110 protein-coding genes and 4 tRNA genes (1 of these 114 cut by a window edge) are annotated in these 111733 nt (G+C 72.2%); 56 read left to right on the top strand and 58 right to left on the bottom strand.

Translation table 11 applies throughout. The features are described 5' to 3' along the window. Positions 1-723, bottom strand: partial view of a LacI family DNA-binding transcriptional regulator gene (locus ACFY0O_RS04000; RefSeq protein ID WP_388942515.1) — the 5' portion only. The gene continues 393 nt to the left of window position 1, outside the view; 723 of the gene's 1116 nt are visible here — the first part of the coding sequence; its start codon is at positions 721-723; the stop codon falls past the left edge of the window. A gap of 362 nt (positions 724-1085) precedes the next feature. Between ACFY0O_RS04000 and hisC the strand changes: the two genes are divergently transcribed. Next, positions 1086-2165, top strand: a complete 1080-nt coding sequence (hisC, locus tag ACFY0O_RS03995) for a histidinol-phosphate transaminase (protein ID WP_388942512.1) — start codon at positions 1086-1088, stop codon at positions 2163-2165. Positions 2166-2187: 22 nt separating this feature from the next. On the opposite strand, the gene ACFY0O_RS03990 is transcribed toward hisC, so the two are convergent. After that, positions 2188-2556: a cyclophilin-like fold protein gene (locus tag ACFY0O_RS03990; protein WP_045945424.1), complete on the bottom strand. Its 369-nt coding sequence runs from the start codon at positions 2554-2556 to the stop codon at positions 2188-2190. A 216-nt stretch (positions 2557-2772) separates the two neighbouring features. Between ACFY0O_RS03990 and ACFY0O_RS03985 the strand changes: the two genes are divergently transcribed. Genes ACFY0O_RS03985 through ACFY0O_RS03970 form a run of 4 tightly spaced genes read left to right on the top strand, consistent with a single transcriptional unit; the run spans position 2773 to position 10657 of the window. Then, entirely contained in the window at positions 2773-4278 is a 1506-nt protein-coding gene (locus ACFY0O_RS03985; RefSeq protein WP_388942509.1) for a cytochrome ubiquinol oxidase subunit I, read from the top strand. Between the two features lie 18 nt (positions 4279-4296). Further along, complete coding sequence (gene cydB / locus ACFY0O_RS03980) at positions 4297-5298, top strand: cytochrome d ubiquinol oxidase subunit II (protein ID WP_388942506.1); 1002 nt, start codon at positions 4297-4299, stop codon at positions 5296-5298. Positions 5299-5343: 45 nt separating this feature from the next. Beyond that, positions 5344-8883, top strand: coding sequence for a thiol reductant ABC exporter subunit CydD (gene cydD, locus ACFY0O_RS03975; protein ID WP_388942503.1), 3540 nt, complete (start codon positions 5344-5346; stop codon positions 8881-8883). Positions 8884-8920: 37 nt separating this feature from the next. Then, a complete protein-coding gene (locus ACFY0O_RS03970) occupies positions 8921-10657 on the top strand; it encodes a GAF domain-containing sensor histidine kinase (protein WP_388942500.1) in 1737 nt (578 codons plus the stop codon). A gap of 62 nt (positions 10658-10719) precedes the next feature. On the opposite strand, the gene ACFY0O_RS03965 is transcribed toward ACFY0O_RS03970, so the two are convergent. Further along, positions 10720-11601 carry a Cof-type HAD-IIB family hydrolase gene (locus ACFY0O_RS03965; RefSeq protein WP_388942498.1) on the bottom strand — a complete coding sequence of 294 codons (882 nt, stop codon included), beginning with the start codon at positions 11599-11601 and terminating at the stop codon, positions 10720-10722. A 93-nt stretch (positions 11602-11694) separates the two neighbouring features. Here ACFY0O_RS03965 and ACFY0O_RS03960 point away from each other — a divergent pair, with 93 nt between their 5' ends. Then, the gene (locus ACFY0O_RS03960) at positions 11695-12597 is read left to right on the top strand and encodes an LLM class flavin-dependent oxidoreductase (RefSeq protein ID WP_388942495.1); all 903 of its coding nucleotides are present in this window, start codon (positions 11695-11697) and stop codon (positions 12595-12597) included. Between the two features lie 36 nt (positions 12598-12633). On the opposite strand, the gene ACFY0O_RS03955 is transcribed toward ACFY0O_RS03960, so the two are convergent. Then, positions 12634-13173: an RNA 2'-phosphotransferase gene (locus ACFY0O_RS03955; RefSeq protein WP_358891521.1), complete on the bottom strand. Its 540-nt coding sequence runs from the start codon at positions 13171-13173 to the stop codon at positions 12634-12636. A gap of 141 nt (positions 13174-13314) precedes the next feature. On the opposite strand from ACFY0O_RS03955, the gene ACFY0O_RS03950 reads away from it, so the two are divergent. After that, positions 13315-14085 (top strand): aquaporin, encoded by a 771-nt coding sequence (locus ACFY0O_RS03950; RefSeq protein ID WP_388942492.1) that lies wholly within the window; start codon positions 13315-13317, stop codon positions 14083-14085. Between the two features lie 115 nt (positions 14086-14200). Here the strand turns inward: ACFY0O_RS03950 and ACFY0O_RS03945 are convergent, their stop codons facing one another. The 3 genes from ACFY0O_RS03945 to ACFY0O_RS03935 form a co-directional block, all read right to left on the bottom strand. After that, entirely contained in the window at positions 14201-15115 is a 915-nt protein-coding gene (locus ACFY0O_RS03945) for a MerR family transcriptional regulator (RefSeq protein WP_388942490.1), read from the bottom strand. Positions 15116-15274: 159 nt separating this feature from the next. Further along, positions 15275-17050: an SDR family oxidoreductase gene (locus ACFY0O_RS03940; protein ID WP_388943426.1), complete on the bottom strand. Its 1776-nt coding sequence runs from the start codon at positions 17048-17050 to the stop codon at positions 15275-15277. A gap of 5 nt (positions 17051-17055) precedes the next feature. Next, positions 17056-17931: a M24 family metallopeptidase gene (locus ACFY0O_RS03935; RefSeq protein ID WP_358891524.1), complete on the bottom strand. Its 876-nt coding sequence runs from the start codon at positions 17929-17931 to the stop codon at positions 17056-17058. 222 nt (positions 17932-18153) lie between these two features. Here ACFY0O_RS03935 and ACFY0O_RS03930 point away from each other — a divergent pair, with 222 nt between their 5' ends. The 5 genes from ACFY0O_RS03930 (at position 18154) to ACFY0O_RS03910 (ending at position 22403) form a co-directional block, all read left to right on the top strand. Then, positions 18154-19149: an ABC transporter ATP-binding protein gene (locus ACFY0O_RS03930; protein ID WP_388942487.1), complete on the top strand. Its 996-nt coding sequence runs from the start codon at positions 18154-18156 to the stop codon at positions 19147-19149. Then, a complete protein-coding gene (locus tag ACFY0O_RS03925; RefSeq protein WP_388942484.1) occupies positions 19139-20026 on the top strand; it encodes an ABC transporter permease subunit in 888 nt (295 codons plus the stop codon). Before ACFY0O_RS03930 ends, ACFY0O_RS03925 begins: the two co-directional genes overlap by 11 nt. After that, positions 20023-20934 carry an ABC transporter ATP-binding protein gene (locus ACFY0O_RS03920; RefSeq protein WP_388942482.1) on the top strand — a complete coding sequence of 304 codons (912 nt, stop codon included), beginning with the start codon at positions 20023-20025 and terminating at the stop codon, positions 20932-20934. Before ACFY0O_RS03925 ends, ACFY0O_RS03920 begins: the two co-directional genes overlap by 4 nt. A gap of 15 nt (positions 20935-20949) precedes the next feature. Further along, a complete protein-coding gene (locus tag ACFY0O_RS03915) occupies positions 20950-21669 on the top strand; it encodes an ABC transporter permease subunit (protein ID WP_388942479.1) in 720 nt (239 codons plus the stop codon). An 80-nt stretch (positions 21670-21749) separates the two neighbouring features. After that, positions 21750-22403 (top strand): rhomboid-like protein, encoded by a 654-nt coding sequence (locus tag ACFY0O_RS03910; protein ID WP_388942476.1) that lies wholly within the window; start codon positions 21750-21752, stop codon positions 22401-22403. A 174-nt stretch (positions 22404-22577) separates the two neighbouring features. Here the strand turns inward: ACFY0O_RS03910 and ACFY0O_RS03905 are convergent, their stop codons facing one another. The 9 genes from ACFY0O_RS03905 to ACFY0O_RS03865 form a co-directional block, all read right to left on the bottom strand. Further along, entirely contained in the window at positions 22578-23390 is an 813-nt protein-coding gene (locus ACFY0O_RS03905; RefSeq protein ID WP_358891530.1) for an HAD family hydrolase, read from the bottom strand. Beyond that, positions 23387-24664, bottom strand: a complete 1278-nt coding sequence (serS, locus tag ACFY0O_RS03900; RefSeq protein WP_358891531.1) for a serine--tRNA ligase — start codon at positions 24662-24664, stop codon at positions 23387-23389. Before serS ends, ACFY0O_RS03905 begins: the two co-directional genes overlap by 4 nt. Positions 24665-25201: 537 nt before the next feature. Next, positions 25202-26137 (bottom strand): prephenate dehydratase, encoded by a 936-nt coding sequence (gene pheA, locus ACFY0O_RS03895; protein WP_388942472.1) that lies wholly within the window; start codon positions 26135-26137, stop codon positions 25202-25204. 42 nt (positions 26138-26179) lie between these two features. Then, complete coding sequence (efeB, locus tag ACFY0O_RS03890) at positions 26180-27547, bottom strand: iron uptake transporter deferrochelatase/peroxidase subunit (RefSeq protein WP_388942470.1); 1368 nt, start codon at positions 27545-27547, stop codon at positions 26180-26182. Next, positions 27472-29463 (bottom strand): copper resistance protein CopC, encoded by a 1992-nt coding sequence (locus ACFY0O_RS03885; RefSeq protein WP_388942468.1) that lies wholly within the window; start codon positions 29461-29463, stop codon positions 27472-27474. The genes efeB and ACFY0O_RS03885 overlap by 76 nt, the downstream gene beginning before the upstream one ends. Before the next feature lie 22 nt (positions 29464-29485). Further along, positions 29486-30010 (bottom strand): copper chaperone PCu(A)C, encoded by a 525-nt coding sequence (locus tag ACFY0O_RS03880; protein ID WP_388942465.1) that lies wholly within the window; start codon positions 30008-30010, stop codon positions 29486-29488. Further along, positions 30007-30660 (bottom strand): SCO family protein, encoded by a 654-nt coding sequence (locus ACFY0O_RS03875; protein WP_358891536.1) that lies wholly within the window; start codon positions 30658-30660, stop codon positions 30007-30009. Before ACFY0O_RS03875 ends, ACFY0O_RS03880 begins: the two co-directional genes overlap by 4 nt. 115 nt (positions 30661-30775) lie before the next feature. Further along, positions 30776-31501: a YcnI family protein gene (locus tag ACFY0O_RS03870; RefSeq protein WP_388942463.1), complete on the bottom strand. Its 726-nt coding sequence runs from the start codon at positions 31499-31501 to the stop codon at positions 30776-30778. A 114-nt stretch (positions 31502-31615) separates the two neighbouring features. Next, the gene (locus ACFY0O_RS03865; protein ID WP_388942460.1) at positions 31616-32431 is read right to left on the bottom strand and encodes a hypothetical protein; all 816 of its coding nucleotides are present in this window, start codon (positions 32429-32431) and stop codon (positions 31616-31618) included. A gap of 245 nt (positions 32432-32676) precedes the next feature. Between ACFY0O_RS03865 and ACFY0O_RS03860 the strand changes: the two genes are divergently transcribed. After that, entirely contained in the window at positions 32677-33156 is a 480-nt protein-coding gene (locus ACFY0O_RS03860) for an ATP-binding protein (RefSeq protein WP_388942458.1), read from the top strand. Between the two features lie 57 nt (positions 33157-33213). Here the strand turns inward: ACFY0O_RS03860 and ACFY0O_RS03855 are convergent, their stop codons facing one another. Together ACFY0O_RS03855 and ACFY0O_RS03850 are read right to left on the bottom strand one after the other, a co-directional pair. Beyond that, positions 33214-34677: an aminopeptidase P family protein gene (locus ACFY0O_RS03855; protein WP_388942455.1), complete on the bottom strand. Its 1464-nt coding sequence runs from the start codon at positions 34675-34677 to the stop codon at positions 33214-33216. 133 nt (positions 34678-34810) lie between these two features. Further along, entirely contained in the window at positions 34811-36403 is a 1593-nt protein-coding gene (locus tag ACFY0O_RS03850; RefSeq protein WP_388942453.1) for a PP2C family protein-serine/threonine phosphatase, read from the bottom strand. A 420-nt stretch (positions 36404-36823) separates the two neighbouring features. Here ACFY0O_RS03850 and ACFY0O_RS03845 point away from each other — a divergent pair, with 420 nt between their 5' ends. Next, positions 36824-37552 (top strand): bifunctional DNA primase/polymerase, encoded by a 729-nt coding sequence (locus tag ACFY0O_RS03845; protein WP_388942450.1) that lies wholly within the window; start codon positions 36824-36826, stop codon positions 37550-37552. Positions 37553-37650: 98 nt separating this feature from the next. Beyond that, the gene (locus ACFY0O_RS03840; RefSeq protein ID WP_388942447.1) at positions 37651-38211 is read left to right on the top strand and encodes a hypothetical protein; all 561 of its coding nucleotides are present in this window, start codon (positions 37651-37653) and stop codon (positions 38209-38211) included. Between the two features lie 213 nt (positions 38212-38424). Here the strand turns inward: ACFY0O_RS03840 and ACFY0O_RS03835 are convergent, their stop codons facing one another. The 3 genes from ACFY0O_RS03835 to ACFY0O_RS03825 all read right to left on the bottom strand — a co-directional run bounded on the left by ACFY0O_RS03835 (position 38425) and on the right by ACFY0O_RS03825 (position 41088). Further along, on the bottom strand, positions 38425-39399 hold the full coding sequence (locus tag ACFY0O_RS03835) for a DUF5926 family protein (protein ID WP_388942444.1): 975 nt from the start codon (positions 39397-39399) through the stop codon (positions 38425-38427). A 203-nt stretch (positions 39400-39602) separates the two neighbouring features. Then, positions 39603-40205: an ATP-binding protein gene (locus ACFY0O_RS03830; protein ID WP_388942443.1), complete on the bottom strand. Its 603-nt coding sequence runs from the start codon at positions 40203-40205 to the stop codon at positions 39603-39605. A gap of 85 nt (positions 40206-40290) precedes the next feature. Beyond that, positions 40291-41088: a glycerophosphodiester phosphodiesterase gene (locus ACFY0O_RS03825; protein ID WP_358891546.1), complete on the bottom strand. Its 798-nt coding sequence runs from the start codon at positions 41086-41088 to the stop codon at positions 40291-40293. Between the two features lie 267 nt (positions 41089-41355). Here ACFY0O_RS03825 and ACFY0O_RS03820 point away from each other — a divergent pair, with 267 nt between their 5' ends. The 15 genes from ACFY0O_RS03820 (at position 41356) to ACFY0O_RS03750 (ending at position 55464) form a co-directional block, all read left to right on the top strand. Continuing rightward, entirely contained in the window at positions 41356-42852 is a 1497-nt protein-coding gene (locus tag ACFY0O_RS03820) for a S1C family serine protease (protein WP_388942440.1), read from the top strand. 109 nt (positions 42853-42961) lie between these two features. Next, a complete protein-coding gene (locus tag ACFY0O_RS03815; protein ID WP_358891548.1) occupies positions 42962-43867 on the top strand; it encodes a LysR substrate-binding domain-containing protein in 906 nt (301 codons plus the stop codon). 101 nt (positions 43868-43968) lie between these two features. Then, complete coding sequence (locus tag ACFY0O_RS03810) at positions 43969-44517, top strand: cysteine dioxygenase (protein ID WP_388942437.1); 549 nt, start codon at positions 43969-43971, stop codon at positions 44515-44517. Continuing rightward, positions 44517-45563: a YeiH family protein gene (locus ACFY0O_RS03805; protein WP_388942436.1), complete on the top strand. Its 1047-nt coding sequence runs from the start codon at positions 44517-44519 to the stop codon at positions 45561-45563. The genes ACFY0O_RS03810 and ACFY0O_RS03805 overlap by 1 nt, the downstream gene beginning before the upstream one ends. A 211-nt stretch (positions 45564-45774) precedes the next feature. Then, a complete protein-coding gene (locus tag ACFY0O_RS03800) occupies positions 45775-46713 on the top strand; it encodes a trypsin-like serine peptidase (protein ID WP_388942433.1) in 939 nt (312 codons plus the stop codon). A gap of 76 nt (positions 46714-46789) precedes the next feature. After that, positions 46790-46874: transfer RNA gene (locus ACFY0O_RS03795), tRNA-Ser, on the top strand. Positions 46875-47072: 198 nt separating this feature from the next. Continuing rightward, positions 47073-47402 (top strand): DUF6344 domain-containing protein, encoded by a 330-nt coding sequence (locus tag ACFY0O_RS03790; protein ID WP_388942431.1) that lies wholly within the window; start codon positions 47073-47075, stop codon positions 47400-47402. A 385-nt stretch (positions 47403-47787) separates the two neighbouring features. Next, positions 47788-48099: a hypothetical protein gene (locus tag ACFY0O_RS03785; RefSeq protein ID WP_358891572.1), complete on the top strand. Its 312-nt coding sequence runs from the start codon at positions 47788-47790 to the stop codon at positions 48097-48099. 191 nt (positions 48100-48290) lie between these two features. Next, entirely contained in the window at positions 48291-49445 is a 1155-nt protein-coding gene (locus ACFY0O_RS03780) for an acyl-CoA dehydrogenase family protein (RefSeq protein WP_388943423.1), read from the top strand. Beyond that, entirely contained in the window at positions 49442-50404 is a 963-nt protein-coding gene (locus ACFY0O_RS03775; protein WP_388942428.1) for a bifunctional MaoC family dehydratase N-terminal/OB-fold nucleic acid binding domain-containing protein, read from the top strand. The genes ACFY0O_RS03780 and ACFY0O_RS03775 overlap by 4 nt, the downstream gene beginning before the upstream one ends. 1 nt (position 50405) lies before the next feature. Beyond that, on the top strand, positions 50406-51440 hold the full coding sequence (locus ACFY0O_RS03770) for an acyl-CoA dehydrogenase family protein (protein ID WP_388942426.1): 1035 nt from the start codon (positions 50406-50408) through the stop codon (positions 51438-51440). After that, positions 51437-51826, top strand: coding sequence for a MaoC family dehydratase (locus ACFY0O_RS03765; RefSeq protein ID WP_358891575.1), 390 nt, complete (start codon positions 51437-51439; stop codon positions 51824-51826). Before ACFY0O_RS03770 ends, ACFY0O_RS03765 begins: the two co-directional genes overlap by 4 nt. Continuing rightward, complete coding sequence (locus ACFY0O_RS03760) at positions 51823-52989, top strand: lipid-transfer protein (protein WP_388942423.1); 1167 nt, start codon at positions 51823-51825, stop codon at positions 52987-52989. The genes ACFY0O_RS03765 and ACFY0O_RS03760 overlap by 4 nt, the downstream gene beginning before the upstream one ends. 133 nt (positions 52990-53122) lie before the next feature. Next, positions 53123-53656: a SigE family RNA polymerase sigma factor gene (locus ACFY0O_RS03755; protein ID WP_388942422.1), complete on the top strand. Its 534-nt coding sequence runs from the start codon at positions 53123-53125 to the stop codon at positions 53654-53656. Positions 53657-53814: 158 nt separating this feature from the next. Continuing rightward, positions 53815-55464 (top strand): long-chain fatty acid--CoA ligase, encoded by a 1650-nt coding sequence (locus tag ACFY0O_RS03750; protein WP_388942420.1) that lies wholly within the window; start codon positions 53815-53817, stop codon positions 55462-55464. Between the two features lie 28 nt (positions 55465-55492). Here ACFY0O_RS03750 and ACFY0O_RS03745 read toward each other — a convergent pair whose 3' ends face one another. The 3 genes from ACFY0O_RS03745 to ACFY0O_RS03735 form a co-directional block, all read right to left on the bottom strand. Then, positions 55493-56068, bottom strand: coding sequence for an antibiotic biosynthesis monooxygenase (locus tag ACFY0O_RS03745; RefSeq protein WP_388942417.1), 576 nt, complete (start codon positions 56066-56068; stop codon positions 55493-55495). A gap of 13 nt (positions 56069-56081) precedes the next feature. Next, on the bottom strand, positions 56082-59312 hold the full coding sequence (locus ACFY0O_RS03740) for a PAS domain-containing protein (protein ID WP_388942414.1): 3231 nt from the start codon (positions 59310-59312) through the stop codon (positions 56082-56084). A 119-nt stretch (positions 59313-59431) separates the two neighbouring features. After that, entirely contained in the window at positions 59432-59851 is a 420-nt protein-coding gene (locus ACFY0O_RS03735) for an SSI family serine proteinase inhibitor (protein ID WP_388942411.1), read from the bottom strand. Between the two features lie 183 nt (positions 59852-60034). Here ACFY0O_RS03735 and ACFY0O_RS03730 point away from each other — a divergent pair. The 11 genes from ACFY0O_RS03730 to ACFY0O_RS03680 all read left to right on the top strand — a co-directional run bounded on the left by ACFY0O_RS03730 (position 60035) and on the right by ACFY0O_RS03680 (position 69846). Next, a tRNA-Ser gene (locus tag ACFY0O_RS03730) sits at positions 60035-60125 on the top strand. 259 nt (positions 60126-60384) lie between these two features. Further along, positions 60385-60457 (top strand) — tRNA-Arg (locus ACFY0O_RS03725). 192 nt (positions 60458-60649) lie between these two features. Beyond that, the gene (locus tag ACFY0O_RS03720; protein WP_045949802.1) at positions 60650-61015 is read left to right on the top strand and encodes a PH domain-containing protein; all 366 of its coding nucleotides are present in this window, start codon (positions 60650-60652) and stop codon (positions 61013-61015) included. A 14-nt stretch (positions 61016-61029) separates the two neighbouring features. Continuing rightward, complete coding sequence (locus ACFY0O_RS03715; protein WP_388943420.1) at positions 61030-61956, top strand: DUF2797 domain-containing protein; 927 nt, start codon at positions 61030-61032, stop codon at positions 61954-61956. A 95-nt stretch (positions 61957-62051) separates the two neighbouring features. Beyond that, positions 62052-62390, top strand: a complete 339-nt coding sequence (locus tag ACFY0O_RS03710; protein WP_358891582.1) for an antibiotic biosynthesis monooxygenase — start codon at positions 62052-62054, stop codon at positions 62388-62390. Then, complete coding sequence (locus ACFY0O_RS03705; RefSeq protein ID WP_388942409.1) at positions 62374-63264, top strand: amidohydrolase family protein; 891 nt, start codon at positions 62374-62376, stop codon at positions 63262-63264. Before ACFY0O_RS03710 ends, ACFY0O_RS03705 begins: the two co-directional genes overlap by 17 nt. 85 nt (positions 63265-63349) lie before the next feature. Further along, positions 63350-64117, top strand: coding sequence for a response regulator transcription factor (locus ACFY0O_RS03700; protein WP_358891584.1), 768 nt, complete (start codon positions 63350-63352; stop codon positions 64115-64117). Beyond that, positions 64117-65688 (top strand): sensor histidine kinase, encoded by a 1572-nt coding sequence (locus tag ACFY0O_RS03695; protein ID WP_388942407.1) that lies wholly within the window; start codon positions 64117-64119, stop codon positions 65686-65688. Before ACFY0O_RS03700 ends, ACFY0O_RS03695 begins: the two co-directional genes overlap by 1 nt. Before the next feature lie 25 nt (positions 65689-65713). Next, the gene (locus ACFY0O_RS03690) at positions 65714-66988 is read left to right on the top strand and encodes a glycosyltransferase (protein WP_388942405.1); all 1275 of its coding nucleotides are present in this window, start codon (positions 65714-65716) and stop codon (positions 66986-66988) included. Continuing rightward, positions 66985-69111: an ArnT family glycosyltransferase gene (locus ACFY0O_RS03685; RefSeq protein WP_388942402.1), complete on the top strand. Its 2127-nt coding sequence runs from the start codon at positions 66985-66987 to the stop codon at positions 69109-69111. The genes ACFY0O_RS03690 and ACFY0O_RS03685 overlap by 4 nt, the downstream gene beginning before the upstream one ends. A gap of 90 nt (positions 69112-69201) precedes the next feature. Further along, positions 69202-69846 carry a TetR/AcrR family transcriptional regulator gene (locus ACFY0O_RS03680; RefSeq protein WP_388942399.1) on the top strand — a complete coding sequence of 215 codons (645 nt, stop codon included), beginning with the start codon at positions 69202-69204 and terminating at the stop codon, positions 69844-69846. 37 nt (positions 69847-69883) lie between these two features. Here the strand turns inward: ACFY0O_RS03680 and ACFY0O_RS03675 are convergent, their stop codons facing one another. Both ACFY0O_RS03675 and ACFY0O_RS03670 read right to left on the bottom strand, forming a co-directional pair. After that, positions 69884-71545: an MDR family MFS transporter gene (locus ACFY0O_RS03675; protein ID WP_388942397.1), complete on the bottom strand. Its 1662-nt coding sequence runs from the start codon at positions 71543-71545 to the stop codon at positions 69884-69886. Positions 71546-71558: 13 nt separating this feature from the next. Beyond that, entirely contained in the window at positions 71559-71990 is a 432-nt protein-coding gene (locus ACFY0O_RS03670) for a MarR family winged helix-turn-helix transcriptional regulator (protein ID WP_388942394.1), read from the bottom strand. Between the two features lie 117 nt (positions 71991-72107). Between ACFY0O_RS03670 and ACFY0O_RS03665 the strand changes: the two genes are divergently transcribed. Next, complete coding sequence (locus ACFY0O_RS03665; protein ID WP_388942391.1) at positions 72108-72341, top strand: hypothetical protein; 234 nt, start codon at positions 72108-72110, stop codon at positions 72339-72341. 27 nt (positions 72342-72368) lie between these two features. Here the strand turns inward: ACFY0O_RS03665 and ACFY0O_RS03660 are convergent, their stop codons facing one another. The 10 genes from ACFY0O_RS03660 to ACFY0O_RS03615 all read right to left on the bottom strand — a co-directional run bounded on the left by ACFY0O_RS03660 (position 72369) and on the right by ACFY0O_RS03615 (position 79243). Continuing rightward, entirely contained in the window at positions 72369-72692 is a 324-nt protein-coding gene (locus ACFY0O_RS03660) for a hypothetical protein (RefSeq protein WP_388942388.1), read from the bottom strand. 644 nt (positions 72693-73336) lie between these two features. Next, on the bottom strand, positions 73337-74176 hold the full coding sequence (locus tag ACFY0O_RS03655) for an RNA polymerase sigma factor SigF (protein ID WP_344160631.1): 840 nt from the start codon (positions 74174-74176) through the stop codon (positions 73337-73339). A 232-nt stretch (positions 74177-74408) separates the two neighbouring features. Beyond that, positions 74409-75311, bottom strand: coding sequence for a SigB/SigF/SigG family RNA polymerase sigma factor (locus tag ACFY0O_RS03650; RefSeq protein WP_388942385.1), 903 nt, complete (start codon positions 75309-75311; stop codon positions 74409-74411). A gap of 228 nt (positions 75312-75539) precedes the next feature. Continuing rightward, a complete protein-coding gene (locus tag ACFY0O_RS03645; protein ID WP_167747595.1) occupies positions 75540-75701 on the bottom strand; it encodes a hypothetical protein in 162 nt (53 codons plus the stop codon). Positions 75702-76088: 387 nt separating this feature from the next. Further along, positions 76089-76379, bottom strand: a complete 291-nt coding sequence (locus ACFY0O_RS03640; protein ID WP_388942382.1) for a hypothetical protein — start codon at positions 76377-76379, stop codon at positions 76089-76091. A gap of 89 nt (positions 76380-76468) precedes the next feature. Continuing rightward, positions 76469-76553, bottom strand: a tRNA-Ser gene (locus tag ACFY0O_RS03635). An 81-nt stretch (positions 76554-76634) separates the two neighbouring features. Then, positions 76635-77063 carry a tRNA adenosine(34) deaminase TadA gene (gene tadA, locus ACFY0O_RS03630; RefSeq protein ID WP_388943417.1) on the bottom strand — a complete coding sequence of 143 codons (429 nt, stop codon included), beginning with the start codon at positions 77061-77063 and terminating at the stop codon, positions 76635-76637. A 62-nt stretch (positions 77064-77125) separates the two neighbouring features. Next, the gene (locus tag ACFY0O_RS03625; RefSeq protein WP_388942379.1) at positions 77126-77677 is read right to left on the bottom strand and encodes a hypothetical protein; all 552 of its coding nucleotides are present in this window, start codon (positions 77675-77677) and stop codon (positions 77126-77128) included. 216 nt (positions 77678-77893) lie between these two features. Continuing rightward, a complete protein-coding gene (locus ACFY0O_RS03620) occupies positions 77894-78097 on the bottom strand; it encodes a hypothetical protein (RefSeq protein WP_045949278.1) in 204 nt (67 codons plus the stop codon). 177 nt (positions 78098-78274) lie between these two features. Next, positions 78275-79243 (bottom strand): universal stress protein, encoded by a 969-nt coding sequence (locus ACFY0O_RS03615; protein ID WP_358891596.1) that lies wholly within the window; start codon positions 79241-79243, stop codon positions 78275-78277. Positions 79244-79434: 191 nt separating this feature from the next. Between ACFY0O_RS03615 and upp the strand changes: the two genes are divergently transcribed. Then, positions 79435-80070 carry a uracil phosphoribosyltransferase gene (upp, locus tag ACFY0O_RS03610; protein WP_079428820.1) on the top strand — a complete coding sequence of 212 codons (636 nt, stop codon included), beginning with the start codon at positions 79435-79437 and terminating at the stop codon, positions 80068-80070. Between the two features lie 33 nt (positions 80071-80103). Here upp and ACFY0O_RS03605 read toward each other — a convergent pair whose 3' ends face one another. Both ACFY0O_RS03605 and ACFY0O_RS03600 read right to left on the bottom strand, forming a co-directional pair. Then, positions 80104-80769 carry a LytR C-terminal domain-containing protein gene (locus ACFY0O_RS03605; protein ID WP_388942376.1) on the bottom strand — a complete coding sequence of 222 codons (666 nt, stop codon included), beginning with the start codon at positions 80767-80769 and terminating at the stop codon, positions 80104-80106. Positions 80770-80894: 125 nt separating this feature from the next. Continuing rightward, on the bottom strand, positions 80895-81191 hold the full coding sequence (locus ACFY0O_RS03600; RefSeq protein WP_008740979.1) for a type II toxin-antitoxin system VapB family antitoxin: 297 nt from the start codon (positions 81189-81191) through the stop codon (positions 80895-80897). Positions 81192-81279: 88 nt separating this feature from the next. Between ACFY0O_RS03600 and ACFY0O_RS03595 the strand changes: the two genes are divergently transcribed. Continuing rightward, a complete protein-coding gene (locus ACFY0O_RS03595; protein ID WP_388942373.1) occupies positions 81280-82899 on the top strand; it encodes a helicase HerA-like domain-containing protein in 1620 nt (539 codons plus the stop codon). A gap of 64 nt (positions 82900-82963) precedes the next feature. Further along, on the top strand, positions 82964-83899 hold the full coding sequence (gene opcA, locus ACFY0O_RS03590) for a glucose-6-phosphate dehydrogenase assembly protein OpcA (RefSeq protein WP_388942371.1): 936 nt from the start codon (positions 82964-82966) through the stop codon (positions 83897-83899). Here opcA and ACFY0O_RS03585 read toward each other — a convergent pair. After that, positions 83845-84321 (bottom strand): cupin domain-containing protein, encoded by a 477-nt coding sequence (locus ACFY0O_RS03585; protein WP_358891600.1) that lies wholly within the window; start codon positions 84319-84321, stop codon positions 83845-83847. The two genes, opcA and ACFY0O_RS03585, sit on opposite strands and share 55 nt — an antisense overlap. Positions 84322-84405: 84 nt before the next feature. After that, positions 84406-84999, bottom strand: coding sequence for an HhH-GPD-type base excision DNA repair protein (locus ACFY0O_RS03580; RefSeq protein WP_388942368.1), 594 nt, complete (start codon positions 84997-84999; stop codon positions 84406-84408). A gap of 141 nt (positions 85000-85140) precedes the next feature. On the opposite strand from ACFY0O_RS03580, the gene ACFY0O_RS03575 reads away from it, so the two are divergent. Then, positions 85141-85965: a VOC family protein gene (locus ACFY0O_RS03575; protein ID WP_388942365.1), complete on the top strand. Its 825-nt coding sequence runs from the start codon at positions 85141-85143 to the stop codon at positions 85963-85965. 68 nt (positions 85966-86033) lie between these two features. On the opposite strand, the gene ACFY0O_RS03570 is transcribed toward ACFY0O_RS03575, so the two are convergent. Then, the gene (locus ACFY0O_RS03570; RefSeq protein WP_388942362.1) at positions 86034-86237 is read right to left on the bottom strand and encodes a hypothetical protein; all 204 of its coding nucleotides are present in this window, start codon (positions 86235-86237) and stop codon (positions 86034-86036) included. A 183-nt stretch (positions 86238-86420) separates the two neighbouring features. Between ACFY0O_RS03570 and ACFY0O_RS03565 the strand changes: the two genes are divergently transcribed. Continuing rightward, entirely contained in the window at positions 86421-87113 is a 693-nt protein-coding gene (locus tag ACFY0O_RS03565; RefSeq protein ID WP_388942360.1) for a DUF6882 domain-containing protein, read from the top strand. Between the two features lie 25 nt (positions 87114-87138). On the opposite strand, the gene ACFY0O_RS03560 is transcribed toward ACFY0O_RS03565, so the two are convergent. Further along, positions 87139-87810: a DUF4097 family beta strand repeat-containing protein gene (locus ACFY0O_RS03560; RefSeq protein ID WP_388942357.1), complete on the bottom strand. Its 672-nt coding sequence runs from the start codon at positions 87808-87810 to the stop codon at positions 87139-87141. Between the two features lie 209 nt (positions 87811-88019). Continuing rightward, positions 88020-88496 (bottom strand): MarR family winged helix-turn-helix transcriptional regulator, encoded by a 477-nt coding sequence (locus ACFY0O_RS03555; protein ID WP_388942355.1) that lies wholly within the window; start codon positions 88494-88496, stop codon positions 88020-88022. A 71-nt stretch (positions 88497-88567) separates the two neighbouring features. Here ACFY0O_RS03555 and ACFY0O_RS03550 point away from each other — a divergent pair, with 71 nt between their 5' ends. Then, positions 88568-88894: an HGxxPAAW family protein gene (locus ACFY0O_RS03550; protein ID WP_388942352.1), complete on the top strand. Its 327-nt coding sequence runs from the start codon at positions 88568-88570 to the stop codon at positions 88892-88894. Here the strand turns inward: ACFY0O_RS03550 and ACFY0O_RS03545 are convergent. The 4 genes from ACFY0O_RS03545 to ACFY0O_RS03530 all read right to left on the bottom strand — a co-directional run bounded on the left by ACFY0O_RS03545 (position 88884) and on the right by ACFY0O_RS03530 (position 93430). Further along, positions 88884-89189 carry a hypothetical protein gene (locus tag ACFY0O_RS03545; RefSeq protein ID WP_388942349.1) on the bottom strand — a complete coding sequence of 102 codons (306 nt, stop codon included), beginning with the start codon at positions 89187-89189 and terminating at the stop codon, positions 88884-88886. The two genes, ACFY0O_RS03550 and ACFY0O_RS03545, sit on opposite strands and share 11 nt — an antisense overlap. A 103-nt stretch (positions 89190-89292) precedes the next feature. Beyond that, positions 89293-89742 (bottom strand): molybdopterin-dependent oxidoreductase, encoded by a 450-nt coding sequence (locus ACFY0O_RS03540; protein ID WP_388942346.1) that lies wholly within the window; start codon positions 89740-89742, stop codon positions 89293-89295. 80 nt (positions 89743-89822) lie between these two features. Further along, positions 89823-92606, bottom strand: a complete 2784-nt coding sequence (locus ACFY0O_RS03535; RefSeq protein WP_388942343.1) for a molybdopterin-dependent oxidoreductase — start codon at positions 92604-92606, stop codon at positions 89823-89825. Further along, positions 92603-93430, bottom strand: coding sequence for an FAD binding domain-containing protein (locus ACFY0O_RS03530; protein WP_388942340.1), 828 nt, complete (start codon positions 93428-93430; stop codon positions 92603-92605). Before ACFY0O_RS03530 ends, ACFY0O_RS03535 begins: the two co-directional genes overlap by 4 nt. Before the next feature lie 234 nt (positions 93431-93664). Between ACFY0O_RS03530 and ACFY0O_RS03525 the strand changes: the two genes are divergently transcribed. Continuing rightward, entirely contained in the window at positions 93665-95131 is a 1467-nt protein-coding gene (locus ACFY0O_RS03525) for a PucR family transcriptional regulator (protein ID WP_388942337.1), read from the top strand. Positions 95132-95141: 10 nt separating this feature from the next. Here ACFY0O_RS03525 and ACFY0O_RS03520 read toward each other — a convergent pair whose 3' ends face one another. Both ACFY0O_RS03520 and ACFY0O_RS03515 read right to left on the bottom strand, forming a co-directional pair. Beyond that, positions 95142-95567, bottom strand: coding sequence for a molybdopterin-binding protein (locus ACFY0O_RS03520; protein ID WP_388942335.1), 426 nt, complete (start codon positions 95565-95567; stop codon positions 95142-95144). Between the two features lie 74 nt (positions 95568-95641). Beyond that, positions 95642-96199 carry a hypothetical protein gene (locus tag ACFY0O_RS03515; protein ID WP_388942333.1) on the bottom strand — a complete coding sequence of 186 codons (558 nt, stop codon included), beginning with the start codon at positions 96197-96199 and terminating at the stop codon, positions 95642-95644. A gap of 92 nt (positions 96200-96291) precedes the next feature. Between ACFY0O_RS03515 and ACFY0O_RS03510 the strand changes: the two genes are divergently transcribed. Further along, a complete protein-coding gene (locus ACFY0O_RS03510) occupies positions 96292-96804 on the top strand; it encodes a PadR family transcriptional regulator (protein WP_388942330.1) in 513 nt (170 codons plus the stop codon). 7 nt (positions 96805-96811) lie between these two features. Here the strand turns inward: ACFY0O_RS03510 and ACFY0O_RS03505 are convergent, their stop codons facing one another. From ACFY0O_RS03505 to ACFY0O_RS03495, 3 genes are all read right to left on the bottom strand, one after another. Beyond that, positions 96812-97387, bottom strand: coding sequence for a hypothetical protein (locus ACFY0O_RS03505; RefSeq protein WP_388942328.1), 576 nt, complete (start codon positions 97385-97387; stop codon positions 96812-96814). 97 nt (positions 97388-97484) lie between these two features. Continuing rightward, positions 97485-97928, bottom strand: a complete 444-nt coding sequence (locus tag ACFY0O_RS03500; protein WP_388942325.1) for a luciferase family protein — start codon at positions 97926-97928, stop codon at positions 97485-97487. 70 nt (positions 97929-97998) lie between these two features. Then, positions 97999-98550, bottom strand: coding sequence for an NAD(P)H-dependent oxidoreductase (locus ACFY0O_RS03495; protein WP_388942322.1), 552 nt, complete (start codon positions 98548-98550; stop codon positions 97999-98001). A gap of 298 nt (positions 98551-98848) precedes the next feature. Between ACFY0O_RS03495 and ACFY0O_RS03490 the strand changes: the two genes are divergently transcribed. Further along, positions 98849-101437, top strand: a complete 2589-nt coding sequence (locus ACFY0O_RS03490) for an AAA family ATPase (protein WP_388942319.1) — start codon at positions 98849-98851, stop codon at positions 101435-101437. Here the strand turns inward: ACFY0O_RS03490 and ACFY0O_RS03485 are convergent. Beyond that, a complete protein-coding gene (locus ACFY0O_RS03485) occupies positions 101424-102092 on the bottom strand; it encodes a TetR/AcrR family transcriptional regulator (RefSeq protein WP_388942317.1) in 669 nt (222 codons plus the stop codon). The genes ACFY0O_RS03490 and ACFY0O_RS03485 overlap by 14 nt on opposite strands. Before the next feature lie 110 nt (positions 102093-102202). On the opposite strand from ACFY0O_RS03485, the gene ACFY0O_RS03480 reads away from it, so the two are divergent. Then, entirely contained in the window at positions 102203-102874 is a 672-nt protein-coding gene (locus ACFY0O_RS03480; protein WP_388942314.1) for a hypothetical protein, read from the top strand. A gap of 181 nt (positions 102875-103055) precedes the next feature. On the opposite strand, the gene ACFY0O_RS03475 is transcribed toward ACFY0O_RS03480, so the two are convergent. Continuing rightward, positions 103056-103478 (bottom strand): PIN domain nuclease, encoded by a 423-nt coding sequence (locus ACFY0O_RS03475; RefSeq protein ID WP_388942312.1) that lies wholly within the window; start codon positions 103476-103478, stop codon positions 103056-103058. Continuing rightward, positions 103475-103690 (bottom strand): type II toxin-antitoxin system VapB family antitoxin, encoded by a 216-nt coding sequence (locus tag ACFY0O_RS03470; protein WP_388942309.1) that lies wholly within the window; start codon positions 103688-103690, stop codon positions 103475-103477. The genes ACFY0O_RS03475 and ACFY0O_RS03470 overlap by 4 nt, the downstream gene beginning before the upstream one ends. Positions 103691-105443: 1753 nt before the next feature. On the opposite strand from ACFY0O_RS03470, the gene ACFY0O_RS03465 reads away from it, so the two are divergent. Together ACFY0O_RS03465 and ACFY0O_RS03460 are read left to right on the top strand one after the other, a co-directional pair. After that, positions 105444-105719 (top strand): hypothetical protein, encoded by a 276-nt coding sequence (locus ACFY0O_RS03465; RefSeq protein ID WP_388942306.1) that lies wholly within the window; start codon positions 105444-105446, stop codon positions 105717-105719. Then, the gene (locus tag ACFY0O_RS03460; RefSeq protein ID WP_388942303.1) at positions 105716-106144 is read left to right on the top strand and encodes a type II toxin-antitoxin system VapC family toxin; all 429 of its coding nucleotides are present in this window, start codon (positions 105716-105718) and stop codon (positions 106142-106144) included. Before ACFY0O_RS03465 ends, ACFY0O_RS03460 begins: the two co-directional genes overlap by 4 nt. On the opposite strand, the gene ACFY0O_RS03455 is transcribed toward ACFY0O_RS03460, so the two are convergent. Beyond that, complete coding sequence (locus ACFY0O_RS03455; RefSeq protein WP_388943414.1) at positions 106119-107060, bottom strand: phosphorothioated DNA-binding restriction endonuclease; 942 nt, start codon at positions 107058-107060, stop codon at positions 106119-106121. The genes ACFY0O_RS03460 and ACFY0O_RS03455 overlap by 26 nt on opposite strands. A gap of 328 nt (positions 107061-107388) precedes the next feature. Here ACFY0O_RS03455 and ACFY0O_RS03450 point away from each other — a divergent pair, with 328 nt between their 5' ends. Then, positions 107389-107733 carry a hypothetical protein gene (locus ACFY0O_RS03450; RefSeq protein WP_388942300.1) on the top strand — a complete coding sequence of 115 codons (345 nt, stop codon included), beginning with the start codon at positions 107389-107391 and terminating at the stop codon, positions 107731-107733. Beyond that, positions 107730-108068 (top strand): type II toxin-antitoxin system PemK/MazF family toxin, encoded by a 339-nt coding sequence (locus tag ACFY0O_RS03445; RefSeq protein ID WP_267032369.1) that lies wholly within the window; start codon positions 107730-107732, stop codon positions 108066-108068. Before ACFY0O_RS03450 ends, ACFY0O_RS03445 begins: the two co-directional genes overlap by 4 nt. 18 nt (positions 108069-108086) lie before the next feature. On the opposite strand, the gene ACFY0O_RS03440 is transcribed toward ACFY0O_RS03445, so the two are convergent. Together ACFY0O_RS03440 and ACFY0O_RS03435 are read right to left on the bottom strand one after the other, a co-directional pair. Continuing rightward, positions 108087-110516, bottom strand: coding sequence for a helicase-associated domain-containing protein (locus ACFY0O_RS03440; protein ID WP_388942297.1), 2430 nt, complete (start codon positions 110514-110516; stop codon positions 108087-108089). 577 nt (positions 110517-111093) lie between these two features. Continuing rightward, positions 111094-111294 carry a hypothetical protein gene (locus tag ACFY0O_RS03435; RefSeq protein ID WP_388942294.1) on the bottom strand — a complete coding sequence of 67 codons (201 nt, stop codon included), beginning with the start codon at positions 111292-111294 and terminating at the stop codon, positions 111094-111096. Positions 111295-111733: the final 439 nt, after the last annotated feature.

The following is a 111733-nucleotide window of genomic DNA, read 5'->3' as shown; positions in this document are numbered from 1 at the left end:
GGCGGGGTAGGACTCGTACACCGGGTCCTGGCCGACGCGTTCGCACCAGCTCAGGTAGGCGGTCGTGGAGAGCCGGGTGTAGGTGTCCGTGGTGGTGCCGGTCAGCAGCCCGATACGGCGGGCCCCGGCGGCGGCGAGGTGGTCGAGCAGGCCCAGCACGGCGGCCTCGTGGTCGTTGTCGACCCAGGCGGTGACGGGGAGGGTCCCGGCGGGCCGGCCGTCGGAGACCACGGGCAGGCCCTGGCGGACGAGCTCGCTGACCACCGGATCGTGGTCCGAGGGGTCGATGACGACGGTTCCGTCGAGGGCCACGTTGGACCAGACGTCGTGCCGGGAGGTGGCCGGGAGGATGACGAGGGCGTAGCCGCGGGCGAGGGCGGCGGAGGTCGCGGCCCGGGCCATCTCTGCGAAGTAGGCGAATTCGGTGAAGGTGAAAGGTTCATCCCCGTACGTCGTGACGGTCAGGCCGATGAGGCCCGACTTTCCGGTACGGAGGGTGCGGGCGGCGGCGGAGGGCCGGTAGCCCAGCCGGTCGGCCACCTCGCGGACGTGGCGGCGGGTGGCGTCGGGCAGCCGCCCCTTGCCATTGAGCGCGTCGGAGACGGTTGTGATGGACACGCCCGCCGCGGCGGCCACGTCCCTGATGCCGGCGCGGCCCTGTCGCCCGCCGACCCGCCGGGTGGTCTCGGCCCGGTTCACGTGATGCTTCCCTGCTGCTGTCATGGCGAGCCGATAGTAGGGCTCGGAGGGGTGGGCGGTTCAGGTGCATATGCACGAGTTGACAGGCACGATTCTGCTTGGTTCGCCACCCCCAATGACCTTGGAATTGAAGGTATTTGGCGATGTGGGCCAAGGGTGAGGCTTGTCGGCGGGTACGGGCATGCCAAAACGCGGCGGCCCCGGACCGGTCGCAACTCACCTGCACGAGGGACGCGCGCCACGGCGCGGGCCACCGGCGCGCGCATATATGCGCGCGCTCCCCCTGTGTTCCTGGCGCCCGCCATTCTCGGATCGGCGGAATCCTCATAAGGTGAGCAGTATTGGGTCGACGGAGACGTCGACGGGACGGTCGAGGAGGACCTGCGGTGAGCGAGAAGAGCCCGAAGCTGCGCCCCGAGCTGGACGGCATCCCCACCTACAAGCCCGGCAAGCCCGCCGCCGAGGGCGGGGCGGTCGCCTTCAAGCTGTCCTCGAACGAGAACCCCTACCCGCCGCTTCCGGGAGTCCTGGAGACCGCGGTGGCGGCCGCCGGCCGTTTCAACCGCTACCCGGACATGGCCTGCACCGGTCTGGTGAACGAGCTGGCGGAACGGTTCGGCGTGCCGGCCGAGCACATCGCCACGGGTACCGGTTCGGTGGGCGTGGCCCAGTCGCTGATCCAGTCGACCGCCGGCCCGGGCGACGAGGTCATGTACGCCTGGAGGTCGTTCGAGGCCTACCCGATCATCACGCAGATCTCCGGCGCCACCTCGGTGCGGGTCCCGCTGACCGACGGCGACGTCCACGACCTGGACGCGATGGCCGCGGCGATCACCGAGCGGACGCGGCTGATCTTCGTTTGCAATCCCAACAACCCGACCGGCACCGCGGTGCGCCGGGCCGAGCTGGAGCGGTTCCTCGACCGCGTGCCCTCCGACGTCCTGGTGGTGCTGGACGAGGCCTACCGGGAGTTCGTCCGGGACACCGACGTGCCGGACGGCATCGAGCTCTACCGTGACCGCCCCAACGTCGCCGTGCTGCGAACGTTCTCCAAGGCCTATGGCCTGGCCGGGCTGCGCGTGGGCTTCGCGGTGGCGCACGAGCCGGTCGCGGCGGCGCTGCGCAAGACGGCCGTGCCCTTCGGCGTCAGCCAGCTGGCACAGGACGCGGCGGTCGCCTCGCTGCGCGCCGAGGACGAGCTGATGGGGCGCGTCGGGGCGCTCGTGTGCGAGCGCAACCGGGTGCACGAGACGCTGCTGGCCCAGGGCTGGACGGTGCCGGACACGCAGGCCAACTTCGTGTGGATGCGGCTGGGGGAGCGGACGGCCGAGTTCGCGGCGGCCTGCGAGAAGGCCGGTGTGGTGGTCCGGCCCTTCGCGGGCGAGGGCCTTCGGGTCACGATCGGTGAGACCGAGGCGAACGACCTCTTCCTGCACACGGCGGAGGCCTTCTTCAAGGAGCTGTGAGCCCGTAACGGAGCCGTGGTCGTCAGACCAGCTCCACGCGGATGGGGTCGCCGTCGCGGACGGTGGCCAGGAGGCGGGGGTCGCCGTCGAACGAGCCGAGCACGTTGCAGGGGCTCGCCAGGCGGCTCTCGCCTCCGCGGGAGATGGGCGTGGGGCCGTAGGGCAGTGCGAGGGCGTCGCCCTCGGTCCAGAAGGCGACGGTGCCGGGCTCCACGACCTGCCGGGCGTCGTGCTCCAGATCGACGGAGACGCCCGTGTCGAAGTAGACCTCCTCGCCCCAGGTGTTCGCCGAGGCGGAGATCGGGAGGGCCGCGGCCAGCGCCTTGCTGGTCGGGGTCTCGTCAAGGGTCGCGGTGAGCAGGCCCGCAGGCCATGAGATTCGAATCTGCATGGCCACATTCAACAATCTGTTGAATTTCTTGGCTAGGGGTCCGGTGTGACGTACCCCCCCGAAGGGGACCCCGCCCGTTTCCGGCCACCGGCGGTAGGACATAATGCTTGTGAATGTGAACGCGTTCACAAGCGTGTCCTGCTTCCTCCCGTTATGGGGGGAACCCGCCAGGCAGACTGCCCGCTGTGACCACGGCGACGACAAGGAGAAGACGACGTGGACCTAGCTTTGGCGCCTGAGACATTGGCGCGCTGGCAGTTCGGCATCACCACCGTCTACCACTTCCTCTTCGTTCCGCTCACGATCTCGCTCGCCGCGCTGACCGCCGGCCTGCAGACCGCCTGGGTGCGGACCGAGAAGGAGAAATACCTCAGAGCCACGAAGTTCTGGGGCAAGCTTTTCTTGATCAATATCGCGATGGGCGTCGTCACCGGCATCGTCCAGGAGTTCCAGTTCGGCATGAACTGGTCGGACTACTCGCGGTTCGTGGGTGACATCTTCGGGGCGCCGCTGGCCTTCGAAGCGCTGATCGCCTTCTTCTTCGAGTCGACCTTCATCGGCCTGTGGATCTTCGGCTGGGACAAGCTGCCCAAGAAGATCCACCTGGCCTGCATCTGGATGGTCTCCCTCGGCACCGTCCTGTCCGCCTACTTCATCCTCGCCGCGAACTCGTGGATGCAGCACCCGGTGGGCTACCGGATGAACGAGGAGCGGGGCAGGGCCGAGCTCACCGACTTCTGGCGCGTTCTCACCCAGGACACCGCGCTCACCCAGTTCTTCCACACCATCACGGCCGCCTTCCTGGTCGGCGGCGCCTTCATGGTCGGCATCTCCGCCTTCCACCTCGCGCGCAAGAAGCACATCCCCGTGATGCGCAGCTCGCTGCGGGTCGGCCTGGTCGTCATGATCATCGCCGGTATGGGCACCGCCATCAGCGGCGACATGCTCGGCAAGGTGATGTTCAAGCAGCAGCCCATGAAGATGGCCGCCGCCGAGGCCCTCTGGGACGGCGAGGCCCCCGCGCCCTTCTCCGTGTTCGCCTACGGCGACGTCGACAAGGGCCACAACAAGGTGGCCATAGAGATCCCGGGCGTGCTCTCTTTCCTCGCGAACAGCGACTTCGACTCCTTCGTCCCGGGCATCAACGACGTCAACAAGGCCGAACAGGAAAAGTTCGGCCCCGGTGACTACCGGCCCAACATCCCGGTCGCCTACTGGGGCTTCCGCTGGATGATCGGCTTCGGCATGGCCTCCCTCGGCATCGGCGTGCTGGGGCTGTGGCTGACCCGCAAGCGCTTCCTGCTGCCGCCCGGGCTGCGCACCGCAGAGGACGAGGTCCCCCATCTCGTCCTCTTCAAGAAGGCGCTCAGCCCGCGCTTCGGCCGGCTGTACTGGCTCGTCGCGCTCTGGACCATGTGCTTCCCGCTGCTCGCCAACTCCTGGGGCTGGATCTTCACCGAGATGGGCCGCCAGCCGTGGGTGGTCTACGGGGTGCTGCGCACCCGGGACGCGGTCTCGCCCAACGTCTCGCAGGGTGAGGTGCTCACCTCGATGATCGGCTTCACGCTGCTCTACGCGGTGCTCGCCGTGATCGAGGTCAGGCTGATGGTGAAGTACGTCAAGGCCGGCCCGCCCGAGCTGACGGAGGCCGACCTCAACCCGCCCACCAAGGTCGGCGGGGACGACAAGAACGCCGACCGGCCGATGGCCTTCTCGTACTGAGGCAGGAAGGAGCACACCATGCAGCTTCACGACGTCTGGTTCGTACTCATCGCCGTCCTGTGGACCGGCTACTTCTTCCTGGAGGGCTTCGACTTCGGTATCGGCGTACTCACCAAGCTCCTCGCCCGCGACCGCACCGAGAAGCGGGTCCTGATCAACACGATCGGCCCCGTGTGGGACGGCAACGAGGTCTGGCTGCTCACCGCGGGCGGTGCCACCTTCGCCGCCTTCCCCGAGTGGTACGCCACGCTCTTCTCCGGCTTCTACCTGCCGCTGCTGCTCATCCTGGTCTGCCTGATCATCCGCGGCGTCGCCTTCGAGTACCGGCACAAGCGGTCCGAGGACAGGTGGCAGACCAACTGGGAACACGCCATCTTCTGGACCTCGCTGATCCCCGCCTTCCTGTGGGGGGTGGCCTTCGCCAACATGGTGCGCGGAGTGAAGATCGACCAGCACATGGAGTACGTCGGAAGCCTCTTCGACCTGCTCAACGTGTACTCGCTGCTCGGCGGGCTGGTCACCCTCACGCTGTTCACCTTCCACGGCGCGGTGTTCGCCTCGCTCAAGACCGTCGGTGACATCCGGGACCGCTCGCGCGCACTGGCCACCCGGCTCGGTGTGGTGACGGCCGTGCTGGCCCTGGCCTTCCTGATCTGGACCCAGGTCTCGCGCGGTGACGGATTCAGCCTGATCGCCATGGCCGTCGCGGTGATCGCGCTGGCCGCGGCGATCGGCTGCAACCTGGCCAGACGTGAGGGCTGGTCGTTCGCCCTGTCCGGGATCACCATCGCGGCGGCCGTCGCGATGCTCTTCCTGACGCTGTTCCCGAACGTCATGCCGTCCTCGCTGGACGAGGCATGGAACCTCACGGTCACCAACGCCTCGTCCACCCCGTACACCCTGAAGATCATGACCTGGTGCGCCGGTGTGGCGGCCCCGCTGGTGATGCTCTACCAGGGCTGGACGTACTGGGTGTTCCGCAAGCGGATCGGTACGCAGCACATCGCCGACGCGCACTGATCCGCGCGCGTCACCCCGCCCGACCCTGCCGAGGGGATGTTTCACGTGAAACCGATCGACCCGCGCCTGCTCCGGTACGCCCGTTCCACCCGCCTCTTCCTGGGGGCGGTGGTGGCCCTCGGGCTCGCCGGGGCGGGACTGGTCGTCGGCCAGGCGATGCTGATCGCCGAGATCGTGGTCGGCGCCTTCGAGCGGGGACTCGACGCGGGGGCGCTCCGGACGCCACTGCTGCTGCTCGCGGCGGCGGCGTTCGGGCGCGCCCTGGTCGCCTGGCTCACCGAACTGGCCGCGCACCGGGCCGGCGCGGCGGTCAAGTCGGAGCTGCGGGGCCGGCTGTTGGGGCGGACCGCGGACCTCGGGCCCGGCTGGCTCGACGGGCAGCGCACCGGTTCGCTGGTCTCCCTGGCCACCCGGGGAGTGGACGCGCTCGACGACTACTTCTCCCGCTACCTTCCCCAACTGGGGCTCGCGGTGGTGGTGCCGGCGGCGGTCCTCGCACGGATCGTCACCGAGGACTGGGTGTCGGCGGCCATCATCGTCGTCACCCTGCCGCTGATCCCGCTGTTCATGATCCTCATCGGAATGGCCACGCAGAACCGGATGGACCGCCAGTGGCGGCTGCTGTCCCGGCTGGCGGGGCACTTCCTCGACGTGGTGGCGGGGCTGCCGACGCTGAAGGTCTTCGGCCGGGCCAAGGCGCAGGCCGAGTCGATCCGCAGGATCACCGACGACTACCGCCAGGCCACGATGCGCACGCTGCGCATCGCCTTCCTTTCCTCCTTCGCCCTCGAACTGCTCGCCACCCTGTCCGTGGCCCTCGTCGCGGTGACCATCGGCATGCGGCTCGTCCACGGCGAACTCGACCTGTACACGGGCCTCGTGATCCTGATCCTCGCGCCGGAGGCCTATCTGCCCCTGCGCCAGGTCGGCGCCCAGTACCACGCGGCCGCCGAAGGACTGGCCGCGGCCGAGGAGATCTTCACCGTCCTCGAGACCCCGGCCCCCGCGGCGGGCACCGGGGCCCCCGTTCCGGCCGGCGGACCGGTCATCGAGCTCGACGCGGTCGAGGTCCGCCACGAGGGGCGCGCGGCCTCCTCCCCCGGACCCGTGTCCCTCGCCGTCGGGCCTGGCGAGTGCGTGGCCCTCACCGGCCCGAGCGGGGCGGGCAAGTCGACCCTTCTGAACGTGCTGCTCGGCTTCCTCACGCCGACGTCCGGGCGCGTGCGCGTCGGCGGCATCGACCTGGCCGACCTCTCCCTGGAGCAGTGGAGGGAGCAGATCGCCTGGGTGCCGCAGCGGCCGCACCTGTTCGCCGGGACCATCGCCGAGAACGTCCGCCTCGCCCGGCCCGGGGCCGACGACGAGGCGGTGGAGGCGGCCCTGGGCGACGCCGGGGCCTGGGAGTTCGTCTCGGCCCTGCCGCGCGGGACGCAGACCCCGCTCGGCGAGGGCGGCGCCGGCCTGTCCGCCGGGCAGCGCCAGCGGCTGGCCCTGGCCCGGGCCTTCCTCGCGGACCGGCCGGTGCTGCTGCTGGACGAGCCGACGGCGGCACTGGACGGGGAGACCGAGGCCGCCGTAGTGGAGGCCGTACGGCGTCTCGCGGCCGGGCGTACCGTCCTCCTCGTGGTGCACCGACCGGCCCTGCTGGCCCTCGCCGACCGGGTGGTGGCGGTCGGCGAGGGCGCGATGGACGCTTCCGGAGAGGGCGCGACCGCGGTCCCGGTCCCCGGAGCCGCCCCGCGCACCGCGGCGGGGATGTCCGACCCCGGGGAGTGGATCCTCGGGGCCGCCCGGGAGCGGACCGGCGGCAGCAGCGCGGACTCGGGCGGCGGTGACCCGCTGCGCCGGGTGCGGGCCGTGGCCGCGGCCTGGCAGGGCCGGTTCCGGCTGGGCCTGCTGCTCGGAGCGCTGGCCGTCGGATGCAGCGTCGGCCTGATGGCCGTGTCCGGGTGGCTGATCTCCCGGGCGTCCGAGCAGCCGCCCGTGCTGTACCTGATGGTGGCCGTCACGGCGACCCGCGCGTTCGGGCTCGGGCGGGCCGTCTTCCGCTATGCCGAACGCCTGGTGTCGCACGACGCCGTACTGCGGATGCTCTCCGACCTCAGGGTCGCGGTGTACCGCCGGCTGGAGCGGATCGCGCCCGCCGGGCTGCGCGAGCAGCGGCGCGGCGACCTGCTCTCCCGGCTGGTGGCGGACGCCGACGCCCTCCAGGACTACTGGCTGCGCTGGCTGCTGCCGGTCGGCACCGCGCTCCTCGTCGGTACCGGATCGGTGGTCTTCACGGCCTGGCTGCTGCCCGAGGCGGGCGTGGTGCTCGCGGCGGGGCTGCTCGTGGCCGGTGTCGGGGTCCCGCTGGTCAGCGGGGCCTGCGCGCGCGGTGCGGAGCGGCGGCTCGCACCCGCCCGGGGTGAGCTCGCCACCCGGGTGGCCGACCTGCTGACGGGTACCGCGGAACTCACCGTCGCCGGAGCCCTCGCCGGCCGCAAGGACCGGGCGCGGGAGGCCGACGGGGTGCTCACCCGGATCGCCTCGCGCGGGGCCGCGGCCGCCGGACTGGGCGGCGGCCTGTCCGCCCTGGTGTGCGGGCTCACCGTGGTGGGCGCCGCGTTCGCCGGTGCGGGGGCCGTGGCGGACGGACGGCTGTCCGGCGTGGCCATGGCGGTCGTGGTACTGACCCCGCTCGCCGCGTTCGAGGCGGTGTCCGGGCTGCCGCTGGCGGTCCAGTACCGGCAGCGGGTGCGGCGCAGCGCCGAGCGGGTGTACGAGGTCATCGACGCGCCCGAACCCGTCGTCGAACCGGCCGAGCCGCAGGATCCGCCCTCCTCGCCGTTCCCGCTGCGACTGACGGGACTCGCCGCCCGCCACGGCGGCCAGGAGCGGGACGCCCTGCACGGCCTGGACCTGACCCTGGAGGCCGGCCGCCGCATCGCCGTCGTCGGGCCCTCGGGTTCGGGCAAGACCACGCTGGCGCAGGTCCTGCTGCGGTTCCTGGACCCGCGCGACGGCGGCTACACCCTGGGCGGGAGGGACGCACGCACCCTCGACGGCGACGGCGTACGCCGCTTGGTGGGCCTGTGCGCCCAGGACGCCCACCTCTTCGACAGTTCGGTACGCGAGAACCTCCGCCTCGCCCGCACCGGCGCGAGCGAGGCACAGCTACGGGAGGCGCTCGCCGCGGCCCGGCTGCTGGAGTGGGCCGACGGGCTCCCCGACGGGATCGACACCCTGGTCGGCGAGCACGGGCAGCGGCTCTCGGGCGGCCAGCGCCAGCGCCTCGCCCTGGCCCGGGCCCTGCTCGCGGACTTCCCCGTCCTCGTCCTGGACGAGCCGGCCGAGCACCTCGACCTGGCGACCGCGGACGCCCTGACGGCGGACCTGCTGGCGGCGACCGAGGGCCGGGCCACCGTACTGATCACCCACCGGCTCGCCGGACTGGAAGCGGTCGACGAGGTCCTCGTGCTGGACCGGGGAGCGGTCGTGCAGCGGGGACCGTACGCGGAGCTGGCGGCAGTCGAGGGCCCGCTGCGCGACCTGCTGGATCGTGAGCGGCGGGCAGGTGCGATTCCGGCCGACTGTACGAGCTGACTTTCCCTCCTAAACGGGACTAACTAGGCTCAAGACCATGTCAGTGGAGGAGTCCCAGGAATCGCCGGAGCCCGCCCGGGAAGCGCAGGACCCGATGGAGGCCGCCACCCGGGCGACCCGCAGCCTGCACGGGCTGTCCACCGAGCTGACCGCCCGGGTGCCGCAACTGCTGGAGGCCATGCGCTCCGTCGGGACCGGGCTCGAACTGCACTCCACGCTCGACCGCATCTGCGAGACGGCCGCCGAGCTCGCCGACGCCCGCTACGCGGCGATCGGGGTGGTCGACACGGACGGCCCCGGCCTCTCGGACTTCGTGACCTTCGGGCTCGGCCCCGAACAGGCGAGGCGGATCGGCCACCGGCCCGACGGCAAGAGGGGCCTGCTGGGTGCCCTGATCTCCCACCCCGACACCGTGCGGCTCGCCGACCTGACGAAGGATCCCCGCTCGGCGGGGTTCCCCGCGCACCATCCGCCCATGAAGACCTTCCTCGGCGTGCCCATCAGGGTGCAGGGCGAGATCTTCGGCAACCTCTACCTCGCCGAGAAGAACGGCGGCGGCGAGTTCAACGACTACGACGTCCACATGGTCCGGGTGCTGGCCACGGAGGCGGGCATCGCCATCGGCAACGCCCGGCTGTACGAGGCCGCCACCCAGCGGGAGCGCTGGATCGACGGCTCGGTGGCCGTCACCACCGCCCTGCTGTCGGGCGGGGACGCGGACGACGCCCTCGCGGTGGTCGCCGAACAGGCCCGCCACCTCGCCGACTCGGCGGCCGGGATCGTGATGCTGCCGGCCGAGGAGGGCGGGATGGAGATCGTCGCCGTCTCCGCCGACAACCCGGCCACCTCCCTCGGTGTGGTGATCCCCGCCGAGAGCCCCGTGGTCGTCAAACTCTTCCAGGGCGAACCGGTCTTCGTGGAGGACGCTTCCGCGGATCCCCGGATGATCAGTCGGCTCACGAGCCAGTACGGGCCGTGCATGATGCTGCCGCTGCACAGCGGCGGACGGGTGCTGGGGGCGCTCGTCACCCCGCGGGCCCGGGGCAAGAGGCCCTTCACCGAGGCGGAGCGGACCCTGGCCACGCAGTTCGCCTCGCAGGCCGCCCTCGCGCTGATGATGGCCGAGGCTCAGCGCGACCGGGAGCGGCTCGCGGTGTTCGAGGACCGCGACAGGATCGCCCGCGACCTGCACGACCTGGTCATCCAGCGGCTGTTCGCCACGGGGATGATGCTGGAGGGTGCCCAGCGCCGTTCGATCGTTCCGGAGGTCCGCGACGGTGTGGGCAAGGCCGTGGACGAGCTCGACGTGACGATCCAGGAGATCCGAACCGCGATCTTCGCGCTCCAGCAGGGCCCGGCGGAAGCCCCGTCGGGGCTGCGCACCCGGGTCCTGCGGGAGATCAACATGGCCGCCGTCCCGCTCGGCTTCAAACCGGCGCACCGGTTCATCGGCCCGATCGACGCGGCCGTGGGCGAGCTGGTCGGCAAGAACCTGATCGCCGCCCTGCGCGAGGCCCTGTCGAACGCCTTCCGGCATGCGGACGCGTCCCGGATCGAGGTGGTGGTCGACGCCACCATCAGCCTGGCCGACGGCCGGCCCGGGGTGCGGCTGGAGGTCGCCGACGACGGGGTGGGGATTCCGGAGGGCGGGCGGCGCAGCGGTCTGCGCAACCTGCGCCGCAGGGCGGAGTCCCTGGGCGGCTCCAGCTGGTACGGCCCCGGTATCGGAGAGGACGCCGGCGGGACCGCCCTGGTGTGGGAAGCCCCGCTCTGAGCCGTCTCCGTCTCCAGGAGGCCAGGAGGACAGGAGGACAGGGGACAGGAGGATCCGGGCGGTCAGGCGTGCGCGGTGCGTTCCGCGAGGATGCGCTCGATCACGACGGCCACCCCGTCCTCGTTGTTGGCCACGGTGCGGCCGGAGGCGGCCGCGATCACGTCCGGGTGGGCATTGCCCATCGCGTAGGAGGTTCCTGCCCAGCGCAGCATCTCGACGTCGTTGGGCATGTCGCCGAAGGCGACGACCTCGGCCGGGGAGATGCCGCGCTCGGCGCAGCACAGCTCCAAGGTGCTGGCCTTGGACACGCCGAGCTCGCTGATCTCGAGCAGGGCGGTCGGGCTGGAGCGGGTGACCGTGGCGTAGGCTCCGGCGGCCGACCGGGCCAGGGCGAGGAACTCGTCCGGGGCCAGTTCGGCGTGGTGGGCGAGCAGCTTCAGCACCGGAGCGGCGCTGTGGTCCGTCTCCTCGCGCAGCAGCTTCTCGGCGGTGGCGACCGTGGCTCCCGGGTCCTGGAAGAAGGGCGGGTAGGCCGGCTCGTAGTTGATGCCGGTGGTCGTCTCGACCGCGAAGGAGGTACCGGGGACGGCCGCGCGCAGGGTCTCGACCACCGTGAGCGCGGTGGTCCGGGGAAGGGCCCGCACCTGGACGAATTCCCGTCCGGCGTGCAGGTCGACCACGGCGGCGCCGTTCGCGCAGATCGCCAGGCCGTGCCCGTGCACGTGATCGCTGACCACGTCCATCCAGCGGGCCGGGCGTCCGGTGACGAAGAAGACCTCGATCCCGGCCTCCTCGGCGGCGGCGAGTGCGGCCACCGTGCGCAGCGAGACGGATTTGTCGTCGCGCAGCAGGGTGCCGTCGAGGTCGGTGGCGATGAGCCGGGGTGCGGGGAAGGGCCCGTCCGGGCGCTGGGGAGCCGAGGTCACGGCTCCATCTTCGCCCATGGGTTCCCCCTCGTTCACCATGATCGACCAGAGATGTTTCACGTGAAACGTTGCTCACAGCGTGGGGACGGCTCGCACCGTAGGCTCAGTGACATGAGTCTTCGCTTGAGCACCGTGATCCTGCCGGTCCGTCCGTGGCACGACGGCGGCCGCGACCAGTGGGAGCGGGCCGAGCGGCTCGGGTTCCACACGGCCTACACCTATGACCACCTGACCTGGCGGACCTTCCGCGACGGTCCCTGGTTCGGTGCCGTTCCCACTCTGACCGCGGCGGCGGCCGTGACGACCCGGCTCCGCCTGGGCACGCTGGTCACCTCGCCGAACTTCCGGCACCCGGTGACCCTGGCCAAGGACCTGATGTCCCTCGACGACATCTCCGGTGGGCGGATCACACTCGGTATCGGTGCGGGCGGCAACGGCTTCGACGCGACCGCGCTGGGACAGGAGGAGTGGAGCCCCCGCGAGCGCGCGGACCGCTTCGCCGAGTTCGTTCCGCTGCTCGACCGGCTGCTGACCGAGAGCGCGGTGACCCACCACGGCACCTTCTACTCCGCCGAGGAAGCCCGCAACATCCCCGGGTGCCTTCAGCGGCCGCGCCTGCCGTTCGCCGTCGCCGCGACCGGCCCGCGAGGTGTGAAGCTCGCCGCGAAGCACGGCCAGGGCTGGGTGACCGCGGGTGACCCCAAGGTCTTCGAGGGCACGCCGGAGCAGTCCTTGGAGGCCCTGCGCGGACAGGTCGGCAAGCTGGAGAAGGCCCTGGCCGAGGCCGGGCGGGCGCCCGAGTCCATCGAGCGGGTCCTGCTGACCGGGTTCACCCCGGAGCGCGGCAGCATGCTGGAGTCCGTGGACGCGTTCGTCGACTTCGCCGGCCGGCACCGCGAGCTGGGCTTCACGGAGCTGGTCATCCACGCCCCGATCCCGGACTCCGACTTCGCGGCCGACGAGGCCGTCTTCGAGCGGATCGCCACCGAGGCGCTCGCGCAGCTGGGCGCCTGACGGCCGGCTGCTCACCCCCGCCGGAGTTTCTCGCCGCTACTGGAAGCGCAGGAACTCCGGCGGTACGGCGTCGGCCAGCCACACCCCGTTGGCGCTGACCCGGAAGACGTGCCCGGCGGCACGCATCGCACCGGCGTCCACCGGGAGCACGACGGGCCGCCCCCTGCGCGCGCCCACGCGGGTGGCCGTCTCGCGGTCGGGCGAGAGGTGCACGTGGTGGCGTCCCATCGGGCGCAGGCCTTCGGCGCGGATCGAGTCCAGGGCCGCGGCCACGGTGCCGTGATAGAGGTACGCGGGCGGTTCAGCCTCCGGCAGGTCGAGGTCCACCTCCACGGTGTGGCCCTGGTTGGCCCTGATGCGGCTGCCGTCGACGGTGAACCGCTGTTTGTCGTTCGTGGCGACGACGTGATCCAGCTCGGCCCGGCTGAACGGGAAGCGGTGCGCCGCCGCCGCGCGCAGGAGGTCGTCGATCTCCACCCAGCCCTGCGGGTCGAGCGTCAGTCCGATGCGTTCCGGCTGGTGCCGCAGGTGTTTCGAGACGTATTTGGACACCTTCACGGTGCGTCGGTCATCCATGTCCCCAGCTTGATGGCTCGGGCGGGTCCCCGGCAGTGATTTTCCGCCCCCGCAGGGCCGCTGTACACCGCCGCCCCCTCTATTAAGTTTCCAATATACGGAATATATTTTCCGCTAGAAGCTCATTCGGAGGGAGAAACTATGACCAATAAGGCTTCACTGCTGCGGCGCGCGGCTGCCGAGCTCATCGGCACCGCGGGCCTGCTCGTGGTCGTGATCGGGTCGGGTATCCAGGCCGCGTCCCTCAGTCGCGACACCGGTGTCGCCCTCGTCGCCAACTCGCTGGCCACGGCCATCGGCCTCGGTCTGCTCATCACCCTCTTCGGGCCCCTGTCCGGCGCCCACCTCAACCCCGTCGTCACCCTCACCGCCTGGTGGGCCCGTCGCGCCGGAGGCGAGGGGCTCGCGGCCCGGGAGGCCTTCGCCTACGCGGGCGCGCAGACCGCCGGGGCGGTCGTCGGCGCCGTCGTGGCCGAGATGATGTTCGGTCGCACCCCGGGGACCTTCTCCACCCAGGTGCGCGGCGGCGGTCACCTGCTGATCGGCGAGATCGTCGCGACCGCGGGACTGGTCCTGGTCATCCAGGGGCTCGGCCGGATCGGCCGTCCGAGGCTCATCCCGGCCGCGGTCGCCTCGTACATCGCCGCCGCCATCTGGTTCACCTCGTCGAGTTCCTTCGCCAACCCGGCCGGCACGGTCGGCCGCGCTTTCAGCGACTCGTTCACCGGCATCGCCCCCCAGTCGCTGCCCGGGTTCGTCGCCGCGCAGCTGGCCGGAGGTGTCCTCGGGCTCGCCCTGGCCACGTTCCTCTACGGACGTGATCGCGACCGTACGGCGCCCGGGCAGACGGACGCCCCCACCCCCATGGCCGATATGCCCCGCCCCGGGTCGGGGTTCGAGGCGACCGTCTGACGCGGCACGCCTGTTGCCCACAGGAAAACGCCAGTTGTCCACAGCCGTTTCGGCGGGTTTCGGAGCCATCTGAGCGATTCGCCCAGGGGATCGCCTGTGGACTACCGATCGAGCATTACCGGCCGCCGCGGCTGGCCAGATCGTTCATCGTCCGGGCCTGGAGCTCCCGTTCCGTCGCGGCCCGGACGAATTCCGCCACGTGCTCCGGACCCACCAGCTCCTGCACCGCCCGTACCGTCCCGGCGGGGAGGGCCACCGGAGCCGGCCCCGTCGGCTGGACCGCGCCCGGCGCGCCGAGATGGCGCTGGAGGTGCCGGGTCGCGAACAGCCGCATGGCACGTGCCAGTTCGGCGTCGACCGTCTGCTGGGCCAGGGGCCGCAGCCGACGCACCATCGTCGCCGCCTCCGCCGCGTCCGAATCCGTCGGCGGCACCTGGCCGAGGTAGCGGGCGAAGACGTGCTCCGTGGTGAACTCCAGGAAGCGTGAGGCGATGTGCTCGACCTGTCCGCGCAGCTCCCGCAGATGGCCGGTGATCGCCGCGAGGGGCACCCCGGCCGCGTGCAGCTCGGCCGCGACCGCCAGCTCCTGCGGTGAGGGCACGAGGAACTCGTCCGGACGGCCCGGGATGCGCTCCAGCACCCCCAGCTCGCACGCCTCGTCCACCGCCCCCTCGTCAGGCAGGCCGCCGAACCGGGCGTCCAGGTCCTCCCGACTGATCCGGTCGGCCTCCTCGTCCGTCCACGGCCCCTGCACCTCCGCGACCAGGCCGAGTACGCCGCCCAGCCCGCGCCCCGCGTCCCAGGCCTCGAGCAGCTCCTTGATGGAGGCCAGGGTGTAGCCGCGGTCCAGCAGGTCCGCGATCTGGCGCAGCCGCGCCAGGTGCGTGTCCCGGTAGACGTTGGACCGGCCCCGCCGCTCCGGCTTCGGCAGCAGACCACGGTCCTGGTACGCACGGATGGTGCGTACGGTAGCCCCGCTGTGGTGGGCCAGATCCTCGATCCGGTACTCGGCTGGCGCCTGATCGGACAATCCCGGCTCCCTACGACATGGCGGCTCGGCCGACCGCGCCCGCCGCGGTCCGGGCGGCAGGAGGCGCCGCCAGGTACTCGACCGCCGTGAGCAGCGAGCCCTCCTGCGAGGGATGGTACGACCGCGGGATGGAGCGGGGTATGTCCGCGCCCGCCCGGTTCACAGCCGGGGTTCCAGCCGGGCGATCCTGCGCAGGGTGTTCGGCATGAACCGGGACATCCACAGTGCGCCCTTGGACTCGGGGGTCACCGGTACCACCGCCTGGTTCTTCACCACCGCGAGCAGGACCGCGTCGGCGACCTTCTCCGGCGGGAAGTTGCGCAACCCGTACAGTCGCGAGGAGCGCTCCTGGCGGCGCTTCTCCTCGGCCGCGTCCACCCCGGCGAACCGGGAGGTGGCGGTGATGTTGGTGTTCACGATGCCCGGGCAGATCGCCGAGACCCCGATCGACCGGGAGGCGAGCTCGGCGCGCAGGCACTCGCTCAGCATCAGCACCGCCGCCTTGGAGGTGCTGTACGCGGGCAGGGTCCGGGAGGGCAGGTAGGCGGCGGCGGAGGCGGTGTTGACGATGTGTCCGCCCTGGCCGCGTTCGGCCATCTGCCTCCCGAAGACCCGGCAGCCGTGGATGACCCCCCACAGGTTCACGTCGAGGACCTTCTTCCAGTCCTCCGCAGAGGTGTCCAGGAAGGAACCCGAGAGCCCGATCCCGGCGTTGTTGACCAGCACGTCGACGATGCCGTACTCGGCGGCCACCTTCGCCGCGAGCTTCTCCATCGCCTGCTCGTCACTGACGTCGACGCACTCGCCCCAGGCGTCGGCGGCGCCCACGAGCCGGGCCATCTCCGCGGTGCGAGCCGCTCCCTCGCCGTCCCGGTCCACGGCCACGACCCGGGCACCGGCCTCGGCGAAAGCGAAGGCGGTGGCCTGGCCGATACCGCTGGCCGCGCCCGTGACCAGCACCAGCTGGCCCGAGAACCGGTCGGCGTACTTCCCCGGGGCCTTCTGCTCCGGGGCCTTCGCCGTGGGCTCCTCCCGGGCGGCGACGAACTCGCCGATCCAGGCCGCCACCTGGTCGGGGCGGGTCCTGGGGATCCAGTGCTTCGCGGGCAGGGTGCGCCGCACGAGGTCCGGGGCCCACCGCTCCAGGTCGTCGTAGAGCCGCTCGGAGAGGAAGGCGTCCCCGGTCGGGGTGATCAGCTGAACCGGTACGTGCGCGTACGCGTCGGCGCGCGGCCGGCGCAGCCTCGGCCGGACGTTGTCGCGGTAGAGCCAGGCGCCGTGCGCCGCGTCCGAGGCGAGCGAGGCCGTCGGGTAGGTGCCGTCGGCCGGGACCTCCTCCAGGCGCGCGAGGATCTTCGGCCAGCGCTTGCCCAGCGGGCCGCGCCAGGCGAGCTCCGGCAGCACCGGCGTGTGCAGCATGCCCACGTACCAGGACTTCGCGCCCTGGTTCAGCAGTTGCGCGGCCCGGCGCGGGGTGGGCCGCGTCATCCGCCGCTTGATCCAGTGCCCGAAGTGGTCGAGGGAGGGACCCGACATGGAGGTGAAGGAGGCGATCCGGCCCTCGGTCCGGGCCACCGTCGCGAACTCCCAGCCCTGGACGGAACCCCAGTCGTGGCCCACCAGGTGCACGGGCCGGTCCGGGCTGACGGCATCCGCCACCGCCAGGAAGTCGTCGGTGAGCTTCTCCAGGGTGAAGCCCCCGCGCAGCGGCACCGGAGCCGAGGACCGGCCGTGCCCGCGCACGTCGTACAGCACCACGTGGAACCGGGCCGCGAGCCGCTCGGCGACCTCCGACCAGACCTCCTTGCTGTCCGGGTAGCCGTGCACCAGCAGCACGGTGGGCCGGTCCGGGTCGCCGAGCTCGACGACGCACAGTTCGATCCCGCCCGTGCGCACCCGGCGCTCGCGCGCTCCCTCCAGGGCCGTACCGCTCATCCCGCTCATGCCGCCTTCTCCTCGGTCCAGCGCCGCACGTGCGGCAGGTCGTCGTCCAGCCAGAACGCGCTCTCCCCGGGATCCCGGGAGTCGGTGACCACCAGGATCTCCTCGAACTTCGCACCCGTGCCCCGGAAGCCCAGATGCGGCTCCACCGCCCACAGGCCGGGCTGCGGCGGGTGGTCGGAGAAGTGGTACGGGCTCCACAGCGGGGACCAGCCCTCGCGGTGGCCGTGCAGGGCGTCGGAGGCCAGCCCCTTGAGGGACTGGGTGCCGAACCCGAACGCGGTCGGGGACCAGCGGCGCTCCTTGACCCGGTCTATCTTGTGCGCGATGACCCCGAAGGGATAGGCCCGGTGCCGGTTGGCGTACCCCTGGCGGGTCATCAGCCGCTCGACGTTCTCGTAGATCTCCCGCAGCGGCCGGCGCTCGCGCACCTGCTCCAGGATCAGCGCCCGGTGCGGCCTCAGGTCGGACATCAGCCGGTCCTGCAGCGGATTGAGTCCCAGGCTGCCCGAGTACCCGATGTCCGCGGCGTAACCGCGGTAGACCGGGGCCATGTCCAGGATGAACGGCATCCCCGGCTCCAGCCTGCGGTTGGTCGGGAAGAACTGGAGCGGGATCTTGAAGTTCGCGAAGGCGGTGCGGTCCCCGAACCAGGCGAAGGGCAGGTGGAACCAGTCCCGCACTCCGCGCTCGCGCAGCCACTCCCGCTGCATCCGGGCCGCCTCGCGCTCGGTCACCCCGGGGCGGAGCTGGGCCGCCACCGTCTCGGCGCACTCGTAGGCGAGGCGCTGGACCTCTTTGAAACCGCGCAGCTCGGCGGTGAGCCGCGCGGAGCCCTGCGCGGCGCGTTCCCTGGTGCCCGTGTCCCCAGCCATCCCAGCCGTCCGTCCTGTCAGCCGTACCCGCCGAAAGTTGACACTGATGAATGTGACAATGACCGGAGATCACGTCAAGGGTCGTGCACGGACCTGTGGACAACCCCTCCCCGCGCCCGGCCGGTGTCAGCCTTCCGTCAGGGTCCGTAGTCCTCAAGGCGGATACGGGGTCCCGCTCCAGGTCTGACGCTCCGCCCGGGCCCCGGCACTAACGTCGAACCCGTGACTGTCATCGCGACCGAAAGCCTGAGCAAGCGGTACCCCCGAGTGACCGCCCTCGACCGGCTCTCCCTGGACATCGGACCCGGAGTGACCGGGCTCGTGGGCGCCAACGGGGCCGGCAAGTCCACGCTGATCAAGATCCTGCTCGGGCTGTCGCCCGCCACCGAGGGCCGCGCCGCCGTCCTCGGACTGGACGTCGCCACGCACGGCAGCACGATCCGCGAGCGCGTCGGCTACATGCCCGAGCACGACGCCCTGCCGCCCGACGTCTCGGCCACCGAGTTCGTCGTCCACATGGCACGCATGTCGGGCCTGCCGCCGACCGCCGCCCGCGAGCGGACCGCCGACACCCTGCGCCACGTCGGCCTGTACGAGGAGCGCTACCGCCCCATCGGCGGCTACTCGACCGGCATGAAGCAGCGCGTCAAGCTGGCCCAGGCGCTGGTCCACGACCCGCAGCTGGTCCTCCTCGACGAGCCGACCAACGGCCTCGACCCGGTGGGCCGCGACGAGATGCTCGGCCTGATCCGCCGCGTCCACACCGACTTCGGCATCTCCGTCCTGGTCACCTCCCACCTCCTCGGCGAGTTGGAGCGGACCTGCGACCACGTCGTGGTCATCGACGGCGGCAAGTTGCTGCGCTCCAGCTCCACCAGCGACTTCACCCAGACCACGACCACCCTGGCGGTCGAGGTCACCGACTCCGACGCGCACCCGGACGGAACGGCCGCGCTGCGCAAGGCGCTCACCGCCGCGGGCCTCACCCTCCACGTCGGCGAGGAGCAGGGCCTGCCCGGAGCCGGCCACGTCCTCCTCGTCGAGGCGACGGGCGAGGACACCTACGACACCATCCGCGACACCGTCGCCGATCTCGGCGTCGGCCTGGTCCGCATGGAACAGCGCCGCCACCACATCGCGGAGGTCTTCCGCGAGAGCGACCGCTCCGCGCAACGCATCCAGATCCAGCAGGGGGGAACCGGTACCGATGGCGCCTGAGACCTCGACCCAGATCCACAACATCGGCTACCGGTCCTACGACGGCCCCCGGCTCGGCCGCGCCTACGCCCGCACCTCGCTGTTCTCGCAGTCGCTGCGCGGCGCGTACGGGCTCGGCCGCTCCGCCAAGTCCAAGGTCCTGCCGATGATCCTCTTCGCGGTGATGTGCGTCCCCGCGCTGATCATCGTCGCGGTGGCCATCGCCGTTCCCGGCTCCACCGACCTGCCGATCAAGTACACGACGTACGCCCTGACCACCCAGGTGGTCATCGGCCTCTACCTCGCGTCCCAGGCTCCCCAGTCGGTCTCGCGGGACCTGCGCTTCAAGACGGTGCCGCTGTACTTCTCGCGGCCCATCGAGCGTGTCGACTACGTCCTGGCCAAGTACGCCGCGATGGCCTCGGCCCTCTTCATCCTCACCGCCACCCCGCTGCTGATCATGTGGATCGGCTCGCTGCTGGCGAAGTTCGACTTCGGTCACCAGACCAAGGGATTCGGGCAGGCACTGGTGTCGGTACTCCTCCTGTCGCTGCTCTTCGCGGGCCTCGGGCTGGTCATGGCCGCGCTCACCCCGCGCCGCGGGTTCGGCGTGGCCGCGGTCATCGCGATGCTGCTCATCCCCTACGGCGCCGTCTCCACCGTGCAGACGGTCGCCTACGGGACCGGCAACACCGGCCCCATCGAGTGGCTGGGCCTCTTCTCCCCGATCACCCTGATCGACGGCGTGCAGACCGCGTTCCTCGGTGCGACCTCCGCCTTCCCCGGCGGTGAGGGCCCCTCGGCCGGCACCGGCTTCGTCTACCTGCTCGTCATCCTCGGCCTCATCGCCGGCTCCTACGCCGCCCTGATGGCCCGCTACCGGAAGGCCGGGCTGTGACGACCATCGACATCGACCACACCTCCCGCTGGTTCGGGAACGTCGTCGCCGTCAACGACGTGACCATGCGCGTCGGACCCGGCGTCACCGGCCTCCTCGGCCCCAACGGCGCCGGCAAGTCCACCCTGATCAACATGATGGGCGGCTTCCTCGCCCCCTCCACCGGAACCGTCACCCTCGACGGCGCCCCGATCTGGCGCAACGAGTCGGTCTACCGGCAGATCGGCGTGGTACCCGAGCGCGAGGCGATGTACGACTTCCTCACCGGCAGGGAGTTCGTCGTCGCCAACGCCGAACTGCACGGGCTGGACGACGCGGCAGCCCAGCGGGCGCTGGCCACCGTCGAGATGGAATACGCCCAGGACCGAAAGATCGCCACCTACTCCAAGGGCATGCGACAGCGCGTCAAGATGGCCTCAGCGCTCGTCCACGAGCCGTCGGTGCTGCTGCTAGACGAGCCCTTCAACGGCATGGACCCGCGCCAGCGCATGCAGCTGATGGACCTGCTGCGGCGGATGGGTGACGAGGGCCGTACCGTCCTGTTCTCCTCCCACATCCTGGAGGAGGTCGAGCAGCTGGCCTCCCACATCGAGGTGGTCGTCGCCGGCCGGCACGCCGCCTCCGGTGACTTCCGCAAGATCCGCCGTCTGATGACGGACCGCCCGCACCGCTACCTCGTCCGCTCCTCCGACGACCGGGCCCTCGCCGCGGCCCTGATCGCCGATCCGTCGACCGCCGGCATCGAGGTCGACCTCAAGGAAGGCGCCCTGCGGATCCAGGCCGTCGACTTCGGCCGGTTCACCGAGCTGCTGCCCCGGGTCGCCCGCGCGCACGGCATCCGGCTGCTGACCGTCTCGCCCTCGGACGAGTCCCTCGAATCCGTCTTCTCCTACCTCGTCGCGGCCTGAAAGGAGCTGGCAACCATGTACAACCCGACCGTCGCCCGGCTCACCTACCGGGCCCTCCTCGGCCGTCGGCGCGCAGCGATCCTCTTCGCGCTGCCCGCCCTGCTGCTCCTCATCTCCGTCGCCGTCCGCTTCTTCACCGGGGTCGACGACAAGGTCGCCTCGGAGCTGCTCGGCGGCTTCGCGCTCGCCACGATGGTCCCGCTGATCGGCGTCATCGCCGGCACCGGCGCCATCGGGCCGGAGATCGACGACGGCTCGATCGTCTACCTGCTCTCCAAGCCGGTGAAGCGCCCGACGATCATCATGACCAAGCTGATCGTCGCGATCGCCGTGACGATGGCCTTCTCCGCCATCCCCACCCTGATCGCCGGCTTCATCCTCAACGGCAACGGCCAGCAGATCGCCGTCGCCTACACCGTGGCGGCGCTCGTCGCCTCGATCGCCTACAGCGCGCTCTTCCTGCTGCTGGGCACCGTCAGCCGGCACGCCGTCGTCTTCGGCCTGGTCTACGCCCTGATCTGGGAGTCGCTCTTCGGCAGCCTGGTCTCCGGCGCCAAGACCCTGAGCGTCCAGCAGTGGTCCCTGGCCCTGGCCGAGAAGGTCGCCGGACAGGGATACGTGGACTCCAGCGTGGGCCTGCCCACCGCCGTGGTCCTGCTCCTGGTGGTCACCGTCGGCGCCACCGTGTACGCGGGCCAGAAGCTGCGCCGTCTCACCCTGGCCGGCGAGGAGTAGTCCGCCGCACCGGCCGGAAACCGTGCCCCGCCCGGCCCATCGGCCGGGCGGGGCACGGCCGTACGGGGCATCATCGGGGCATGATCGAGCACACCGGACCCGAGCCGTCCAGGCCTCTGCGGGCCTGGATACGCTCCTCGCCCGGCACACACATATGGCTGCTGATCGTGGCCGTGACCAGTGTCGTCGTGGCGATCGCCCCGGACCGGCTCGACCACGTGCTGCTCCACCGCAACAGCAGCAACATCCACCAGCTGGTCAAATACCCCCTGCGGGCCCTGCTGAGCAGCGCGTTCTGGATCGAGAATCCGGCCTCGCTCGCCCTCTACGCCCTGCTCTTCGAGCTCTTCCACGCCACCGTCGAACGCTGGCTGGGCACCCTGCGCTGGCTGGTCATCGTCGCGACCGCCCATATCGTCGCCACCCTCGCCAGCCAGAAGGTCCTCCTCATGGCCATCGAGGACCACCGCGCGCCGCACAGCATGACGCATGTCGTGGACATCGGCGTCAGCTACGGGCTCGCCGCCTCGATCGGGGTCCTGACCTACCGTCTCCCGAACCCCTGGAGATGGCTCTACCTGGCCGGAGCGGTCGCCTTCTTCGGGATCCCCCTGCTCACCGGCGGTACCTTCACCGACCTCGGCCACGCCATCTCACTGTCGGTCGGGCTGCTGGCCTGGCCGCTGACCCTCCATCCGGAGCCGCACGGCGTCCATGTTTCACGTGAAACATGAGCGCCTGCGCGCGGGCTCGGCGGGGCGGGGAAATTCGCTGGTAAGGGACGTGCGCCCCCGGCACAGTGGGAGGTGCGGGGGAGTAAAAAGGTCCGGGACAGCCACTTCGAGCGCGCCTCGCGGCGCGGGCTGTTCCGGACCTTCTCCGTCGACGGCTGGGGATGCGGATGCGGCTCAGGCCGCGCCGAGCAGGCGCTCCAGCACCACCGCGATACCGTCCTCCTGGTTGGAGGTGGTCACCTCGTCGGCCACGGCCTTCAGGTCGGCATGGGCGTTGGCCATCGCGACACCGTGCGCGGCCCAGCCGAACATGGGGATGTCGTTGGGCATGTCGCCGAACGCGATCGTCTCGGCGGCCTTCACCTTCAGCCGGCGTGCGGCGAGCGAGAGCCCCGTGGCCTTGCTCAGTCCCAGCGGCAGGATCTCCACTATTCCCGGGCCCGCCATCACGATGTCGACGAGGTTGCCGACGGTCGCCCGGGCCACCGTGACCAGCTCGTCCTCGCCCATCCCCGGGTGCTGGATGTAGAGCTTGTTGAGCGGAGCGCTCCACACGGCCGCGGTGTCCTCCAGGTAGAGGGCCGGGAGGCCCGCCTGCACCTGGTAGCCGGGTCCGAACAGGACCTCGCCGTCCACCCCGTCCCGGCTGGCGGCCAGCGCCAGCGGGCCCACCTCGGCCTCGAGCTTCGACAGCGCTAGGCCGGCCAGCTGCCGGTCCAGCGTCACGGAGGTCAGCAGCCGGTGGGCTCCCGCGTCGTAGACCTGGGCCCCCTGCCCGCACACCGCGATCCCCTTGTAGCCGAGGTCGTCCAGCACGCCCCGGGTCCAGGGCACGGCCCGGCCGGTGACGATGATGTGCGCCGCGCCCGCCGCGGTGGCCGCGGCGAGCGCCTCACGGGTGCGCTCCGAGACGGTGTCGTCGTCACGCAGGAGCGTGCCGTCGAGGTCCGTCGCGACGAGCTTGTACGGGAACGGGGCCGTGCTCACTTGGCGATCGGCTCCAGGACCTCACGGCCGCCCAGGTACGGGCGGAGCACGGGGGGGACCCGCACGGAGCCGTCGGCCTGCTGGTGGTTCTCCAGGATGGCGACGATGGTGCGGGGCACGGCGCACAGGGTGCCGTTGAGCGTGGACAGCGGAGCGGTCTTCTTGTCCTCGCGGTAGCGGATCTGCAGGCGGCGGGCCTGGAAACCGTCACAGTTCGAGGCGGAGGTCAGCTCGCGGTACTTGCCCTGGGTCGGGATCCAGGCCTCGCAGTCGAACTTGCGGGAGGCGGAGGAACCCAGGTCACCGGTGGCGACGTCGATGACCTGGAACGGGAGCTCCAGGCTGGTCAGCCACTGCTTCTCCCACTCCAGGAGCCGCTTGTGCTCGGCTTCGGCGTCCTCGGGCGCGACGTACGAGAACATCTCGACCTTGTCGAACTGGTGGACGCGGAAGATGCCGCGGGTGTCCTTGCCGTACGTACCGGCCTCGCGGCGGAAGCACGGCGAGAAGCCGGCGTACCGCAGGGGCAGCTTGTCGACGTCGATGATCTCGTCCATGTGGTACGCGGCGAGCGGGACCTCGGAGGTGCCGACCAGGTAGTAGTCGTCCTTCTCCAGGTGGTACACGTTCTCCGCGGCCTGGCCGAGGAAGCCGGTGCCCTCCATGGCGCGCGGGCGGACCAGCGCGGGGGTCAGCATCGGGATGAAGCCGGCCTCGGTGGCCTGGGCGATCGCCGCGTTGACGAGGGCGAGCTCCAGCAGGGCGCCGACGCCCGTCAGGTAGTAGAAGCGCGAGCCGGACACCTTGGCGCCGCGCTCCACGTCGATGGCGCCCAGCGCCTCGCCCAGCTCCAGGTGGTCCTTGGGCTCGAAGCCCTCGGCGGCGAAGTCGCGGATCGTGCCGTGGGTCTCGAGGATGGTGAAGTCCTCCTCGCCGCCGACGGGGACGTCCTCGTGGACGATGTTGCCGAGCTTGAGCAGGAGCTGCTTGGCAGCTTCGTCCGCCTCGTTCTGCTCCGCCTCCGCCGCCTTGACGTCGGCCTTGAGCTGCTCGGCCTTGGCCAGCAGCTGGGCGCGCTCCTCAGGGGTGGCCTTGGGGATGAGCTTGCCGAGGGACTTCTGCTCATTGCGCAGTTCGTCGAAGCGCATGCCGGAGGACCTGCGGCGCTCGTCGGCGGAGAGCAGCGCGTCGACGAGGTCGACGTCCTCTCCACGGGCGCGCTGCGAGGCGCGGACACGGTCAGGGTCTTCACGGAGCAGCCGAAGGTCAATCACCCCTCCAGGCTACCGGTCTGGGCTTCCTGGGATCACACCGATATCACGCTGCGTGTCATTATGTCCCGATTGAGGGGAATGCAAAACACTCGCCCCCGTGGCCGGAAGAGACCCCTCGGGGCGGCTGATAAACCCGGCCCGATTCCCCGAAAAGGGGCACGCGGGAGGGTGGCGGTCGGGTCCTGATCAGCGCTGAGGGCTCAGCCTTGTCCACAGGAATTCCACTACGACTCCTCTTATCCACAGGCTGTGTGCCGCATCTGTGGACACGGAATTAGATCAATAGGGATCGGCCGAGAGCCCTACGGGTTCAGGGTTCAAACCGCCCTCACACACTCATTCGGGTGGGAATGGCTCGCTCCAAAGAGTTGGTCGGTGATACAGGGGTGACGTCGTTCACCTGGCGCTTCCCAGCGCGAAACCTGCGCCAGCCGACCGATTTGTCGACCTTGTCGCGTCGCTCTGTCGACTTGTCCCCAGGTCTCCCTCTCGCCCTGTGGATAACTCTGTGGACAAGTGGAAGAGATGGGGACGACGCTACGCCCGACCGTCGAGGCAGCGGGCCAGCCAGTCGGAAGCCTCGGTGAAATCGCCGTCGGAGGTACCCGGCCGTGCCGCCCGTACCTCACTCAGAGCGACGCCGGCCCGCGGGTAGGAGCCCAGGAAGCGCACCTGTGGGCAGGTCCGGCGCAGCCCCATCAGGGCCTCGCTCACCCGCCGGTCGGAGATGTGCCCCTCGGCGTCCACGGCGAAGCAGTAGTTCCCGATCCCCTCGCCCGTCGGCCGGGACTGGATGAGCATCAGGTTCACGCCCCGTACCGCGAACTCCTGGAGCAGCTCCAGCAGGGCGCCGGGGTGGTCGTCGCCGAGCCACAGCACCACCGAGGTCTTGTCCGCGCCAGTGGGGGCGGCCGGCCGCGCGGGCCGTCCGACCAGCACGAACCGGGTCTCGGCGTTCTGCGCGTCGTGGATCTCGGTGACCAGCGCTTCCAGCCCGTACGTGGCAGCGGCGAACTCGCCCGCGAAGGCGGCGTCGAACCGGCCCTCCTGGACCAGCCGCGCCCCGTCCGCGTTGGAGGCGGCCGACTCCCACACCGCGTCGGGCAGGTGCGTCCGCAGCCAATTGCGCACCTGCGGCTGGGCGACCGGGTGGCCCGTGACGGTCTTGACGTCCGACAGCTCGGTACCGGGCCGCACCAGCAGCGCGAACGTGATGGGCAGCAGGACCTCGCGGTAGATCATCAAGGGCTCGCCCGAAGCCAGCTCGTCGAGGGTGGCGGTGACCCCGCCCTCCACCGAGTTCTCGATCGGCACCAGTGCGGCCGCGGCCTCGCCACTGCGCACGGCGTCCAGGGCGGCCGGGACCGACACCATCGGGACGAGCTCCCGGGTGGCGGCTTCCGGCAGGGTGCGGAGGGCCGCTTCGGTGAAGGTGCCCTCGGGACCGAGATAGGTGAAGCGCGTGGCCGACATGCGATCAGCCTAATGCCGGGCCGCCCGCCACCGTGGGGCTGTTCACCCTTCGAGCAGCCGCTGCCCGACGTACTCGCCGGCGCGCGGGCCGGGCGGGACCGCGTACAGGCCGCTCGACTCGTGCCGGATGAACTCCGACAGCGCGTCACCCCGGTCGAGCTTGCGCTGCACCGGGACGAACCCGCGCAGCGGATCGGCCTGCCAGCAGATGAAGAGCAGGCCGGCGTCCGGAGTGCCGTCGGGGGCGATCCCGTCGTGGAAGGAGAACGGCCGCCGCAGCATGGCGGCGCCGCCGTTCTGCGCCGGGGCGGAGATCCGTGCGTGCGCGTTGGAGGGGATCACCGGCTTGCCGTCGGGGCCGAGCTTGTCCAGGGCCAGGGGCGTCGTCTCGCCGCCGCCGGTCAGGGGTGCGCCGTTGGCCTTCGTGCGGCCGATGACCTGCTCCTGCTGGGCGAGGGAGCGCTTGTCCCAGTCGTCCAGCAGCATCCGGATCCGGCGGACGACGGCGTACGAGCCGCCCGCCATCCAGGAGTGCTCCGCGGGTCCGGGGCCGGTGGCGGGCACGAAGATCCGCTTGTCGAAGTCGGGGTCCGCGGGCTTCGGGTTCCCGGTGCCGTCGATCTGGCCCATGAGGTTCCGCGCGGTCATCGGGGAGGCGGTGGCACCGGGGGACCGGTTGAAACCGTTCATCTGCCAGCGCACCCGGGCGGCCTCCCCGGCGTCCTTCTGTACCGCCCGCAGGGCGTGGAAGGCGACGAGGCCGTCGTTGGCGCCGATCTGCACCCACAGGTCGCCGTTGCTGCGCTGGGCGTCGAGCCGGTCCGAGGAGAAGTCGGGCAGCGGGTCGAGGGCGGCCGGGCGGCGGGCGGTGAGCCCCGTGCGCTCGAAGAAGGAGTGGCCGAAGCCGAACGTGATGGTCAGGGAGGACGGTCCCGCGTCGAGCGCGATGCCGCTGTCCGCCGTGGGGGCGGTCTCCCCCGCCATGAGCCGGCGCGCGGTCTCGGACCAGCGGCGCATCAGCGCGGCGGCCTCCGTCCGGCCGGCCCCGGGCGCCAGGTCGAAGGCCAGGACGTGGCCCTTGGCCTGGAGGGGGGTGGTGATGCCCGCCTGGTGGTCCCCCTCGAACGCGACCGAGGTGGCGCCGAGGGAGGAGAGGGCCCCGGCCGCGCCGGGAGCGCCGGCCGGGGAGTCGCTGACCGCCGAGTGCACGAGGGCACCCCCGGTGCCGCCGAGCGCGAGCCCGGCGGCGCCCGCGGCGCCGACCGTGCCCAGCAGCCGGCGCCGGGAGATCTCGATGTCGGGGGTGCTGGGGGTGCTGCTCTCGGTCACGCTGTTCAGCCGATCTTGACGTTCTTCTGGACGGTCGTCTGGTCGATGTCGGAGGTGCGGACGGTCACGTCGATGCGCCATTCGCCCGCGAGGGGGAGCTGGACTCCGGACGCCGACCAGTGTCCGGGAGCGTCGCGGTCCGGGGCCACCGGCAGCGGGCCGATCTCCTGGGCGGGGAGGGTGAAGGAGATCTTGACCTCGGGCAGGTCGACGGGCTTGCCGTCGGCGCCGTCCGCCCACAGGTGGAGGGTGTTGGCCCCGACCCGGCCTGGGTCGAGCTCCAGCCGGACCGTGCCCTTGCCGTTCTGGCCGCCGGTGTCGTACGGCAGGGTGATCTTGACAGGGCGGTTGGGGACGGCGGTGGAGGCCGTACCCCGCCCGGCCTCCTGCTCCACGGCGCGGCCGGGCTCGGTGCTGGTCAGAACGGTCGTGACGGCCAGCAGGACGACGGCCACCGCGGCCTCGGCGAGGACGGACCGGCGCAGGCCCGACCGGCCCGGATCGGCGTCGCGGACCTGGTTCTCCAGGGCCTTCTCACGGGCCGCGCGCTGCCGGGCGAGCTGCGCCGCCCGCTTCGGGTCGGCCTCCGCTCCGGTCGCGTCCTCGCCAGTGGCCGTGCCTCTGGTCGTGCCCGCGGTCGTTGTTTCACGTGAAACATCGCCGCCCGCGCCCACCGTGGCCGGTTCCTCGGCCCGGTCCTCCGCCGTCACGTCGGCCAGCCGGGCCGTCCACTTGCGGGAGAGGTAGGCGATGCCGACGAGGACGGCCACCAGGGCGACCTTGATCAGCAGGAGCCGGCCGTAGCTGGTGCCGGTGAGCGCCGACCAGCTGCCGAGTTGCCGCCAGGACTGGTAGACGCCGGTGGCGGCGAGGACCAGGACGCTGATGAAGGCGACCCGGGAGAAGCGCTGGACGGCCTCCCGCTCGATGTCCGGAACCTTGTGAAGGGCGACGAGCAGGGCGGCGAGCCCGCCGAGCCAGGTGGCCACGGCCAGCAGGTGCAGGATGTCGGCCGGCATCGCGATGCCGGTCTGGATGCCGGTGGAGGCGTGCTCGGCGAGCGCCCAGGTGGCGGCGATGCCGGCGGCCACGACCGTGCCGCCGATACCGAGCCCGAAGGCCAGGTCGCTGGTGTCCTTCGACTGCTCGGGGCTCTGCTCGCCGACGTTCTTCTGCCGGCGCGCGTAGGCGCCGAAGAGGACGGCGATGAAGAGGGCGGCCGCGCCGAGCAGCAGCAGCCGGGAGACGAAGGAGGCGCCGGTCTTGGTCTCCAGGACGGCCTTCAGGCCGTCGAGGTCGAAGACGTCGGCGAACTTGCCCGACCCGGTGTACGGCGTGCGCAGCACCAGCATCGCCAGTGTGGCGGCGGTGAGGGTGACCCAGCCGCGCACCACCAGCTTCTGCAGCGGGCGCACGCCGGAACCACGGCGCCAGCACAGCAGGATGAAGGCGGAGCCGCCGACGAGGACGGTGAAGCCGGCGTAGGCGGCGTACCGGGCGATGCCGTACGCGATGCCGACGGGGCCGCCGCCCACCTTCTGGGTGGGCAGGGAGACGGAGGTGGCCGAGGGGGCGCCGACGGAGAAGGTGAAGGCGCCGGAGACCGGGTGGCTGTCGGCGGAGACCGCCTGCCAGGCGACCGTGTAGGTGCCGTCGGGCAGTCCCGTGTGCAGGGCGGTGCCGTAGCGGATGACCGATCCGCTGCACATGTTCCGCAGCTCGCCGGTGTCGACGCGCTTGCCCTGCGGGTCCATGACGCGGATCGAGTCGTCACCCATGGCGACCTCCTCCGAGAAGGAGAGGGTCACCTGGGCGGGCGCCGTGGCGACCACCGCCCCGTCCTGGGGGTCGCTCGCGGTGAGTGCGGCGTGCGCCGTGGCCGGGGCGGCCGCGGTGAACAGGGTTGCCAGCAGGGCTGCGAGAACCAGCGCCAGCCGCGGCAGCGATGCCGTGGCGCGGACGCGGAGAGGAGGGGGAGCGGGGGCGGTGGCCGTCATGGCGTGTCAGTTCCTCGGTCCGTCAGTGGGCGGTGGAGTTCTGGGGGTTGTACGTCCGTTCCTTGACGTCCAGCTCGACCTTGACCGGATCGGCCTTCTCGAAACGCAGCTCGACGGTGACCTTGTCGCCGACGTTCGGCTTGTTCTTCAGGCCCATGAACATGATGTGGCTGCCGCCGCGCTCCAGGTTCAGCTCGCCTCCGGCCGGCACGTCCATGGACTGGACCTGCTGCATCTTCTGGTCCTTGGTCTCGTGGACCTGCAGATCGTCCGAGAGCGGGCTGGTCACGCCGAGCAGCTTGTCGGCCGTCTTCGAGTCGTTCTTGATCACCATGAAGGCGCCGGCCATCTTGTCGTTGACCGGCTCGGGCATGAACGCCCCGCTGACGGTCATCTTCGGCTTGGCCGACTCCTCGGCCTTCGCGCCGGCGCTCGCGGTCGACGAGGAGTCCGAGCCGGAAGAAGAAGAGGAGGAGCAGCCGGATATGGCGAGCGCGGCCGTCAGGGAGAGGGCGGCTGCGAGGGTGCGGGTGGTGCGGGCGTTCACGGGTTCTGTCCCTTGATGAGCTTCGGAAGGTCCTTGGTGTAGTCCTCGACGGTCGTGCCTTCGCCGTAGAGGACGTAGCCCTCGTCGGTCTTCGGCGAGAACGCGATGACCTGAGCACCGTGCATGGAGACGATGCTGCCGTCGGGTTCCTTCTTGGGGGCCTCGATACCGATGCCGAGGGAGCGGGCGGCGGCCTGGATCTTGCCGAAGTCGCCGGTCAGCCCGGTGAAGGCCGGGTCCTGCGACCTGAGCCACGCGCCGAGGGACTCCGGGGTGTCGCGCTCGGGGTCCGTGGTGACGAAGACGACCTGGAGCTTGTCCTGCTCCTCCTTGGGGAGCGCCTTCTTGGCGACGGCGATGTTGCTCATCGTCAGCGGGCACACGTCGGGGCAGTTGGTGTAGCCGAAGTAGATCAGCGTCGGACGGCCCTTGGTCTGCTCGCGCAGGCTCCACGGCTTGCCGGTGGTGTCCGTGAGGACGAGGTCCGGCTTGTCGAAGGGGCGGTCGAGGACGGTCGCGGCTCCGGCCTTCTTCTCGCCGGTGATCTGGGTGACCGACGGGCTGTCCTTGGCCGGGTCACTGCCGCAGGCGGTGAGGGTGAGCGCGGCCACCGCCGCGAGGGCGGCGACCGTCACACGTGTGGTGCGCATATGGAGATGTCCCTGGGATCGGGGATGGTGCGGATGTCGGGGAAAGGGGCCCGGGCCGGTCCCGTCCACGGGCCCTGCGCGGGCCCGTGGACGACGGGCCCGCGGGCCCGGTGGATCAGGCGGAGCGGCGGCGCGAGGCGATGCCGAAGGCCACCCCGCCGAGGCCGAGGACGATGCCCGCGATGCCGAGGGCACGCGCGGTGGTGTCGGAGCCGCTCTTGGCGGCGGCCTCGTCGTGCTTCTCGTCCTTGGCGGCGTCCTTGCCGGAGTTCTTGGAGTCGGCCGGCTTGGCGGCGTCGTGGTTGTCGGCTCCGGCGGCGGCGGTCAGCTTCAGCGTGGGCGCGGGGTTCTGCGGCTCGGCGGCGCCCTCCTTGGCCTCCTCGATCCAACGGACGACCTCGTTGTTGTCGTAGGTCTGGATGGCCTTGAAGACCATCTTGTCCGCGTTGTCGGGGAGCTTGCCGACGGAGACCGGGAACTGCTGGAACTTGCCGGGCTCGATCTTGCCGCCGGTCCAGGTCACCTTGGTGACGACCTCGTTGACCTGCTTGCCGTGGACGTTCAGCGGCTTGTCGAGCTTGGTCTTCTCGACGGTGGACGTCCAGCCGGGGATGTCCTGCGGCATGACGGAGGTCAGGGGCTGGTCGACCGGGAAGTTGACCTCGAGCTGGGTGGTCGAGGCGTTGTCGCGCTCGTTCGGGACCTTGAAGTTGATCGTCGCGTAGCCGCCCTTGGGGGCCTCGCCGGGCTGCACGCTGACGTGCGCGAAGGCGGTGCCGGACAGGGCGAGGACGGCGCCGGCGGCGAGGGCGGCGGCGAAGGAGACGCGAGAGGTCTTCATGACAGGAACACTCCACGGAGCAGTGGTGAACGGTGGGGTCCGCACGCACGGGCGCGCGCGGAGGTCACGGCACCGGTGCTCCCGCCGTGTGTCCCGGGGAGTGGAGGTGCCGCGTCAGGCTGCGAGGACGAGCGCAGCCGGCGGCCCGCGCCGGATCACGGTGTGCAGCAGAGTGTCCCGGCCGGTCGTCGCGGCGGGCGCGGAAGCGGTCCGGCGGTCCCGGGGGCCGTGCGCGGGAGCGCCGGGCAGCCCGGCCGCGAGGGCCCGTACGAAGGCCAGCGCGGCGCGCAGCGGACGTATCGGGCCGGCTTCGGCGGAGAGCCGGGAGAGTTCGACCAGCCGGAACAGGGCGGCGTCGCCCCGGCCCAGCAGCCAGCCGGCGGTGAGCGCGGCCACCAGGTGGCCGAGCAGCATGAACGGGCTGAACAGCCCGATCTCGGGGCCCCCGGCGTGGGTCGTGGCCAGGTGCATGTGGCCCATGTGGTCCGACGCGGCCGCCTGCGCGGCCAGGGCCGCCGGGTCCAGCCCGGCGGTCTCCAGGATGTGCCGGGCGTCGGCCGGGCTCAGCGGTACGGAGTTGCCCCCGCAGACCAGCCGGGCTGCGAGCGCCGCCAGCGAGGTGTCGGTCCCGGGGGCCGGGTTCTGCGCGACGGCCGCGCCATGTTGGCCGAGGCCGAACAGCGTGTGCAGCCCGAGCTGGCCCACGGCCAGTCCGGCGGCGATGCCGGGCCGCGAACGGCGGCGTCCCGCGAGGGGGGCCGCGACCGCGAAGACGCAGACGAAGGCCAGGGCCAGTGCCCACCACGGCACGGTCGCGCAGGAGGCCACGGCGTGGCCCGCCGCGGACAGCACGACGCAGACCGCGGTGAACACCGCGGCCCGGGTCGTCCGGAGGCCTGCTCCGGCGCGTGTGGTGTGGGTGGCAGACATGGCCGGGCCATCATCGCACTGGCCCCGGGCCCTGCCTACGGCAGGTACTGGAGGGACCCTATGGTTCCGGTGTGCGGCCGCAAGCGCGCCCCCGCCCGCCCGCCCGCCCGCCCGGCCGGCGACCGGCGCCGGAGCGGGGCCCACGCGCCCGATACACGCCGGACGCACATGCCGCATCGGCCGAATGAGGGCTGTGCCGGCCGCCGGGGGCTTACGCCGCGTCACGGGCGGCAATAGGTATCCGTATGAGCATCTGGTGGTCTCTCCACTTGCGGCGCGAAGCCGCGAGCGTGCCGCTCGCCCGGCGACTGCTGCTGGGGACCATGGATACCGCGGGGGTGGACCCGGACATCTCCTACGAGCTGTCGGTCGCGCTGACCGAGGCCTGCGCGAACGCCGTGGAACACGGCGGCCGCGGCGGTTCGGCCGGGGGCCCGGTCGGTGTCCCCGCCGACGAGGTCCTGGACGGCACCGAGGCGTACCACGTCACCGCCTTCCTCGACGGGGACCGCTGCCGCATCGAGGTCGCCGACTCGGGTCCCGGTTTCCCGCCGTCGACGGTGGCCCGCCGCAGACCCTCCCTGGCCGAGCACGGCCGTGGCCTGCACCTGATCGCGGAGCTCGCCGACCACGTCCGGCTGCGCAACCGGCCGGGCCGGGGTGCGGTGGTGAGTTTCGAGCGGATGCTGAAGTGGCGCGAGGACGCCCTGCTGAGGGTGTCCTAGAACGCGGACGGGCGGGGGAACCGGTACCGGCTCCCCCGCCCGTGGTCACGTCCGGCGTCAGCCCTTGAGCCGCGCCATCCACGCCTCGACCTCGACCGAGGTGCGCGGCAGACCGGCCGACAGGTTCCGGTTGCCGTCCTCGGTGACGAGGATGTCGTCCTCGATGCGGACGCCGATGCCCCGGTACTCCTCGGGCACGGTCAGGTCGTCGGCCTGGAAGTACAGGCCCGGCTCGACGGTCAGGCACATCCCCGGCTCCAGCGTGCCGTCGACGTACGCCTCGGTGCGCGCGGCCGCGCAGTCGTGGACGTCCAGGCCGAGCATGTGGCCGGTGCCGTGCAGGGTCCAGCGGCGCTGGAGCCCGAGCTCCAGGACGCGCTCGACCGGGCCCTCCAGCAGGCCCCACTCGACGAGCTTCTCGGCCAGCACGTGCTGGGCGGCGTCGTGGAAGTCGCGGTACTTGGCACCCGGCTTGACGGCGGCGATGCCGGCTTCCTGGGCCTCGTACACCGCGTCGTAGATCTTGCGCTGGATGTCGGTGTACGTGCCGTTGATCGGCAGCGTGCGCGTGACGTCGGCGGTGTAGAGGGAGTGGGTCTCCACGCCGGCGTCGAGCAGGAGCAGGTCGCCGGAGCGGACGGCACCGTCGTTGCGGACCCAGTGCAGGGTGCAGGCGTGGGCGCCGGCGGCGGCGATGGTGCCGTAGCCGACGTCGTTGCCCTCGACGCGGGCGCGCAGGAAGAAGGTGCCCTCGATGTAGCGCTCGGACGTGGCCTCGGCCTTGTCGAGGACCTTCACGACGTCCTCGAAGCCGCGGACGGTGGAGTCCACGGCCTTCTGCAGCTCGCCGATCTCGAAGGCGTCCTTCACGGCGCGCGCCTCGGAGAGGTAGACGCGCAGTTCCTCGTCGCGCTCCTTGGTCACCTTGTCGGTGAGCGCGGCCTCGATGACGGCGTCGTGGCCGCGGACGGCGCGGACCGGGCCGGTGGCCTCGGTCAGGGCCTCGGGCAGCTCGCGGACGTCCTTGGCCGGGATGCCCAGGAGCTGCCCGGCCTCGGCGAGGGAGTGGCGGCGGCCGACCCAGAGCTCGCCCTGGCCCGACAGCCAGAACTCGCCGTTCTCGCGGTTCGAGCGCGGCAGCAGGTAGACGGTGGCCTCGTGGCCGGTCTCCGTGGGCTCCAGGACCAGGACGCCGTTCTCGGTCTGGTCGCCGGTGAGGTAGGCGTACTCGGTCGAGGCGCGGAAGGGGTACTCGGTGTCGTTCGAGCGGGTCTTCAGGCGGCCCGCCGGGATCACCAGGCGCTCGCCGGGGAAGCGCGCGGACAGCGCGGCGCGGCGGTCGGCGGTGTGGCCGGCCTGGGCGATGGGCTCGAGGCCGTGCAGCTCGGTGTCGGCCCAGCCCGTGCGCATGCTCTCCGCGAGTTCCTCGCTGACGCCCGGGTACAGCCCGTTCTTGCGCTGCTTGTGCTTCTTCTGGGGCTGCTCTTCTTCCGGGGTCTCCGGGGTGAGCTCGTCAGCCACGTCATCTCCTCAGCCGCTACGACACGCACGGGTCCGGGTGCGAACCCCGTTCATCGTATGTGTGAGGAGGCGGCGCCCGGCCAGTCCTGTGACAAACAAGTCAAAACGGGCGCCCGCCGCGGATGCCGGCCGGTCAGTCGAACCGGGCCGCGAGCAGGACGACGTCCTCCGTGTCCCGGTGGGGATCGGCGGAGCCCGGCCGCGACCCGTCCTCGGGAAGCACGGTCCGCAGGATGTGGTCGCAGAGGGCGGCCGGGTCCTCCCGGGCACCGCGCGGAACGCCCGCGGCCGCCGCGTGGAGCCGGGCGTAGGCCCGGTCCATGGGGTCGCCGGTCCGCCGCAGCAGCCCGTCGGTGTACAGCAGCACCGTTTCTCCGGCGGCGGGCTCGATCTCCACGCTGGGCGCCTCCCAGCAGGCCAGCATCCCCAGCGGCGCCGAGAGCGAGGTCTCGACGTACTCGGTGCGGCGCTCGCCGATGAGCAGCGGCGGCGCGTGCCCCGCCCCGGCCAGGATGATCTTGCGGGCGGCGGGCTCGCAGTACGCGAAGAGGGCGGTGGCCGAGCGCGCGGGCTCGGTCAGGCGCAGCAGCAGCTCCAGGTCGGACAGGACCGCGACCGGGTCCTCCCCCTCCATGACGGCGTACGCGCGCAGGGAGGCCCGCAGCCGTCCCATCGCGGCGACGGCGCTCGGCCCCGAGCCCGAGACCGAGCCGACGGCGAGGCCCATGGCGCCCTCGGGCAGCGGCAGCGCGTCGTACCAGTCGCCGCCGCCGAGGGGGCCGGTGCGGTGGCGGGCGGCGAGCTGGACCCCGGGGATCCGCGGCAGCCTGCTGGGCAGGAGTTCCTCGGAGACGGTGGCCAGCCGGGTCCGGGAGCGGTCCACCTCCAGCATCCGGGCCAGGTGCTCGGCCGCGTGCCGGACGTAGAGGCCGACGAGGTCGCGCTGGCGGTCGCTCGGCTCGGCCTGCTCGTCGTAGAGCCAGACGGCCGCGCCGAGCTGGCCGGTGGCCTCGGCGGCCAGCGGCAGCGCGTAGCTGGCCGCGTAGCCGAGGCGGGCGGCGACCTCGCGGTGGCGGGGGTCGACGGGGGGTGCGCCGCCACCGGCACCCGAGGCGGCCGTGGTGCCGGGCTCGGGGAGCACCTCGGAGCCGCCGTGGGCGTCGGGGAGTCCGTCGAGGATGCGGCCGTACGAGGTGGCGCTGCGCGGCACCGTCTCGATGTGCCCGAGGTCGGCGCGGCCGAGGCCCAGGCCGATGGTGGACGTGGGGCCGAGTCCGTCGGAGGGTTCCAGCACGACCAGTCCGCGGCGGGCCCCTACCAGGGCGGCCCCGGCGCGCAGGAACTCCCGCAGGGAGGAGTCGAGGTCACTGGCCCGGGCGAGGCGCTCGGTCAGCTCGTGCAGGGTGGTCAGGTCGGAGACCATGCCCGCCAGCCGGTCCTGGATGACGCTGCTCGCGGCAGGCGGGGCGGCCTGGGCGGGAGCGGTCCGGGCGGAGGCGGCCGCTGTGGCGGGGAGGGAGCCGGACGCGGGTGTGGGCGCGGCAGTGTGCGCCGATGCTGCAACTGCTGGATCGATTCCAGCCACTTTCGGCAGATGCGGGGCGCTCATGGCGTCCGCCTTTCCACCTGGTGCGATTCGCCATATAGCATCGCAAACCCCCAGATCGTGCTGCGCCGCCATCAATGGATCCACATCTACACGCACCCGAGGATCGATGTCCAGCATTGTCCCGGTGGGAATAGTGGTGTCCGTGGGACGGCAACTCACTGTCCAGCCGGGGCTAAAACTTGGCTGGAAAAAGCTGGAAGCGGACGGTTTTTGCGATCGACTGGACAGGCGCTTCAGGGGGTCCGGGTACGTATTCGGTAGTGCCCGGGGCCAGTTGGCGCCCCCGGTACCGCCGGGAACCACCCGGTCCGGGCCGTCGTCCTTAGCGGCGGCAGCCGGTCTCGACACCGGTGCGGGTCGCTCGGACCGCACGCTCCGGGCCCCTGCCGGACGTTTGACGGACCCGTAAGAAGACTGCACGAAGCGTGTGAACCTGCTTCTGGCGGACTAGTGACGCGAAACGTGTACGTGTGGTGAAACACCGCTCACGTGGTGTGATGTGGCCCCTCGACGTTCAACGGAAAGGAACGAGCGCTCATGCGCGAGATCCTCGGAAGGCGTCTCCAGCGGCTCCGCGATCGCTTGAAGTTCCCGCGCGCGGTCTCCCGCCCCGCCGCGGAGGCGGGGGCCGGGGTGGCTCCCTCCCTCCTCGAAGCCGCGCTGACCTGCGCCGCCGTCCGGCAGTGGCCCGTGCTGCCGGGCGTGGGCCGGGCCGGCGCCGACAGTCGGCGCTGCGCGTGCCCGGATCCCGACTGCGTGGTGCCGGGCGCGCATCCCTTCGACCCCGGCCTGCTCGCCGCCACCACCGACGCGCGGATGGTGGCCTGGTGGTGGGGCAGGCGGCCGACCGCCCCGGTCCTGCTGGCCACCGGCGGCGCCGCGCCCTGCGCGGTGAGCCTGCCGGCGAAGGCGGCCGCGCGTGCCGTCGTACGGCTGGACGCGCAGGGCATGCGGCTCGGCCCGATCGTCGCCACGCCCACCCGGTGGTCCCTGCTCGTGGCGCCCTACTCGCTGGAGCGGCTCGGCGAACTCCTGTACGCCAAGGACCACGTGCCCTCCTCGCTGCGCTTCCACGGCGAGGGCGGCTACCTGCTGCTGCCGCCCTCGCCCGCGTCCGGCGGGGGGCAGGTCCGCTGGGAGCGGGAGCCCGAGCCGCGGCGGGCCGGTTCGGGCGAGCTGTGGCTGCCGGAGGTCGAGGCGGTCGTGGACGCGCTCGTCGAGGCGAGCAGCGGTGCTCCCGGCGGCGGCAGCCGGCTGGCGTACTGAGCCGCTGATCACTCGTACGGGTGTCAGCACATCGAGTTTCCAAGGGAATTGGGCGCGGGGATCTCCGCGCCCCTTTCCCGCGTCGCTATCTTCGGCGAATGAATCTCCGCCTGATCGGTATCGGCGCCGGTGTGCTGATCATCTTGTCGCTTCCCCTGGCCGGAGCGATCGCCGGGCCGGATTTCGCCGGTCGGAGCGACGGAAAAAACGGGGGGCTGCTCACCTCGCTCGGCCTTTCCCCCTCCTCCCGTACGGCGGACGGGGCGCGGGCCGCCACCGGCCCCGCGCAGCCGGGACCGCCCGAGCAGCCCCGCACCGACTCCCGCTGCGGTCCCGAACTGTCCGCCCCGCAAGGCCTGGAGGCGCAGACGTGCGTGCTGGCGAGCGAGGGGCGCACCTGGGGCCGGAGCTACTACCGCAACACCAGCGGCCGCGCGCTGGACGCCGTGCTCACGGTGATGGGCCCGGCGGGGCGGACGGTGCAGATCCGCTGCGCCGTGGCGGCGGGGGACGAGCCGGGTCTGTGCGAGACGCCCCGGGGGGAGTCCGCGGGGGCGCCGGACGCCTACTCGGCCGTAGCGGAGTTTGCAGTTCCGGATGATGAAGGGCGGCTTCTGCTGCGGTCCGGGAGCAACTCACCGGCACCGGCAGGCGGTTGAGCGCCGCCGAAAGACAGAGGCCCGGTCGCTGGCGACGGGGGATGCACCAGCGACCGGGCTACAAGAACGGTAACAAGAGATCGCCTGTTCGCAAATTCGATCTCTGATATTCAGACATCGATTTGCAGGCGATTAGCGGGAGTTGTGACACCGGTCACCGGGCCCGCGCGCGGCCGTGTGCCGCGCGCGGGCCACTCCCGCGCCGGGTGTGCGTCAGCTCAGCGTCACCTGGCGGTTGGTGAGCCCGCCGCGTGCCCGGCGCTCCTCCGCGGTCAGCGGGGCGTCGGTGGCGAGGGCCGTGGCCAGGCGTTCCGCCAGCTCGGCGGCGGGCTTCTCCACGTCTTCGGCGGTGACCCCGGTGGGCAGGTCCCAGACGGGGACCACCAGGCCGTGCGCGCGGAAGGAGCCGACGAGCTTGGTGCCCTCGCCGAGGGAGGAGGCGCCCGCCGCGTGCAGCCGCGCCAGGGCGTCGAGCAGCTTCTCCTCCGGGTGCGGCATCACCCAGCGCAGGTGGTTCTTGTCCGGGGTCTCGCACCAGTAGGCCGCGTCCACGCCCGTGAGCTTGACGGTCGGGATGGCGGCGGCGTTGGCGCGCTCCAGGGAGGCGGCGATCTCCGGGGAGGCGTTCTGGGCGCTGTCCGCGTCCGGAATCCAGAATTCGAAGCCGCTGTGCACAACCGGCTCGAAAACGCCGTCCAGAGCGAGGAGATCCTGAAGTCGGGGACCCTCGGCCGGCACGCGGCGGGCCGGGACCGGGTTGCCCGGCTCGGTGGCGATCGCACGCTCCAGGGTGTCGGCCATGTCGCGCGCCAGGTCGCCGGAGCTCGACTCGTTCTGCAGGCCGAGCAGGACGGAGCCGTCCTCGCGCCGCAGGGCCGGCCAGGCCATGGGAAGCACGGTCACCAGCGTGACGGACGGGACGCCCTCGGGCAGACCGTCCTTGAGGGTCAGCGGGACGGTGGCCGCGGGGACGAGCTCGCGCAGCGCCACCCAGTCGCACTCGCCCGGCAGCCCCTCGAAGGGGCGCCGCACGTGTTCGGTGACGGCGTGCGCGGCGGCCGCGCCGTGACAGGCCTTGTAACGCCGCCCGGAGCCGCACGGGCAGGGCTCGCGCGCGCCCACCACCGGGATCTCCCCGTTGTCGAGCTGCGGCTTCGCGGTCTTCGCGGCGGGGCGCTTCTTGGCCATCGTGGGTGTCTCCCGGTTGCGGCGGTACGGCGGTGTCTCTGGGCGCGAGCCTAGCCGTTCGTACCGCCGCAACCGGTGGGGTGCGGCCGGGAGCACGGTCGGCGTGCGCTCCCGAAGGCCGCGTGTGCGCAGGGCCGGTGCCGCTGGTCCGGTCACGGGCCGGCGCCGCCTGCGCCGGTGCCGCGGGCCCCGGTGCCGGGCCCTCAGGCGTCGAGATCGTCGAAGGCGGAGGCGAAGTCGATCGCCGGGGGAGCGACGCGCGTAGCGAAGTCGTCGTGCCGGGCCCCTCTGGCGACGATCACCCACACGGTGACCTCGCCCGCCGCCCCGTCCCGCACGCCCCAGTCCTGGGCCAGCGCGCTGATGATGTTCAGCCCGCGGCCCCCGTGCGCGGTGACCGAGGGCGTGGCCGGGACGGGCCGGGTCGGGCCGCCGCCGTCCGTGACCTCGACGGTCAGCCGACCGGCCTTGTCGACGCGCCACGCGGCGCGAATCTCGCCGTCACCGACGTCCCGGGCACCCAGCGGCCGGCCGTGGCGGCAGGCATTGCTGAGGAGTTCGGAAAGGATCAGTACGGCATCGTCCACGACCGATTCGGACACCCCGCTGATACGCAGCTGCTCGCGCATCCGGTGCCTCGCCTCGCCCACGCCCGCAGGACCATGGCGAATGTCCACGCACGACGACGTGGGCACTTCCTGTGCCATCACCAACGCCACCCCCGGAACCTCCTTAGCCCCACGCCATGGTCTGGATGCCCCAATGGCCTGGACCGGAAACCGTCGGCCCACCCCCCTCTGACGCATTCATGACCAACGAATGCGGACCGGATGCGCCGGGGCACGCCCTGTCACGGCCGGGGTGCCTGGGGCTGGTGTGCAAAAGGGGACGTCAGCGCCCGAGTTGTGACAGAACCTGGCGCGGTCTGTTCGTGATGATCGCTTCTACACCCAGATCAGCGCATAGCTGAACATCATCCGGTTCGTTCACGGTCCATACGTGTACGGAGTGGCCTGCGGCCTGGAGCCTGCGGACGAAGCCGGGGTGGTTGCGCACGATCCGCATGGCGGGCCCCGCGATCCGCACGCCCGCGGGCAGCCGGCCGTCACGCATCCGGGGCGAGATGAACTGCATGAGGTACACGGTCGGGACCGTCGGGGCGGCCGCCCGCACCCGGTGCAGGGAGCGCGCCGAGAAGCTCATGACCCGGACGGGGTGGGGGCCCTCCGCGGGCGGGGCGTCCAGTCCGAAGCGCTTGAGGAGGAAGAGCAGGCGCTCCTCCACCTGTCCGGCCCAGCGGGTGGGATGTTTCGTCTCGATCGCCAGCTGTACGGGGCGACCGGCGTCGGCCACCAGTTCCAGCAGCCGCTCCAGGGTGAGCACGGAGGTCCGCTCCGGGTCCGCGTCCCAGTCGGGGGACTCCTCGCGGTCCTTCCAGGAGCCGAAGTCGAGGGCGGCCAGTTCCGCCAGCTCCAGGGCCGAGACGGCGCCCCGGCCGTTGGAGGTGCGGTTCACGCGGCGGTCGTGGACCAGCACCAGATGGCCGTCGGCGGTCAGCCGGATGTCGCATTCGAGGGCGTCGGCGCCGTCCTCGATGGCCTTCCGGTAGGCGGCCAGGGTGTGCTCGGGGGCATCCTCCGACGCGCCGCGGTGGGCGACGACCTGGATGGGGCGCGTTGCGTGGGTCACCCGGTCATGGTGCCACCGAGGAGACCCCGCGTGGCGGGGTGACTCCTAGAGGTATGTCCTGTATGTCGGATATAAAGGGAGGCGGCAGACGCACAGGTCCGGCTTACAGTGCTCTGACGGGTCATGGGAAAGGCTTCACCCTGGAACTTCTGCGGCGCATCGAACGTTCAGTCGGACCGATGCCCGGACGGTATCGGGGCGATATCGCCTGATATTTCCAGCAGCCGTGTTGGCCGTGTAAGCCGTGTGTGACGAGGAGAGAGCGCTGTGAGCACCGAGAACGAGGGCACCGCGGCCCCGACACCCCCCGCGGCCCCGTCCGCACCTCCCGTGCCGGTGGCCGCCTCCACGCCCGAACCGGCCGCTCCGGCGCCCCAGGGCGCCCCGGCCTCGGGCGCCGAGCACACCCAGCAGCTCCCTCCCACCCCTCCGGCGCCCCCCGTCGCGCCCCCGGCGTACGGCCACGAGCAGACCCCGGCCGGCCCGCCGGTGCCCCCCGCCCAGCCGGCGGCCCCGGCCCCGTCCCCGTACGGCGCGGAGGCCTGGCCCCCGCCGCCTCCGGCCGTTCCCGCGTACGGCGGAGGGGGTCAGGGCGGCGGCGCCTGGGGCGTGCCGCTCACCGCGGAGGGCGCCCCGCAGCCCAAGCCCAAGGGCCGGGGCGGTCTGATCGCGGCGGTCCTCGTGGCGGCCCTGCTCGCGGGCGGCGTGGGCGGCGGTGTCGGCTACTGGGCCGCCCAGCGCGACCACGGCGGCTCCGGCTCGACCACCATCAGCGCGCCCAACACCCCCAAGGACCTCAAGCGGGACGCGGGCTCCGTCGCCGGGCTCGCCGCCGCCGCACTGCCCAGCGTCGTCACCATCGAGGCCTCGGCCGGGGACGGCGAGGGCGGCACCGGCACCGGGTTCGTCTACGACGAGCAGGGCCACATCCTCACCAACAACCACGTGGTGGCCTCCGCCGCCAACGGCGGCAAGCTCTCCGCCACCTTCTCCGACGGCAAGAAGTACGAGGCCGAGGTCGTGGGCCGGGCCCAGGGCTACGACGTGGCCGTCATCAAGCTGAAGAACCCGCCGACCAACCTCAAGCCACTGGCGCTCGGCGACTCGGACAAGGTCGCGGTCGGCGACCCGACCATCGCGATCGGCGCCCCCTTCGGCCTGTCCAACACGGTCACCACCGGCATCATCAGCGCGAAGAACCGCCCGGTGGCCTCCGGTGACGGCTCCGGCGGCAAGAACTCGTACATGAGCGCGCTGCAGACGGACGCCTCCATCAACCCCGGCAACTCCGGCGGTCCGCTGCTCGACGGCCGCGGCGCGGTCATCGGCATCAACTCCGCGATCCAGTCCGCCGGCAACGGCGGCTTCGGCGGCGGCCAGGCCGGCTCGATCGGCCTCGGCTTCGCGATCCCGATCAACCAGGCCAAGAACGTGGCCAAGTCGCTGATCGACACGGGCAAGCCGGTCTACCCGGTGATCTCGGTCTCCGTGGACCTGCAGGCCAAGACCGACGGCGCCAAGATCTCCGAGCAGGGCGCCCCCGCCAACGAGCTGGTCGACCCGAACGGCCCGGCCGGCAAGGCGGGCCTCAAGCCCGGCGACATCATCACCGAGTTCGGCGGGAAGCAGGTCGACAGCGGGCCGACCCTGATCAGCCTGATCTGGACGTACAAGCCGGGCGACACCGTGAAGCTGACCTATCTGCGCGGCGGCAAGCCGAACACGGTCGACATCACCCTCGGCTCGCGCGTCGGCGACAAGTAGCCCGGGCCGCGAGCCGGCGCGCGAACGCCGCTCGACGGTGACTTGATGTGAGGGGCCGTGGCCGGGAATCCGCCTACGGCCCCTCCCAACATCCGCTTATGCTTCGCTGGTGTTCGATTCACGGCACATACGGACATTCCACGAAGTGGTGGCCGCGGGCTCGTACTCGGCCGCTGCTCGCGTCCTGGGCTACACCCAGCCCGCGATCACCCAGCAGATGAAGGCGCTCGAACGCGCCGTCGGAACCCCGCTGTTCACCCGGGTGGGCCGGAAGATGAAGCTCACCGAGGCCGGGGAGTCGCTGGCCCGGCACGCCGAGTCGATCCTCGGCAGCCTCTCGGCCGCCGAGGCCCAGCTGAAGGCGTACACGAGGCTGCGCACCGGGCGGGTGCGGGTCTGCGGGTTCCCCAGCGCCAACGTCACGCTGGTCCCGGAGGCCCTCAGCGGCCTCGCCAAGGACCATCCAGGAGTCCAGGTCGAGCTCCTCGAAGGGGAGCCCCCCGAGTCCCTGCGCAGGCTCCAGCGCGGCGAGTGCGACATCACCCTGGCCTTCACCTATCCCGGGCTGCACGAGGAGGTCCCCGAGGAGGTCGCCGAGGTCAGGCTGCTGGAGGACCAGCTGACGGTGCTGCTGCCGACCGGGCACCCGCTCGCCCGGCGCCGGGCGGTGCACCTGGCGGACCTCGCCGAGGAGCAGTGGATCGCGGGCTGCCCGCGCTGCCGCGCGAACCTGCTGCACGAGTGTGCCGAGCTGGGCTTCGTGCCCGACATCCGCTTCGCCACGGACGACAACCTCGTGGTCCAGAGCCTGGTCGCGCAGGGGCTGGGCGTGGCGATGATGCCCGCGCTGGTCCTGCCCTCCCTCTCGCTGAGCCGGGTCTGCGGCCGGGTGCTGGAGCCCGCCGCCCGCCGCCACATCGCCGCGTACGTCTACCGCGACCACCTGCGGATCCCGGCGACGGCCGTGGTCCTGGACGAGCTGAAGCGCGTGGCCTCGAACCGGGTCGGCTGCTGATCCCGGCACAGGCTTCCACCGCCCGATCCATAAGCGGGATTTGGGATTTCAGGTCGTAACTGTCGTTGGACGTGATGAATCGGGCGTCGGACGCTGCTCGTATGACCACCACCACGCCGGCCCGTACGACCACGAGGATGGCCGCCCTCGTCAGTGAGATCCGCACGGTCGTGGACCGGGGGCTGGCCCCCGACCTGACCGCCTACCTCGTCGGCGAGCGTCTCGCCCCGCACCTGGGCGCGTCCGACCTCCTGACCGCGGAACAGCAGGAGGGCGATCCGGACCACTACCGGCAGCACATCCTGCACGCCGAGGCGGACGGCAGCTTCTCGGTGGTCGCCCTGGTCTGGATGCCCGGGCAGGAGACCTGCATCCACGACCACGTGTCGTGGTGCGTGGCCGGTGTGCACCAGGGCGAGGAGAGCGAGCGCCGCTACCGGCTCGCCCCGGGTGCGGACGCCGCGCGGCTGGTGGCCACCGAGGACGTGGTCAACGCCCAGGGCGAGGTCTGCGGCTTCGCCCCGCCCGGGGACATCCACAAGGTGCGCAACTCCTGTACCGGCAAGGCGATATCGATCCACGTCTACGGGGCCGACGTCTCCCGCCTGGGCAGCAGCATCCGCCGCGTCTACACGCTCCCCGTCGACTGATGGCCCTCCTCCACCGCCCGCAGACCGAGGCGACCCCCCTTGTTTCACGTGAAACACCCACCTCCTGGCCCGGTTTGGGCCTGGCGGCAGCCGGCGCCCTGGTGGCCTGGTGCGTGCACCGGCTGGTCCCCGGCATACCGATGCTCACCGCATCGGTGGTGCTCGGAATCGCGGTGGCCCACATCCCCGGGGTACGGACCGTCGTACGCGGACCGGCCCGCCCGGGCCTGTCCCTGGCCGGGCGGCGGCTGATGCGGATCGGCATCGTCCTGCTGGGCCTGGGGCTCGGCCTGGACCAGGTGGTCCGGCTGGGCTGGGCGACGGTGGCCATGGTGACCGCGGTGGTCGCGGCCACGTTCTTCGGCACGGTCTGGCTGGGCCGCCGCCTCGGACTCCCCGGAGACCAGCCCCTGCTGATCGCCACCGGGTACTCCATCTGCGGCGCCTCCGCCATCGGCGCGGTGAGCGAGGTGTCCGGGAGTGACGAGGAGGACGTTGCCGCCTCGGTGGCCCTGGTCACGCTCTGCGGAACCCTCGCCATTGCCGTACTGCCGCTGCTCCAGGGTCCCTTGGGTCTCTCCGACCTGTCCTTCGGCCGCTGGGTGGGCGCCAGCGTCCACGACGTCGGCCAGGTGGTGGCGACGGCCCAGACCGCCGGCCCCGGCGCGCTCGGCGAGGCCGTGCTGGTCAAGTTGATGCGGGTAGCCCTGCTGGCCCCGCTGGTGGCGGCCGTGGCCTTCTCCATGCGGGCACGGCGGCGCGGGGTGCGCACCTCCTCGGGGAAGCGCCCGGCGCCGGTGCCCCTGTTCGTCCTCGGGTTCCTGGGGGCGGCCGCGCTGCGTGCGACGGGCCTGCTGCCCCACATGGCCCTGGACTGGGCGCACACGGCCCAGGAGGCCCTGCTGGCCGCGGCCCTGTTCGGTCTGGGCAGCGCCGTCCACCTGCCGACCCTGGCCCGCACCGGCGGGCGGGCCGCACTGCTGGGCCTCGGGGCCTGGATGGTGGTGGCGGGTGTCTCCTACGCCGGGGTGCTGGTGACCACCTGACGGCCCGACCCAGGGGGCGTCGGCCATTTCCTGGCCGGAACCGACCGAACGTCCGGACTGCCCCCTGACTTCTCGGGCCCCCCGTGCGAACCTGCCCGCGCAAGCCGCACAGCCGCGCAGTCGCACAGTCGCACCGCCGATCCGCACCGACAGCTCTTCACCCCACCCTGCCCGGCTCCGTCCGGTCCGGGCACGGCAGAAGGAGTCCTGCGTGAATCGTCATCGCACGGCGCTGTCCGTCCTCCTCGCCACTGGCACCCTGCTCGCGGGTGCCTCGACGGCGGCCTCCCCCTCGGCGGCCGCGCCGTCGCCCTCCTCGTTCCGGCCGCCGCAGACCCCCGGCTTCTGGACGGCCGAGCGGATGCGCCAGGCCACCCCGCTCGACGTGACGGCCGCCCCGGGAGGGACGCGGACGCTCCCCGCGCCGGCGGCCGCGCCGACCCGGGTGACCCCGACCTCCCCCACGGCGTTCCCGCAGGCCGGCGGGGCCTGGACGGGCGGCGGGGCGGTCGTGAGGACCTCGGGCCGGGTGTTCTTCACCTTCCAGGGCCGCACGGCCTCCTGCTCGGGCGACTCCATCACCAGCCAGAACGGCAGCACGGTCATCACGGCCGGGCACTGCGTGAAGTACCAGGGCGCCTGGCACACCAACTGGATCTTCGTCCCCGGCTACGACAACGGCAACGCCCCGTACGGCCAGTGGGCGGCCACCAAAACCCTCGCCACCGACCAGTGGGCCGCGAGCGAGGACATGAACATGGACGTCGGCCTCGCGGTCGTCGCCCCCCAGAACGGACGGACGCTCAGCCAGGCCGTGGGGGCGCAGGGCATCCTGTTCAACGGGGGCTACAACAAGAAGATGTACTCCTTCGGCTTCCCCGCGGCCGCGCCCTACGACGGCACCAAGCTCGTCTACTGCGGGGCCAACACGGGCAAGGACTTCCTGCTCACCAAGGACCACAGCATGTCCTGCAACATGACCGGCGGCTCCAGCGGCGGCCCCTGGTTCCAGGACTTCGACGAGTCCACGGGCCTGGGCACGCAGGTGTCGGTGAACAGCTTCGGCTACAACTTCCTGCCGAACACCATGTTCGGCCCGTACTTCGGCCCGGAAGCCAAGGCCGCCTACGACAAGGCCCAGACGTCCTGACATCCGGACGCCCCGACCCCGCCACGGGCAACTCCCACCCCACCCACCCCCACATCCCGGTACTCTGTACCGGCCAGGTGGGTTGCCCGAGCGGCCTAAGGGAACGGTCTTGAAAACCGTCGTGGCGCGAGTCACCGTGGGTTCAAATCCCACACCCACCGCAGACGGAACGGCCCCTGACCAGGATCCCTGGTCAGGGGCCGTTCCGGTCTTCCGGCCTGGGCGGTGGGGCTTTGGTCTTTCCGAGTGGTGTTTGTCGGAAGATCGGCGCGCGTGGTGGGGGTCGTGCGGTTGCGGTCGCATCATGGCGAATGTATTCAGATCCGCCCATCGGGACATCGGGAATCGAGGCATTCGTCATGAGCCACCGCAGCGGCACCGCCACCTCGCTCTGGACCTCCTTCCTGGCCCTGCTCATGACGCTCCTCGGTGCTCTCGGCCTGGTGGCCAAGGCGGCTCCGGCGGGTGCCGTGACGGGCGCGGCGGCCACTCCTTCGGCTCCCGTCGTACGGCGGACCTTCCCGGTTGCGCGGCGGACGTGGCGGGCGATGATGCGGGGCGGCGCGCTCCCTCCGACGATCAAGCAGCGGATCCGGGCGGAGGCCCACGGCAAGAGCCCCTCGGTGCGCCGTTCCGCGACCGCCGCCGCTCTCGCCCCCGAGCGGGATCAGGTCGCGCTCGCCGCGTAGCGGGGGCTCGCTCCGGCGCATTCAGGGGGCGCGCGGGGGCGTGGAGCTTGGTATGGCAGGGCCGCAGGGCCGGGAGACGGCGGGGTTCCCGGACGGTGCGGCCCTTTTCGGCATGTCCGGGTCGAATCAGTTTGCCGGAACGATTCCTCTGGCACGCCGCACGGAATTCCCCCGTGACGAGAGCGATGAACTGGGGCAGTAGGGGCGCACACCGCGTTTATCCCTTGTTGGTCATGCTTGAGGGGGAATAGCAGGCTGCGGGGTGGTTCGCCGGGGATTCGGTGGGCAACTCTGGATTCGCGACGTCGTCAGCACCACCAACGTCCGAGGCGGTCGGCCAACTGCCTTGGTGTGAACCCGACTTCGGTTTTCTGGAGGACTCAGAATGGCAAGCATCCGTACCGCCCGCGTCATCGCCGCCGTCGCCTCGCTCCCCCTCGCCGCCGCCCTGTTCGGCGGGGTCGCGGCGGCCGACAACGGCTCGTTCGCGAACGACGGATCGAATGCGAGCGTCGCCAGCGTCATCGGCAGCGGTGTCGGCGGCAACAACCACGGCAACTCCTCCACCTCCCAGCAGGTGGCCACCGGCGCCGGCGCGTCGAACCAGAACAACACCGCCCAGGTCAACGGCTCGGCCTACACGGCGATCCACCAGGCCAACTCCAACGTGGCGGTGAACTTCTTCCCGTGGTGGTAGGAGCCTCCTGAACCGCGCAGAGCACTGAGGGCGCCCGTGCGACCGGACCGGCTGGGGTCCGGTAGTGCGGGCGCCCTCCCGCGTGCGGGGCCCCGTACCGCCATCGCCGCGCCTCCCGACCTTGACATCCCCGGTGAACCTGACGGACAGTCAGTTTCACTCGTCCGATGCGAAGCTGGGAGGCCAGCGCCGTGCACCTCGCTCCGTCAGAAGGGCAGTCACGGCTACGCGCCGAACTGCGCGAGTACTTCCGGGACCTGCTGCCCGACGGGCTCCCCGACGACCCGGCGGCCCAGCGCGCCCTGCTGCGCCGGATCGGCGGCGACGGGCTGCTCGGCCTGGGCTGGCCCGTCGAGTACGGAGGCCAGGGCCGCGGCCCCGACGAGCAGTTCGTGTTCTTCGACGAGGCCTACCGGGCCGGGGCCCCCGTCTCCATGGTCACCCTCAACACGGTCGGCCCCACCCTGATGAAATACGGCACCCCGGAGCAGAAGGACTGGTTCCTGCCCCGCATCCTCCGGGGCGAGATCGTCTTCGCCATCGGCTACTCGGAGCCCGAGGCCGGCACCGACCTCGCCGCCCTGCGCACCCGCGCCGTCCGCGACGGGAGCGGCGACTGGCTGATCGACGGGCAGAAGATCTTCACCTCGAACGCCCAGAACGCCGACTGGATCTGGCTCGCCTGCCGCACCGACCCGCAGGCCCCCAAACACAAGGGCATCTCCATCATCCTGGTGCCCACCGACAACCCCGGCTTCTCCTGGACCCCGATCGAGACCGTCGGGGGCCTCACCACCACGGCCACGTACTACGACGGCATCCGGGTCCCCGCCGGCCACCTCGTCGGCCCCGAGAACGGCGGCTGGGGCCTGATCACCAACCAGCTCAACCACGAGCGCGTCGCCCTCGCCGCCATCGGCATGCAGGCCGAGGACTTCTACGAGGCCGCCCGCGCCCACGCCCGCACCCCCGACCCCGCCACCGGGGAACGCCCGGCCGACCGGCCCTGGGTCCGCGCCAGGCTCGCCGAGGCCCACGCCCGGCTGGCCGCCGTGCGCCTCCTCAACTGGAGGCTCGTCCAGGACGTCGGCGCGGGCACCCTGGCCCCCGGCGACGCCAGCGGAGTGAAGTTCCTCGGCACCGAGTCCACCGTCGAGGTGTACCGGATCTGCCAGGAAGCGGTCGGCGAGGAGGCCCTCGTCCGCGGACCGCGGGCCTTCCTCGGCGGCGAACTGGAGCGGATGAACCGCGCGGCCCAGATCAACACCTTCGGCGGCGGGGTCAGCGAGGTCCAGCGCGAGATCGTCGCCATGATGCGGCTCGGCATGAAGGGGAGGAAGCGATGACCGCGGGGAAGACGGCCGCCGACGCGCAAGCGGAGGAGGAACTGCTCCGGCGGCTCAAGGCCTTCGAAGGACGGCCCGCCGCGACCGCGGCCCGCGCCAAGGACCCGGTCAACGAGCCCATGATCCGCCACTGGTGCGAGGCCATGGGCGACACCAACCCCGCCTACACGGGCCCGGGGGCCACCGCCCCGCCCACCATGCTCCAGGCCTGGACGATGGGCGGCCTCTCCGGACACACGGGCCGCGCCACCGCCCACGACGAACTCTTCGCGCTGCTCGACGCCGCGGGCTGCACCTCGGTGGTCGCCACCGACTGCGAACAGGAGTACCTGCGCCCGCTGCGCCCCGGCGACACCGTCACCTTCGACGCCGTGATCGAGTCGGTCTCCCCGCGCAAGACGACCCGACTGGGCAGCGGCCACTTCGTCACGACGCGGATGGACGTCCACGCGAACGGCGAACTCGCCGGGACGCACCGCTTCCGCATCCTCAAGTACGCCCCGGCCGCCAAGCCGCCCCCGAAGCCCGGGGCGGCCGTGCGACCCGCCGCGGCGGCCGGGCCCCAGCGGCCGCGCCCCGTGGTCAACCGCGACAACCAGGGTTTCTGGGACGGGGTCCGGGAGCACAAGCTGCTGATCCAGCGCTGCACCGCCTGCGCCACCCTGCGCTTCCCCTGGCTGCCCGGCTGCAACGCCTGCTCCTCCCCCGACTGGGACACCGTCGAAGCGAGCGGGGCCGGCACCGTCTTCTCGTACGTCGTCATGCACCACCCCCCCTTCCCGGCCTTCGACCCTCCCTACGCGGTCGCCCTGGTCGAGCTGGCCGAAGGGGTCCGCGTGATCAGCAACATCACCGGGATCCCCTACGACAAGGTCCGCATCGGCCTCCCCGTCCGGCTGGAGTTCCTCCGCGTCGACGACGCCCTCGAACTCCCCGTCTTCCGAGCGGAGGCGGGCTGACATGGACTTCCACCCCACCGAGGAACAGGCCGCCGCGGCGGCCCTGGCCGCCCGGATCTTCGGCGACCTCGCCACCCACGAACGCCTCGCCGCGGCCGGCACCGGCAGCGACGCCGAACTGTGGAAGGCCCTGACCGCCGCCGGTCTGACCGCCGCCGTCGAGGAGGTGGGCCTCCTGGGCCTGGTCCTCCTCCTGGAGGAGCAGGGCCGCACCACCGCGCAGGTGCCCTACGCCGCCACCTGCGCCTACGGGATCCTGCCCGTGGCCGCCCACGGCAGCCCCGCGCAGCGCGCCCGCCTGCTGCCCGCCCTCGGCTCCGGCGAGGCCGTCGCCACCGGCGCCTTCCCCGGCCGCCGGTCGGTCACCGCCGCACCGGACGGCCGCCTCACCGGCACCGTCGCCGTCGTCCCGTGGCTGCGCGACGCCACCCACGTACTGGTCCCGGACCGCGACCGGGCCCTGTGGGTCGTTCCGACGGACGGGGCCGGCGTCGGGACGCGGCCGGTGGAGACGACCGCCCCCTGGTCGGCGGGCCGCCTCACCCTGACCGGTGCCGCGGCCGAACGGCTCGGCGGCCCGGACGCCCACGACGCGGTACTGGCAGCCGCCCGCACCGCCTTCGCCGGGCTCCAGGCGGGCGTCTGCGCGGGCTCGCTCGCCCGCGCCGTCGAGTACACCTCCACCCGCGAACAGTTCGGCCGCCCGCTGTCCACGAACCAGGGCGTCATGCTCCGCGCGGCCGACGCGTACATGGACACCGAAGCCATCCGGGTCACCGCGTACGAGGCGGCCTGGCGGATCGACGAAGGGCTCCCGGCACGCGAACACGCCCTCACGGCGGCCTGGTGGGCCTCGGAGGCGGGCAAACGCGTCGTCCACGCGGGCCAGCACCTGCACGGCGGCATGGGCGCCGACCTGGACCACCCCGTCCACCGGCACTTCCTGTGGGGGCGGCAGCTCGACGCCTACCTGGGCTGCGGCAGCGAGCTGCTGTCCGAACTGGGCGCGCTCATAACCGAGGGGGAGGACGCATGAACGTCGGCGACGCACTGCCACCGCTGGAGATCCCGGTCACCCGCACCCTGATCGTCGCGGGCGCCATCGCCTCCCGCGACTACCAGGACGTGCACCACGACGCGGAACTCGCCCGCGAGAAGGGCTCTCCGGACATCTTCATGAACATCCTGACCACGAACGGCCTCGTCGGCCGCTACATCACCGACCACCTCGGACCGCACGCCGTCCTGCGCAAGGTGGCCATCCGCCTCGGCGCCCCCAACTACCCGGGCGACACCATGACCCTCACCGGCACCGTCACCGCCCTCGACGGGGACACCGCCGAGATCCGGGTCGTCGGCGCCAACCGCCTCGGCCACCACGTCACCGGCACCGTGACCGTCACCCTGGGGGCCGGGGCATGAGCGTCCGCCTCCGCGACGACCTGGGCGGCCGCGCCGCCATCGCCGGCATCGGCGCGACCGAGTTCTCCAAGGACTCCGGCCGCAGCGAGCTCAAACTCGCCGTCGAGGCGGTCCACGCCGCCCTCGACGACGCCGGGCTCACCCCCGGCGACGTCGACGGCATGGTCACCTTCACGATGGACACCAGCCCCGAGATCACCGTGGCCCAGGCCGCCGGTATCGGCGAGCTCTCCTTCTTCTCCCGCATCCACTACGGAGGCGGCGCGGCCTGCGCCACCGTCCAGCAGGCCGCCCTCGCCGTCGCCACCGGGGTCGCCGAGGTGGTCGTCTGCTACCGCGCCTTCAACGAGCGCTCCGGCCGCCGCTTCGGCTCCGGCGTCCAGCAGCGCGAGCCCTCGGCCGAAGGAGCGGCCCTCGGCTGGTCCCTGCCCTGGGGGCTGCTGACCCCGGCCTCCTGGGTGGCCATGGCCGCGCAACGCTACCTCCACACCTACCACCTGACCCCCGAGGCCTTCGGGCACGTCGCCGTCACTGGCCGCGGGTACGCCGCGAACAACCCCGCCGCCTACTTCCACGGCAAACCCATCACCCTCGCCGACCACGCGGCCTCCCGCTGGATCGTGGAGCCGCTGCGGCTGCTGGACTGCTGCCAGGAGACCGACGGCGGCCAGGCCCTGGTCGTCACCACGGCCGAGCGGGCCCGCGACCTGCGCCACGTGCCCGCCGTGATCACCGCCGCCGCCCAGGGCGCCGGCCGCCGCCAGGAGGGGATGACCTCCTTCTACCGGGACGGCCTCACCGGGCTCCCCGAGATGGACGTGGTCGCCCGGCAGCTGTGGCGCACCAGCGGGCTGCGGCCCTCGGACATCGACGTGGGCATCCTCTACGACCACTTCACCCCCTTCGTCCTGATGCAGCTGGAGTCGTTCGGCTTCTGCGGGCCCGGCGAGGCCGCCGATTTCACGGCCGCCGCCGCCCTCCCGCTCAACACCCACGGAGGACAGCTCGGGGAGGCCTACCTGCACGGCATGAACGGCATCGCCGAAGCCGTCCGCCAGCTGCGCGGCACCTCCGTCAACCAGGTCCCGGGGGCCGAGCACGTCCTCGTCACGGCCGGTACCGGCGTGCCGACCTCCGGTCTGGTCCTGGGCGCCGACGCCTGACTCCGGTCCTGATCGCGCGTCCTTCCTCCACCTACAGGAGGTGGGGCGCGGCCGGACCGTACAACCTGAGGGGGACCCGGCTTCGGCACCTGCGGGCGATCCCAGGCGCGGGCCGCGCTCCTAGCGTGGAGCCATGACCACGCCTGTGTGCTCGCTCGCCTCGAACCCGACGCCGTACCCGTCGTTCTCGGCGTACGTCCGGACCCGTGGCACGGCCCTGATGCGCACCGCGCGCTCCCTGACGGCCAACCCGTGCGACGCCGAGGACCTGCTCCAGACCGCCCTCGCCAAGACCTACGTCGCCTGGGAGCGGATCGAGGACCACCGGGCCCTGGACGGCTACGTCCGCCGGGCCCTGGTCAACACCCGTACCTCGCAGTGGCGCAAGCGCAAGGTCGACGAGTTCGTCTGCGAGGAGGTCCCGGAGACCGAGGAGCAGTCCTGCGCCGATCCCGCGGAGGCGCAGGTGCTGCGTGACGCGATGTGGCGGGCGGTGACCCGGCTGCCCGACCGCCAGCGGGCCATGGTCGTCCTGCGCTATTACGAGGACCTGAGCGAGGCGCAGACCGCCGAGCTGCTCGGGGTCTCGGTGGGCACGGTCAAGAGCGCCGTCTCGCGGGCCCTGGTCAAGCTTCGCGAGGACCCGGAGCTCATCCCGGTCCGCTGAGACGTGTTTCACGTGAAACATCGGCCAGAGAACCGGCCCGGACAGTGATCGACCAGCCTGTTTGTACTCCCGGGTAGTGACATGCCGACCGGTACGTGCGCAGAATCGGCAGCATCCGACAGCCGCCGCAGCGCCGCAGCGCTCACCGGGAGGACGCTTTGCTGAGCACCATGCAGGATGTACCGCTGCTGATCTCGCGGATCCTGGCCCACGGGTCGACGATTCACGGAGACTCCCAGGTCACGACCTGGACCGGCGAGGCCGAGCCGCACCGGCGCAGCTTCGCCGAGATCGGCGTCCGCGCCGCGCAGCTCGCGCACGGCCTGCGCGACGGACTCGGAGTCCGGCAGGACGAGCGGGTCGCGACGCTCATGTGGAACAACTCCGAGCATGTCGAGGCGTACTTCGCGATCCCCTCCATGGGCGCGGTCCTGCACACGCTCAACCTGAGGCTTCCCCCCGAGCAGCTGGTCTTCATCGTCAACCACGCGGCGGACCGGGTGGTGCTGGTCAACGGCACCCTGCTGCCGCTGCTCGCACCGCGGCTGCCGCACCTGCCGACGGTCGAGCACGTCGTGGTCGTCGGCATCGGCGACCGCTCCGCCCTCGACGGGCTCGACGTCCAGGTGCACGAGTACGAGGAGCTCCTGGAAGGGCGCCCCGCGCACTACGACTGGCCCGAGCTGGACGAGCGCCAGGCCGCGGCCATGTGCTACACCTCCGGCACCACCGGGGAGCCGAAGGGCGTCGTGTACTCCCACCGCTCGGTCTACCTGCACTCCATGCAGGTCAACATGACCGAGTCGATGGGCCTCACCGACCACGACACCAGCCTGATCGTCGTGCCGCAGTTCCACGTGAACGCCTGGGGCCTGCCGCACGCCACCTTCATGACCGGCATCAACATGCTGATGCCGGACCGCTTCCTGCAGCCCGCGCCGCTCGCCGAGATGATCGAGCGGGAGAAGCCCACGCACGCCGCGGCCGTCCCCACCATCTGGCAGGGGCTGCTCGCCGAGGTGACCGCGCACCCGCGTGACCTGAGCTCGATGAAGCAGGTCACCATCGGCGGTGCCGCCTGTCCGCCCTCCCTGATGGAGGCGTACGACAAGCTCGGCGTCCGCCTCTGCCACGCCTGGGGCATGACGGAGACCTCGCCGCTGGGCACCATGGCACACCCGCCGGCCGGGCTCACGGCCGAGGAGGAGTGGCCGTACCGCGTCACCCAGGGCCGCTTCCCGGCCGGGGTCGAGGCCCGTCTCATCGGCCCCGCCGGCGACGTACTGCCGTGGGACGGGGAGTCGGCGGGCGAGCTGGAGGTCCGCGGCAATTGGATCGCCGACGCCTACTACGGTGGCGCGGCCGGCGAAGCCGTGCGCCCCGAGGACAAGTTCAGCGCCGACGGCTGGCTGAAGACCGGGGACGTCGGTGTGATCAGCGCCGCGGGCTTCCTCACCCTCACCGACCGGGCCAAGGACGTCATCAAGTCCGGCGGCGAGTGGATCTCCAGCGTCGAGCTGGAGAACGCGCTCATGGCCCACCCGGAGGTCGCCGAGGCGGCCGTCGTCGCCGTCCCCGACGAGAAGTGGGGAGAGCGCCCCCTGGCCACCGTCGTCCTCAAGGAGGGGGCCACGGCCGACTACGAGGGACTGCGCGCGTTCCTCGGGCGGTCGATCGCCAAGTGGCAGCTGCCGGAACGCTGGACGATCGTCGAGTCGGTGCCGAAGACCAGTGTCGGCAAGTTCGACAAGAAGGTGATCCGCAAGCAGTACGCCGACGGCGACCTGGACGTCACCACCCTCGCGTAGGGGCCGGTACGGCGGGCCGGCCGCCCTGTCAGCCGCGCGTCAGCCACGGACGCAGCAGCCGGCTGACGGCGGGCATGGCCACGTAGGTCATCAGGGTGCTGAAGACGGCCGCGAAGGCGGCCGTCCGCAGCACGAAGTTCAGGTTCACCAGGTACGGCCCGAGCACCGCGTTGCCCAGCAGCGAGATCGGGAAGATGGCGAGCCCCGAGCTGATCGCCATCTTCCACCGCGGCGGCGCGGGCCGGGTCGTGCCCGGCTTCGCGAACCAGGTCTCCATGCCCTGCAGCTCGCGCCGGGCTATCTCGGTGTGGTGGTGACCCTCGCAGTTGGCGAACCACTCGGCCCGCTCCGGCGACTCCTGCCACCGCGCGAGCGCCTCCTGGTCGCGGAAGCGGTGGACGAGGAACCACGGCGCGCCTTCGGCGGCGGGCCGGAACAGCCCGTAGCCGAGGTGGTCCGGGAACCGCGCGGCGGTCTCCAGGATGCCGCGCGCCCAGCTCTCGAACGCCTCCTCGTAGCCAGGCTCCACCTGACGCGCGATGAGCAGGCTCACCTCTCCGCTGTCGGCGGGGACGCTGTGCTCGGTCGTGTCGGTGATGGCCATCGGACCAGGATGGCTAGTTGGTGCCGATCTTGGCCAGGAGGTCCACGATGCGGCCCTGTACGTCCGCGGTCGTCGACCGTTCGGCGAGGAACAGCACGCTCTCCCCGGAGGCCAGCCGCGGCCGGTCGCCCGGCTGGATCCCGGTGGCCGTGTAGACGACCAGCGGGGTGCGGTTGAGCTGCCCGTTGGCGCGCAGCCAGTCCACGATCCCGGCCCGCCGGCGCCGGACCTGCATCAGGTCCATGACCACCAGGTTGGGCCGCATCCGGGTCGCCAGTTCCACGGCGTCGGTGTCCGCGCCCGCCCGGGCGACCTGGAGGCCGCGCCGCTCCAGTGCGGCCGTCAGGGCCGTGGCGATCTCGTCGTGCTCCTCGATCAGCAGCACGCGGGACGGGTGCTGCTCGCTGTCGCGCGGTGCGAGCGCCTTGAGCAGGACGGCCGGATCGGCCCCGTACGCCGCCTCGCGCGTGGCGTGCCCCAGCCCGGCCGTGACCAGGACGGGGACCTCGGCGGCCATGGCGGCCTGGCGCAGGGACTGCAGCGCGGTCCGGGTGATCGGGCCGGTCAGCGGGTCGACGAACAGCGCGGCGGGGAAGGCCGCGATCTGCGCGTCCACCTCCTCCCGGGAGTGCACGACCACCGGGCGGTAGCCCCGGTCGCTGAGCGCCTGCTGCGTCTGGGGGTCCGGGGCCGGCCACACCAGCAGCCGGCGCGGGTTGTCCAGCGGCTCGGGCGGGAGCTCGTCGTCCACGGGACGCGGTACGGGACGGTTGACCACCTCGACCGCCCCGCCGGGCCCGTCCAGGGGCTCGGGGCCCTCGGCGGCGCCCGCCTCGGGTGCTCCTATGGCGAAGGCCCGCCCCTGGGGCGCGGGTTCGGCAAGCCTGCGGCGCCGGCCGGAACCGGATCCGCCGGGACCGTCCGTGCCGGGGTCGACGGCGATGCCCTGGCCCAGGGTGCCGAGGGCGCGCACGCTGATCGGCCGGCCGCCCGTCTGGGCGTCCCCGGGCTGCCGGGCGCCGGGTACGGCCGCCGCCGTGGCCTCCGCGTCCTCCGGTGCGGTCCGGGCCGCCGGAACGGGCCAGGCGGGGGTCGGGGGCAGCGCACGGCGCCGCCCGGTGGGCAGCGCGGGCTCCTCACCGGAGGCGGCCGGGGGCTGCGGGTCGGGCGAAGCGGGTGAGCCGAGGACGCGGCGGGCACGGCGTCCGCCCGGGCCGTCGCCGTCGGTCTCGCCGGAGCCGCCCGGAGCGGCCGGGGTCGGTCCGGCGGGCAGCGCGAAGCCACCCTCGGGCGCGACGGGCCGGGGCGCGGCGGGGGCCGCGAGACCGGCCGCGGGCACCGGGCCGCCGGGCTGCGCGGGCGCGGCCACCGGCCCCAGCGCACGCCGCCGCCCGGCCGGATGCTCGGTGACCGGTACCGGGGGAACGGCGGGTACGGGCGGCAGCGCCGGCATCGCGGTGCCCTGCGGAGGTACGGGACGGCCGGCACCCGGACCGGAGTCCGGCCCGTTGTCGCCGTCACGGCCCCGTCGGCGCCCGGTACCCAGCCCGGCCGGGTTCACCGGGGACTGGGCGAGCTCCGCCGGGCCCCCGCCGGAGGCCTGCGCGTCCTGCCCGGACGGCAGCGCCAGTGCGCCGCCGGCGCCGCGTGCCCCGGCCTCCCCCGGTCCGCCGTTGCCGTCCTCCAGGAAGGCGTCCACCCCGCGGCGGCCCCGTCGGCCGCCGGAGACCGTCGCCGGGGCCGCCTCGGGCTCCGGCGCCGCCTCGGGTCCGGGCTCGGGCAGCTCCACCGTCCCGGCACCGGAGCCCAGCGGCAGCTCCAGCACGTACGCCCCGCCCGGAGCCCCTGGTACCTCCACCGTCTGCAGGAGCCCGCCGTGCGCGGTGACGATGCCCCGCACGATCGGCTCGTGCACGGGGTGGCCGCCCTCGTAGGGGCCGCGCACCTCGATCCGTACGACCTCGCCGCGCTGGGCCGCGGCCACCACGATCGTGGAGTCCCCGTACCCGCTGCCCTGACGGGTCTTGCCGGTGGCGTCCACCCCGGCGACGTCCGCGACCAGGTGCGCCAGCGCGGTCGCGACCCGCTCGGCGTCCACCTCGGCCTCGATGGTCGGGGCGTGGACGGCGAACTGGACCCGGCCGGGGCCGATCAGCTCCACCGCGCCGTCGATGCCCGCCTTGACGACCTCGTTGATCAGGACGTTCTGCTTCTTGAGCTTCTCGCGGCCGGCGTCGAGCCGCTGGTAGCCGAGGACGTTGTCGACCAGGGTGGTCATCCGCGCGTAACCGGCGGCCAGGTGGTGCAGCAGTTGGTTGGCCTCGGGCCACAGCTGACCGCCGTCGTCGGCGGCCAGGGTGGCCAGCTCCCCGCGCAGCTCCTCCAGCGGCCCGCGCAGCGAGTCGCCGAGCACGGCCGCCAGCTGGGCGTGGCGGGCGGCCAGCGCGTCGTAGGGGCGCCGGTCGGTGAAGGTCATGACAGCGCCGACGAGCACTTCCCCGTCCCGTACGGGGGAGGTGGTCAGGTCGACGGCCACGGCCTGCCCGGCCTTGTTCCACAGCACCTGTCCGCGGACCCGGTGCTTGCGCCCGCTGCGCAGGGTGTCGGCGAGCGGGGACTCGTCGAAGGGGAAGGGGGAGCCGTCGGCGCGCGAGTGCTGGATCAGCCCGTGCAGCTCGCGGTTGCCGAGGTCGGTGGCGCGGTAGCCGAGGATCTGGGCGGCGGCCGGGTTCACCAGGACCACGCGGCCGTCGGTGTCCGTGCCCACGACGCCTTCGGCGGCGGCGCGCAGGATCATCTCGGTCTGCCGCTGGGAGCGGGCCAGCTCGGCCTCGGTGTCGACGGCTTCGGTGAGGTCCCGCACGACCAGCATCAGCAGCTCGTCGCCCGTGTAGGGCTGGGGCTCGCGGTAGGCGTCACGGCCGTCGAGGTGGGCGCTGGTGACCTCGACGGGGAACTCGGTGCCGTCGGTGCGGCGCGCGGTCATGCGTTTCGGCTTGGAGCGGCCCGTCAGCTCGTCGCCGGGCCGGCGCATCGAGCCGGGGATGAGTTTGGAGTCGAACTCCGGGAAGAGGTCGAGGACGCCGCGGCCGACCAGACCGGTGCCGGGGCTCTCCATGACCTCGAGGGCGATCGAATTCGCGTTGACGACCGTGCCGTTGGCGTTGACGAGCAACAGCGCGTCCGGGAGCGCGTCGAGTATTGCTGCGAGGCGAGCAGCGCCTCGGGATGGCCTGCTGCTCACGACGAGCGTCCTCCCTGACCACGACTACCGGCATGTCACGGGAGGAGTCTAAGGGCACCGTCCCGCGGCGAGGGGGCGGATGAACGGGGGAAACCGTGCATCCGCCGCATCCTCCCAGGTCAGGCACCCGCACTCGGAAGCACAGGTTCCAGGTTGTTCCAGCGGGCGATGTCGCACCCGTTCTCCCGTCCGAACCGGCTGTCCACCTTCTGTCCGTGCCACGTTCCGGTGATGTGCGCGGTGGCCGGTCCGCCGCTCTGGAAGGTGCACATCGCGGCCCTCGGCGCGGCGGCGAACGGGTCCTTCCCCTGCTTCGCCAGCTCGTCGAGGCGGGCACAGGCCTCCTCGGCCTTGGGGTGGTCGCCGCCGACGGGCCGGCAGTCGAGGCGGTACCGGCCGTCGAGGCTGCCCGCCTTGGAGATGTCGATCGTGAGCCGGTCGGGGGAAGCCAGCAGCCGGCCCAGGGGCAGCGGCGGCAGGGGTCCGGCGGCCGCGGCGGCCAGCGCGGAGGTGACGGCGAAGGCGGCGAGACGCAGCATGGGGCACTCCAGGTCGTCCGTACGTCGTACGCCTCACCAACGACCCGCTCGCCCGGACGTTGCGAAGAGGGGGCTTAAGGCTTTGCCCTGCGGGCCCGGCTCCTTGTACCGTGGGAGCGGATTGGTGACCGGCCCTGCGGCTGTGTCATCATCTGCACGCGCCCTCGTCACAGGGGGTGTGCTGGAGGCGTCGCCTAGTCCGGTCTATGGCGCCGCACTGCTAATGCGGTTTGGGGTTTACGCCCCATCGAGGGTTCAAATCCCTCCGCCTCCGCACCTCACCGAAGCCCCGGTCCGTATGGACCGGGGCTTCGGTGCGTTCGGGGTCTGAAAGGTGCCCCTGGGGTTTGGGATGGCCCTCCGCGGGTACCCGGCGAGGTCTCCGCACTGTGGCCCGCTGCGGGCAGACGATCTTCATCTGACGCGTTTCCGCAGGTCAGAGGGGTTGGGGCCAATGGATTTCGCGTCCCGGCGAGGTCCATGTATTGTTGTTCTCGCAAGGCCAACGGGGCGAAAAACCCCGGGAAGCCCAAGCACTCGTAGCTTAACGGATAGAGCATCTGACTACGGATCAGAAGGTTGCAGGTTCGAATCCTGCCGAGTGCACAGCCCAAGAGGCCCTCAGGAGAAATCCTGAGGGCCTCTTGCGTATGTCCCGCAGGGGCGGAGCGGTACCTCCGGGGGAGGGGATCCCCCGGGAGGACTCGGGGGCGAAATGGCTCCTGCGGGGGACGTGGACCACGGAGCCGGGGCGATACGGTTTTCGGAGATCGTTCGAAGCTTGATCGGGGGGCTCTCATGGGACTGTTCGGGAACGCGCACCGGGTGGATCCGGCATCGGCGCAGCGGGACTACGCCCGGCTGCTGGGGCACGGGGAGCAGGTGCACGTCGCCTACCTGCTGGTGCGCGACACCATCCTGTTCACCGACCGGCGGCTGGTGTTCGTCGACAAGCAGGGGATGACGGGCAAGAAGGTGGAGTACCACTCCGTCCCCTACCGGAGCATCACCCACTTCTCGGTGGAGACCGCCGGGCACTTCGACCTCGACGCCGAGCTCAAGATATGGATCTCCGGCAGCGCGGCGCCGATCGAGAAGACCTTCACCAAGGGAGTCGACATCTACGAGATGCAGGCGGTCCTGACGCAGTTCGTCGCGCGCTAGCCGGAGGAAGACCGATCGGAGGACATCGAGCGGACACGGCGCCCGAGACCGGATCCGCCGCGGGCTGGCGGTGCACCGGGATCCGGTGGAGCGGGGGGCGGCCCGCCATCGCCTGGGACGGGCAGGGGCGCGGGGAGCGCAGCAGTCCGCTCTCCTACGGGCAGCGGCTGGCCTTCGTCGCCGGGGGCGAGCGGCACTGCCTGGGCGTGTGGCGGGCCGGCAAGCGGACCCCGTGCCCGGCCGGCCGGACCGTGCGGGGGCGGGCCGGCAGCGCCCAGTGCCCCGAGTGCGCCCGGCTGGACCGGTCCTTCTCGGTGGCGGCCGACACCCATGCCGCCGATCCGCGTCCCTACCGGGTCTACCTGGCGTGGTTCGGGCCCGGGATGGTCAAGGTGGGCATCACCGCCGAGGAGCGCGGGGCGGTCCGGCTGCTGGAGCAGGGGGCCGTGACCTGGACCTGGCTGGGGCGCGGACCGCTGATGGCGGCGCGGCGGACCGAGGAGCTGCTGCGCGCGGCCCTCGGGGTGCCGGACCGGATCGCCTACGCCCGCAAGCGTGCGGTGCGGGGCGGGCTGCCGGCGGAGGCCGAGCGGGCGCGTGAGGTGGCCGGGCTGCACGTCCGGGCGGCGGGGTTGCCGGGGTGGCCCGAGTCGCTGGAGCGGCTGGGGTGCGCGGTCACCGATCATGCCGGGCCGTTCGGGCTGGCCGGGCTGCCCGCTCCGACGCGGGTGGTCAGGGAGCTGGTGCCCGGTGCGGGGGTCGTGGGGGTGCTGGTGGGGGCCGCGGGGCCGGACCTGCACTTGGCGGACGGGCTCGTGGTCGACACCCGGCTGCTGGCCGGCTGGGAGCTGGGCGCCGCTCCCGCGGGCGCGGTGACCGGCGTACCGCTGGCGGCCGTCGTCCCGCCGGCGGAGGCGGGTGGCCAGGACGGCCTCTTCTGAGGTCCCCGGGGAGCAAGGTCAAAACTTGGATCCCTTTGGGCTGCCGGGGCTGATTCCGGTGGACATGCCAAGGGGCGTGCGCGGAGGGTGGGGGCATGAGTATCCAGCCCGTTCCGGCGTTCGAACCGCCTTATGTCATGGCCGTATTCAGCAATGTCCGCACCGCCGACGACAGCGGATATCCGGACACCCTCGCCCGGATGAACGAGATCGTCCGGGACAACCCCGGGTTCCTCGGCTACGAGTCCGCGCGCACGCCCGGAGGCCTCGGGATCACGGTGGCCTACTTCCGCGACCACGAGTCCCTCGCCGCGTGGCGCACGGACCTGGAGCACCAGGCGGCCATGAAGCAGGGCCGCGCCCACTGGTACGAGAGCTACACCCTGCACGTCGCGACCGTCGAGCGGAGCCACGGCTTTGCCCGGGACGCCTGAGACCCTGCGGGCCTTCCGCGAGCGGCTGGGCCTGCCCGGTCTGGTGGACGTGCACACCCACTTCATGCCGGATCGGGTGATGCGCAAGGTGTGGGACTACTTCGACGCCGCCGGCCCGCTGACCGGCGTGGAGTGGCCGATCACCTACCGCCACGAGGAGGAGCAGCGGGTCGGGCTGCTACGGGAGTTCGGGGTCCGGGCGTTCACCTCGATGCTCTATCCGCACAAGCCGGAGATGGCCGCCTGGCTCAACTCCTGGGCCGGGGAGTTCGCCGCCCGCACCCCCGACTGCCTGCACACCGCGACCTTCTTCCCGGAGGAAGGCGTGGCGGCGTACACGGAACGGGCCGTGGAGCGGGGGGCCCGGGTCTTCAAGGCACACCTCCAGGTCGGCGGCTACGACCCCAACGACGCCCTCCTCGAACCGGTATGGGGACTGCTGGCCGAAGCGCGCCTCCCGGTCGTCGTGCACTGCGGCTCCGGGCCCGCCCCGGGCAAGTACACCGGGCCCGGGCCGGTCGCCCGGCTGCTGGCACGCCACCCGCGGCTGCCGCTGATCGTCGCGCACATGGGGATGCCCGAGTACACCGACTTCCTCGACCTGGCCGACCGGTACCCCGAGGTACGGCTCGACACGACCATGGCCTTCACCGACTTCTCCGAGCAGTTCAGCCGCTTCCCGCCCGGGGACCTCGGACGGCTCGCGGACCTGGGGGGCCGGATCCTGCTGGGCACCGACTTCCCGAACATCCCCTATCCCTACGAGCACCAGCTGGAAGCCCTGGAACGGCTCGGTCTCGGCGACGACTGGCTGCGCGCGGTCTGCCACGACAACGCCGCCCGGCTGTTCTCGCTCCCCCCGGCGGGCGGCTGAGCCGCCGGTCCGCCGGAGGCCCTTTCTCAGGAGATTCACAGGTTGGGGCAAGAGCGCTCTCAGAGGCGCGGCGCAGCGTGGGGGCATGACAGCGACGACCACCTCCCACGCGTCCGCGTCCACCACCAGCCCGACGGCGCTCCTGCGCCCCGACGGCGGCCCCTGCCGCGTCCTCGTCGTCGACGACGAGGCCTCGCTCTCCGAGCTGCTGTCCATGGCCCTGCGCTACGAGGGCTGCGAGGTCCGCAGCGCCGGTGACGGAGCGGGCGCCGTCCGTGCGGCGCGGGAGTTCCGGCCCGACGTGGTGGTCCTCGACATCATGCTCCCCGACATGGACGGCCTGGCCGTGCTCGGCCTGCTCCGCCGGGAGATCCCGCAGGTACCCGTGCTCTTCCTGACCGCCAAGGACTCCGTCGAGGACCGCATCGCGGGCCTGACGGCCGGCGGCGACGACTACGTGACCAAGCCGTTCAGCCTGGAGGAGGTCGTGGCCCGGCTGCGCGGCCTGGTCCGCCGCTCCGGCGCCGCGCAGGCCGCCCGCGGCGGCTCGGTCCTCTCCGTCGGCGACCTGAGCCTCGACGAGGACAGCCACGAGGTGGTCCGCGGCGGCCAGGAGGTCCATCTGACCGCCACCGAGTTCGAGCTGCTGCGCTACCTGATGCGCAACCCGCGCCGGGTCCTGAGCAAGGCGCAGATCCTGGACCGGGTGTGGTCCTACGACTTCGGCGGCCAGGCCAACGTGGTGGAGCTCTACATCTCCTACCTGCGGCGCAAGCTGGAGGGCGGCACCGGACTGCCCCCGATGATCCACACCCGGCGCGGCGCCGGCTACCTGATCAAGCCGGCCGAGTAGTGGCGCTCCGCCTCTCGCGGGCGCGCCGCCGGCGGCGGTGGTCCCTGCGGACCCGGCTGGTGGTGTCCGCGGTGGTGCTGATCGCCGTGGTGGGCGCGGCCATCGGGACCGTCACCACCCTCACCATGCGCTCCCGGCTGATGTGGGAGCTGGACAAGCAGCTGAACAACTCCGTGCAGATGGCCGTCCGGGGGCCGGGCGCCGGCAAGGCGGCCCGTGAGGGCAGCCTCGGCTTCGTCTTCGCCCCCGGCTCCCCCATGGGGGCCGCCGGTATCCGGCTGGACGTGAACCGGAAGGCGATCGGCGGGGCGCGGATCGCTCCCGTGGAAGGCCCGGGACTCGACCACCGGGAGGTCCTCACCCAGGCGCAGACGGCGGCACTGGAGCGGGTGGCACGAACGGCCGGCCCGGCCGGGTCCGGCACGGTGGACGTGGACCTGCCGGGTCTCGGCGCCTACCGGGCGATGGCCGCGCCCGACGGAGTGCTGGTCCTGGCCTTCCCCCTCCAGGGCGTCGACTCCACCGTGAACACCCTGATCGCCGTGGAGGTCTGCGTCACCCTGGCCGGTCTGATCGCCGCCTCCCTCGCCGGACAGGCACTGGTCGCGGTCGCCCTGCGCCCGCTGCGCCGGGTCGCCGCCACCGCCACCCGCGTCTCCGAACTGCCCCTGCACAGCGGTGAACCCGCCCTGCACGAACGGGTCCCCGACGCCGAGGCCGATCCGCGCACGGAGGTCGGCCAGGTCGGCGCGGCCCTCAACCGGATGCTGGGCCACGTGTCCTCGGCCCTGACGGCCCGCCAGCAGAGCGAGACCCAGGTCCGCCAGTTCGTGGCCGACGCCTCCCACGAGCTGCGCACCCCGCTCGCCTCCATCCGCGGCTACGCCGAACTCACCCGCCGGGGCAGGGAGGAACCCGGCCCCGACACCCGGCACGCGCTGGCCCGCATCGAGTCCGAGGCCACCCGGATGACCGGGCTGGTCGAGGACCTGCTGCTGCTGGCCCGGCTGGACGCGGGCCGCCCCCTGTCCCGCGAGGACACCGACCTGGCCCCGCTCGTCGTCGACGCCGTCAGCGACGCGCGGGCCGCCGGACCCGGACACCACTGGCGCCTGGCCCTGCCCGAGGAACCCGCGCCCGTCCTGGCCGACCCGGCCCGGATCCAGCAGGTCCTGGTCAACCTCCTCGCCAACGCCCGCACCCACACCCCGCCCGGCACGACCGTCACGGCCCGTGTGGAACTGGGGGCACCCCCAGCGGTAGCTGGGGGAGAAACATCCGTCGTCCGGCTGCAGATCGAGGACGACGGGCCCGGCATCCCCGCCGAGCTGATGCCGCACGTCTTCGAGCGCTTCGCCCGCGGCGACGCCTCGCGCTCCCGTGCGGCGGGATCCACCGGGCTCGGCCTGGCCATCGTCCAGGCCGTGGTCACGGCCCACGACGGACAGGTGGGCGTACGCAGCGAGCCCGGCCGCACCTGCTTCGAGGTGCTGCTCCCCCTCGCGGCGGACCCCGGCCCCCGCACACCGGTGGACTCACAGAGGGACCACAGGGTCAGCACACCGAGGTGACAGGGCGCCCGGGGAGGGTCGGAACATGCCAACCGACACCTCCTCCGGCGCCCTCCCGGCCCGGGCGCCCCTCGCGCCCGCGCCCGGCGAGCCCGTACTCGACGTGGTGATCCCGGTCTACAACGAGGAGAAGGACCTCGGCCCCTGTGTGCGCGGGCTGCACGCCCACCTCACCCGGACCTTCCCGTACCCGTTCCGCATCACCATCGCCGACAACGCCAGCACCGACCGCACACCCGCGTGCGCGGCCGAACTCGCCGTCGCCGTCCCCGGCGTACGCAGCGTCCGGCTGGAGGAGAAGGGCCGCGGCCACGCCCTGCGCACCGTGTGGAGCCGCTCGGAGGCGCCCGTCCTCGCCTATATGGACGTGGACCTCTCCACCGACCTGAACGCGCTGCTGCCCCTGGTGGCCCCGCTGATCTCCGGCCATTCCGACCTGGCCATCGGTACCCGGCTCGCCCGTTCCTCACGGGTGGTGCGCGGGGCGAAGCGGGAGTTCGTCTCCCGCGCCTACAACCTGCTGCTGCGCTCCTCCCTCGCCGCCCGGTTCAGCGACGCCCAGTGCGGGTTCAAGGCCATCCGCCGGGAGGTGGCCGAGCGGCTGCTGCCGCTCGTCGAGGACACCGGCTGGTTCTTCGACACCGAGATGCTGGTCCTCGCCGAACGGGCCGGGCTGCGCATCCACGAGGTGCCCGTCGACTGGGTGGACGACCCCGACTCCACGGTCCACATCGTCAGGACCGCCACCGAGGACCTGAAGGGCGTCTGGCGGGTCGGCCGGGCGCTGGCCCTGGGGGAGCTCCCCCTGGACCGGCTCGCCCGCCCCTTCGGCGACGACCCGCGCGACCGCACCGCCCTGCCCGGAGTGCCGCGCGGACTGGCCCGCCAGCTGCTCGGCTTCTGCGCCGTCGGCGTGCTGTCCACCCTCGGCTACCTCGCCCTGTACTCCCTCTTCCGGCTCGGCGCCGGACCCCAGGCCGCCAATGCCGCCGCCCTGCTGGTCTCCGCCGTGGCCAACACCGCCGCCAACCGCAGGCTCACCTTCGGCGTCCGGGGCCGCGACCGGGCCCTGCGCCACCAGGCCCAGGGCCTGGTCGTGTTCGCCATCGGCCTGGCCCTGACCAGCGGCTCCCTCGCCGCCCTCGGCGCGGGCACCGACGATCCCGCCCCCAGCACCGAACTGGCCGTGCTGGTCACCGCCAACCTCGCCGCCACCGTGCTGCGCTTCCTGCTCTTCCGCGCCTGGGTCTTCCCCGAGCGCCGCACCACTCCCGTTCCCGTGAAGGACGACCACCGATGACCACGGCCCACCCGCCCTTCGGCGCCCCCTTCCCCGAGCGGGCCCGCTGGGAACGCCCCGCGTACGCGGGGCTGCTGCTGGCCACCGCCGTGCTGCTGCTCTGGAACCTGGGCGCGTCCGGCTACGCCAACTCCTTCTACTCCGCCGCCGTACAGGCGGGCTCCGAGAGCTGGAAGGCGTTCTTCTTCGGCTCCTCCGACGCCGGGAACTCCATCACCGTCGACAAGCCCCCGGCCGCCCTGTGGCCGATGATGCTGTCCGTCCGGGCGTTCGGACTCGGCTCCTGGCAGATCCTCGTCCCGCAGGCCCTGATGGGCGTCGCGACCACGGCCGTCCTGTACGCCGCCGTGCGCCGCCAGTTCGGCCCGGCGGCCGCGCTGCTGAGCGGCGCCGCCTTCGCGCTCACGCCCGTCGCCGCCCTGATGTTCCGCTTCAACAACCCCGACGCGCTGCTGACGCTGCTGCTGACCGTGACGGTGTGCTGCGTGCTGCGCGCCCTGGACGGGGCGCGGACCGGGTGGCTGGTCGCGGCCGGGGCCGCGGTCGGCCTGGGCTTCCTGACCAAGACCCTCCAGGCCTTCGTCATCCTGCCGCCGCTGGCCCTGCTCTACGCCGTCTGCGCGCCGACCCGGCTGGGCCGCAGGCTCGGGCAGCTGCTGCTCGCCGGGGCCGCGATGGTGGTGACCGGCGGCTGGTGGGTGGCCGTCGTGGAGCTGTGGCCCGCCTCCTCGCGCCCGTACATCGGCGGCTCGCAGCACAACTCCTTCCTGGAACTGACCTTCGGCTACAACGGGCTGGGCCGGCTGAACGGCAAGGAGACCGGCAGCGTGGGCGGCGGGCCGAACCTGCGCGGCGGCGGCTGGGGGGAGACCGGTGTGGACCGGCTGTTCTCCGGCACCGTCGGCGGCCAGATCTCCTGGCTGCTGCCCGCGGCGCTGGTGCTGCTGGTCGCGGGACTGGTGGTGACCTGGCGGGCCGGCCGGGCCGCCGACTGCCTCCAGAGCATGGCCCGGGCCGCCTTCCTCGCCTGGGGCGGATGCCTGCTGATCACCGCCGTGGTGTTCAGCTGGATGCAGGGGATCTTCCACGAGTACTACACCGTCGCGCTGGCCCCGTTCGTGGCCGCGCTGGTGGGCATGGGCGTGGCCGTGCTGTGGGAGGAGCGGGGCGGCGGGGCCGCAGCGCTCACCCTGTCCGGGACCCTGGCCGTGACGGCCGTCTGGTCCTTCGTGCTGCTCGGCCGCTCCTCCGGCTATCTGCCGTGGCTGCGCTGGACGGTACTGGCCGCCGGGCTGCTCGCCGCCGCCGTGCTGCCGTTCGCCGCCCGGCGGGGACGCGGGGTACTGCTCGGCGCGGCCGCGCTGGGGCTGGGCGCGGCCCTGGCGGGCCCGTTCGCGTACTGCCTGACCACCATCTCGGCCGGGCACACCGGCTCGATCGTGACGGCCGGTCCCGCGGTGGCCGGCGGGCGGGGCGGTCCCGGCGGGATGCGATTCGGGCCGGGCGGGGAGGGGTTCCGGGGCGGCATGCCGGGTCTGCCCGGGGGCGGTCCCGGGGGCGGTCCCGGGGGCGGGGCAGCCCAAGGAGCGCCGCGGGGAGGCCCGCAAGGGGGTCCGCAGGGTGGCCAGGGAGGCGCCGGTGCACCGCAGGGTTTCCCGCAGGGCGCCTGGCCGGGCCCCGGCCAGGCGGGGGGCGTGGCGGGCCGGCCCGGGGTCGGCCGGGGCGCGCGCGGCGGGGCGGGCGGGCTCCTCGACGGGCCCCGGGTCTCCGCCGGGGCCAAGGCCGCGCTGCGCGCCGACGCCGGCCGCTACACCTGGGCGGCGGCCGCCATCGGCTCGCAGAACGCCGCCGGTTACCAGCTGGCCTCCGGTCGGCCGGTGATGCCGATCGGCGGCTTCAACGGCAGCGACCCGTCCCCGACGTTGGAGCGGTTCAAGGCGTACGTGAAGGCCGGGAAGATCCACTGGTTCATCGCCCAGGGCGGCCGGCCGGGCGGTCAGGGAGGCCCGGGCGGGCCGGCCGGTACGGCCGTCGAGAGCTGGGTGAAGGCCACGTTCAAGGAGGTCACCGTCGACGGAGCCACCTTCTACGACCTGACGGCCCCTTCGCCCGGCACGGCCTGAACCCGCCCCCATCCACGCGGCACCCCCTAGCATCAAGAGGGCGGACCGGGCATTCCGGGCTGATCCCCTTGTGGCGAGGAGGGCACCTCGATGGTGACCGAGGCCGATCCGGGCGGGTCCAGGACCAGTGTGTGGCTGGCCGTGCGGCCCGCCGCCCCCGTCAGGCGCCGGACCGACGCCCCCTCGGGGCTGGACCGGGACCGGATCACCGCCGCCACCGTGCGGCTCCTGGACGCGGAAGGGCTCGGCCGCTTCTCCATGCGGAGGCTGGCGGCCGAGCTGGGCGTCACCGCGATGTCCCTGTACTGGTACGTGGACACCAAGCACGATCTGCTCGAACTGGCCCTGGACAGCGCCCTGGGGCGGCTGCGCCTCCCGGCCGGCCCGCCCCCGGAGGAGCCCTGGCCGAGCCGGCTGAGGGCCCTGGCCCGCGGTTACCGCCGGCTGCTGGCGGAGCACCCGTGGGTGGCTCCGCTCAGTGCGGTCTATCCCAACATCGGCCCGCACGCCCGGGCCTTCGACGCGGCCCTGCACCGGCTGCTGGAGGCGGCGGGCCTGGCGGAGGCCGGCCGGACCGGCGCCCACCTCGCCGTCTCGCAGTTCCTGAACGGCTGCGCCCTGCACGGCTGCGGGGGCACGGTCCGGCGGGCGCCCGAGGCGGACTTCGCCCTGGCCCTCGACGTCCTCATCGCGGGCATCGAGGCCAAGGCGGCCGTCGCCCGGACCCAGGCCTGACCGGGTTCGGGCGGCGCCGGGTCCGGGCGGGGCCCGGTCAGGCCTGGGACGAGGCCTTGTCCGCGGCCGTGCCGGAGGCGGACCGCGCCGGGAGGCCGGTGGTGCCCTCGGCGCTCGGGGCGTGGGCGGCCGGCTTCGACTTCAGCGCGACCTCCTTGATGAAGACGACCAGCACCAGTCCGAGGAGCGCGCTCGGCGCGGCGTAGAGGAAGACGTCGCCGACGCCGTGCCCGTACGCGGACTCCATGACCTGCCGGAGCGGGGCGGGCAGCTTGTCGAGGTCGGGGATCCCGCCCCCGCCGGTGCCGCCGTGGCTCAGCGCCGCCGCCTTCGGGCCGAGTGCGGCCAGCCCGTCCTTGACGTAGTGGGTGACCCGGTTGGCCATGACCGCGCCCAGCGCCGAGACGCCCATGGCGCCGCCGAGGGAGCGGAAGAAGGTGACGACGGAGCTGGCCGCGCCGAGGTCCTGGGGGGCGACCTGGTTCTGGGTGGCGAGGACCAGGTTCTGCATCATCATGCCGAGGCCGAGGCCGGTCAGCGCCATGAACAGGGCGATGCGCCAGTACGGGGTGTCGTAGCGCAGGGTGCCCAGGAGCCCGAGGCCGGCGGTCAGCAGCACGCCGCCGGAGACCAGGAAGGCCTTCCACTTGCCGGTCTTGGTGATGATCTGGCCGGAGACCGTGGAGGAGACGAAGAGGCCGCCGATCATCGGGATGGTCAGGATGCCCGACATGGTGGGGGACTCGCCGCGGGCCAGCTGGAAGTACTGGCTGAAGAAGACCGTGCCGGAGAACATGGCGATGCCGACGAAGAGGGACGCGGCGGAGGCCAGGCTGATGGTCTTGTTGCGGAAGAGGCGCAGCGGGATGATCGGGTCGCTCGCGCGGGACTCCACGAGGAGGAACAGCAGGCCGAGCAGGATGGCGCCGCCGGTCATCGCCAGGGTGGTCCAGGAGATCCAGTCGTACGAGTCGCCGGCCTGGGTGACCCAGATCAGCAGCAGCGAGACGGCGCCGCTGATGAGGAAGGCGCCGAGCCAGTCGACCTTCACGTCCCGGCGGACCACCGGGAGGTGCAGGGTGCGCTGGAGCACGATCAGGGCGATCACCGCGAAGGGCACGCCGACGTAGAAGCACCAGCGCCAGCCGAGCCACGAGGTGTCGGTGATGACGCCGCCGAGCAGCGGGCCGCCGACGGTGGCGACGGCGAAGACCGCGCCGAGGTAGCCGCTGTAGCGCCCGCGCTCGCGCGGGGAGATCATCGCGGCCATGACGATCTGGGCGAGGGCGGAGAGGCCGCCGACGCCGATGCCCTGGACGACGCGGCAGGCGATGAGCATGCCGGTGTTCTGGGACAGACCCGCGACCACGGAGCCGAGGACGTAGATCACCAGGGATATCTGGACGAGCAGCTTCTTGCTGAAGAGGTCGGACAGCTTGCCCCACAGCGGGGTCGCGGCCGTCATCGACAGCAGGGCGGCGGTGACGACCCAGGTGTAGGAGGACTGGGTGCCGCCGAGGTCGCTGATGATCTGGGGCAGCGCGTTGGAGACGATCGTGGAGGAGAGGATCGCCACGAACATGCCGAGCATGAGCCCGGACAGCGCCTTCATGATCTGGGAGTGCGTCATGGGCGCGCCGTCGGACGTGGTCTCCGACTGGCCGCCTCCCCGCACACCGGAGGGTGTGGTCGTAGCCATGTGTTTCCTTTGCCTAGAAGCTCGATCGGAGTCGGACCAGCAGGGTGTTGAGTGCGTCGATGTCCTCGGCCGACCAGTCGGCCAGGGCCTTCTCCAGCGCGTCCGTGTAGCGGGCGCCGAGCTCGGTGAGCACGGCGCGCCCCTCGTCGGTCAGGCGCAGGATCCGGCAGCGGCCGTCACCGGGGTCGGTCTCCCGGTCGATCCAGCCGCGCTGCGCCACGTGGGCGACGTGCCGGCTGCTGACGGAGATGTCGACGGCCATGTACTCGGTGAGCCGGCTGAGCCGCATCTCGCCGTGCCGGTCGAGCACGGTGAGGACGGCGGCGGCGCCGGGCGGGCAGTGCGGGGGCAGGCTCCGGGCCAGGTCGCGTTTGACCGCGCCGATACCGGTGAGCTGGCGGGCCAGCTCCTCGTACCGGGTGTTCTGCGCCGTGTGCGTGGTCACCGGACCGCCCCCCCATCTCGTTGCTTGGGGCAACCATAGAAGAGTATGGTTGCTACAGGCAAATGAATTCGGGGGGTGGGGCGGTAAAGGAATCGGAAAACCCGCTAGGGTCCAGCCATGTCCGAACAGCACAACTCACCTGGCGCCGAGGGCTCCTACGACCCCGCCGGCAGCACGCAGATGTTCCGCGCGTTCGTGGCGGAGGGCGAGGACCAGGCGGCCCGTACCCCGACCGTGCCGGGCTCGCGCCGCCGGCCCAAGGAGTCGGGCGCCCTGTCCGGGGGCCGGATCGCCCTCGTCCTCGCGCTGGTGCTCACGCTGGGGGCGGCGCTGTGGGTGGTGCTCCACTGAGGCCGGGGCCGGGGTGCCGGGGCCGGTTCAGCTCCAGGTCGCGGTGACCCCGCGGGTCTCCACGTGCATGCCGAGGGGCACCCGCCAGGCGTCCACGCACACCGTGTAGGTCTGCGCCCTGGAGGTGCGGCCCGCGAGGGGGGTGGGCAGGGGCTGGGTCGTGGTGACCGTGGCCCAGTCGATGCCGAGGGCGCCGATGACGTGCGTCGCGAAGGTGACGGTGCCGGAACGGGCCGCGGTGGTGCCGGTGTTGGTGAAGGTCACCGTGACGCGTTCGCACCAGCGGTCGGACGCCGCCGCGCGGGCCGGGGGGCTCAGCGTGAGGGAGGCCGGGGTGGCGGGCGGGGGCACGGTACCGCCGCCTGAGCCGCCTGAGCCGCCTGAGCCGCCGGACGTCCCTGAGCCGCCTGAGGCTCCTGTGCCGCCTGAGCCGCCCGATGTCCCTGTGCCGCCGGACGTCCCTGCGCCGCCTGAGCCGCCGGATGTCCCTGTGCCGCCGGGCCCGCCTGAGCCGCCCGGGGGGCCTCCCGTGTCGCCCTGCCCCGGTGTCGGGGTGCCCGCGCCCCCGGTGCCGGGGGTGGTCTCGGGGGTGCCCGGGGCCGGCGGGGTGCCGGGGTCGGGGGCGGAGCCGCCCTGGGCGGTGGCCGTCGCTCCGGCTCCGGCGGAGCCCCCGCCGGGCCCGGACCCCGGCGCGCCGGGCGTCGTAGAGGCGGAAGCGCTCGCCGAGGGGGGTGTGCCGACCGGCTGGTACTCCACGCGCCCGCGTGGCGGTACGTTCTGTCCCGCGCCCCGTTCGGGCCCGGGGGCCGCGGCCCCCACGGCGGCGTAGCCGTCGCGGGCCGGGCCGCCGCATCCGGTGAGGGCGGCGGCGGCCGTGCAGCACAGGGCCAGGGCCAGGGCGAGGGCGCGCGGCGCACGGGATCCCGTTGGCATCGCGCCAGTGTTCCTGACGCGATGTCAAATGTGAACCCCGCGCACCCGGGTGGGGCGGTGGGCTACTCGCCGATCAGACCGGTGCGCAGCTGCGCCAGCGTCCGGGTCAGCAGCCGGGAGACGTGCATCTGGGAGATGCCGACCTCCTCGCCGATCTGCGACTGCGTCATGTTCGCGAAGAACCGCAGCATGATGATCTGCCGCTCCCTGGGCGGGAGTTTGGCCAGCAGCGGCTTGAGAGACTCGCGGTACTCGACGCCCTCCAGCGCGGTGTCCTCGTACCCGAGCCGGTCGGCGAGCGAGCCCTCGCCGCCCTCGTCCTCCGGGGAGGGGGAGTCGAGCGAGGAGGCGGTGTAGGCGTTGCCGACGGCGAGCCCGTCGACGACCTCCTCCTCGGTGACGCCGAGGACGGCCGCCAGCTCCGGCACGGTCGGGGACCGGTCCAGGCGCTGGGCCAGCTCGTCGCTGGCCTTGGTCAGCGCCAGGCGCAGTTCCTGGAGCCGGCGCGGGACGCGGACGGACCAGGAAGTGTCCCTAAAGAATCGTTTGATCTCGCCCACGACGGTCGGCATCGCGAACGTCGGGAACTCCACCCCGCGTTCGCAGTCGAACCGGTCGATCGCCTTGATCAGGCCGATCGTGCCGACCTGGACGATGTCCTCCATCGGCTCGTTGCGGCTGCGGAAGCGGGCCGCCGCGTAGCGCACCAGCGGCAGGTTCAGCTCGATCAGGGTGTCGCGTACGTACGCCCGTTCGGGGCTGTCCGGGTCCAGGGTGGCGAGTCGCTGGAAGAGGGAGCGGGAGAGGGTGCGGGTGTCGATGGCTTCCGAGCGGTCGGCCACTGCCGGCAGCTCACGCTCGACGAGCGTGAGTACCTTGGAGCTGCCCTGGTCTACGGACATGCCACCCCCTTGAGGTCGCGGACGGTCGCGTATCGGCGCGTCCCGTCGGAGGAACGCAGCCTCCACCTGAATACCGGAGGCGGGGCTGCGGCAAACGCGGTTCCAGCAGAATGTCACATGTCGGCAACACGCTGTAGCGCCATGTCGACAAGTATCTCCAGCGACAGACGCTCGACCGAGCGGAATGAGCCGGTTCTGTAGGGAATCACGGGCCGGGCTCCACCCGAGGGGGTTAAGCCTCGATCCTGTTTGCGGATCTCAGACGGGCGAAGCTGCGGGCGAGCAGCCGTGAGACGTGCATCTGGGAGACCCCGAGCTCGGCGCTGATCTGCGACTGCGTCAGGTTGTTGTAGTAGCGCAGCAGCAGGATCCGCTGCTCCCGCTCGGGCAGTTGTACGAGCAGGTGGCGGACGAGGTCGCGGTGTTCCACGCCGGCCAGCTCGGGGTCCTCGTAGCCGAGCCGGTCGAGCAGCCCGGGCATCCCGTCGCCCTCCTGGGCGGCCTCCAGGGAGGTCGCGTGGTAGCTGCGGCCCGCCTCGATGCAGGAGAGCACCTCGTCCTCGCTGATGCGCAGCCGCTCGGCGATCTCGGGGGTGGTGGGGGTGCGGCCGTGGAGGGTGGTGAGGTCCTCGGTGGCGGCGTTGACCTGCACCCACAGCTCGTGGAGGCGGCGCGGGACGTGCACGGTGCGGACGTTGTCGCGGAAGTATCGTTTGATCTCGCCCACGACGGTCGGCATGGCGAAGGTGGGGAACTGGACCCCGCGCTCGGGGTCGAAGCGGTCGATCGCGTTGATCAGGCCGATGGTGCCGACCTGGACCACGTCCTCCATCGGCTCGTTGCGGCTGCGGAAGCGGGCGGCCGCGTAGCGCACGAGCGGGAGGTTGGCCTCGATCAGGGCCCCGCGGACCCGGTTGTGCTCGCTGGTGCCCGGCTCCAGGCCCTTCAGCTGGCCGAAAAGCACCTGTGTCAGGGCCCGGGTGTCGGCCCCCCGGCCCTGGGGTCGCGGCGGGGCCGCGACGGGCTCCCGGGGCTCGGCGGGCTCGGCGGGAAGCTCGTGCGGCTGCTCCTGGCGGAGCTCTTCCTGGCGGGGCTCTTGCTGGGGAGGCACCTGAGGCGCAGTACTGGCCGGCACGGTCACGCCACCCCTTCGGTCAACTCATCCGTCGAATCCGTCAAAAGCGGTCATAGCATCACAAGAGATGTGCACTGTGTGCAAGCACCGTATATAGCCGTGTTGAGGGCAAGTTGGTCATTTAGGGGTATTCTTTTTACCGCCGGGAAGGCGAAAAGTGAACGCGAAAGGCCCCCCACCCGCGAAGTGAGGGGCCTGGATGTCCGGAAATCGCTTCAGCGTACGGGCTCAGGTCACCAGTTCGGTGATGAACTCGCCGATGCCGGAGGCGGCATCCGATATGCCCTGGAAGCCTATTCCGACCATCTCCGCCGCCCGCTTGGGCTGGGTGATGATCACGAAGAGGACGAACACCGTGAGGGCGCCCGTGATGAGCTTCTTGGTGTCCATGTGCGGTGTCGGCCTCCCCAACCGGTACTGCGAAGTCGGGTGAGTCTAACCGGTCAGGTTTGGACACTCACCTGTCCTTTAAGGACCAATGACCCTGCCGTACGGGCCTTTTGCCGCTGGGTGTCCGGTCGCGGGAGGAGCAGGATGGAACACGAGCCCACCGGTTCTGGCAGGAAACCGGTGGGTGAGGGACAGGGCCTCACTGCGGGGTCCGAGCCGCGGGCTTCCCCCCTGACCGCGGCTCGGACTGGCGGGTTCCGTCCTCGCCGGGGGAAGTGACGTGTCCCCCCGATGTCACTTCCCCCGTCCACGTGGAAGGCCCCGGCTCTGGTCGGGGCCTTCTTCGTGTGCGCGGAAGCGGAGTGGGAACAGCGCGGGAGCGGTGTCCTACTGGACGGCGCCCAGCAGGTCGACCAGGGGTGCGACGGGGGCGATGGCGGGCTGGAGCTGGTCGGGCAGCGTCATCAGCTGGTTGAGCTGGTTGGCCCCTTCGCTGACCTTCGCCCCGATCTCCTGGACCGAGCCCGGCGTGGCGCCCTCCGGCATGCCCGGGGCGGCCGTCGGCAGGTCCGGGAGGGTGAGCGGGGCGGCAGGCGCGGCGGAGGCGGCGGGTGCGGCGAGGCCCGCGGCGGCCCCCGCGAGGGCGAAGGCGGCGAGGATGCGCTGGGTCTTGGTCATGCCGTGTCCAACGGCCGAGCCGGCGCCCGGTCACGGCGGGCACGCACGAGAGCCCCGGTTCGTACGAACCGGGGCTCTCGTTTCCAGAGCGGTGGTGGAGGGATTTGAACCCCCGATGGGTTGCCCCATACTCGCTTTCGAGGCGAGCTCCTTCGGCCACTCGGACACACCACCGAGAGAGATCCTAGCCGATGGTGGGGAGTGGTTTGCAAATCCGGGTCAGGTGGCCCTCCTCACCCCTCGCCCCGGCCAGGCTCAGCGCTCCCGGAAGAACTCGGTCAGCTGCCGCGCGCACTCCGCCTCCAGTACCCCGCGGATCACCTCCGGCCGGTGGTTGAGCCGGCGGTCCCGTACGAGGTCCCACAGCGACCCCGCCGCGCCCGCCTTCTCGTCCCCCGCCCCGTAGACCACCCGGGCCACCCGGGACTGGACGAGGGCGCCCGCGCACATGACGCACGGCTCCAGGGTGACCACCAGGGTGCACCCCGTCAGCCGCCACTCCCCGAGCCGGGCGGCCGCCCGGCGCAGCGCCAGCACCTCGGCGTGCGCCGTGGGATCTCCGGCGGCCTCCCGTTCGTTGTGCCCGGTGGCGAGGACGGCCCCGTCCGGCCCGAGGACCACGGCCCCGACCGGCACGTCGCCGGCCGGCACCGCGAGGGCCGCCTCGTCCAGCGCGAGACGCATGGAGTCCCGCCAGGGGTCCCGTACCGGATCGGGGGCGTACGGGACGTCGTGCGCGGTGATCACTAGCGGACGGCCTCCAGGACCTCGGTGGCCCCGAGCGAGTCGGCGATCTCCGAGAGGGCGTCCGACTCGAGGGACATCAGCTCCTTGTTGCCTACCCCGAGGTCCTCCAGCAGCCGGGGATCGCCGAGCGGACCGGCCGGCACCGGCTCGGAGCCGGCGCCGGCCACCCCGCGGTCCTCGTCGTCGTCCTCGTCCGCGAACGCCGAGACCGGTTCGTCCTCGCCGTCCTCGGTTCCGTCCAGGTCCAGGTCGTCGAGGTCGTCGACCTCCTCCTCGTCGCCCAGCAGCTCCTTGGTCAGCATCGACCCGTAGGAGCTCCGGTTCGCCATGGAGGCGTTCGACACGTAGTACCGGGGGTCCTCCTCCCCGTCCACGCGGACGACGCCGAACCAGGCGTCCTCCTGCTCGATGAGGGCGACCACCGTGTCGTCGTCGACAGCGGCGGACCGTGCGAGATCGATCAGATCACTGAGGGACTCGACGTCGTCGAGTTCCAGGTCGCTCGCTTCCCACCCGTCTTCGGTGCGCGCGAGCAGTGCGGCGAAATACACCGTGACTCTCCCACTGGTCATAGGCGTGCCGGTTGGAGGTCCCCCCGGCCGGAGGTTGGGGTGTGAACGGTCCTGACACAAGCTGTTCGCACCCCGCCCAATCGGCATCGTGGCAGAAACAGCGGCTTTGCGAGAGGTCTTCCGCGCGGCGGCCGTGTCGCGGCGCCGGGCGGAGGGCCGGTCAGGGGCCGGTCGCTGCCGTGGGCATCGTGCCCATCACCAGCGGAACGTACGCATCCGCATCTGCTGGCGCATCCGGGCCGCACGGGCACGCCGCGGCTGCACCCGGTCGCGCAGCGCCCGGGCCTCCATCAGGTCGCGCAGGAACTGCGCACGGCGCGCCCTGCGCTGGGCCGCCGTCTCCGGCGGGTCGTCCGCCTCGCTCCCCTTGCCGTCGTTCACGGGCTGCGTCTTGGGCATCGGCACCACCCCAGGCTGGTCCGGTCGTCCTCCTCCGCCGGCGCGAAGCAGACCCCCCGCTCCCACCTTCCCCCCGTCGGCGCGTTTGATGCCACCCCCTCCCGGATCGGCCCAGGTCAGGGCAGGGGGCGGCTGAAGGGTCAGCTCACACCGCGTGGCCGGATCCGGGCGCTGCCCTCAGGCCGCCCCGTCGTCGTGCAGCGCGGGGACGACGGCCACCGGGCCGTGCGCGTGCTGCAGGACGGCGTGCGCCACCGACCCCATCAGCAGGGACCGACGCCGCGGATGGTGGCGGCCGACCACCACCAGCGCGGCCGACCGGGACGCCTCCACCAGCCGCCCCGCCGCGTCCCCGGGCACGGCGGCCTGCTCGACCGGCACGTCCGGGTGGCGGGCCCGCAGCGGGGCCAGCCGCTCCGTCTGGGCCCGCAGCATCTCCCGTTCGGCCGGCACCCCGTCCGCGCCGTCGGCGAGGGCCTCGGGCGGGATCACCGCGAACGGGCTGTCGATCACCATCATCGGACCGGGCGGCAGGGCGTACGCGGAGACCACCTGGACGGTGGTCCCCCGGGCGGCGGCTTCCGCGAACGCGAAGGCCAGTACGTCCTCGGGGGTCTCGGCGGCGTGCAGCCCCAGCACCACCCGCCCGGCCGAAGCCCCGTCGGCGTCCCGCGCCGCGCGCCCCTCGTGCGGGACGACCACCACCGGGCAGGACGCGGTGGTGGCCACCGCCCGGCTGCTGGAGCCGAGCAGCAGCGCCGCGAACCCGCCCCGCCCCCGGGAGCCCATGACCAGCATCAGCGGCGCCTGCTCTGCGCTGACGGCCCGCAGCGCCTCGGGCACGGAGCCCTCCAGGGCCTCGTAGCGGACCTCCGCCGGGAGCTCCGGGCCGGACTCCAGCAGGGCGCGGACCCGGTCGCCGACGGGGTCGGCGTACTCCTCGGGCTCGTTCGGGTCGTGCAGGGCCGAGCGGCGGCCCGCGTACAGCTGGGAGAGCTCGGGCAGGACGTGGGCCACCACCAGGCCGGTGCCGTGGCGCAGGGCGGCCAGCCGGGCCCATTCCAGGGCCCGCAGGCTGTGGTCCGATCCGTCGACGGCGGCGATCACCGGTCCGCCGCCGCCCTGGCTCCCCTGGCCGTCACTCATCCGTCCAGGGTGCCGGGCGGGGCGGCGGAGCGCATCCGCAAGGCCCGCGGGGCGCGCGCGGGACGCGCCGCGCCCCTTCCACCGCGTAGCCTTTTGGCAGCAGGTCGCGCACAGGCGGCCGTTTTTCGCAGGTAGCAGGGTCGCAGGTCGCAGATCGCAGGTCGAAGCCCGGCTGAGTCTTGGAGGATGTTGTGCGTTTGCAGGTCGTCGATCACCCCTTGGTGGCGCACAAACTGACCGCACTGCGCGACAAGCGCACCGACTCCCCCACGTTCCGGCGGCTCGCCGACGAGCTGGTGACGCTCCTCGCGTACGAGGCCACCCGCGACGTGCGCACCGAGCAGTCCGACATCGAGACCCCGGTCGGCCCGACCACCGGCGTCAAGCTGGCGCGTCCGCGCCCGCTGGTCGTGCCCATCCTGCGCGCCGGCCTCGGCATGCTGGACGGCATGGTCCGGCTGCTGCCGACCGCCGAGGTGGGCTTCCTGGGCATGGTCCGCAACGAGGAGACCCTGGAGGCCTCCACGTACGCGACGCGCATGCCCGAGGACCTCTCCGGGCGCCAGGTCTACGTCGTCGACCCGATGCTGGCCACCGGCGGCACGCTGGTCGCCGCGATCCAGGAGCTCATCAAGCGCGGTGCCGACGACGTGACCGCCGTGGTGCTGCTGGCCGCGCCCGAGGGCGTCGAGGTCATGGAGCGCGAGCTCGCGGGCACGCCGGTGACGGTCGTGACGGCCGCCGTGGACGAGCGGCTCAACGAGCACGGCTACATCGTGCCGGGCCTGGGCGACGCGGGCGACCGCATGTACGGCTCCGCCGAGTAGCGGCAACGCAGGCGGCGGTTCAGCGCCGCCGGTTCAGCACTTCTTCGCGGAGGGCGCGGGCGCGGGGTTGGCCAGGACGGCCAGCGCCTTGTCCGCGTCCTCCTTCTTGTTCAGCTCCTTGAAGGCGTCGCCCAGGATCAGGTCGATGTCCGCGCCCTCGCGGGTGTCGGTCTGCTGGGTGACCCCGGTGAGCTGGGTGCCGAGGACGGAGTAGGCCGCCTTGTCGGTGCGCGGGGAGCCGAGCAGTATCCCGGGCCCGGGGACCTTCTTGTCGAAGTCGGCGGGGGCGTTGCCGACGTGGCCGATGGTGAAGCCGCGCTTCTTCAGTTCGTCGCCGACGGCCTTGGCCAGGCCCGCGCGCGGTGTGGCGTTGTAGACGTTGACGGTGATCTGGCCGGGCTGCGGCAGGACGACCGCGGGGGCGGCGGACGCGGCGGGGCCGGGGTTCGCGGCCGCGGCGGGGGCGGCGGAGGGGGCATTGGTCGGGCAGTCCTGGGCGGCGGCGCTGTGCTTGCCGCCGTCGCCCCGGAACACGTCGATGAGCTGCAGTGCCCCGTAGCCGAGCAGCGCCAGCGCGAGGACGGATCCGAGCAGGGTGAACACGAGCTTCCGGCGTCGCCGCGGCCGGCTCATGCGGGGGTAGGCGGTCCCCGTGACGCGGTACTTTCCGCCCATGCCGGGGGGAGTGAGCATGCTCATGGGCGCAGCGTAGTGCCGTACCGGAACGATGCCTACTAAATGATCTGTTGATCGGGTAAGGCAGACCCGAAAGGCGCAACGGCGCGCGGTGGGCCCCCGGCGGGCGGCCCGTCGGTGCGGCCGGGTCAGTCCATTTCGAGGACGCGCGCGTGCAGCACCTGGCGCTGCTGGAGGGCCGCGCGCACGGCGCGGTGCAGCCCGTCCTCCAGGTAGAGGTCGCCCTGCCACTTCACGACGTGCGCGAAGAGGTCGCCGTAGAAGGTGGAGTCCTCGGCGAGCAGCGTCTCCAGGTCCAGCTGGCCCTTGGTCGTCACGAGCTGGTCCAGCCGGACCGGGCGCGGGGCGACGTCCGCCCACTGCCGGGTGGTTTCCCTGCCGTGGTCGGGGTACGGCCGTCCGCTACCGATGCGCTTGAAGATCACACGGAAAGCCTACCGGGCCGGTGCCTCCGGGCGCAGCCTCGCTCCAGTGGTGCAAAAGTGGCACACAGGGCTATTCCGGGAGTGACGCATGAGCCAGAGCATCGATCCGCCCGAGCCGGCCGCCACCGCGGGGGGACAAACGGACCCGGACGGTCCGGCCGCCGCCATCGCCGCCGGGTACGCCTTCACCGGGCCCGCGCTGGAGCTGGGGGCCTTGCTCTGGGACGGGGTCTGCGACCCGGCGCGGCAGATCCGCGTCCCGCTGTCGATGCTCAACCGGCACGGGCTCGTCGCGGGCGCCACCGGCACCGGCAAGACCAAGACCCTCCAGCTGATCGCCGAGCAGCTCTCCGCCAACGGCGTGCCGGTCTTCCTCGCCGACGTCAAAGGGGACGTCTCGGGGATCTCCGCCCCCGGCGCGCCGGGCGGCAGGACGCAGGAACGGGCGCGGGAGGTCGGCCAGAGCTGGGAGGCCACCGGCTGCCCCGCCGAGTTCTACTCCCTCGGCGGGATCGGCCCCGGGATCCCGCTCCGGGCGAGCGTGACCGCGTTCGGGCCGGTGCTGCTGTCGAAGGTGCTCCAGCTGAACCAGACGCAGGAGCAGTCGCTCGGCCTGATCTTCCACTACGCCGACTCCAAGGGCCTGGAGCTGATCGACCTCAAGGACCTGCGGGCGGTCGTCGCCTTCCTCGTCTCCGACCAGGGAAAAGCCGAGCTGAAGGGGATCGGCGGGCTCTCCACCGTCACCGCCGGGGTGATCCTGCGGGCGCTCACCGCATTCGAGCAGCAGGGCGCCTCCGAATTCTTCGGCGAACCGGAATTCGACACCAGTGAATTCCTGCGAACGGCCCCGGACGGGCGCGGGCTGATTTCCGTACTGGAACTCCCGGCCGTACAGGACAAACCGCAGCTTTTCTCGACATTTCTGATGTGGCTGCTCGCGGACCTCTACGCCGACCTCCCGGAAGTCGGCGATCTGGAGCGGCCCAAACTGGTCTTCTTCTTCGACGAGGCGCACCTCCTGTTCAACGGGGCTTCGAAGGCCTTCCTGGAATCCATTACCCAGACCGTGCGCCTCATCCGCTCCAAGGGCATCGGCGTCTTCTTCGTCACCCAGACCCCCAAGGACGTCCCCGCCGACGTCCTGGCCCAGCTCGGCAACCGCGTCCAGCACGCCCTGCGCGCCTTCACCCCCGACGACGCCAAGGCCCTCAAGGCCACCGTGCGGACCTTCCCGAACTCCCCGTACGACCTGGAGGAGTTGCTGACCGGGCTCGGCACCGGCGAGGCCGTCGTCACGGTGCTCAGCGAGAACGGCGCCCCCACCCCCGTCGCCGCCACCCGGCTGCGCGCCCCGCAGTCGCTGATGGGCCCGATCGACCCGGCGGCCCTCGACGCCGCCGTCAAGGCCTCGCCGCTGTACTCCCGTTACGCGGAGCCCGTCGACCGGGAGTCGGCGTACGAGAAGATCACCGCCGAACAGGCGGCCGCGGAGGCCCAGGCGGAGGCCGCCGCCGCGGCGGACGAGGCCGACAAGCAGGCCAGGGCCGCGGAGCGGGCCACGCGCAGCGCCCCGAAGCCGGAGCCCTCGCTGGCCCAACAGGTCGTCGGCAGCGGCCTGTTCCGCTCACTGGCCCGCTCGGTCGGCACGCAGCTGGGGCGCGAGATCTCCCGCTCCCTCTTCGGTACGGCACGCCGGCGGCGTTGAGCTCCAGGAGGAATCGAGCGAACCGGTTGCCCGCGTTACGGCAGCCGCTGACAGACTCGTGTCCATGCGGACCGAACTGACCGACACCACGTCCAGCAAGATCGACCGGGCCCTGCTCGCGGCCCGGCGCGCCGTGGGCAGCCCCACCATGGGCCTCGTCCTCACCCTCGTCGTCGTCACCGACGAGGAGAACGCCTACGACGCCGTACGCGCGGCCTCCGAGGCCTCGCGCGAGCACCCATGCCGGATCATCGCGGTGATCAAGCGGACGCACCGGGGCCCGGAGCGGCGCCGGCGGACCCGGCTGGACGCCGAGCTGCGCGTGGGCTCGGACGCCGGCTCCGGGGAGATCGTCATCCTGCGCCTGCACGGGGAACTCACCACCCAGGCCGGGTCGATCGTGCTGCCGCTGCTGGTGCCGGACGCGCCCGTGGTCGCCTGGTGGCCGGCCGACGCCCCCGCCGACCCGGCCCGCGACGACCTGGGCGCGCTGGCGCAGCGCCGGATCACCGACGCGCAGGCCGCCGCGGACCCGGTCGGCGTGCTGGCCGAACGGGCGACGGCCTACGCCCCCGGCGACACCGACCTGGCCTGGACCCGGCTCACGCCGTGGCGTTCGCTGCTGGCCTGCGCCTTCGACCAGAACACCTCGCGGGTGACCGCCGCAGCCGTGGAGAGCGAGGCCGACAACGCCAGCGCCGAGCTGCTGGCGCGCTGGCTGGAGGACCGCCTCGGCGTGCCGGTGGCCCGGGTGGCCACCGCCGGGCCGGTCATCACCCGGGTCCGGCTGGAGACCGGCGCCGGCGAGGTCGTGGTGGACCGGCCCACCGGTTCGCTGGCCACGCTGGTCCTGCCGGGCTGGCCGGACCGGAAGGTCGCGCTCAAGATCCGCAGCACGGCGGAGCTGATCGCGGAGGAGCTGCGGCGCCTGGACGCCGACGAGGTCTACGCCTCGGCGCTGCGCAGCAGGCGGCCCGCCCAGGCCTCGCTTTCGGCGTAGTGGTTGTCGTAGGTGGGCTGGCTGTCGATGATGTCCTGGACGGTGGCCTCGCCCGCGTGCACCCGGCCGAGCAGGCGGTAGTAGTCGAAGCGGGCCATGCCGGGGGTGAACCCGACGAACACCTCGGCGGTGTGGCCGGCGGCGGGGGCGAAGGCGTGCTTCACCCCGGGGGCGATGCTGATGAAGTCGCCCTTGGAGAGGGTGTGGACCTCGTCCCCGACGAGCACGTCGAGCCTGCCGTCGGTGACGTGGAAGAACTCGGTGGCCTTGGTGTGGAAGTGCACCGGGGCACCGGCGGCGCCCACCTCGAAGGTGGCCGTGTTGCAGGTGAGTTCCGGGGTGTCGGTGAGCAGGGTGATGACGCTGCCGGGGGCGTCGCTGACGCGCTCGGCGGTGGTGGCGCGGGTGAGGTTCTCGGTCATCCGGCCGACGTTACGCGACCCCGCGCGCGGGCGCCCCGCCACGGCGGACGGTCCGTCAACTAGGCCTCGGTACAAGGGGTCCTGCTAGCCGGCTCCCTTCGCGGCCTTGGCGGCGGCCTTCGCCGCCTGCTTGTACTCGCGGACCTTCGCCAGGGACTCCGGGCCGGTGATGTCCGCCGCCGAACGGTGGACGTTCGCGGGGCCGTAGCCCCCGGCCGCCTCGCGCCAGCCCTTCGGCCGGACCCCGTACCGCTTCCCCAGGAGGGCCAGGAAGATCTGCGCCTTCTGCTCCCCGAAGCCCGGCAGCGCCTTCAGCCGCGCCAGCAGCTCCGCTCCCGTCCCCGCGTCCGCCCAGACCGCCTCCGCGTCCCCCGCGTAGTGCTCCACCAGGTACGCGCACAGCTGCTGGATCCGCTTCGCCATCGACCCCGGGTACCGGTGCACCGCCGGCTTCTGCGACAGCAGTGCGGCGAAGGCCTCCGGGTCGTAGGCGGCGATGGCGTGGGCGTCCAGGTCGTCGGCGCCGAGGCGCTGCGCGATCGTCCAGGGACCGGAGAACGCCCACTCCATCGGCACCTGCTGGTCCAGCAGCATCCCGGTGAGCGCAGCCAGCGGGCTGCGGGCGAGCAGGGCGTCGGCCTCGGGCTGCTGCGCGAGCCGGATGGTGATGTCGTCCATGCCCCCAGCCTCTCCCGTGACCGCACCCCACGCCCCTTCGGCGCGCGGTTGTCAGACCCCCGCCCTAGCGTGGGAGGGACGTACGAGCCAGACGACACACGCCAGACGACACACGCGAAACGACACAGGAGTCGATCGACCATGGCCGAGTTCCCGGAAGGCACCCCCTGCTGGGTGGACGCGATGTTCACCGACGTGGAGGCCGCCAAGGAGTTCTACGCCGATGTACTGGGCTGGACCTTCGGCGAGGCCACCAGCGAGTACGGCAACTACACGCAGGCGTACTCCGGCGGCAAGGCGGTCGCGGCCGTCGTCCCGCCGATGCCGGGCGCCGACGCCCCCTCCCAGTGGTGCCTGTACTTCGCCTCGGACGACGCCGCCGCCACCGCCGAGAAGATCAAGGCCGCGGGCGGCACGCTGATGATGGAGCCGATGCAGGTCGGTACGTTCGGCACGATGGCGATCGCCAAGGAGCCCAGCGGAGCGGTCTTCGGCGTCTGGCAGCCGGGCGAGCACAAGGGCTTCGAGAAGCTGGGCGAGGCCGGCTCGTACGCCTGGGCCGAGCTCTACACCCGTGAGCCCGGCGCGGCCGATCCGTTCCTGGAGCGGGTCTTCCCGTACGAGTCCCGGCAGATGGAAACCGGCGGGGCCGAGTGCGACGATCCGGCCGCGGCCGGGATGGACTTCAAGATCTTCAGTGTGGGTGGCGCCGACCACCCGGTGTTGGGCCGGATGAAGATGGGCGACGAGTTCCCGCCGCAGGTCCCGTCCTACGTCCAGGTCTACTTCGGCGTTCCCGACTGCGACCTGGCGGTGGAGAAGACGAAGGCGCGGGGCGGGCAGCTGTACTTCGGCCCGATGGACAGCCCCTTCGGCCGCTTCGCCGCGCTCGGCGACCCGCAGGGCGCGGTGTTCGCCGTGATCGACATGGACACGCGGGTCGGGGAGATGCCGGAGTTCGCCTGACGGGGCGCAGGGCGGTACGGGGCCCGGGCGCCCGTGACCCCCGGCCGGGGCACGGGCGCCCGGGTGTCTCAGTTGACCCCGTAGACCACGTACGCCGGCTGCACCAGCGGTACGGCGGGCCACAGCAGCGGGGCGGGGGCCAGGGTGAGGACGAGGGGATAGCCGGCCGGCGGCGGGAAGGGGACGGAGTTCTGCGCGGCCTGAGCGGGAATGCAGGTCAGGAGGCCGGCACCGAGAGCGAGCGCCGCGGCGGCGGCGATGTTCTTGATCATGCGTGCAGAGATAGTGGCTGTGAGTGACCCCCCGCCAGCCGAGGACACGCCGCGTCACCCGTCTGCCGGAACCGGTTCACCGCAGAAAGGTTTGCCCGGTGCGGCCTTCACCCTGATGGGAGGCGCCCGTCCGGGGCCCGGCCCCGGCGGTGGGCGGACCCGGGGGTTCGTAGGGTTCGGCGCATGACGAATCGTTTCAGTGATGCCTTCCTGCTTGAGGCCGAGCGGCATGCCGCCTGGGGTGCGGAACAGCTCCAGGTGCTCACCTCCTTCCTCCCCGAGGGCCCGTGGACCGCCGAGTTGTCCTCCTGCACCTACCAGCAGGGCGGGCTGGAGCTGCGGGTCGCCGTGCTCGGGACGTACGACGGGGACGAGCGGTCCTGGATGTGGGGCTGGGCCAACCCGGGCTGGCAGGGTGCCGAGGTGGTCGCCCTGACGGAGGCCGTCGGGCGGTACGGGCGGGCGCACGGGATACCCGAGCTGGCCGAAGGGCTCGTCGACCTGTCCGGGTTCGACGACCCGCACCGGGCGGCCGAGATGCTCGCCTTCACCGGCATGGGCGTGGCCGGAGCCCCTGGCTACCTGGGGCAGATGGCGGGGCCGGGCACGAGGGTCTACTTCCTGCCCGACGACCCGCGGGTCCCGCGGGCCGGTCTGGAGCCGGTGACCCTGCCGCGGGTCCTGCTCACCGGCGCGGGGCTGATCGGCCACTCGGCCCCGCAGGTCGTCCGGGGGTTCTTCGAGTACCACCGGGTGCCGCACCGGGTGGAGGCCGACCGGATCGTGGCCGAGCTGCCGGACGGGAACACGGCCGAGGTGGGGTTCGACGGCCTCGGGCGGATCTCCGGCGTGGGGGTCGACCGGATCGGCCGGTGACCGGGTGGGCCACCCCGCCGCCGGCTCAGTTGCTGCGGGCGGTGATGTCGCCGTAGGCGGTGGTGGCGCGGAGGGTGAGGGCGGCCGCGGAGCCGTCGGTGTTGTTCAGGGCGTTGTGGATGCGGCCGTAGCCGGTGCCGGCGTCGAGGGTGGCGGAGACCCCGCGGGCGGTGCCGATGGTGATGTCGCCGTGCTGGGTGGTGAGGGTGACGGCTCCCTTGGCGGCCTCGGCGACGGTGATGTCGCCCTTCTGGGTGCTGATCTCCGCGGGCCCGTTCAGCCGGCCGAGCACGACGTCACCGGCCTGGACGGTCAGCCGCGCGGAGGTGGCCTCGTCCAGCTTGACCTGGGCCTGCGCGCCCTCGAAGACGACCGCCCCGAGCCGTCCGACGCCCCGGAGGTCGGCCGCGGCCGCCTTCGCCTCGACGTGGGAGCCGGCGGGCAGCTGGACGGTCACCTCGACGGCGCCGGAGCTGCCGAGGAGGCGGTTCTTCGCGGGGGCGGCCGCGATCCGCAGGACGCCCTCGCGGAAGTCCACGGTGATCTGCTCGGCCGCTCTCACGTCGCGGCTCTTGGCGGGGTTGGCCGGGCGGACTTCGACGGTGGCGTCGGAGCGGTCCGCGGCGATCAGCTGGACGCGTCCGGCCGGGATGTCGAGGACGGCCGAGACGGGGGCGGTGACGGCGAACTTCTGCATCGTGGTCTCCTGCGCTGGGCGGTTGCTCTGCCGTGTTTCTGACATGGGAAACGCTATGTTGCGTTCAGGGTCATGGCAACAGCGAGGTGCGGTGAAGTGGCGTATGCGCAGGTCATGAGTGGGAAATCGTTGCAGTGGGTCTGTGGTTTAACGCAACGGACTCCCTGGTTTGTTGCAATGGGGTGGAGTGAACGCCACGCCCCCGGGGCTCAGGGCCCGCAGGACTCCTCGAGGTAGGCCGCGGCCAGGGCGCCGGCGCGCGTGAACCAGTCGTTCAGTACCGCGACCTCCTGCGGGCTGTACGTCGCGAACAGCTGCGCGAGGAGCGCGTAGTACGGCTCGTACACGTCACGGACGCGCTGCGCGGCCTCGGGCACGGCGACCACGCGCACGCGGCGGCCGTCGGCGGGGTCGGGCTGCCGGGTCACGTACCCGCCGCGCTCCAGCCGGTTGACGATGCCGGTCACGGCGCCGGTGGTGACGTGCGCGCGGGCGGCGAGGTCGCCGGCGCTGACGGGGGCGTCCCCGGCCTGGAGGACGTACGCGAAGCAGATGAGGTCCGTCGGGCTGAGGCCCAGGTTCTTCGCGAACTCCTGCTGCGCCACCATGCTCGTCGCGATCAGGTCGTCCATCGCGCCGATCGCGGCCGGAACGGACGCGTCGGGGCGGTCCGTGCTGCCCTCCATTGAAAATCCCTTAGCGCCTAAGATAAATTGCTTACCGACTAAGACACATCATAGGTCGACAGGGGTGACGTATGAGCGCGCACGGATACGACGAGGGCCACACGGTCGCCGGCTGGTCGGGGACCGCCGTCGCCTGCGCCGGGGCCGCGGTGACCGGCCTGGGGGTGTGCGCCTGGACGCCCGGCATATGGATCGGGATCGCCGTGATGGCGGCCGCCGCCGTGCTCACCTGGGTGCTGCACCTGGCGGGCTGGGGCAAGGGGCCCGGCCCGCGCGCCGAGGAGCACTGGCCCATGGGCGCCCGCGACCACACCGCGCGCGAGGGGCACGCCGAGTGCCTCGGGTGCCGCATGGCCGGTCGGCGGCCCGCCGTCGCCGCCGGGGCGCTCACTCGATGAAGAGGCTCCGGCCCTTGCCCACGGCGGTCGCGCCCGGGTCGATCTGCTGGGTCACCTGGCCGTCGCAGTCCGTCCCGGACCACACCCACGCCACCTCGTCCGTGAGGTTGGAGACCTTCGGCGGCGCGAAGTCGCCCAGCCGGTAGCAGCCCGACGGGTCCTCGTGGTCGGTCCCGTCGACGGTCAGGGTCCCCGCCGCCGCCTGCGCCGTGCCCGCGGGGGTGGCCAGCGCCAGCAGCGCCGCCGCCGCGCACGCACCGAGGGCCTTCCCCGCGCGTCGTGCCGTTCGCCTCATCCGTCCGCCCGCCTTCCGACCCGCGCCACCAGCTGTCGTCGCCGATGGTAGCGAGCGGTCGCGCAGTGTGACGGCCTCTGCGGCGGCGGGGCGGGGCGCGTGTTCAGACGCCGATCAGCGCCGGGACGTCCAGGGTGCCGAACCAGACGTGGGTCACCGCGCTGACGTACCGGGCGCCGCAGCGGTCGGACGGGACGACCAGTTGGCTGCCCGCGCCGTCGAGCTCCTCGCCGTCCAGGCGGGTGGCCAGCAGCACCGGGCTCCCGCAGAAGTCGTCGTCGAGCTCCGCCCAGGACAGGACGGTGTGGTGGCCGTCGCCGCCGCTGACCGCGAGGAGGTAGCGGCCCCGGTCCTTGCGGCGGCGAGCGTCGAAGACGGGCCCGGCGCCCGAGATGACGTCCCGCAGCAGCACTCCCTCGAAGACGTGGTGCTGCGGGCCGTTCGTCGCGCAGTCGAAGACGACCCTCGCCCGGCGCTGCGGCCATCGCCGCAGGTCGGCGACGGTCAGTCTGGCGGGGTGGTCGAGGTCGCCGTGCAGCAGGAGTGAGGCCATGGACCAGTCATGCCCCGCTGGAGGTGCGACGGAACCCCATCTGCCAGGTTGAGAGGGTCCTATGAGTCGCACCTGTGTGATCAGTCGTCGCTTCCGCCTTGCAGCTTCTGATGGATGGCCCGCCACACCACATCACGTGTCACCGGCAGCTCGGTGAAGCGGATGCCCGTCGCGTTCCGCAGGGCGTTCGTGAAGGCCGGGGCCACCGGGTTGAAGGGGCTCTCGCTCATGGACTTGGCGCCCAGCGGGCCGATCGCGTCCGAGGTCTCCATGAAGTGGACCTCCGTGCGCGGGACGTCCGCGTACTGCGGGAGCCGGTAGCGGCGGAAGGCGGCCGTGGTGACCTCCCCGCGGTCGTCCACCCGTACGGTCTCGAACAGCGTGGCGCCCAGCGCCTGGGCCACACCGCCCTCCACCTGGCCCCGGCACTGCATCGGGTTCACGACCTTGCCCGCGTCCGCCGCGTGCACGCTGCGCAGGATCCTCATCTCGCCCGTGTCCGGATCCACGGCCAGGCGGAACCACTGGGCGTTGAAGGCGACCGAGCGCGGGGAGCCGCCCCAGTGGCCGTCCGCCGCGATCTCCTCCGGCGTGCCCCGGTCCCAGGCGGCCTCGTACAGCTCCTTGAGGGTGACGACCCGGCCCGCGCAGTCGAAGGCCTCGGCCTCCAGCCTGCACAGGTGCCGGGCCACGCCGGTGTGGCGGGCGGCGAAGCTCTTCAGGCGCTCGGCCAGCGAAGTGGCCGCGAGCAGCACCGCCTTGCCCGCCACCACCGTCCCGGCCGAACCGAACGCGCCGGTGTCGTGGCGGACCACGTCGGTGTCGGACTGGCGGACGGTGATCCGGTCGACCGTGGTGTTCAGGGCGCCCGCGGTGATCTGCTTGTGGACGGTGGTGGTGCCGTTGCCGAACTCCGCCGTACCCACCGCGATGTCGTACGTGCCGTCGCGCAGCAGGCTGACCCGGGCGTCGGCGAAGTGGCCGCCGGGCGGCCCGGTCGCGATCATGGCGACGGCCGATCCGGTGCCGGTGAGCCAGCCCTCGGGGACGTCCTCGTGGCTGCGGTCCTCGGCCTCGGCCCGGCGGACGACGTCCACGCACTGCTTCATCCCGTACGAGGCGATGAAGAGGTCCTCCTCGTGGCCGATCGGGGTCACCATGTGGTCGCCGGGGCCGATCACGTTCTTCTCGCGCAGGGCGAGGGGGTCCATGCCGAGGCGCAGGGCGAGCTCGTCCATCACCGATTCGAGGGCGAACAGGACCTGGCCCAGGCCGTAGCCGCGGAAGGCGCCCGCCGGCACGGTGTTGGTGTAGACGGAGTACGCCTCCACCTCCTTGTTCGGCGCCTTGTAGACGACGAAGGACTCGCCCGCGCTGTGGAACATGACGGCCGGGCCGTGGTTCCCGTAGGCGCCCGTGTTGGAGACGATGCGGATGCGCAGGGCGGTGAGCGTGCCGTCCTTCTTCGCCCCGATCTTGACGGTGATCTTGAACGGGTGGCGGGTGGTGGCCCCGTAGAACTGCTCGGCCCGGGTGAACTCGAGTTTCACCGGGCGGCGCAGCCTCAGGGCGGCGAGGACCACGACGTCCTCGGTGAGCATCTCCTGCTTTCCTCCGAAGCCGCCGCCCACGCGGCCCGCGACGACGCGGACCTCGTCCTCGTCCAGGTCGAACAGGGCGCACAGCGCCCGCCGGGTGAGGAACGGGGCCTGGGTGGAGGTGCGGACGGTGACGCGCTCGCCGTCGCCCTGCTCCTTGGGCTCGAAGTACGCCACACAGCCGTGGGTCTCCAGGCTGGCGTGCTGCACGCGCTGGGTCCGGAAGGTCTCCTCGTGGACGACGTCCGCCTCCGCGTAACCCTGCTCCATGTCGCCGATCGTGCCGTGGACCTCGCCGCACACGTTGTTCTCGGCGCGGAAGATCCCCGACTCGGGGCCCTTGGGATGCAGGACCGGCGCGCCGGGCAGCATCGCCTCCTCCGGGTCGACGACGTACGGGAGTTCCTCGTACGTGACGGCCACGCGCCGGCAGCCCTCCTCGGCGGCCTGCTCGCTGTCGGCGACCACGGCGGCCACGCGCTGGCCGACGAAGCGGACCACGTCGTCCAGGACCCGGGTGTCCATCGGGTCCTCGGTGGGGTGCTCGTGGCGGGCCGAGGAGTACAGGTGGTCGGGGGCGTCGTGGTGGGTGAAGACCGCGTGCACGCCCGGGACCTGGAGGGCCTCGCGGATGTCGATGTCGACGATGCGGGCGTGCGGGTGCGGGGAGCGCAGCAGCTTCATGTGCAGCATCCCGGGCACCTCGACGTCGAAGGTGTAGCGGGCGGTGCCGGTGACGACCTGCGGGCCGGCCGGGGCCCCGGGGCTGCGGCCGACGGCCTGGCCGGCCTCGGGCTCCTCGATGTGCCGGACCCCGCGGACGGCGTCCTCGATGGCCCGGTAGCCGGTGCAGCGGCAGATGTTGCCCTTGAAGGCGCGCGGGAGGTCGTCGAGCTTGCCGTCGTCGTGGGCGGTGCCCCGCTCGGCCTGGAGGGCGGAGGTGGTCATCAGGAAGCCGGCGGTGCAGAAGCCGCACTGGAAGCCCTGGGCCTCCAGGAACTGCTTCTGCGCCGGGTGGAGCTCGCCGCACGGGGAGGCGAGGCCCTCGACGGTGGTGACGGAGCGGCCCTCGGCGCGGACGGCGGGGTAGAGGCAGCTGTGCACCGGCTGCCCGTCGACGTGGACGGTGCAGGCCCCGCAGTCGCCCTGGTCGCAGCCCTTCTTGACGCCGAACCAGCCGCGTTCGCGCAGGTAGGTGCGCAGGCACTGGCCCGCCCGCGGCTCGTCCTCGAAGCGCTGCTCGTTGATCTCGATCTCGTAGCTCATCGGGGTCCCTCCGGGAGGCGGAGTTCGCGGCGGACCTGCTCGGCCTGGAGCAGGGCCATGTGCCGCCGCCACTCGGGCAGTCCGTGGATGTCGTCGAACCATTCGCCGGGGCGGACGGCGGAGTCGATCGCCCCGCGGAGTTCGGCCGCGGTGGGCGGCAGCGCGAACCAGAAGCGGAACGGGCGGGTGGTCGCCGCGGAGACGGTGACGGCGAGGGAGCCGTCCTGGGGGTCGGCGGCGCCGATCACCAGGGAGCCGGAGCGGCCGAGGCCGTAGAGGGAGGCCTGGCGGAACGCCGTTCGGGCCTCCAGCGCACGGGCGGGCAGGCGCACCGAGCGCAGCATCTCGCCGTCGCGCAGGTCCTTGACGCCCGCGCCGCGGATGAACTCGGTGACGGGCATGCGGCGGGTGGCGCCGTCCTGGCCCTGGAGCAGCACGGTGCCGTCGAGGGCGGCGGTCAGGGAGATGACCGGGCCGGCCGGGAGGCCGTTGCAGAGGTTCCCGCCGACGGTGGCCATGTTCCAGATCTTGAAGCTGGCCAGGAAGGCCCGGCAGCACTGTTCGAAGAGCGGGGCGGCGGGGGCGGTCAGGCGGCGTCCGAAGCGGGACAGCTCGGTGATGGTGCAGGTAGCGGCGATGTCGAGCGAGCCGTCGGGCTGCCAGGACAGCGGCGGCCAGCCCATCCGGGACAGGTCGACCAGCCGTCGGACGTGGGGCTGCGGCTCGGAGAACAGGTAGGTGCCCCCGCCGAGGAAGGCGTCGCCGGGGCGCCAGGGTTCGCGGCGGCGGGCATCGCGCACGTCGAGCACCGTGTTGAGGTCCATTTCGCGCCACCAGCCTCTCTGTCGTCCGGGGCGTACGCCTCAGTGAAGCAATGGCGAAGGGGGCGAAACGACTGGTCCAGGCCACGGAAACGAACGACTCCCGGCAGGGCGGCCCTGGATGATTCGCCAAGGGGCACAGACAGGGCATACGCGGGCGCCGCCTTGCATTTACGATGAGGTTTCTCGTATTCACCTGGCGAATGTGGGCGACCCCCACCGCAAGGAGTCCTTGCCATGCACGTCCTCGACCTGCTCCAGTCCGACAACCTCGGCCTCACCCTGCTCTGGGGCGAAGAAGCGCTTCTCGGCCAGGAGGTCAGCGGGGTCACCGCCACCGACCTCGAAGACCCGGGCCGCTTCCTGGGGCCCGGCGAGCTCGTACTGAGCGGGCTGGTCTGGTGGACGGACGGCGACCTGGGGAAGGCGGACCGGTTCGTCTCCGCCCTCGCCGACGCCGGGGCCACCGCCCTGCTGGCCGGCGAGGAGACCCACGGGCGGGTCCCCGAGGCCCTCGTGGAGGCCTGCCGCTCGTACCGGGTGCCCATCGTGGCCGTCCCGGCGCGGACCAGCTTCCGGGCCGTCACCGAGGCCGTGTACCTCAGGCATTGGGGAGACCTCAGCCGCCGGCCCACCCGCACCTTCGCCCTCCCCGCCAACGTGCGCGCCGAGCTGAGCCGGCTGCTGGAGAACGGCGCCGGGCCCGGCGAACTGCTGGAGCGGGCCTGCGCGCACCTGGGCCGGGTGGACTGCCACCTGCTCACCGTGAGCGGGCGCACCGTGGCCCGGACGCCCTCCGCCGCGGCGATCCCCGCCCAGCGGGCGGCGTCCCCTTCGCGGGGCGGGCTCACGCTGCGCGTCGAGGCCGACGGCTCCCCGTACGACGCCTGGCAGCTCCACGTCCCCGACGCGGACGCGGCGCCCCCGCGCGTGCTGCACGAGATCGCCGAGGTGCTGGCCCAGCACCGCGACGGGCCCGCCCACCGCCGGACCGCCGCCGCCCGGGCGGCCGGACGGGAGCTGGCCGCGCTGCTGGCGGCCGACTGCGAACCGGCCGCGCTGGAGGAGGCCCTCACCGCCGCGGGGCTGCCGGCGGGCGGGCCGTACCGGGTGCTGGCGGCGACCTCCGGCCCGGCCCTGGCCGAGGCCCTCGCGCACGCGGACGGGCTGCCGTGGGCGCTGGGCGAGGCGCCCGGCGGCGAAGCCGTGGCCGTCCTGTACGAGGACCCCCTCGCGGAGACCGACACGGTGGCCGGGCTGCGCGCCCTGTGGCCGCTGCTCCAGGTCTGCGGCGGCCCGGAGGCCGACCTGCGCCTGGGCGCGGGCGCCGTCGCGGTCGGCCCGGAGGACCTGCGGGCCTCCCTGACCCAGGCCCGCTTCGCGCTGACGGCCGCCGACGCGGCCGCCCCCGTGCGGGGCGTGGAGCAGCTGGACACCCTGGGCGGGCTGATGGCCGGGGTGCCCGAGGAGGTCCGGGCGGTGTTCGGCGAGCGGGTGCTGGGCGCGCTCGGGGACGGGATGCTGCGCGAGACCCTGGAGGTCTTCCTGGCCAACAACTGCTCCTGGGCCCGGACCGCGCAGGCGCTCCACCTGCACGTCAACACCGTGCACTACCGGATGGAACGGGTGCAGGTCCTGACCGGCCGCGACCTCTCCCGCCTGGACCACAAGCTGGACCTGTACGCGGCCCTCCGCTGCCGCTGAACCAAGCCCGCTACGCCCCGCCGGGGCCCCTGGGGGTGAGGGGCACGTCCACGTACACCTCCGTCGACTTCACCCGGGCGGTGACGCTGGCGCCCACCTCGATGCCCAGCTGCTCCACCGACTCCCGGGTCACCACGGAGACGATCCGGTGCGGACCCGACTGGATCTCCACCAGGGCCGCCACGTCGTCCACCCGTACCGCGGTGACGATCCCCGCGAAGGAGTTCCGTACGGAGGTGGCCGCGGCACGCTCGGGCAGCGGGTGCAGTCCGGCGGCGCGTTCCTTGGCGAAGGCGGCGAGCACCGGCCCCTCGACGGCCCGCGTCCCGTCGGGCGCGCGCAGGGCGGGCAGCCGCCCGGAGTCGGCCCAGCGGCGGACGGTCTCGGGACTCACGCGCAGCAGAGCGGCGGCCTGACCGATCGAGTACGTGGGCACCCGCCCACCCTATCGGCGGGCCCCCCGACCGGCCCGGGACGCGGCACTCACACGGCCCCGCGCGCCGTCGCCGCTCACCGGGCGGCGGCGGCCCCCGCCTGGAGCGAGGCGACGTAGCGGGAGGTGAAGAGCATCGGCAGGACGAACCCGGCGGCCTGCACGGCCGTGGCCGCCGTCGAATGCCCCTGGCCCGCGTGGGCGAGCAGCGCGAGGCCCCCGGCGGTCAGGGCGAAGGCGGCCGTCCAGACGCCGGTGATGACCGTGTTGGCCCGGACGAAGGGCCGCAGCCCCCAGACCTCGCGCGGGGTGGTCCGCTTGGCGATGCCCAGCGTGAACGGCCGGCGGATCAGCAGGGAGACCGCGGCGACCAGGGCGAGGACCCCGGAGGAGAGGGCCGCCGAGTAGCCGTGCACGCCCGAGTGCCGGTCGGCGAACGCGATGCCCGCCAGGGCCGCGAAGAAGACCGCCGAGCCCGTCTCGATGATCAGCGCGTCGAACCCGGCCCCTTCGCGGCGCTGCTGGACGATCACCGCCGCCGCGGCCACCAGCGCGGCGAGCGCGCCCCACTGCCACTGGGCGGACGGGACGACCGCGAAGACGATCCACGGCAGGAAGGTGCGTACGTACGACATCGAGGACCCCCGGGCTGACATTCCTGTTCTGACATGTCGAAGTTAGACCTTCCATAACTGACATGTCAATGGTGGAAGGTAAGGTGAGCGGTATGAGCCTTCGACACGCCCTCCTCGGACTCCTCTCCGAGCGCCCGGCCAGCGGCTACGACCTGCTGAAGCGCTTCGAGACCTCCCTGGCCAACGTCTGGCCCGCCACCCAGAGCCAGATGTACGGCGAACTGGCCAAACTCGCCGCCGCCGGCCTGATCGGCGTCTCGGCGGAGGGTCCGCGCGGCCGCAAGGAGTACGCCCTCACGGACGAGGGCCTGGCCGAACTGCGCCACTGGCTGACGGAGACCAAGCCGCAGCGCAACACCCGCAGCGACGTCCTGCTGCGGGTCTTCTTCCTCGGGGTCCTGCCCGCGGAGCAGGCGAGCGCCTACCTGACCGGCCTGATGGAGCTCTCCGACCAGGAGTACGAGGCCCTGCGCGCCCTGGAGCGGTCGATCGACTGGGGCGAGGACACGCTCTCGGTGCACGGCCGGATCGCCCTGGAGTACGGCCTCCGCTTCAACGCGATGCGCCGCGACTGGGCCCGCTGGGCCGCCGCCCAGCTCGGCTAGATACGGTTCAGAACTTGCCGCCCACCACGACGAGGCGGTGGCCGCCCAGCGCGCGGCCGAACCGGTCGAGGAACGCGGGGCTGAAGGCGGGCCAGTCCCAGAACTCGAAGCCCAGGTGGCCGAAGGCGTGGTAGTCGTCCTCCCAGCGCCAGGCGGCGAGCTCGCCCTCCCGTCCGCAGCCCGGGCAGGCCACGACGGCCCGCCCGGTCGCCCGCCAGGCGGCGACGGCGGCGTCGAACGGCTCCCACGCCGCCTCGATCCGGTCCCAGTCCTCGGTGGCGAGCTGCACCCGGCCCGCGCAGTGGGGGCAGGCGGCGTACCTGGGCTCGCCCTGCCCGCCGTGGAAGACGGTCCGCCCCGTCTCGATGCGAAGGCCGTCGGTGGGCTCCCAGTCGGCCTCCTCGACGGCCGTGGCCCAGCGGTCCCCGGGCGGATGCCCGAGCGGCGCCCCCAGCACACAGGGCGTCCGCTCGGCCCGCACGATCCCCTCCCGCACGAGCCAGTCGAGCCCGAGGGAGGCGAGCTGCCGGGCGTCGGAGGACGTGGCGTCGAGGTCGACGACGGTCTGGAAGTGGCTGCCCATGGAGAAGACGGTAGAAGACCCGGGGAAGACGGCGAACGGAAGGGGGGCCGGACCGCGACAGCGGTTCGGCCCCCCTTCACACGGTGGAGCGTGTGCGTTACTTCGCGCCCATCGCGTACCGGTACGAGAACTGGATGATCTCCCAGACCGTCTCCAGCTCCGCCGCCGTCCTCGGCCCGTACACGAGCACCACGGCCTGCACCGGGTGGTGCACGCCCCAGCCCGCGGCGATCACGTCCTCCTCGGCCTCCTTCGGAAGCGTGAGGTGGAGCGAGCCGTCGTGGTGGGGGTGGATGTGGGCCCACTCCCTACCGCGCTGGAAGGCCTCGGCCGGGCCCGTTCCGATGCCCTCCGGGATGAAGAGGGACCGGGCGTGCGGGACCGAGACCAGCGTGGGGGCCATGTAGACGAACGGCAGCGCGCGCATCCGTCCCCACAGCTCCTCCTGGAGCATGATCGGGGAGATCTGCGAGCCCTGGCCGTGCGGGGCCGGGCCGAAGACCCGCGGGGCCGCCCCTTCACGGGGGGTCAGGGTGAGCATGGCGGTGTTCCTTTCCGGCCGGTGACCCGGCGGCAGCGTGAAGTTCCCGCAGGGCTGCGGCGGGTGGGCGTCAGGCGTTCGCCTTGGTGGCGAGCTGCTCGAGCACCCCGAGGACCGCGGTGGCGACCTCGGTGTCGTCGCCGGGGTGGGTCTCGGCGAAGCGGGTGACGGAACCGGCGACCGAGAGCTTGGCCTCCTCGAGGACCGCACCGCCGGCGATGCCGGCCGACTTGCGGGCCTCGTCCTGGGCCCACACGCCGCCGTAGCTGCCGAAGGCGGTACCGATGACGGCGACCGGCTTGCCGGTGATGGCGCCGGTGCCGTACGGGCGGGACAGCCAGTCGATCGCGTTCTTCAGCACGGCGGGGATGGTGCCGTTGTACTCGGGGGAGACGAGCAGGAGCGCGTCGGCCCCGGCCACCGCCGCCCGCAGGTCGGCCGCCGCCGCGGGGACGGAACCCTCGACGTCGATGTCCTCGTTGTAGAAGGGGATGTCCGCGAGACCCTCGTGGATCTCGACGGAGACGTGGCCGGGCGCGTGCTTGACGGCCGCCTCGGCGAGTTGACGGTTGTGCGAGCCGGCCCGGAGGCTGCCGACGAGGGCGAGGACGCGCACGGTCATGATCGGACTCCTTGATGAGAGACGCTGCAGGGCGGATGCCGCGGCGGACACCGCGATCCCGGTCCCGACGGTAGGGGCGCGCGCCGGAGGGCTGCCTGAGCGCCGCTTGAGGACCAGGTCACGGCGGGTGCCGCGACCCGGTCCCGACCGTAGGCGGGGGAGGCCGCCGGGCGGATCAGTAAGGTTTCTGGCAGCGGCTACGTAAGTCCGCCGGGACCGGCGGGGGTTGCCTGCGTACCCCCGCCGGAGGGCGGCGGGGGCGGCAGGGGCGGCGCGGGCGGCGAGGGGGAAGCGGCACATGCTCTACGGGCGGCAGTCCGAGGAAGCGGCGCTCGACGCGCTGCTCGAAGCGGCACGGGAGGGACGCGGGGGAGCGCTCGTCCTGCGCGGGGAGGCGGGCATCGGCAAGTCCGCCCTGCTGGAGCGCATACCGGCGGACCCGGGGCACACGCTGCTGCGGGTGGGCGGCTGCGAGGCGGAACGCGACCTCGTCGGCGCCGCCATGCTCCAACTGCTGTGGCCCGTACAGGACCTGGTCGACCGGCTGCCCGGCCCGCAGGCGCAGGCGCTGCGGACGGTGCTCGGCGGCTCCGCCGGCCCCGCCGACCGGTACACCACCGGCCTCGCCCTGCTCACCCTGCTCGCCCGCCTCGCCGAGTCCGGCCCGGTGGTCTGCGTGGTCGACGACGCCCAGTGGCTGGACCAGAGCAGCGCGGACGCCCTGCTGTTCGCGGCCCGGCGGATCGACGCCGAGCCTGTGGCCCTCGTCTTCGCCGCACGCGACGAGGGCTTCGACGCGCGCGGCCTGCCCGAACTCCACCTCCCCCGGCTGGACCGGCGGGCGGCCGCCCAACTGCTCGACCGCTACCGGCTGTCCGCCCCGCGACGTGCCCACGTCCTGGACAGCGCCGACGGAAACCCCCTGGCCCTGCTGGAATTCGGCCGGGGCGACCGGGGCTCGGGGCCCTGCGGCGGCCAGCGGGTCACCGACCGCGTCCTCGCCTCCTTCCGCGACACCATCGCCGAACTGGACGACGACGTAAGGCTGCTGCTGCTCACCGCCGCCGCGGACAGCAGCCGTGACCTGGCCTCCGTACTGGCCACCGTCGACGCGCTCGGCGGCAGCGGGACCAGGGCCCTGGAATCGGCGGAACGGTCGGGACTGCTCCGGGTCGACGGCACCCGGGCCGCGTTCCGCCACCCGCTGGTCCGCGCCGCCGCCTACCAGGGCGCCGCCTCCGGCCGGCGCGCCCGGGTCCACCGCGAACTCGCCGGCCGCGCGGCCGACCCCGACGTCCGCGCCCACCACCTGGCCCTGGCCGCCCTCGGCCCGGACGCCACCGTCGCCGCCGAGGTCGCCCGGGCGGCCGAGCGCGCCCGGGACCGGGCCGCGCCCGCCATCGCCTGCGACCTCTACCAGCGCGCCGCGGCCCTCTCCACCTCCCTCCCGGACCGCGGACGGCTGCTGCGCGGGGCGGCCGGCGCCGCCGTGGCCGCGGGGGACCTGCCCCTGGCCGCCACCCTGGCCGGACGGGCCGGACCGCTCGCCGCCGCCGGGGCGGAACGGGCCGCGCTCGCCGAGGTCCGCGCCGCCGTGGAGTTCGAGCGCGGGGACCAGGCCGCCGCGGCCCGGATCCTGGTCGAGGGCGCACCGGAAGCCGAGCCCGGTGATGCGGCGGCGATGCTGCGCACCGCGGCCACGTACGCCTGGTTCTCCGGGGACGCCGAGTCGGTACGCGCCTGCGCCCGGCTCCTGCCCGGCGACCACACCGTCCGGGGCATGGCCGCGCTGGTGGACGGCGACCACCGGGCCGGTCTCGCCGCCCTCGCCGCGGCCGCCGCCGAGGGCGGTCCGGGGATGCGTCCGGTCTACGCGGCGGCCCTGCTCGGCGCGGACGACCGGGTGGAGGAACTGGTCACCGCCGAAGTGGCCCGCAGACGCCGGGAGGGCCTGGTGGGCGGAGTTCCGGAGGCGCTGCAGATGCTCGCCCGGCTCCAGGTGATCCAGGGCCGGCACCGCGACGCGGAGGCGTCCGTGGCCGAGGCCCGGGCCGTCGCCGAGGACTGCGGGATGCCCCAGCGCGTCGGCCGGCTGGACGTGGCCCTCGCCCGGATCGCCGCGGTCGAGGGGGACCCGGAGCGGTGCCGGGCGGCGGCCGGCGGGACCGTCGACGGCGGGATAGCGGTCGCCTGCGCGCTCAGCCTGCTCGACCTGGGCCTGGGCCGCTACGAGGAGGCCCTGGACCGCCTGGAGTCGGCGTGGACCCGCCCGGGCCACTACATGACGGCCCTGGTGTCGGCGACCGGCGACCTGGTCGAGGCCGCCGTCCGGCTCGGCGTCCCCGAACGGGCCCGGCTCCCGTGGCAGCGCCTGGACTCCTGGGCGCGGGCCGGGGGCCAGCCCTGGGCCCGGGCCCTCGCGCTGCGCTGCGAGGCGCAGCTGACGGGACGTGAGGGGGCCTTCGAGGAGGCCGGAATCCTCCACGAGCGGGGCGGCCGCCCCTTCGAGGCCGCCCGCACCCTGCTCGTTCACGGGGAGTGGCTGCGCCGCGCCCGCCGCCAGGCGGAGGCACGGGCCCGGCTGCACGCCGCCCTGGAGGTCTTCGAGCGCCTGCGCGCCGCCCCCTGGGCCGAGCGCGCCCGCGCCGAACTCCGCGCCGCGGGCGACTTCGCCGCCCCGGCCGTCCCGACCGCCCGCGCGCTCGCGGACCGCCTCACCCCGCAGGAGCTCCAGGTGGTCCGCCTGGCGGCCGAGGGCCGCAGCAGCCGCGAGGTGGCCGCCCTCCTCTTCCTGAGCCCGCGCACGGTGGAACACCACCTCTACAAGGCCTACCCGAAGCTGGGCATCCGCTCCCGCACGGAACTGGCCCGCCTCACCCTGGACTGACCGCGGTGTCCCCGGGAGGCGGGGCGGGCCGGGTGAGCGTCGCGAAGCCGACGCAGAGCAGGCGCAGGCTCCGGGTGAACTTCTCGTCCTGCCCCAGGTGCGGCACCGGGGCGTCCATGAGCAGGGGGAACCGCTCGCGCAGTTCGGCGAGGAGCTCGGGGGTGACGGCGGGGGGCGCGGCCGGCTGGTTCTGTTCCTGGAGGACGAAACCGGTGACGTGGCTGAGCAGGGTGTCGGCGGCGACGGCGCAGTCCTCGGCGGGCAGTCCGGCGTCGCGCAGGGTGCGCAGCAGCCGTTCCATCAGGGAGAGGGCGCCGGTGCTGAGCGTGCCGGGGCTCTCGGCGAGGAGCTGGGCGCCCCCGGGGTGCTCCTTGATGCTCCGGCGCAGGGCGTCGGCCTGGGCCGTGACGCGCTCCTGCCAGCCGGCGGCGGGCGGGAGGCCGGCGAGGGCCTCGCTCCCGGCGTCGTAGGCGCCGCGGCAGACCCGGTCGGCCATCAGCGCGAGCAACTCGTCCTTGCCGCGCACGTGGTAGTAGAGGCTGCCCGCATGCGTGTCGAGGCGGTCGGCGACCTGGCGCATGGACAGGTTCTGGTAGCCGACCTCGGCGAATACGGCCATGCCCGCGTCGACGATGCGCTCCTTGGTGAGCTTCATGTCTCCCACCGTACAACGGATTCCAACACCGTTGGAATCCTGCTAGCCTGCGTCCTGTCAGGTTTTCGAACGGTGTTGGAAACGCCGTCGCCAGGGGGAGGTGTCAGGTCATGGAGGCGATCGTCTTCAACGTGACCACGGCCGCGCTGATGGTCGTGATGTTCAACTGCGGGCTCGGCGCGGTCGGCCGCGACACGCTGCGCTCGCGGCCGCTGCCCTGGGTGGCGATCGCCCTGACCGGCCTCGCCGTCGGCGGCGTCGTGCTCCAGCTGGTGTGGTCCGGCGCCATGGACGCGCTGGACGCGGACCCGGCGAGGTCCGGCTGGTGGCGCGAGTTCACCTCGGTGTTCATGCAGAACGGCGGCTTCTTCGGCGGCCTGTGGAACCTCGTCACGCTGGCCGCGGTCGCCGCGCTCGCCCAGTGGTACTGGGGCGGGCCCCTGACCTTCGGCTTCTTCCTCGCCGGCATCGTGCTCCCCGGCCGGATCGACGGCCTGCTGGGCCTCGACGGCGGCCCCGGCGCCGACCCGCGCAACTTCGCCGGCAGCTCGGGCGCCACCTACTTCCTCGGCGCCACCCTCGCCCTCGCCCTCCTCACCCGCACCCGCCTCCCCAAGGAGCGCGCCCTGGCGGCCGCGGTGCCCGCCCTCGGCCTCGCGATGTGGCTGGCGCAGGAGAACGGCCACGGCCTGGTGGCGGTCTACGGCTTCGCCCTCGCGGCGGCGACCTGGGCCGTCCGCCGCCACCTGCCCCGCCGCACGCCGGACCGCACGACGGCCTGACCGCCCGACCCCGGACCGCACGACGGCCTGACACCGCGCCCGCACCGGGGCGGGAAACGCCGAAGGGCCGGACCGCTGATGCGGTCCGGCCCTTCGGGCTGGCGGCGGCTCGTCCTGGGCGGCCTTGTCCGGACGGCCTCGGACGGAGGGGAATGCAACCAGAACTGCAACTATTGCTCGGCTACTTACGGCCCTCCGGGCCGTACCACTGGACGGGCTGGCCGGTTACTGCGGCGATGCAGTCGAAGTCATGGTCACAGTGCAGGAGGGTGAGCCCCTGCAGCTCGGCGGTGGCTGCGACGACGAGGTCGACCGCACCTGCGCTGCGGTGCTTGCCTTGCTTGGTGAGGACCTCCTGGACCTGCCAGGCGCGGTCGTAGGCGCGGTCGTCGACGGGAACCCAGCCGAAGAGCAGTCGCATGTCTTCGATGCCGCGCGCCCGGTCGGATGCCGACCGGGCGCTGTAGAAGAACTCCAGCTCCGTGATGGGGCACGTGGCGATCAGGCCGGCTGCCGCTGCCTGGTCCCAGCCGTACTGCTCCGCGTCGCCCCGCATGAAGCGGGCGAGGGCGCTGGTGTCGATCAGGTAGAGCGCTGCGTTCACCGTCGGTAGTTCCGCTTGTCCTCGAAGAGCGTCAGATCGAATGCGCCGTCGTCCGCCGCGGCGCGCAGGCGGGTCAGGGCCAGCGCGCGCCGCCTGTTCTCCAGCACCTCGCGCAGGGCGGTGTTGACCGTCTCCTTCTTGGTGCTGGTCCCCAGGGCCTTGGCCACGTCCGCGACCAGCTCGTCATCGAGGTCGATCACCGTACGGCTCATGGTACACCTCCTTGATATCAAGTATGGAGAAAACTATACCTCCGATAGGTCATCGCTGTGCTGCGTTCTCTCCCTCGCGACTGTCGGGCCCCCGCAGGTGGCTCGGGTGGAGCCGGAGGAGCGTGAACGGGCCGCACCCTGTCCGGGTGGGGGCGGTGTCGGAGTCCGCTCGGCGTGGAAGGGTGGAGCGTCCGGGTGCTCGTCGGTCGACGGTGAGCCGCGGCCAGCCGGCTCCCTCGTGGTCCGTGGCTCATGGGATGCGGCGCCCCTCGTGCCGCGAGCGCCTGTTCCGGGCTCGCATTGGCATCGCGTGTGTGGAGCGTTCTCGGCTCGGCGAGACTGTCGGCATGCGCCTTATGTCGGATGTAAATGCAACCGGAACTGCAACCAGGACATGCCGAAGAGCCGGACCGCGATCAGCGGTCCGGCTCTTCGTTTCGCCTGTTCAGGCGGCTGCGGAGGATACGAGATTCGAACTCGTGAGGGGTTGCCCCCAACACGCTTTCCAAATGTTCGTACGCCCGTCCGGAGGGAGCCGTACCCGTCCTGACCTGCGGCGGAGCGTTCGGCGTGGCCCTGTCCGGACAGGGCCGGACGGGGGCGAATGAGACCAGAACTGAGACCAGAACTGGGACCACGGAGCCGGGTCGTCTGCCAGGTCGGCAGCCCGATCTTGTAGCTGGTCACGGGCCTGCGGTGGCCGGATTGACGGTCCCCGGCTCGCACACGGCTTCGTGCTGACAGTGAGGCGTTGGCGGACCTCCCCGGGGCATAGGGACCTGTGAAGGGGCTGAGCCCCTCGATGTTCCGGAGGGGGAACGTGTCGAAAGCCGAGTTTGGGGCGCTCATCTTCGCTGCTTGGGCATTGTCGATGTGGGCCCTGACCATGACGGCGACGTCGCAGCGCCGACGTAACAGAACGCTCTTGGAACGGATCTGCTGGGCTCACGCGCGGGCACACGCAAGACGGCGCCGCGCTCACCTGGTGCGCCAGGTCCGCGACAGCTCCTTGGCGACGCGTCCAGATCGTCCGACGCTGGACTACTTGCAGCGCGAAGACGTCCTGTATCAGGCGTCCCGGAGGGCACTCGCTCTCAAGATGATCGTCCCCGTCGCGATGTCCGTCTCAGCGGGTGTTGCCGTTGCAGCAGCCATCCAACGCGCAAACTGGCACGTCTGGCGTGACGCCGTCGCCGTAGGGGTCCTGGTGACGCCCATGTTGATCACTGCTGTGATCGCCTCGCTTGTCACAAACCAAGGCATGCAGCGGTGGACAACCGAAGCTGTGACGGTCACGGTGCGTAGGGCCTATGAGGCACTCCTCCAGCCTCTGGAGGTAACAGGGAAGGAGCCTCCGACGGCATCGCCCTTCCTCCACACGTTGCGGCAGTGCAAGCGTTGGAAGACTTCGCCATCGCGCTGGCCACGGCCGCCGCTGCGGAGGCAGTGGCTACTTGGGACAAGATCCTTCGTCTCTCCACCAGCTCGGACGCGAATAGGTCAGCGAGCACCTGACCGCTGATGGCCGACTCGGAATAGTTCGTACGGGGGTCCGGCGGGAACCGTAGCTGCCCTGACCTGCGATGGACCGTTCAGATTGGCTGTGTCCGAACAGCCCCGGACAGGGTGAATGAGACCAGAACTGAGACCGGGCAGCCTAGGTTCGGCGGGATCCAGCCTGCGGGACGGCCAGCCAGCCTAGGCTTGTCCTCAGGTATGGGCCCGCGGACCGCTTCGTGGAGGAGCCGATCACATGAGTACTGCCCCGAACCTCCCGCTGCCGCCTCGTCGGCCTGAAGATCCGCACCCGCTGCGGACGATTCGGGAGATCCGGGAGTCCTTGCCCGAGCGACAGCTCGGCCACTTCGACGCCGAACTCGCCGACACCGACATCGACGCCCTCCCGGAGATGCTTCACCGCTGGGCCACCCTCGGCAGTGACGGATTTCTTGATCGGCTTGAGTCGGCACCGTTCGAGGGTCTGGAGTTCGGGCAGCGTTCCTACGACGATGCGGCGGACGGCGAGTGATCTACCTGCTCGACACCAACGTCGTCTCCGAGATCACCACCCGGTCGAAGCCGGCTCCGGCCGTTGTGGCCTGGGCCCGTTCGGTCCCGTCTACCGGTCTTCACCTGAGCGTCATCACGATCGCGGAGATCGAGGCGGGCATCGCGGAGACGCCGGACCTGGTACGGCGTACCGCTTTCAAGCGGGTGCTCGACAGCATCCGCGTTGAGTACAGCGACCGGATCGCGGCCATCGGAGAACAGGAAGCCCTCGCGTACCTTGCCCTTCATCGGAAGCTGAAGAGCGCCGGAACCAGCATTGATCCGCCGGATGCGCTGATCGCCGCCACCGCCCTGGCGAACGGGTGGACCTTGGTGAGCCGGAACGTCAAGCACCTGGCCCGGACTGGCGCACTCTTGCTCAACCCGTGGGAGTACGGGGGCTGACCTGCGGGCGGGTGTGCGAGCCCTCGCGAGATCCACTTCGTGGAGGATCTGCGTCCGGGCGCGGGGCGCCGTGGAAGACCTGGCTGGTGTGCCAAGAGCGGTGGTGCGCCGCCACGGGGCGGATGCCCGGCTGCGGGCCGATGAGTGGACGGCCGGCGAGTGCTATGACGTGCTCGCGGGCAGCGGGGCTGTGCCCGATGAAGCGCTGCGAGACGAGGATTCGGTGGCCGTCTCCGACACCGAGGACGCCCTTGTCGAAGAGCTTGTGGTGCAGCGAACACAGGCACAGTCCGTTGTCGATCTCGTCGGGGCCGTCGAACGCCCACCAGCGCACGTGCGCGGCCTCCAGTCCGACCGGCACCGCCCCGATCCGCCCGTCGTAGCCGCAGAAGGCGCACTGGTACTCGTAGGCCGTCAGTACCAGCTCCCGCATCCGCCGGTCCCTCTGCCGTCGCGCTGACCACAGCAGTCCGGTCTCCGCCGGCTCCGGCTCCAGCCCGATCGCTTCGCACAGTTCGCCGTGCAGAGAGGGCGGGAAGTGCAGGTCGAGCAGTACGCGCGCCAGCCGACCCAGCAGCGACGGCTCCCGCCGCAGTGCCGCCCGCAGCTCCGGCGCCAGCCGCCCGACAGCCCTGGTTGCCCGCAGCTCCCGCACCGCGCTCCCGGGACTGCCGGGTCCACGGGCGGTGCGCACCTCCCACACCCCATCGCTGGCCAGATGGTGGAACGGGTAGGCGGGCGTCGTCCTGTTGGGCGGACCGTACTCGGCCAGCAGCCGCTTCAGGTCCTCCTCCACCGCGCTGTAGACCAGCTCGCCGTCGGCATCCTGCTGGAACCGGCTGAGGGCGTACAGGAAGAGCAGAGGCTTGTGGGCGGTCGGGGCCTTCGTTTGCCCTGGTGGGCAGAGGCGGAGGATACGAGATTCGAACTCGTGAGGGGTTGCCCCCAACACGCTTTCCAAATGTTCGTATGCCCGTCCGGCAAGGGCCATACCTGTCCTGACCTGCGGCGGATCTGCTTGTATGCCGCCCTCCGGACAGGCCCGGACAGGGGCGAATGCAACCAGAACTGCAACCAGGAGATACGGCCTGCCGGTTCCCTCGCCCAACCCTGTTCTGTCGGCAGCAGGGCGGGGTCCACCGGCGGCCGGCCGGCCGGTTCGACCGGGGTGAGTTCCCTTGACGCGTGCCGACCGCGGCCCCCACACTGGCTGTATGACATTTGTACGACAGCCTGGAGGAGGCGTGGAGACCGCAGCGGTTCCCAAGAAGCGGCCGGCTAAGAAGCCCGCTGCGAAGACAGCCAAGCGGAACGCGGCATCGGCCGTGCTCGGGCCCAGCAGGCTGGCACAGGTCCGGCTCCGCAGCGATGAGATGCAGGCCCTTCAGGAGGTCATGCGGACGCTGCACCTCGGCTCAACTTCCGATGCCCTTCGCGAAGGGCTGAGGCTCCTCGCGCGGGAAGCAGCTGAGGTGGGGGCGGCCGAGGAGATTCGTGTCTTCTATCAGGGGCAGGCCGCGCCGCTGCCCGAAGGCGTGGTCGAGCCGAGTGACGCCGAGCTTGCGGCAGCGGACGAGATGCAGTGGTGAGCCCTGGTACGGCGCTGCGTGGCGAAGTCTGGGTCTGCGCGTTGCCCCAGCCGGTGGGGCCGCATCCGGTGGTCGTTCTCACGGTCAACCGGATCGCGGAACCGCTCGCCTCGGTCACAGTCGCGCTGATCACCGGCACCTCCGGTCCGCAGGTCACCCATGTTCCGATCGGGCCTGACGCGGGCCTGACGAAGTACGACGAGTCGTACGTGAACTGTGCGGACCTGCACACAGTGGCGAAGTCGAGGCTGCGGAGGAAGCTGGGGCTGCTGGCCCCGGGTGAGCTGCATCGTGTGGAGGACTCTGTCCGGCTGATCCTCGGGCTGCAGCGCTGACCTCGGGGCCTGACCGGTCTATAGGGGCATGACGCCGTGGATGCGGGAGAGCGTGAAGACGCGTTCGGCTTCGCGCAGGTGGCACCAGGCTTCCAGGTAGGGCGGGTCGAGTTCCAGGCTACTCAGGGTGCGTACGGTGCGACTGCCCGAGGTGGCGACGTACTCGACCGTGATGGCGGTGCCGGCGTCTATGGCATGGGCGAGCTGGCGGACATCGCTGTACGACAGGTGCTTCGCGTATCCGGCGACGATCTCCTCGGTGTCCGTCCCGAAGGGGACTCCGCTGCCGAACGGGTCGGGTTCCGGCGCGGTCGGTGGTGCGGTCAGCAGCCGGACGGCCAGGACATCCATGTCGGCGGCGGCCGGGACCTCCGAGGTGCGGATGGCCGTGCTTCGGATGCCGCGCTTGTCGCCGGTCTTCCGAGGGGCCGGAACAGTAGTGGCCGCCCGCTGGGGCCGGACTTTCTCGACGCGTACGGTTCCGTCCGCCGTTTCGGCGACGGGGGCGTACCCCTCGGCGCGGAGCGCGGCGAGGGTTGTGCCGAGTGGGCTGCGGCTGACGAGCACAGTCGGCGCGAGCTGCCGCAGGCCGAGCTTGGAGAGCTTGCGGTGGGCGGCGAGTTCGGCCAGGAGCGCCGGCTCCTCGCCGTGGAGGACACAGGCGGCCGGGGCGATGCGCACGCGTCCGTGGCTGCGCGCGGAGTCGGCGATGAGATAAGACAGCGGCTGCGGCAGGGGCCCGGCGGCGATGGCGGCCAGGTCGGCCGCGATGTCCTCCGGAGCGCGGCCGGCGTCCAGGGCCCGTCGGATGCTGCCGGAGCTGAACCGCCACACCGAGGCCGTGCCACTGATCTCCCGGTCTGCGGTTGCATCCAGGACCATGGCGAGCCGCGCGGCCGGTGTGCCTGCGACGACGGCGGTGAGGTCGGCGCCGATCCGGGCCACTGCGGTGGCCGGGGGCAGCAGCCGTCGGCAGGCGGCGGTCAGTCCTGGTGCGTCGTCGGCGAGTAGATGGGCGCCGAGAGCCGACAGCGCGCCTCGGGCGATCACTCCGAACAGTTCGGCCTCGCGGATCACCGCGGCGAACGGGGTGACGTCCATGGGCGAGGCGTCGGCGAGCGGGCGGTGCCAGGCCACCGTCGGTCCGAGATCAGAGGCGGCCTTCACACCCTGACCGGTCGGGAGCCGCGCCGCTGCGGCGAACAGTCCGTGGCGAGCCTGGCGGCAGCCGTTGCAGGGCGGTGCCCCCGCGAGGGCGGGGAGCGCCTTGTTGTCCTCGTCGCGCGCCTGGGTGGGGGTGAGCGGGAGGTCGCGCCATGCCTGGAGCAGCGTGGCAAGCCGCTCCGCGGGCTCCTGTTCCGCCCACACGTCGTATTCCTCTGTCGGTGCCACGAGGTCGCCGTCCCGGGCCAGCAGCCCGGCCGCGTAAGCGGTCTCCAGGGTGATGCGGACCATCGCTTCGTCGGCCTGGGCAGCCTTGCCGATCCGGGCCAGCTCACGTGCGCCGATCCCACCGGACTTGAGTCTGGCCGGCGGAGTCGAGGAACAGGCCGACAGCACCGAGGCGGCATGCGCGGCGAACGCCGTGGCCGCGGCCGTGGCCTCCTGCTCCACCTCGGCGGGGGCGATGGGCACCAGCTGAGGGGAGGGTGGAAGCGGGTCGAAGGGGGCGTGCCAGCCGGGCCCGCGCAACGCCAGCGCGACTTCGACGGGCATGCGCGCAGGACCGCCGTACCGGTGGCGGCCCTGGATCAGGAGTCCCCGGTCGAGTGCCCATCGCGCCCCCGGTTCGAGGACGGGGCCAGACGTCCCGAACATGATGACCTGCGGCTGCCTCGGCGCAGCCCCTGCTCGGTGGGTCAGCAGCTTCTGTGTGACCGCGGGTGCTCGTGCCACCACTTCGGCGATGGCTTGTGGGTCGCTGTGGTGTTCCATCAAGGCGGCCAGCCGCTGCTGCTTGGTGCCGGGCGGCTTTATGCCCAGTGCCACCAGCATGCCGCGCAGTTCGTCCGAGGTCGCGCCCGTCAGCAGCATCTCCAGGGGAGAGTCCAGCCCCAGTGGAGCGTCCCACGCCTGCCGCAGGGATGCGGTCATGCGGAGTGTTCCGTTACCGTCCGGCCAGACCAGCGCGTGATCGGCCAGTGTCTCCAGCACTGCGTCCAGTCCGCTGGAGGCTTCGCCGTCTGTCGCTCCCAGCAGCTCCGCCAGGGCACCAGGCGTCGCAGGTCCGCCAAGAGCCGCCAACGCCTCGGCCACCTGCAGGCACGGCAGCGTGAGCCGTGGAAGGGCGAGAGCCACCGACCCCGGGCGCTGGAGGCGGTCCGCCAGCTCCCCCACCGTGCGCGGCTCTGGAGGTGACGCCGCGTCGTTTCTCGTCGCGAGTACGCGCGCCAGACGCGGGGCGTCGAGCCGGCCCAGCCAGGCTGCCAGTGTTGATCGGGACTTCATGGGGGTGCACCTCGTCGGGCCGGGGCTGTAACAGCACCGGAGCCGCCCCGGCACTGGCGCCCAGCATGACGCAGTCGCCCTTGCCGTCGGTGCCGTACGTAGGCGGATTCCCTCGAAGGGCATCGGCATCTCGCGAGCGAGTCGCTCACAGAGGCGCTGAAATTTCCCGAATTGGGGGTATGTAAACGCAACCAGAAGTGCAACCAGAGCATGCCGAAGACCCCGGCCGCTGAAGCGGTCCGGGGTCTTCGTTTCGCCTGTTCAGGCGGCTGCGGAGGATACGAGATTCGAACTCGTGAGGGGTTGCCCCCAACACGCTTTCCAAGTCTGTTGTTACTGGTCTGGGGTGGGTGCAGAGGCGTTCAGCTGCGGTCACGGTCGTCTGGACGCCACGTCGCCTTGGCCGCTTGGGCCTCCCCGGACGGGCCCGGACGAAGATGAATGAGACGGAAACTGAGACGGCCCGGCCGAAGCCGAGCCGCCTCGTTGTTGTGCCTCTGTCTGGTCCGTAGCTCTAGCGAGACCGGTCAGCAGCGGTCATACCGGCCTCTTCACGGCCTTGCTAGGGCGCCGTGGGTCACGTGCGGCTGTTGTGGTTGCGGTACGCCGCTGCTGTACCGCCACCCGCAAGAGCCACCGCCAACGTCATGGCGTTTACGTAGGCACCGAGAGCTTCTGCGGCTGCCGGCCACAGGATCAGCACGATGACGATCACCGTGACTAACCCATTGATCCGCCCGGGATTTGACTCCTGGCCACACAGGGTCAGACTCGACATGGAACCTCCCAAGGTTCTGGCCCACCCCCAGCCATCGCGGTTGCAGCCCAGGCGGTTGGGGGTGGGCAACCGAGCTCCCATGATGAGCCCTTCACTCCCCTCAGCAATCGGCCATGTCCTTCGAATTGTTAGCGCCATTTGCGATCGCATCGATTAGCCAGATCGCGTGCACGCCAGGCGTATATACCAGGCTTCACCCGGATAACTGCCTGGTTAGAAGGTAATTTCACACGTCAGGGCGCCGCCATCGACGAGACAACTATCCAGCACACATATCACTATGCAACGTATCGTTGTATAGTTCGCGACTCCATCGGTAGCGGCCGCGCATCGCGACACCGCGCGGGGCTGTCAATCGAAGGGTGTAACGGGGGTGGTTGGGGTTACTGGCGGGCTGCGGAGAGTCGGCCGTCGAAGGTGATGTCGAAGGCGTTCAGTG

Origin of the sequence: Streptomyces sp. NPDC001594 (assembly GCF_042893675.1) — a bacterium.
In the GTDB taxonomy this organism is placed as follows: Bacteria; Actinomycetota; Actinomycetes; order Streptomycetales; family Streptomycetaceae; genus Streptomyces.
The sequence above is the reverse complement of the archived record's forward strand: the minus strand, read 5'-3'. Positions and strand labels throughout refer to the sequence as shown.

Coding starts and splice junctions, on each gene's coding strand:
- ACFY0O_RS03990 (WP_045945424.1), bottom strand. CDS start 2,556: ATGCAGATTCGAATCTCATGGCCTGCGGGCCTGCTCACCGCGACCCTT.
- cydB (WP_388942506.1), top strand. CDS start 4,297: ATGCAGCTTCACGACGTCTGGTTCGTACTCATCGCCGTCCTGTGGACC.
- ACFY0O_RS03970 (WP_388942500.1), top strand. CDS start 8,921: ATGTCAGTGGAGGAGTCCCAGGAATCGCCGGAGCCCGCCCGGGAAGCG.
- ACFY0O_RS03965 (WP_388942498.1), bottom strand. CDS start 11,601: ATGGGCGAAGATGGAGCCGTGACCTCGGCTCCCCAGCGCCCGGACGGG.
- ACFY0O_RS03960 (WP_388942495.1), top strand. CDS start 11,695: ATGAGTCTTCGCTTGAGCACCGTGATCCTGCCGGTCCGTCCGTGGCAC.
- ACFY0O_RS03955 (WP_358891521.1), bottom strand. CDS start 13,173: ATGGATGACCGACGCACCGTGAAGGTGTCCAAATACGTCTCGAAACAC.
- ACFY0O_RS03950 (WP_388942492.1), top strand. CDS start 13,315: ATGACCAATAAGGCTTCACTGCTGCGGCGCGCGGCTGCCGAGCTCATC.
- ACFY0O_RS03940 (WP_388943426.1), bottom strand. CDS start 17,050: ATGAGCGGTACGGCCCTGGAGGGAGCGCGCGAGCGCCGGGTGCGCACG.
- ACFY0O_RS03935 (WP_358891524.1), bottom strand. CDS start 17,931: ATGGCTGGGGACACGGGCACCAGGGAACGCGCCGCGCAGGGCTCCGCG.
- ACFY0O_RS03925 (WP_388942484.1), top strand. CDS start 19,139: ATGGCGCCTGAGACCTCGACCCAGATCCACAACATCGGCTACCGGTCC.
- ACFY0O_RS03915 (WP_388942479.1), top strand. CDS start 20,950: ATGTACAACCCGACCGTCGCCCGGCTCACCTACCGGGCCCTCCTCGGC.
- ACFY0O_RS03910 (WP_388942476.1), top strand. CDS start 21,750: ATGATCGAGCACACCGGACCCGAGCCGTCCAGGCCTCTGCGGGCCTGG.
- pheA (WP_388942472.1), bottom strand. CDS start 26,137: ATGTCGGCCACGCGCTTCACCTATCTCGGTCCCGAGGGCACCTTCACC.
- efeB (WP_388942470.1), bottom strand. CDS start 27,547: ATGGCGCATCGACGTGACCGTCCGCACCTCCGACATCGACCAGACGAC.
- ACFY0O_RS03885 (WP_388942468.1), bottom strand. CDS start 29,463: ATGACGGCCACCGCCCCCGCTCCCCCTCCTCTCCGCGTCCGCGCCACG.
- ACFY0O_RS03875 (WP_358891536.1), bottom strand. CDS start 30,660: ATGCGCACCACACGTGTGACGGTCGCCGCCCTCGCGGCGGTGGCCGCG.
- ACFY0O_RS03870 (WP_388942463.1), bottom strand. CDS start 31,501: ATGAAGACCTCTCGCGTCTCCTTCGCCGCCGCCCTCGCCGCCGGCGCC.
- ACFY0O_RS03865 (WP_388942460.1), bottom strand. CDS start 32,431: ATGTCTGCCACCCACACCACACGCGCCGGAGCAGGCCTCCGGACGACC.
- ACFY0O_RS03860 (WP_388942458.1), top strand. CDS start 32,677: ATGAGCATCTGGTGGTCTCTCCACTTGCGGCGCGAAGCCGCGAGCGTG.
- ACFY0O_RS03850 (WP_388942453.1), bottom strand. CDS start 36,403: ATGCTGGACATCGATCCTCGGGTGCGTGTAGATGTGGATCCATTGATG.
- ACFY0O_RS03845 (WP_388942450.1), top strand. CDS start 36,824: ATGCGCGAGATCCTCGGAAGGCGTCTCCAGCGGCTCCGCGATCGCTTG.
- ACFY0O_RS03840 (WP_388942447.1), top strand. CDS start 37,651: ATGAATCTCCGCCTGATCGGTATCGGCGCCGGTGTGCTGATCATCTTG.
- ACFY0O_RS03835 (WP_388942444.1), bottom strand. CDS start 39,399: ATGGCCAAGAAGCGCCCCGCCGCGAAGACCGCGAAGCCGCAGCTCGAC.
- ACFY0O_RS03830 (WP_388942443.1), bottom strand. CDS start 40,205: ATGCGTCAGAGGGGGGTGGGCCGACGGTTTCCGGTCCAGGCCATTGGG.
- ACFY0O_RS03810 (WP_388942437.1), top strand. CDS start 43,969: ATGACCACCACCACGCCGGCCCGTACGACCACGAGGATGGCCGCCCTC.
- ACFY0O_RS03805 (WP_388942436.1), top strand. CDS start 44,517: ATGGCCCTCCTCCACCGCCCGCAGACCGAGGCGACCCCCCTTGTTTCA.
- ACFY0O_RS03790 (WP_388942431.1), top strand. CDS start 47,073: ATGAGCCACCGCAGCGGCACCGCCACCTCGCTCTGGACCTCCTTCCTG.
- ACFY0O_RS03785 (WP_358891572.1), top strand. CDS start 47,788: ATGGCAAGCATCCGTACCGCCCGCGTCATCGCCGCCGTCGCCTCGCTC.
- ACFY0O_RS03775 (WP_388942428.1), top strand. CDS start 49,442: ATGACCGCGGGGAAGACGGCCGCCGACGCGCAAGCGGAGGAGGAACTG.
- ACFY0O_RS03770 (WP_388942426.1), top strand. CDS start 50,406: ATGGACTTCCACCCCACCGAGGAACAGGCCGCCGCGGCGGCCCTGGCC.
- ACFY0O_RS03765 (WP_358891575.1), top strand. CDS start 51,437: ATGAACGTCGGCGACGCACTGCCACCGCTGGAGATCCCGGTCACCCGC.
- ACFY0O_RS03760 (WP_388942423.1), top strand. CDS start 51,823: ATGAGCGTCCGCCTCCGCGACGACCTGGGCGGCCGCGCCGCCATCGCC.
- ACFY0O_RS03755 (WP_388942422.1), top strand. CDS start 53,123: ATGACCACGCCTGTGTGCTCGCTCGCCTCGAACCCGACGCCGTACCCG.
- ACFY0O_RS03745 (WP_388942417.1), bottom strand. CDS start 56,068: ATGGCCATCACCGACACGACCGAGCACAGCGTCCCCGCCGACAGCGGA.
- ACFY0O_RS03735 (WP_388942411.1), bottom strand. CDS start 59,851: ATGCTGCGTCTCGCCGCCTTCGCCGTCACCTCCGCGCTGGCCGCCGCG.
- ACFY0O_RS03720 (WP_045949802.1), top strand. CDS start 60,650: ATGGGACTGTTCGGGAACGCGCACCGGGTGGATCCGGCATCGGCGCAG.
- ACFY0O_RS03710 (WP_358891582.1), top strand. CDS start 62,052: ATGAGTATCCAGCCCGTTCCGGCGTTCGAACCGCCTTATGTCATGGCC.
- ACFY0O_RS03700 (WP_358891584.1), top strand. CDS start 63,350: ATGACAGCGACGACCACCTCCCACGCGTCCGCGTCCACCACCAGCCCG.
- ACFY0O_RS03690 (WP_388942405.1), top strand. CDS start 65,714: ATGCCAACCGACACCTCCTCCGGCGCCCTCCCGGCCCGGGCGCCCCTC.
- ACFY0O_RS03685 (WP_388942402.1), top strand. CDS start 66,985: ATGACCACGGCCCACCCGCCCTTCGGCGCCCCCTTCCCCGAGCGGGCC.
- ACFY0O_RS03680 (WP_388942399.1), top strand. CDS start 69,202: ATGGTGACCGAGGCCGATCCGGGCGGGTCCAGGACCAGTGTGTGGCTG.
- ACFY0O_RS03675 (WP_388942397.1), bottom strand. CDS start 71,545: ATGGCTACGACCACACCCTCCGGTGTGCGGGGAGGCGGCCAGTCGGAG.
- ACFY0O_RS03665 (WP_388942391.1), top strand. CDS start 72,108: ATGTCCGAACAGCACAACTCACCTGGCGCCGAGGGCTCCTACGACCCC.
- ACFY0O_RS03655 (WP_344160631.1), bottom strand. CDS start 74,176: ATGTCCGTAGACCAGGGCAGCTCCAAGGTACTCACGCTCGTCGAGCGT.
- ACFY0O_RS03645 (WP_167747595.1), bottom strand. CDS start 75,701: ATGGACACCAAGAAGCTCATCACGGGCGCCCTCACGGTGTTCGTCCTC.
- ACFY0O_RS03640 (WP_388942382.1), bottom strand. CDS start 76,379: ATGACCAAGACCCAGCGCATCCTCGCCGCCTTCGCCCTCGCGGGGGCC.
- tadA (WP_388943417.1), bottom strand. CDS start 77,063: ATGCGTCTCGCGCTGGACGAGGCGGCCCTCGCGGTGCCGGCCGGCGAC.
- ACFY0O_RS03620 (WP_045949278.1), bottom strand. CDS start 78,097: ATGCCCAAGACGCAGCCCGTGAACGACGGCAAGGGGAGCGAGGCGGAC.
- ACFY0O_RS03615 (WP_358891596.1), bottom strand. CDS start 79,243: ATGAGTGACGGCCAGGGGAGCCAGGGCGGCGGCGGACCGGTGATCGCC.
- ACFY0O_RS03605 (WP_388942376.1), bottom strand. CDS start 80,769: ATGAGCATGCTCACTCCCCCCGGCATGGGCGGAAAGTACCGCGTCACG.
- ACFY0O_RS03595 (WP_388942373.1), top strand. CDS start 81,280: ATGAGCCAGAGCATCGATCCGCCCGAGCCGGCCGCCACCGCGGGGGGA.
- opcA (WP_388942371.1), top strand. CDS start 82,964: ATGCGGACCGAACTGACCGACACCACGTCCAGCAAGATCGACCGGGCC.
- ACFY0O_RS03585 (WP_358891600.1), bottom strand. CDS start 84,321: ATGACCGAGAACCTCACCCGCGCCACCACCGCCGAGCGCGTCAGCGAC.
- ACFY0O_RS03580 (WP_388942368.1), bottom strand. CDS start 84,999: ATGGACGACATCACCATCCGGCTCGCGCAGCAGCCCGAGGCCGACGCC.
- ACFY0O_RS03575 (WP_388942365.1), top strand. CDS start 85,141: ATGGCCGAGTTCCCGGAAGGCACCCCCTGCTGGGTGGACGCGATGTTC.
- ACFY0O_RS03570 (WP_388942362.1), bottom strand. CDS start 86,237: ATGATCAAGAACATCGCCGCCGCCGCGGCGCTCGCTCTCGGTGCCGGC.
- ACFY0O_RS03565 (WP_388942360.1), top strand. CDS start 86,421: ATGACGAATCGTTTCAGTGATGCCTTCCTGCTTGAGGCCGAGCGGCAT.
- ACFY0O_RS03560 (WP_388942357.1), bottom strand. CDS start 87,810: ATGCAGAAGTTCGCCGTCACCGCCCCCGTCTCGGCCGTCCTCGACATC.
- ACFY0O_RS03555 (WP_388942355.1), bottom strand. CDS start 88,496: ATGGAGGGCAGCACGGACCGCCCCGACGCGTCCGTTCCGGCCGCGATC.
- ACFY0O_RS03550 (WP_388942352.1), top strand. CDS start 88,568: ATGAGCGCGCACGGATACGACGAGGGCCACACGGTCGCCGGCTGGTCG.
- ACFY0O_RS03545 (WP_388942349.1), bottom strand. CDS start 89,189: ATGAGGCGAACGGCACGACGCGCGGGGAAGGCCCTCGGTGCGTGCGCG.
- ACFY0O_RS03540 (WP_388942346.1), bottom strand. CDS start 89,742: ATGGCCTCACTCCTGCTGCACGGCGACCTCGACCACCCCGCCAGACTG.
- ACFY0O_RS03535 (WP_388942343.1), bottom strand. CDS start 92,606: ATGAGCTACGAGATCGAGATCAACGAGCAGCGCTTCGAGGACGAGCCG.
- ACFY0O_RS03530 (WP_388942340.1), bottom strand. CDS start 93,430: ATGGACCTCAACACGGTGCTCGACGTGCGCGATGCCCGCCGCCGCGAA.
- ACFY0O_RS03525 (WP_388942337.1), top strand. CDS start 93,665: ATGCACGTCCTCGACCTGCTCCAGTCCGACAACCTCGGCCTCACCCTG.
- ACFY0O_RS03515 (WP_388942333.1), bottom strand. CDS start 96,199: ATGTCGTACGTACGCACCTTCCTGCCGTGGATCGTCTTCGCGGTCGTC.
- ACFY0O_RS03510 (WP_388942330.1), top strand. CDS start 96,292: ATGAGCCTTCGACACGCCCTCCTCGGACTCCTCTCCGAGCGCCCGGCC.
- ACFY0O_RS03505 (WP_388942328.1), bottom strand. CDS start 97,387: ATGGGCAGCCACTTCCAGACCGTCGTCGACCTCGACGCCACGTCCTCC.
- ACFY0O_RS03500 (WP_388942325.1), bottom strand. CDS start 97,928: ATGCTCACCCTGACCCCCCGTGAAGGGGCGGCCCCGCGGGTCTTCGGC.
- ACFY0O_RS03495 (WP_388942322.1), bottom strand. CDS start 98,550: ATGACCGTGCGCGTCCTCGCCCTCGTCGGCAGCCTCCGGGCCGGCTCG.
- ACFY0O_RS03490 (WP_388942319.1), top strand. CDS start 98,849: ATGCTCTACGGGCGGCAGTCCGAGGAAGCGGCGCTCGACGCGCTGCTC.
- ACFY0O_RS03485 (WP_388942317.1), bottom strand. CDS start 102,092: ATGAAGCTCACCAAGGAGCGCATCGTCGACGCGGGCATGGCCGTATTC.
- ACFY0O_RS03480 (WP_388942314.1), top strand. CDS start 102,203: ATGGAGGCGATCGTCTTCAACGTGACCACGGCCGCGCTGATGGTCGTG.
- ACFY0O_RS03470 (WP_388942309.1), bottom strand. CDS start 103,690: ATGAGCCGTACGGTGATCGACCTCGATGACGAGCTGGTCGCGGACGTG.
- ACFY0O_RS03465 (WP_388942306.1), top strand. CDS start 105,444: ATGAGTACTGCCCCGAACCTCCCGCTGCCGCCTCGTCGGCCTGAAGAT.
- ACFY0O_RS03440 (WP_388942297.1), bottom strand. CDS start 110,516: ATGAAGTCCCGATCAACACTGGCAGCCTGGCTGGGCCGGCTCGACGCC.
- ACFY0O_RS03435 (WP_388942294.1), bottom strand. CDS start 111,294: ATGTCGAGTCTGACCCTGTGTGGCCAGGAGTCAAATCCCGGGCGGATC.